Source organism: Tabrizicola soli (genome assembly GCF_015999335.1).
Taxonomy (GTDB): Bacteria; Pseudomonadota; Alphaproteobacteria; order Rhodobacterales; family Rhodobacteraceae; genus Tabrizicola; species Tabrizicola soli.
In genome coordinates, this window is the sequence record NZ_JAEACP010000007.1 from 1 (window position 1) to 112096 (window position 112096).

General features: G+C 68.8%; 104 protein-coding genes and 1 tRNA gene (1 of these 105 cut by a window edge). 47 read left to right on the forward strand and 58 right to left on the reverse strand.

Features of this window, described 5'->3' with window-relative positions:
* Nucleotides 1-166 precede the first annotated feature (166 nt).
* From I7S92_RS07445 to I7S92_RS07485, 9 genes are all read right to left on the reverse strand, one after another.
* Nucleotides 167-868, reverse strand: coding sequence for a GntR family transcriptional regulator (locus I7S92_RS07445; RefSeq protein WP_197642869.1), 702 nt, complete (start codon nucleotides 866-868; stop codon nucleotides 167-169).
* A 207-nt stretch (nucleotides 869-1075) separates the two neighbouring features.
* Entirely contained in the window at nucleotides 1076-2566 is a 1491-nt protein-coding gene (locus I7S92_RS07450) for a chlorohydrolase family protein (protein WP_197642870.1), read from the reverse strand.
* Nucleotides 2563-3756 (reverse strand): amidohydrolase family protein, encoded by a 1194-nt coding sequence (locus tag I7S92_RS07455; RefSeq protein WP_197642871.1) that lies wholly within the window; start codon nucleotides 3754-3756, stop codon nucleotides 2563-2565. Before I7S92_RS07455 ends, I7S92_RS07450 begins: the two co-directional genes overlap by 4 nt.
* A complete protein-coding gene (locus I7S92_RS07460) occupies nucleotides 3753-4436 on the reverse strand; it encodes a flavin reductase family protein (RefSeq protein ID WP_242070120.1) in 684 nt (227 codons plus the stop codon). Before I7S92_RS07460 ends, I7S92_RS07455 begins: the two co-directional genes overlap by 4 nt.
* A complete protein-coding gene (locus I7S92_RS07465; RefSeq protein WP_197642872.1) occupies nucleotides 4433-5458 on the reverse strand; it encodes an ABC transporter ATP-binding protein in 1026 nt (341 codons plus the stop codon). The genes I7S92_RS07460 and I7S92_RS07465 overlap by 4 nt, the downstream gene beginning before the upstream one ends.
* Entirely contained in the window at nucleotides 5455-6423 is a 969-nt protein-coding gene (locus I7S92_RS07470; RefSeq protein WP_197642873.1) for an ABC transporter ATP-binding protein, read from the reverse strand. Before I7S92_RS07470 ends, I7S92_RS07465 begins: the two co-directional genes overlap by 4 nt.
* A gap of 5 nt (nucleotides 6424-6428) precedes the next feature.
* A complete protein-coding gene (locus tag I7S92_RS07475; RefSeq protein WP_197642874.1) occupies nucleotides 6429-7346 on the reverse strand; it encodes an ABC transporter permease in 918 nt (305 codons plus the stop codon).
* A 14-nt stretch (nucleotides 7347-7360) separates the two neighbouring features.
* Nucleotides 7361-8344, reverse strand: coding sequence for an ABC transporter permease (locus I7S92_RS07480; protein WP_197642875.1), 984 nt, complete (start codon nucleotides 8342-8344; stop codon nucleotides 7361-7363).
* A gap of 65 nt (nucleotides 8345-8409) precedes the next feature.
* Nucleotides 8410-9975, reverse strand: coding sequence for an ABC transporter substrate-binding protein (locus I7S92_RS07485; RefSeq protein WP_197642876.1), 1566 nt, complete (start codon nucleotides 9973-9975; stop codon nucleotides 8410-8412).
* Between the two features lie 176 nt (nucleotides 9976-10151).
* On the opposite strand from I7S92_RS07485, the gene I7S92_RS07490 reads away from it, so the two are divergent.
* Both I7S92_RS07490 and I7S92_RS07495 read left to right on the forward strand, forming a co-directional pair.
* Complete coding sequence (locus I7S92_RS07490; RefSeq protein ID WP_197642877.1) at nucleotides 10152-10838, forward strand: GntR family transcriptional regulator; 687 nt, start codon at nucleotides 10152-10154, stop codon at nucleotides 10836-10838.
* Nucleotides 10835-12280 (forward strand): amidohydrolase family protein, encoded by a 1446-nt coding sequence (locus I7S92_RS07495; RefSeq protein ID WP_197642878.1) that lies wholly within the window; start codon nucleotides 10835-10837, stop codon nucleotides 12278-12280. The genes I7S92_RS07490 and I7S92_RS07495 overlap by 4 nt, the downstream gene beginning before the upstream one ends.
* 2 nt (nucleotides 12281-12282) lie before the next feature.
* Here I7S92_RS07495 and I7S92_RS07500 read toward each other — a convergent pair whose 3' ends face one another.
* A complete protein-coding gene (locus tag I7S92_RS07500) occupies nucleotides 12283-12480 on the reverse strand; it encodes a hypothetical protein (protein WP_197642879.1) in 198 nt (65 codons plus the stop codon).
* Between the two features lies 1 nt (nucleotide 12481).
* Entirely contained in the window at nucleotides 12482-13843 is a 1362-nt protein-coding gene (locus I7S92_RS07505) for a formimidoylglutamate deiminase (RefSeq protein WP_197642880.1), read from the reverse strand.
* A 101-nt stretch (nucleotides 13844-13944) separates the two neighbouring features.
* On the opposite strand from I7S92_RS07505, the gene hutI reads away from it, so the two are divergent.
* The 3 genes from hutI to hutU are packed head-to-tail and all read left to right on the forward strand — an operon-like array spanning nucleotide 13945 to nucleotide 18397.
* Nucleotides 13945-15144: an imidazolonepropionase gene (gene hutI / locus I7S92_RS07510; RefSeq protein WP_197642881.1), complete on the forward strand. Its 1200-nt coding sequence runs from the start codon at nucleotides 13945-13947 to the stop codon at nucleotides 15142-15144.
* The gene (hutH, locus tag I7S92_RS07515) at nucleotides 15141-16667 is read left to right on the forward strand and encodes a histidine ammonia-lyase (RefSeq protein WP_197642882.1); all 1527 of its coding nucleotides are present in this window, start codon (nucleotides 15141-15143) and stop codon (nucleotides 16665-16667) included. Before hutI ends, hutH begins: the two co-directional genes overlap by 4 nt.
* Nucleotides 16668-16717: 50 nt before the next feature.
* Nucleotides 16718-18397 carry a urocanate hydratase gene (hutU, locus tag I7S92_RS07520; protein WP_197642883.1) on the forward strand — a complete coding sequence of 560 codons (1680 nt, stop codon included), beginning with the start codon at nucleotides 16718-16720 and terminating at the stop codon, nucleotides 18395-18397.
* A gap of 21 nt (nucleotides 18398-18418) precedes the next feature.
* Here hutU and I7S92_RS07525 read toward each other — a convergent pair whose 3' ends face one another.
* Nucleotides 18419-19138, reverse strand: coding sequence for a GntR family transcriptional regulator (locus I7S92_RS07525; protein ID WP_197642884.1), 720 nt, complete (start codon nucleotides 19136-19138; stop codon nucleotides 18419-18421).
* 205 nt (nucleotides 19139-19343) lie between these two features.
* Between I7S92_RS07525 and I7S92_RS07530 the strand changes: the two genes are divergently transcribed.
* From I7S92_RS07530 to I7S92_RS07540, 3 genes are read left to right on the forward strand one after another with little or no spacing between them, the layout of a single operon-like run.
* Nucleotides 19344-19811 carry a (2Fe-2S)-binding protein gene (locus tag I7S92_RS07530; RefSeq protein ID WP_354001312.1) on the forward strand — a complete coding sequence of 156 codons (468 nt, stop codon included), beginning with the start codon at nucleotides 19344-19346 and terminating at the stop codon, nucleotides 19809-19811.
* Nucleotides 19805-20599, forward strand: coding sequence for an FAD binding domain-containing protein (locus I7S92_RS07535; RefSeq protein ID WP_197642885.1), 795 nt, complete (start codon nucleotides 19805-19807; stop codon nucleotides 20597-20599). The genes I7S92_RS07530 and I7S92_RS07535 overlap by 7 nt, the downstream gene beginning before the upstream one ends.
* Nucleotides 20596-22851: a xanthine dehydrogenase family protein molybdopterin-binding subunit gene (locus I7S92_RS07540; protein ID WP_197642886.1), complete on the forward strand. Its 2256-nt coding sequence runs from the start codon at nucleotides 20596-20598 to the stop codon at nucleotides 22849-22851. The genes I7S92_RS07535 and I7S92_RS07540 overlap by 4 nt, the downstream gene beginning before the upstream one ends.
* A 48-nt stretch (nucleotides 22852-22899) precedes the next feature.
* On the opposite strand, the gene iolG is transcribed toward I7S92_RS07540, so the two are convergent.
* The 7 genes from iolG to I7S92_RS07575 all read right to left on the reverse strand — a co-directional run bounded on the left by iolG (nucleotide 22900) and on the right by I7S92_RS07575 (nucleotide 30387).
* Nucleotides 22900-23904: an inositol 2-dehydrogenase gene (iolG, locus tag I7S92_RS07545; RefSeq protein WP_386259674.1), complete on the reverse strand. Its 1005-nt coding sequence runs from the start codon at nucleotides 23902-23904 to the stop codon at nucleotides 22900-22902.
* 271 nt (nucleotides 23905-24175) lie between these two features.
* Nucleotides 24176-24928: a DUF4167 domain-containing protein gene (locus tag I7S92_RS07550; RefSeq protein WP_197642887.1), complete on the reverse strand. Its 753-nt coding sequence runs from the start codon at nucleotides 24926-24928 to the stop codon at nucleotides 24176-24178.
* A 180-nt stretch (nucleotides 24929-25108) separates the two neighbouring features.
* Complete coding sequence (prmC, locus tag I7S92_RS07555; protein ID WP_197642888.1) at nucleotides 25109-25966, reverse strand: peptide chain release factor N(5)-glutamine methyltransferase; 858 nt, start codon at nucleotides 25964-25966, stop codon at nucleotides 25109-25111.
* Nucleotides 25963-27018: a peptide chain release factor 1 gene (gene prfA / locus I7S92_RS07560; RefSeq protein ID WP_197642889.1), complete on the reverse strand. Its 1056-nt coding sequence runs from the start codon at nucleotides 27016-27018 to the stop codon at nucleotides 25963-25965. The genes prmC and prfA overlap by 4 nt, the downstream gene beginning before the upstream one ends.
* 182 nt (nucleotides 27019-27200) lie before the next feature.
* A complete protein-coding gene (gene speB / locus I7S92_RS07565) occupies nucleotides 27201-28166 on the reverse strand; it encodes an agmatinase (protein WP_197642890.1) in 966 nt (321 codons plus the stop codon).
* Nucleotides 28167-28309: 143 nt separating this feature from the next.
* The gene (locus I7S92_RS07570) at nucleotides 28310-29716 is read right to left on the reverse strand and encodes an aminotransferase (protein ID WP_242070121.1); all 1407 of its coding nucleotides are present in this window, start codon (nucleotides 29714-29716) and stop codon (nucleotides 28310-28312) included.
* A 257-nt stretch (nucleotides 29717-29973) separates the two neighbouring features.
* Complete coding sequence (locus I7S92_RS07575; protein WP_197642891.1) at nucleotides 29974-30387, reverse strand: DUF6636 domain-containing protein; 414 nt, start codon at nucleotides 30385-30387, stop codon at nucleotides 29974-29976.
* Nucleotides 30388-30433: 46 nt separating this feature from the next.
* On the opposite strand from I7S92_RS07575, the gene I7S92_RS07580 reads away from it, so the two are divergent.
* A complete protein-coding gene (locus I7S92_RS07580) occupies nucleotides 30434-30817 on the forward strand; it encodes a hypothetical protein (RefSeq protein ID WP_197642892.1) in 384 nt (127 codons plus the stop codon).
* Here the strand turns inward: I7S92_RS07580 and I7S92_RS07585 are convergent.
* Nucleotides 30802-31965 (reverse strand): M20 aminoacylase family protein, encoded by a 1164-nt coding sequence (locus I7S92_RS07585; RefSeq protein ID WP_197642893.1) that lies wholly within the window; start codon nucleotides 31963-31965, stop codon nucleotides 30802-30804. The genes I7S92_RS07580 and I7S92_RS07585 overlap by 16 nt on opposite strands.
* Nucleotides 31966-32210: 245 nt before the next feature.
* Here I7S92_RS07585 and mazG point away from each other — a divergent pair, with 245 nt between their 5' ends.
* On the forward strand, nucleotides 32211-33014 hold the full coding sequence (mazG, locus tag I7S92_RS07590; RefSeq protein WP_197642894.1) for a nucleoside triphosphate pyrophosphohydrolase: 804 nt from the start codon (nucleotides 32211-32213) through the stop codon (nucleotides 33012-33014).
* A gap of 29 nt (nucleotides 33015-33043) precedes the next feature.
* Here mazG and I7S92_RS07595 read toward each other — a convergent pair whose 3' ends face one another.
* Nucleotides 33044-33358: a DMT family transporter gene (locus I7S92_RS07595; protein ID WP_197642895.1), complete on the reverse strand. Its 315-nt coding sequence runs from the start codon at nucleotides 33356-33358 to the stop codon at nucleotides 33044-33046.
* 239 nt (nucleotides 33359-33597) lie between these two features.
* On the opposite strand from I7S92_RS07595, the gene I7S92_RS07600 reads away from it, so the two are divergent.
* Entirely contained in the window at nucleotides 33598-34596 is a 999-nt protein-coding gene (locus I7S92_RS07600; RefSeq protein WP_197642896.1) for a Fe(3+) ABC transporter substrate-binding protein, read from the forward strand.
* A gap of 87 nt (nucleotides 34597-34683) precedes the next feature.
* Nucleotides 34684-35616, forward strand: coding sequence for a nucleoside hydrolase (locus I7S92_RS07605; protein ID WP_197642897.1), 933 nt, complete (start codon nucleotides 34684-34686; stop codon nucleotides 35614-35616).
* Nucleotides 35617-36278: 662 nt separating this feature from the next.
* Here the strand turns inward: I7S92_RS07605 and I7S92_RS07610 are convergent.
* Nucleotides 36279-37355: a DUF262 domain-containing protein gene (locus tag I7S92_RS07610; RefSeq protein WP_197642898.1), complete on the reverse strand. Its 1077-nt coding sequence runs from the start codon at nucleotides 37353-37355 to the stop codon at nucleotides 36279-36281.
* A 283-nt stretch (nucleotides 37356-37638) separates the two neighbouring features.
* Nucleotides 37639-38643, reverse strand: coding sequence for a sensor histidine kinase (locus I7S92_RS07615; protein WP_197642899.1), 1005 nt, complete (start codon nucleotides 38641-38643; stop codon nucleotides 37639-37641).
* A gap of 188 nt (nucleotides 38644-38831) precedes the next feature.
* Between I7S92_RS07615 and I7S92_RS07620 the strand changes: the two genes are divergently transcribed.
* Entirely contained in the window at nucleotides 38832-39161 is a 330-nt protein-coding gene (locus tag I7S92_RS07620; protein ID WP_197642900.1) for a hypothetical protein, read from the forward strand.
* Here the strand turns inward: I7S92_RS07620 and I7S92_RS07625 are convergent.
* The 3 genes from I7S92_RS07625 to I7S92_RS07635 are packed head-to-tail and all read right to left on the reverse strand — an operon-like array spanning nucleotide 39158 to nucleotide 41202.
* On the reverse strand, nucleotides 39158-39676 hold the full coding sequence (locus I7S92_RS07625) for a gamma carbonic anhydrase family protein (protein ID WP_197642901.1): 519 nt from the start codon (nucleotides 39674-39676) through the stop codon (nucleotides 39158-39160). The two genes, I7S92_RS07620 and I7S92_RS07625, sit on opposite strands and share 4 nt — an antisense overlap.
* A complete protein-coding gene (gene gmk / locus I7S92_RS07630) occupies nucleotides 39673-40305 on the reverse strand; it encodes a guanylate kinase (RefSeq protein WP_197642902.1) in 633 nt (210 codons plus the stop codon). Before gmk ends, I7S92_RS07625 begins: the two co-directional genes overlap by 4 nt.
* Before the next feature lie 3 nt (nucleotides 40306-40308).
* Nucleotides 40309-41202 carry a YicC/YloC family endoribonuclease gene (locus tag I7S92_RS07635; RefSeq protein WP_197642903.1) on the reverse strand — a complete coding sequence of 298 codons (894 nt, stop codon included), beginning with the start codon at nucleotides 41200-41202 and terminating at the stop codon, nucleotides 40309-40311.
* A 140-nt stretch (nucleotides 41203-41342) separates the two neighbouring features.
* Between I7S92_RS07635 and I7S92_RS07640 the strand changes: the two genes are divergently transcribed.
* Nucleotides 41343-41960 carry a PAS domain-containing protein gene (locus tag I7S92_RS07640; protein ID WP_197642904.1) on the forward strand — a complete coding sequence of 206 codons (618 nt, stop codon included), beginning with the start codon at nucleotides 41343-41345 and terminating at the stop codon, nucleotides 41958-41960.
* A gap of 42 nt (nucleotides 41961-42002) precedes the next feature.
* On the opposite strand, the gene I7S92_RS07645 is transcribed toward I7S92_RS07640, so the two are convergent.
* On the reverse strand, nucleotides 42003-43373 hold the full coding sequence (locus I7S92_RS07645; RefSeq protein WP_197642905.1) for a class II 3-deoxy-7-phosphoheptulonate synthase: 1371 nt from the start codon (nucleotides 43371-43373) through the stop codon (nucleotides 42003-42005).
* A gap of 155 nt (nucleotides 43374-43528) precedes the next feature.
* Here I7S92_RS07645 and I7S92_RS07650 point away from each other — a divergent pair, with 155 nt between their 5' ends.
* Nucleotides 43529-44548 carry a GlxA family transcriptional regulator gene (locus I7S92_RS07650; protein WP_197642906.1) on the forward strand — a complete coding sequence of 340 codons (1020 nt, stop codon included), beginning with the start codon at nucleotides 43529-43531 and terminating at the stop codon, nucleotides 44546-44548.
* A 103-nt stretch (nucleotides 44549-44651) separates the two neighbouring features.
* Here I7S92_RS07650 and I7S92_RS07655 read toward each other — a convergent pair whose 3' ends face one another.
* Nucleotides 44652-45764 (reverse strand): PQQ-dependent sugar dehydrogenase, encoded by a 1113-nt coding sequence (locus I7S92_RS07655; protein WP_197642907.1) that lies wholly within the window; start codon nucleotides 45762-45764, stop codon nucleotides 44652-44654.
* Nucleotides 45765-45945: 181 nt separating this feature from the next.
* Here I7S92_RS07655 and I7S92_RS07660 point away from each other — a divergent pair, with 181 nt between their 5' ends.
* The 8 genes from I7S92_RS07660 (at nucleotide 45946) to I7S92_RS07695 (ending at nucleotide 54951) form a co-directional block, all read left to right on the forward strand.
* The gene (locus I7S92_RS07660) at nucleotides 45946-47142 is read left to right on the forward strand and encodes an ABC transporter substrate-binding protein (RefSeq protein ID WP_197642908.1); all 1197 of its coding nucleotides are present in this window, start codon (nucleotides 45946-45948) and stop codon (nucleotides 47140-47142) included.
* A gap of 96 nt (nucleotides 47143-47238) precedes the next feature.
* Entirely contained in the window at nucleotides 47239-48030 is a 792-nt protein-coding gene (locus tag I7S92_RS07665) for an ABC transporter ATP-binding protein (RefSeq protein WP_197642909.1), read from the forward strand.
* Nucleotides 48023-48733, forward strand: coding sequence for an ABC transporter ATP-binding protein (locus I7S92_RS07670; protein WP_197642910.1), 711 nt, complete (start codon nucleotides 48023-48025; stop codon nucleotides 48731-48733). The genes I7S92_RS07665 and I7S92_RS07670 overlap by 8 nt, the downstream gene beginning before the upstream one ends.
* A gap of 1 nt (nucleotide 48734) precedes the next feature.
* Entirely contained in the window at nucleotides 48735-49094 is a 360-nt protein-coding gene (locus tag I7S92_RS07675) for a hypothetical protein (protein WP_197642911.1), read from the forward strand.
* 24 nt (nucleotides 49095-49118) lie between these two features.
* Entirely contained in the window at nucleotides 49119-50129 is a 1011-nt protein-coding gene (locus I7S92_RS07680; RefSeq protein WP_197642912.1) for a branched-chain amino acid ABC transporter permease, read from the forward strand.
* The gene (locus I7S92_RS07685; RefSeq protein WP_197643045.1) at nucleotides 50129-51427 is read left to right on the forward strand and encodes a branched-chain amino acid ABC transporter permease; all 1299 of its coding nucleotides are present in this window, start codon (nucleotides 50129-50131) and stop codon (nucleotides 51425-51427) included. Before I7S92_RS07680 ends, I7S92_RS07685 begins: the two co-directional genes overlap by 1 nt.
* 453 nt (nucleotides 51428-51880) lie before the next feature.
* Nucleotides 51881-54304 carry a GcvT family protein gene (locus tag I7S92_RS07690; protein ID WP_197642913.1) on the forward strand — a complete coding sequence of 808 codons (2424 nt, stop codon included), beginning with the start codon at nucleotides 51881-51883 and terminating at the stop codon, nucleotides 54302-54304.
* A 41-nt stretch (nucleotides 54305-54345) separates the two neighbouring features.
* Nucleotides 54346-54951, forward strand: coding sequence for a nucleotidyltransferase family protein (locus I7S92_RS07695; protein ID WP_197642914.1), 606 nt, complete (start codon nucleotides 54346-54348; stop codon nucleotides 54949-54951).
* On the opposite strand, the gene I7S92_RS07700 is transcribed toward I7S92_RS07695, so the two are convergent.
* The 4 genes from I7S92_RS07700 to ypfJ form a co-directional block, all read right to left on the reverse strand.
* A complete protein-coding gene (locus I7S92_RS07700; protein WP_197642915.1) occupies nucleotides 54948-58256 on the reverse strand; it encodes a Hint domain-containing protein in 3309 nt (1102 codons plus the stop codon). The genes I7S92_RS07695 and I7S92_RS07700 overlap by 4 nt on opposite strands.
* A 177-nt stretch (nucleotides 58257-58433) precedes the next feature.
* A complete protein-coding gene (locus tag I7S92_RS07705) occupies nucleotides 58434-59093 on the reverse strand; it encodes a Hint domain-containing protein (protein ID WP_197642916.1) in 660 nt (219 codons plus the stop codon).
* A 405-nt stretch (nucleotides 59094-59498) separates the two neighbouring features.
* Nucleotides 59499-59582 (reverse strand) — tRNA-Leu (locus I7S92_RS07710).
* 43 nt (nucleotides 59583-59625) lie between these two features.
* Complete coding sequence (gene ypfJ / locus I7S92_RS07715) at nucleotides 59626-60513, reverse strand: KPN_02809 family neutral zinc metallopeptidase (RefSeq protein ID WP_197642917.1); 888 nt, start codon at nucleotides 60511-60513, stop codon at nucleotides 59626-59628.
* 257 nt (nucleotides 60514-60770) lie between these two features.
* On the opposite strand from ypfJ, the gene I7S92_RS07720 reads away from it, so the two are divergent.
* Nucleotides 60771-61238 (forward strand): disulfide bond formation protein B, encoded by a 468-nt coding sequence (locus I7S92_RS07720; protein ID WP_197642918.1) that lies wholly within the window; start codon nucleotides 60771-60773, stop codon nucleotides 61236-61238.
* Between the two features lie 167 nt (nucleotides 61239-61405).
* Here I7S92_RS07720 and I7S92_RS07725 read toward each other — a convergent pair whose 3' ends face one another.
* The gene (locus I7S92_RS07725) at nucleotides 61406-62590 is read right to left on the reverse strand and encodes a deoxyguanosinetriphosphate triphosphohydrolase (protein WP_197643046.1); all 1185 of its coding nucleotides are present in this window, start codon (nucleotides 62588-62590) and stop codon (nucleotides 61406-61408) included.
* Nucleotides 62591-62666: 76 nt separating this feature from the next.
* Here I7S92_RS07725 and I7S92_RS07730 point away from each other — a divergent pair, with 76 nt between their 5' ends.
* Both I7S92_RS07730 and xth read left to right on the forward strand, forming a co-directional pair.
* Nucleotides 62667-62993: a HesB/IscA family protein gene (locus I7S92_RS07730; RefSeq protein WP_197643047.1), complete on the forward strand. Its 327-nt coding sequence runs from the start codon at nucleotides 62667-62669 to the stop codon at nucleotides 62991-62993.
* A gap of 84 nt (nucleotides 62994-63077) precedes the next feature.
* A complete protein-coding gene (gene xth / locus I7S92_RS07735) occupies nucleotides 63078-63857 on the forward strand; it encodes an exodeoxyribonuclease III (RefSeq protein WP_197642919.1) in 780 nt (259 codons plus the stop codon).
* On the opposite strand, the gene I7S92_RS07740 is transcribed toward xth, so the two are convergent.
* The 5 genes from I7S92_RS07740 to I7S92_RS07760 form a co-directional block, all read right to left on the reverse strand.
* Nucleotides 63854-64540, reverse strand: coding sequence for a M48 family metallopeptidase (locus tag I7S92_RS07740; protein ID WP_197642920.1), 687 nt, complete (start codon nucleotides 64538-64540; stop codon nucleotides 63854-63856). The two genes, xth and I7S92_RS07740, sit on opposite strands and share 4 nt — an antisense overlap.
* Before the next feature lie 43 nt (nucleotides 64541-64583).
* Nucleotides 64584-65765, reverse strand: coding sequence for a vWA domain-containing protein (locus I7S92_RS07745; RefSeq protein WP_197642921.1), 1182 nt, complete (start codon nucleotides 65763-65765; stop codon nucleotides 64584-64586).
* An 89-nt stretch (nucleotides 65766-65854) separates the two neighbouring features.
* Nucleotides 65855-66025: a hypothetical protein gene (locus I7S92_RS07750; RefSeq protein WP_197642922.1), complete on the reverse strand. Its 171-nt coding sequence runs from the start codon at nucleotides 66023-66025 to the stop codon at nucleotides 65855-65857.
* Nucleotides 66026-66055: 30 nt separating this feature from the next.
* Nucleotides 66056-67369, reverse strand: coding sequence for a DUF2927 domain-containing protein (locus I7S92_RS07755; protein ID WP_197642923.1), 1314 nt, complete (start codon nucleotides 67367-67369; stop codon nucleotides 66056-66058).
* 320 nt (nucleotides 67370-67689) lie between these two features.
* On the reverse strand, nucleotides 67690-68529 hold the full coding sequence (locus tag I7S92_RS07760; protein ID WP_197642924.1) for an AAA family ATPase: 840 nt from the start codon (nucleotides 68527-68529) through the stop codon (nucleotides 67690-67692).
* 172 nt (nucleotides 68530-68701) lie between these two features.
* Here I7S92_RS07760 and dksA point away from each other — a divergent pair, with 172 nt between their 5' ends.
* Both dksA and I7S92_RS07770 read left to right on the forward strand, forming a co-directional pair.
* The gene (gene dksA, locus I7S92_RS07765) at nucleotides 68702-69124 is read left to right on the forward strand and encodes an RNA polymerase-binding protein DksA (protein WP_197643048.1); all 423 of its coding nucleotides are present in this window, start codon (nucleotides 68702-68704) and stop codon (nucleotides 69122-69124) included.
* A 73-nt stretch (nucleotides 69125-69197) separates the two neighbouring features.
* Entirely contained in the window at nucleotides 69198-70370 is a 1173-nt protein-coding gene (locus tag I7S92_RS07770) for an FAD-dependent monooxygenase (RefSeq protein WP_197642925.1), read from the forward strand.
* Between the two features lie 60 nt (nucleotides 70371-70430).
* Here the strand turns inward: I7S92_RS07770 and I7S92_RS07775 are convergent, their stop codons facing one another.
* A complete protein-coding gene (locus I7S92_RS07775) occupies nucleotides 70431-70982 on the reverse strand; it encodes an RSP_2648 family PIN domain-containing protein (protein ID WP_354001313.1) in 552 nt (183 codons plus the stop codon).
* Between the two features lie 49 nt (nucleotides 70983-71031).
* Nucleotides 71032-72246: an RSP_2647 family RNA methyltransferase gene (locus tag I7S92_RS07780; protein ID WP_197642926.1), complete on the reverse strand. Its 1215-nt coding sequence runs from the start codon at nucleotides 72244-72246 to the stop codon at nucleotides 71032-71034.
* Between the two features lie 148 nt (nucleotides 72247-72394).
* Here I7S92_RS07780 and edd point away from each other — a divergent pair, with 148 nt between their 5' ends.
* On the forward strand, nucleotides 72395-74200 hold the full coding sequence (edd, locus tag I7S92_RS07785) for a phosphogluconate dehydratase (protein ID WP_197642927.1): 1806 nt from the start codon (nucleotides 72395-72397) through the stop codon (nucleotides 74198-74200).
* Nucleotides 74201-74460: 260 nt separating this feature from the next.
* Nucleotides 74461-75108, forward strand: coding sequence for a bifunctional 4-hydroxy-2-oxoglutarate aldolase/2-dehydro-3-deoxy-phosphogluconate aldolase (gene eda / locus I7S92_RS07790; RefSeq protein ID WP_197642928.1), 648 nt, complete (start codon nucleotides 74461-74463; stop codon nucleotides 75106-75108).
* A 45-nt stretch (nucleotides 75109-75153) separates the two neighbouring features.
* Here the strand turns inward: eda and I7S92_RS07795 are convergent, their stop codons facing one another.
* Complete coding sequence (locus tag I7S92_RS07795) at nucleotides 75154-75429, reverse strand: hypothetical protein (RefSeq protein WP_197642929.1); 276 nt, start codon at nucleotides 75427-75429, stop codon at nucleotides 75154-75156.
* Nucleotides 75416-78205: a [protein-PII] uridylyltransferase family protein gene (locus tag I7S92_RS07800; protein ID WP_197642930.1), complete on the reverse strand. Its 2790-nt coding sequence runs from the start codon at nucleotides 78203-78205 to the stop codon at nucleotides 75416-75418. The genes I7S92_RS07795 and I7S92_RS07800 overlap by 14 nt, the downstream gene beginning before the upstream one ends.
* A 270-nt stretch (nucleotides 78206-78475) precedes the next feature.
* On the opposite strand from I7S92_RS07800, the gene I7S92_RS07805 reads away from it, so the two are divergent.
* The 5 genes from I7S92_RS07805 to I7S92_RS07825 all read left to right on the forward strand — a co-directional run bounded on the left by I7S92_RS07805 (nucleotide 78476) and on the right by I7S92_RS07825 (nucleotide 82846).
* Nucleotides 78476-78934: a DUF2852 domain-containing protein gene (locus tag I7S92_RS07805; protein ID WP_197642931.1), complete on the forward strand. Its 459-nt coding sequence runs from the start codon at nucleotides 78476-78478 to the stop codon at nucleotides 78932-78934.
* A gap of 128 nt (nucleotides 78935-79062) precedes the next feature.
* A complete protein-coding gene (locus tag I7S92_RS07810; RefSeq protein WP_197642932.1) occupies nucleotides 79063-79890 on the forward strand; it encodes an arginyltransferase in 828 nt (275 codons plus the stop codon).
* Between the two features lie 67 nt (nucleotides 79891-79957).
* Nucleotides 79958-80299: a winged helix-turn-helix transcriptional regulator gene (locus I7S92_RS07815; RefSeq protein WP_197642933.1), complete on the forward strand. Its 342-nt coding sequence runs from the start codon at nucleotides 79958-79960 to the stop codon at nucleotides 80297-80299.
* Nucleotides 80300-80399: 100 nt separating this feature from the next.
* Nucleotides 80400-80999, forward strand: coding sequence for a TRAP transporter small permease subunit (locus I7S92_RS07820; RefSeq protein ID WP_197642934.1), 600 nt, complete (start codon nucleotides 80400-80402; stop codon nucleotides 80997-80999).
* Nucleotides 80999-82846, forward strand: a complete 1848-nt coding sequence (locus I7S92_RS07825; RefSeq protein ID WP_197642935.1) for a TRAP transporter large permease — start codon at nucleotides 80999-81001, stop codon at nucleotides 82844-82846. Before I7S92_RS07820 ends, I7S92_RS07825 begins: the two co-directional genes overlap by 1 nt.
* Before the next feature lie 53 nt (nucleotides 82847-82899).
* On the opposite strand, the gene I7S92_RS07830 is transcribed toward I7S92_RS07825, so the two are convergent.
* Both I7S92_RS07830 and gstA read right to left on the reverse strand, forming a co-directional pair.
* The gene (locus I7S92_RS07830) at nucleotides 82900-84006 is read right to left on the reverse strand and encodes a TRAP transporter substrate-binding protein (RefSeq protein ID WP_197642936.1); all 1107 of its coding nucleotides are present in this window, start codon (nucleotides 84004-84006) and stop codon (nucleotides 82900-82902) included.
* Nucleotides 84007-84179: 173 nt separating this feature from the next.
* Nucleotides 84180-84818: a glutathione transferase GstA gene (gene gstA, locus I7S92_RS07835; protein ID WP_197642937.1), complete on the reverse strand. Its 639-nt coding sequence runs from the start codon at nucleotides 84816-84818 to the stop codon at nucleotides 84180-84182.
* A 347-nt stretch (nucleotides 84819-85165) separates the two neighbouring features.
* Here gstA and I7S92_RS07840 point away from each other — a divergent pair, with 347 nt between their 5' ends.
* The 3 genes from I7S92_RS07840 to ilvN are packed head-to-tail and all read left to right on the forward strand — an operon-like array spanning nucleotide 85166 to nucleotide 88726.
* Entirely contained in the window at nucleotides 85166-86911 is a 1746-nt protein-coding gene (locus I7S92_RS07840; RefSeq protein ID WP_197642938.1) for an acetolactate synthase 3 large subunit, read from the forward strand.
* Nucleotides 86911-88152 (forward strand): glycosyltransferase family 87 protein, encoded by a 1242-nt coding sequence (locus tag I7S92_RS07845; protein WP_197642939.1) that lies wholly within the window; start codon nucleotides 86911-86913, stop codon nucleotides 88150-88152. Before I7S92_RS07840 ends, I7S92_RS07845 begins: the two co-directional genes overlap by 1 nt.
* 13 nt (nucleotides 88153-88165) lie before the next feature.
* Nucleotides 88166-88726, forward strand: a complete 561-nt coding sequence (ilvN, locus tag I7S92_RS07850) for an acetolactate synthase small subunit (protein ID WP_197642940.1) — start codon at nucleotides 88166-88168, stop codon at nucleotides 88724-88726.
* Between the two features lie 215 nt (nucleotides 88727-88941).
* Here ilvN and I7S92_RS07855 read toward each other — a convergent pair whose 3' ends face one another.
* The 4 genes from I7S92_RS07855 to I7S92_RS07870 all read right to left on the reverse strand — a co-directional run bounded on the left by I7S92_RS07855 (nucleotide 88942) and on the right by I7S92_RS07870 (nucleotide 93483).
* Nucleotides 88942-90150, reverse strand: coding sequence for an SAM-dependent methyltransferase (locus I7S92_RS07855; protein ID WP_197642941.1), 1209 nt, complete (start codon nucleotides 90148-90150; stop codon nucleotides 88942-88944).
* Between the two features lie 56 nt (nucleotides 90151-90206).
* On the reverse strand, nucleotides 90207-90977 hold the full coding sequence (locus I7S92_RS07860; RefSeq protein ID WP_197642942.1) for an enoyl-CoA hydratase-related protein: 771 nt from the start codon (nucleotides 90975-90977) through the stop codon (nucleotides 90207-90209).
* A gap of 65 nt (nucleotides 90978-91042) precedes the next feature.
* Complete coding sequence (locus I7S92_RS07865) at nucleotides 91043-91516, reverse strand: cytochrome c-type biogenesis protein (RefSeq protein WP_197642943.1); 474 nt, start codon at nucleotides 91514-91516, stop codon at nucleotides 91043-91045.
* On the reverse strand, nucleotides 91513-93483 hold the full coding sequence (locus tag I7S92_RS07870) for a heme lyase CcmF/NrfE family subunit (protein WP_197642944.1): 1971 nt from the start codon (nucleotides 93481-93483) through the stop codon (nucleotides 91513-91515). Before I7S92_RS07870 ends, I7S92_RS07865 begins: the two co-directional genes overlap by 4 nt.
* Before the next feature lie 181 nt (nucleotides 93484-93664).
* On the opposite strand from I7S92_RS07870, the gene rocF reads away from it, so the two are divergent.
* Complete coding sequence (rocF, locus tag I7S92_RS07875) at nucleotides 93665-94588, forward strand: arginase (protein WP_197642945.1); 924 nt, start codon at nucleotides 93665-93667, stop codon at nucleotides 94586-94588.
* 67 nt (nucleotides 94589-94655) lie between these two features.
* Here the strand turns inward: rocF and I7S92_RS07880 are convergent, their stop codons facing one another.
* Nucleotides 94656-95690, reverse strand: a complete 1035-nt coding sequence (locus tag I7S92_RS07880) for a lysine-2,3-aminomutase-like protein (protein WP_197642946.1) — start codon at nucleotides 95688-95690, stop codon at nucleotides 94656-94658.
* A 149-nt stretch (nucleotides 95691-95839) separates the two neighbouring features.
* On the reverse strand, nucleotides 95840-96109 hold the full coding sequence (locus tag I7S92_RS07885) for an usg protein (RefSeq protein WP_197642947.1): 270 nt from the start codon (nucleotides 96107-96109) through the stop codon (nucleotides 95840-95842).
* A gap of 191 nt (nucleotides 96110-96300) precedes the next feature.
* On the opposite strand from I7S92_RS07885, the gene gyrA reads away from it, so the two are divergent.
* From gyrA to gluQRS, 5 genes are all read left to right on the forward strand, one after another.
* The gene (gyrA, locus tag I7S92_RS07890; RefSeq protein WP_197642948.1) at nucleotides 96301-99021 is read left to right on the forward strand and encodes a DNA gyrase subunit A; all 2721 of its coding nucleotides are present in this window, start codon (nucleotides 96301-96303) and stop codon (nucleotides 99019-99021) included.
* A complete protein-coding gene (locus I7S92_RS07895) occupies nucleotides 99018-99314 on the forward strand; it encodes a hypothetical protein (protein ID WP_197642949.1) in 297 nt (98 codons plus the stop codon). Before gyrA ends, I7S92_RS07895 begins: the two co-directional genes overlap by 4 nt.
* Before the next feature lie 114 nt (nucleotides 99315-99428).
* The gene (locus tag I7S92_RS07900) at nucleotides 99429-99806 is read left to right on the forward strand and encodes a DoxX family protein (protein ID WP_197642950.1); all 378 of its coding nucleotides are present in this window, start codon (nucleotides 99429-99431) and stop codon (nucleotides 99804-99806) included.
* A 67-nt stretch (nucleotides 99807-99873) separates the two neighbouring features.
* Complete coding sequence (trmFO, locus tag I7S92_RS07905) at nucleotides 99874-101205, forward strand: methylenetetrahydrofolate--tRNA-(uracil(54)-C(5))-methyltransferase (FADH(2)-oxidizing) TrmFO (protein WP_197642951.1); 1332 nt, start codon at nucleotides 99874-99876, stop codon at nucleotides 101203-101205.
* On the forward strand, nucleotides 101193-102116 hold the full coding sequence (gene gluQRS, locus I7S92_RS07910) for a tRNA glutamyl-Q(34) synthetase GluQRS (protein WP_197642952.1): 924 nt from the start codon (nucleotides 101193-101195) through the stop codon (nucleotides 102114-102116). Before trmFO ends, gluQRS begins: the two co-directional genes overlap by 13 nt.
* A gap of 41 nt (nucleotides 102117-102157) precedes the next feature.
* Here gluQRS and hisI read toward each other — a convergent pair whose 3' ends face one another.
* The gene (gene hisI / locus I7S92_RS07915) at nucleotides 102158-102520 is read right to left on the reverse strand and encodes a phosphoribosyl-AMP cyclohydrolase (RefSeq protein WP_197642953.1); all 363 of its coding nucleotides are present in this window, start codon (nucleotides 102518-102520) and stop codon (nucleotides 102158-102160) included.
* A gap of 61 nt (nucleotides 102521-102581) precedes the next feature.
* On the opposite strand from hisI, the gene I7S92_RS07920 reads away from it, so the two are divergent.
* A complete protein-coding gene (locus I7S92_RS07920) occupies nucleotides 102582-103019 on the forward strand; it encodes an iron-sulfur cluster assembly scaffold protein (RefSeq protein WP_197642954.1) in 438 nt (145 codons plus the stop codon).
* A 103-nt stretch (nucleotides 103020-103122) separates the two neighbouring features.
* On the opposite strand, the gene I7S92_RS23340 is transcribed toward I7S92_RS07920, so the two are convergent.
* The 5 genes from I7S92_RS23340 to sciP all read right to left on the reverse strand — a co-directional run bounded on the left by I7S92_RS23340 (nucleotide 103123) and on the right by sciP (nucleotide 108720).
* A complete protein-coding gene (locus I7S92_RS23340; RefSeq protein ID WP_277922956.1) occupies nucleotides 103123-103245 on the reverse strand; it encodes a hypothetical protein in 123 nt (40 codons plus the stop codon).
* A gap of 144 nt (nucleotides 103246-103389) precedes the next feature.
* Entirely contained in the window at nucleotides 103390-105474 is a 2085-nt protein-coding gene (recG, locus tag I7S92_RS07925; protein ID WP_197642955.1) for an ATP-dependent DNA helicase RecG, read from the reverse strand.
* The gene (ligA, locus tag I7S92_RS07930; RefSeq protein WP_197642956.1) at nucleotides 105471-107582 is read right to left on the reverse strand and encodes an NAD-dependent DNA ligase LigA; all 2112 of its coding nucleotides are present in this window, start codon (nucleotides 107580-107582) and stop codon (nucleotides 105471-105473) included. The genes recG and ligA overlap by 4 nt, the downstream gene beginning before the upstream one ends.
* A 55-nt stretch (nucleotides 107583-107637) precedes the next feature.
* Entirely contained in the window at nucleotides 107638-108348 is a 711-nt protein-coding gene (ctrA, locus tag I7S92_RS07935) for a response regulator transcription factor CtrA (RefSeq protein WP_197642957.1), read from the reverse strand.
* 93 nt (nucleotides 108349-108441) lie between these two features.
* Nucleotides 108442-108720, reverse strand: a complete 279-nt coding sequence (sciP, locus tag I7S92_RS07940) for a CtrA inhibitor SciP (protein WP_197642958.1) — start codon at nucleotides 108718-108720, stop codon at nucleotides 108442-108444.
* Between the two features lie 126 nt (nucleotides 108721-108846).
* On the opposite strand from sciP, the gene mnmA reads away from it, so the two are divergent.
* A complete protein-coding gene (mnmA, locus tag I7S92_RS07945) occupies nucleotides 108847-109983 on the forward strand; it encodes a tRNA 2-thiouridine(34) synthase MnmA (RefSeq protein WP_197642959.1) in 1137 nt (378 codons plus the stop codon).
* A gap of 4 nt (nucleotides 109984-109987) precedes the next feature.
* Complete coding sequence (locus I7S92_RS07950; RefSeq protein WP_197642960.1) at nucleotides 109988-110482, forward strand: DUF2059 domain-containing protein; 495 nt, start codon at nucleotides 109988-109990, stop codon at nucleotides 110480-110482.
* Here the strand turns inward: I7S92_RS07950 and lpxB are convergent.
* Nucleotides 110439-111560, reverse strand: a complete 1122-nt coding sequence (gene lpxB, locus I7S92_RS07955) for a lipid-A-disaccharide synthase (RefSeq protein ID WP_197643050.1) — start codon at nucleotides 111558-111560, stop codon at nucleotides 110439-110441. The two genes, I7S92_RS07950 and lpxB, sit on opposite strands and share 44 nt — an antisense overlap.
* A gap of 100 nt (nucleotides 111561-111660) precedes the next feature.
* Nucleotides 111661-112096: the 3' portion of an LpxI family protein gene (locus I7S92_RS07960; RefSeq protein WP_197642961.1), read on the reverse strand. Its footprint extends 368 nt past the window's final position; only the last 436 of its 804 coding nucleotides appear in the window; its start codon lies beyond the right edge, outside the window; its stop codon occupies nucleotides 111661-111663.

Consider the following 112096-nt stretch of genomic DNA (forward strand, 5'->3'; position numbering starts at 1 on the left):
TCGACTGTAGACGGTAAGGCGGGCACCTTGGTGCGGGTTGTTCATCCTGCGGGGTCCTCGGCTGGAGTTTGGCGATTGCAGCCTAACCCCGCCTCGGGTGAACAACCTCCTGAGAATTCACAGCTAGCGCCGGATCGCGGGCGCACTCCCGCCTCGACCGCGGCCGTCACTGGCGCGTGAAGTTGAACGAGATCAGCGACCCGCGGTGATAGTCGCGGGCGTAAAGCACCGGGATGCCGTTGTCGGACAGGCAGGTTTCCGACACCAGAAGCCAGGGCTCGTCATTCGCGGGGCCCTGCAGCACGCCCGCCGGCAGGAAGGCCGCCGCGACATTGGCGCTGGACATCACCGGCTTGTGGCCGGCGCGCGCCAGAAGCTCGTTGACCGATCCCGTCAGGTCCGCCCCGACCGGCCTGCCTGCCAGAAGCGCCATCGGGATCACGTCCTGGGTATAGACCAGAACCTCCTCCCCCGCCTCGCGCAGCCGTTCCAGCACGAAGACCTCGGCCCCCGGCGCCAGACCCAGCGCCAGCGCCGCCTGCGGATCCGAGGCCGCAAGCGCGATACGCGACGAAAGCACCCGGGTCTTCGGATCATGGCCCAGCGACACGAGCATCCGGGTGATGCTTTCATAGGCGGTGATCGGCCGGGCGACATGCAACGCCGCCGCCGCGGTCACGAAGCGGCCCCGGCCATGTTCGGTCACGATCAGCCTTTCCTGCTCCAGCAGGCGCAAGGCCTCGCGCACCGTCGGGCGCGAGACGCCGAAGGCCGCGCAAAGCTCCGCTTCGGTGGGGATCCGGTCTCCCGCCTTCAGGCCCCGCGCGCGGATATCGTTGCTGACCGCATCGCGGATCTGCTCGGCCATCTTCCTGTGCGGCTGGAATGGTCTGGTGGTGAGCATCCTGTCCTGGCCCGCCCGCGCCCCCCTTGTCAGTCATCAGACAATAACCGGGAGCCGTCGGCCAAGTAAAGCAGGCATGCAAGCCGGCTACCGAAGCCGGATCCTTCATAAGCCTCTGGAATCACCGCCCTTCCCCATCTCGCCCGGGCCGGGCTCGCCTGCCGCCGCGCGTCAGCCATCGCCTTCCCGGGTCCAGGCCGGATAGGCCGGGGGGAAGATCGCAGCCACCGGCGGGTGGCCCCAGGTCCGGTCGGGATAACGCGACACCAGCCCGTCGAACTGCGCCTGCGCCCTGCGGCGGGCCTCGGCCATGTCGATCCCGGCAACCTGTCCGTCCCGCATCGACAGGCGGCCGTCCACGAACACGGCCCGCGTGACGCGGCCCGTCGCCCCCAGGATCAGCGTGCGGATCGGATCGACCCGGGGGGCCATCAGCGCATCCGCCATGTCGAAGACCGCGATGTCGGCCTTGGCCCCGGGCCGCAGCCGGCCGAGGTCGGGACGATGCAGCGCCTCCGCCCCGCCGATGGTGGCCGCGTCGAAGACGTGCTCCGGTGCGGTCTCGGTCAGCCCGTCGCCCGCCGCCCGCGCCATCATCACCGCCACCGCCATGTTCAGGACCATATCGGGCGGGGCCGTATCCGTGCCCATGCCGATGCGGATTCCCCGCCGACGCAACCCCGCGAAGGACCGCAGCATGTCGCCCGTCCGCGCAAAGACCAGCGGGCAATGTGCGACCGTGACGCCATGGTCGGCGTAAAGCGCCAGGTCGGCCTCGGTGGTATGGACGGCATGCGGCGCGATCAGCCGGTCGTTCAGCGCCCCGAACCCGGCCAGCCATTGCGGCGCGGTGGTGCCGTGCAGGGCCTGGACGGTGTCGCGCTCCATGCGGCCCTGCGCCATGTGCAGCCGCACCGGCACGCCCAGGTCGCGCGCGGCATCCATCGTGCGCCGCACCAGCGCCTCGGTGCAGGTCTCCACCCGGTCGGGGGCCAGCATCCCCTGGACCAGCCCGCCGAACCGCCCGGCCTGCGCCTCGACGAAGGCGATGGCATCGGCAAGACCGGAGAGGCCCCTGCCCTCGTCGAAACGCGGCTCGAGCACGCCGGGCGCGGTGCAGACCATCCCGCCCGCACGATAGGCCGTTCCCACCCAGACCCGCAGCCCAAGCGCCCCGGCCGCCTCGGCCGCAGCCTCGAACTCGGCCACCGTCTCGCCCCATTCGCGGTAGAACAGCGAGGCGATCGGCAGCGCCGAGGTGATGCCGTTGCACAGAAGCTGCGCAAAGCTGAACTGCTTCTGGAAGGCGAGCTCCTCGGGCGTGTACATCTCGTAGGGCCCGCGCGCGACATAGCTTTCCGGCCAGACCCGTCCCTTGGCCCAGGCCGGGCCGCAGTCCACGCCCAGCGTCGTCGTGTCGAGATCCGACAACGCATCGAGGTCGATCAATCCGGGCGAGATCAGAACCTCACCCAGATCGATCCGGCGCGCGACCTCGCCTTCGAAGCGCGGGCCGACATGGACGATGCGATCGGCCTCGATCACCACCTCGCCATTCTCGAGCAGCCGGTGCCCGGCCGCCTGATGCGCCACGATCCAGCGCGCGGACAGGGCGGTCCGGCCGGAGGGCCGCTTCCCAAGGGTCAAAGCCGAAAGGGTCATGGGGCCTCCATCAATGCCTTGCCGTGACGCGCGGTAACCGCGCCGCGCTTCAGCGTCATGAGGACCGGCCCGCCCCGGGCCACGGCGGCGGCCAGCGTCTCTCCGGGCAACAGCGCAAGGTCGGCGGGCGCGCCAAGGGCCAGGCCATGGCCCCCGACCCCGATGGCCAGCGCCCCGCCCGAGGAACACAGATCCAGCACCGCCGCCAGATCCGCATCCGAGCGCATGTTGTTCTTCTGGGCGACGATGCGGGCGCGGTCCAGCATGTCGGGCCGGTTCCACGGGTTCCAGGTGTCCAGGACGCCATCACATCCCGCCCCCATCCTGATCCCGCGCGCCCGCAATCGCGGCACCGACGGCACCTCGCGCGAAGGCGCCCCCGTCGTCATCACCGCGATGGCCAGCTCGGCCAGCCCGTCGATCAGCGCCCCGGTCCGGCGCGCATCCGGCATCCCGAGGCAGAAGCCATGGCTGACCGTGACCTTCCCCGCCATCCCGAGCGCGCGCGTCCGCTCGCAGATCAGCTCCAGCGAGAAGGCGCCCATCTCGCCGGGTTCGTGCAGGTGGATGTCGACCCCCGCGCCATGGCGGTCGGCAAGCGCGAAGACCGTGTCGAGGTGTCCCTTCGGATCCCGGTCCACGGCGCAGGGATCAAGGCCCCCGACCAGATCGGCCCCCATTGCCATCGCCTGGTCCAAAAGCTCGGCCGTGCCGGGCCGGATCATCAGCCCGGACTGCGGAAAGGCGACGACCTGGATGTCGAGCACCCCGCGCAGCGCGTCCCGCAGCGACAGGACGTCCCGCAGCCCATCCAGCCCGTTCTCGGTATCGACATCGACATGGGTCCGGACATGGGTCGTGCCATTGCCGACCAGCGCCAGCGCATGGCGCATCGCCTGACGGGAGACGTCGAGCCCAAGGCGGCGCCGTTCCGCGCGCTCGTTGTCGATCATTGCGCGCAGATCGGTGCCGACGGCATTGGCATACCAGCCCATGCCCATGACCGTCTTGTCCAGATGGGTATGCGCCTCGACCAGCCCCGGCACGCAGATGGCGCCGTCCCCCTCCTCGACCGTCAGACCGTCGGCCGAAAGCCCTTCCCCCATGGCCCCGATGCGCCCGTCCCGGATCGCCAGATCCACCGGCGGGCCGCCCAGCGGACGGATGTTGCGCAAAAGGATCCCGGTCATGCGCCCTCCGGCGGCTGGAGTTCCATCACTCCCCGTCCCGCAACCGGCAGATCGAGCCCGGCCTCCCAGGCCTTGGCCTGCGGCGGGGGGCGCAGCACAAACTGGCGGTCGGCCACGATGTAGTTGTCGGCATGCAGCCGCGCGATCGGCTGGTAGACGGAGGGATCGACATAGCGGCCCTGCGCGTCCAGGCAGTCGTCGCGCACCGTCATCTCGACCACTTCGCCCAGGATGATCGCGCGGCGGGGAAAGTCGATGATCCGGTCGACCCGGCATTCCATCGCGCAGGGCGAGCGGCGGACGAAACGGGCGTCGATCCGGCGGCAGTCCCGCATCTCCAGCCCCGCCAGCGCCGGCTCGTCGATGTCGCGGGCAAAGTTGATGCCGCACAGGATCATCGCCTCGGCAAGTTCCATGTCGACCATGTTGACGCAGAACTGCCCGGTGCGGCGGATGTTCACGGCCGTATCCTTCTCGGCCCCGTCAGCGCGCGTCTGGACCCCCAGGATCACGATCGGCGGCTCTTGCGAGAAGACGTTGAAGAAGCTCATCGGCGCGGCATTGTCATGCCCCGCCTCGGAGCGGGTCGTGACCAGCGCGATCGGGCGCGGGCCGACGAAATTGGTCAGCAGGCGATAGCGGTCGGGGGCCGGTAGCCGGGTGAAATCGAACTCCATCATCCGGCCTTTCGCATCGGGAAGGAAGCGATGCGGCCTTCCTCGACCGCATGGCAGCGCACCCGGGCACCGTCGCGGGCAAGGAACTCCGGCACCTCGCTGCGGCAGCGGTCATTGGCCAGGGGGCAGCGCGGATGGAAATGGCAGCCGCGCGGCGGGGTGATCGGGTTCGGCACCTCGCCTGCCGGTCGCTCCTGATCCCGATGCGCCATCGAGATGTCGGGCACCGTCTCCAGCAGAAGCCGCGTATAGGGGTGCTGCGGTTCGGCGAAGATCCGGTCGGCGGGCGCAAGCTCGACCAGCCGTCCCAGATACATCACCCCGATCCAGTCCGAGATGTAGTTCACCACCGCAAGGTCGTGGCTGATGAACAGGTAGGTCAGTCCCAGCTCGCGCTGCAGCGACCGCATCAGGTTCAGGATCTGCGCCTGCACCGAGACATCCAGCGCCGAGGTCGGCTCGTCGCAGACCAGGAACTCCGGCTTGGTCGAGATCGCCCGCGCAATCGAGATCCGCTGCCGCTGCCCGCCCGAGAATTCATGCGGGAACTTCTCGCCATCCGCCGCCGAAAGCCCGACGAACTCCAGCAGGCGGTCCACCTCCCTGCGGCGCGCGGCGGGATCGGGATGGGTGCCGAAGCTCTTCATCGGCTCGGCGATGATGCGCGCCACGCGCCAGCGCGGATTGAGGCTGGCGTAGGGGTCCTGGAAGATCATCTGCATCTGGCGCCGCACGGCGGGCGGCTCGCCCGCGACGGTTCCGGCAAGCTCGTGCCCGTCGAAACGGATGCTGCCGGCGGTGGGTCGGCTCAGCCCCATGAGGAGCTTGGCCACCGTCGACTTGCCGCAGCCGGATTCGCCGACCAGCGACAGCGTCGTGCCGCGCGGAATGGTGAAATCCACGCCGTCCACGGCATGGACAAAACGCCTGCCGCCCCCCGAAAGCAGGCGGTTCAGGAAGGGCTGCGACAGATCGAAGGTCTTCTTCAGACCGGAGACGGTCAGCAGGGGCTCGGGCGCGGTCATGCGGGCACCTCCGTGGTCAGGTGGCAGGCGACGGACCGGACCGGGGTTCCGGTCAGCTCCGGCCGCTCGTCGGTGCAGGGCACGAACCTGTGCGGGCAGCGGGGCGCGAAGGCGCAACCCGGCGGGCGGGCATGGGGGCGCGGCATCGCCCCCTCGATCTGCGGCAGGACCTCCGGGCGCGGTCCGATCCGCGGGATCGAGGCCATCAGCCCCGAGGTATAGGGATGGCGCGGCGCGCGCAGCACCTCGGCCACCGGCCCGACCTCGACGATCCGCCCGGCATACATGACGGCCACCCGGTCCGCCGTCTCGGCGATCACGCCCATGTCGTGGGTGACCAGGATCACGGCCACCCCGGTTTCCCGCGCAAGCTGGCGCAGAAGCGCGATGACCTGGGCCTGCACGCTGACGTCGAGCGCCGTCGTCGGCTCGTCCGCGATGACCAGCCTTGGCTCGGCGCACAGGGCCAGCGCGATCACGACGCGCTGCCGCATGCCGCCGGAATACTGGTGCGGATAGGTGTCGATCCGCGCCTCGGGGGCCGGGATGCCGACCCGGCGCAGCCAGTCGATCGCACGGGCGCGCGCGGCCTCGCGCGGCAGCTTCAGGTGGGTCCGGATCGTCTCGATCAGCTGCTCGCCCACGGTCAGCACCGGGTTGAGACTGGTCAGCGGGTCCTGGAAGATCGCCCCGATCCGGCGGCCCCGGATGCGGCGGATCGCTTCGGGCGGCAGGTTGTCGATCCGCTCGCCCTCCAGCCGGATCTCGCCGGCACTGATCCGGCCGGGGGGCTCGATCAGCCCGATGATCGCGGCGCCGGTCATCGATTTCCCGGCCCCGCTTTCGCCGACCATCCCCAGGATCTCGCCCGGCTCAAGCTCCAGGCTTACATCCTCGATGGCGTTGACGGTGCCCGAGCGCCCGAAAAAGGCGACGGTCAGGTTCTTGACGGACAGAAGGGTCATCGCGCTTACCTCAGTCTGGGGTTCAGGGCGTCGCGCAGCCAGTCGCCCAGCAGGTTCACCGCCAGGACGAGCACGACAAGAACGATCGACGGGAAGATCACCACCCACCAGATGCCGGAGAACAGGTATTCGTTGCCGATCCGGATCAGCGTCCCCAGCGAGGGCTGGGTCGTCGGCATCCCCACGCCAAGGAAGGAGAGCGTCGCCTCGGTCAGCACCGCCATGCCAAGGTTGATCGTCGCGATCACCAGCACCGGGCCAAGGACGTTCGGCAGGATGTGCTGCACCATGATGCCCATCCCCGACACCCCGTTGATCCGCGCGGCCTGGACATATTCCTTCTGCCGCTCGACCATGGTGGACCCGCGGACGGTGCGGGCATATTGCACCCAGTTCGTCAGCCCGATGGCCAGGATCAGCACCCAGATCGCCGCATCGGCGTGACGGTCGGGCGGCAGGATCCCCCGGGCGATCCCGTTGACCAGCAGCGCCACCAGGATCGCCGGGAAGCTGAGGAGGATATCGGCGACGCGCATGATCGCGCCATCGACCATCCCGCCCATGAACCCGCCCAGAAGCCCCAGCGAGATCCCGATGGCCCCCGCCAGCGCCACGCTGGCAAAGCCCACGATCAGCGACAGCCGCAACCCGTAGAGGATCGAGGAATAGACGTCGCGCGCCTGTTCGTCGGTGCCCAGGAAGTAGCGCGGATCGCCCCCCTCGGCCCAGGCCGGCGGCAGTTCGCTGTCCAGCAGGAACAGCTGCGAGATGTCATAGGGGTTCTGCGTCGCCAGAAGCGGCGCCAGCAGGGCGGCAAGGAACAGGACCGCCAGCAGAAGGGTCGAGATACGCGCCGTCCAGGAGTGCCGGAAGCTCCAGGCAAGGTCGCTGGAATAGGCGCGGGAAAGGGCTTGCATGGCCATGGTATCCCCCGGTCTCAATGCGCGCCGCGCGCGCCATCGACGCGCAGGCGGGGGTCGAGCACCGCATAGAGCAGGTCGACCGTGGTGTTGATGATGACGAAGATCAGGCTGACCAGCACCAGATAGGCCGCCATCACCGGAACGTCGCCGAAGCTGACCGCCTGGATGAAGAGCGCCCCCATGCCGGGCCACTGGAACACCGTCTCGGTGACGATGGCAAAGGCGATCAGCCCGCCCAGTTGCAGCCCGAAGATGGTGATCACCGGGATCAGCGTGTTCTTCAGCGCATGGCGGAAGTGGATCGAGCGGTTGGAGAGGCCGCGCGCACGGGCGAACTTGATATAGTCGGTCCGCAAGACCTCCAGCATCTCGGCCCGCACCAGGCGCATGATCAGCGTCAGCTGGAACAGGCAAAGCATGATCGACGGCAGGATCAGCGCCTTCAGGCCGGCCAGGGTGAAAAAGCCCGTCGACCACCAGCCGATATCCACGACATCACCCCTGCCGAACGAGGGCAGCCAGCCCAGCCAGACCGAGAAGACCAGGATCAGCAGGATGCCGGTCACGAAGGTCGGCAACGAGATCCCGATCAGCGAGATCAGCTGCAGCGACTGCGCCGGGAAGCTGCGCGGCCGCAGCGCGGTCAGGATGCCCAGCGGGATCCCCAGCACCAGCGACAGGACCGCCGCCACCAGGACAAGCTCGGCCGTGGCGGGGAAGCGTTCCGCAAGCAGGGTCGAAACCGGCCGGGCATTGCGCCACGAAAGGCCGAAATCGCCCTGCGCCGCGCGGGCCACGAAGCGGCCGTATTGCAGCCACAGCGGCTGGTCGAGGCCGAGGCGCTCGCGCACGGCCGCGCGCTCTTCGGTGCTGGCATTCTCGGCGACCATCGAGTTCACCGGGTCGCCCATGAAACGGAACATCAGGAAGGCGATCAGCGCAACCGCGAGCATCACGAAGACCGACTGGATGACGCGGCGAACAAGAAATCCGAGCATGGCGAAATCTCCCCTGCCTCAGGACCGAAGGATGGGGCGGGCATTCCGCTGCCCGCCCCGGCGGATCACTTCGCCACCCTGGCGTACCACAGGCGCACAAGGTCATCGGCCGCCTGCGGGATCTCGACCGTATCGCGCGCCGCCCAGGACATCGGCTGCTGGTGCAGCGGGATCCAGACGTAATCCTCCTTGGCCAGCCCCAGCGCCTCGACCATCATCGCGCTGCGCTTGTCGCCGTCCATCTCGGTCGCGATGGCTTTGGTCAGCTCGTCCACCTTCGGGTTGGAATATCCGGCCGGGGTGAAGGTGCCGTATTCGCCTTCCGTCGTCGCCAGCATGGCCGACAGGACCGAGAACCCGTCCAGCATCGGCAGCGTCGCCCAGCCCAGCATGAAGACGTCGACGGCGTGGTTGTCGACCTTCTGGAAGTGCATCTGGCGCGGTTCCGTCACCAGGCGCGGCTCCAGCCCGGCCTGGGCCCACATCGCCGCGATGGCCTGGCAGATCGCCTCGTCGTTGACGTAGCGGTCGTTCGGGCAGTTGAAGTTGAAGGCGAAGCCCTCGGGATAGCCCGCCTCGGCCAGAAGCGCCTTGGCCGCCTCGACGTCATAGGGCGCACGCGCGTCCAGCGCGTCGGTATGGCCGCGGACCTGCGGCGCGATCGTCGATCCGGTGTTGCGCGACTTGCCGCGCATGATCTTGTCGCGGATCAGGTCCATGTTGATCGCCAGCGTCAGCGCCTTGCGGACGCGGACATCCTTCAGCGGATTGCCCTCGACATTGCCGTCGACCAGCGTGTCGCCATGGTTGATCCCCAGAAGGATGGTGCGCAGCCCGGCGTTCTCCAGCATGTGCACGCCGTCCGCCTCTTCGATCCGGGCGGCGTCCTGCAGCGGCGCGGGCTCGATCAGGTCGATCTCGCCCGACAGGAGCGCCGCCACCCGCGTCGCGTCCGAGGCGATGGGCGTATGCTCGATCCGGGTCAGGTTGTGCACCGGCGTGTCCCACCAGCCCTCGTTGGCGACCAGCACGTTCATCGCATCCGGGCGGCGGCTTTCCAGCTTGAACGGGCCGGTGCCGTTCGCGTTGTTGGTGGTATAGCCTTCCTCGCCCTGGCTGGCGTCGATGGGGGCGACGGCGTCGTGTTCCTCGAGCCAGCCCTTGTCCATGATGAAGGCATTGGTCAGGTAGTTGTTCAGGATCGGCGAGGGGCCATCCAGGATCAGGTCCACGGTCAAGGGATCGACCACCTCCACCGCCTTCAGGCCGGGAAGGTTGCCCTTCATCGGCGATTTCTCGTTCACCATCCGCATCAGCGAGACCGCCACGTCCTCGGCGTCCAGATCCTGCCCCTCGTGGAACTTCACGCCCTCGCGCAGGAAGAAGCGCACGCGCGTCGGCTCGATCACCTCCCAGCGGGTCGCAAGCGCCGGCTCGATGTTCAGCTCCGCGTCATAGCGCACCAGCGGCTCATAGATGTGATGCGTGAAGATGTTGGTGAAGCTGTCGGTGACGCCATGCGGATCCAGCCCGTAGACATCGCGGGCCGTGGCATAGCGCAGCGTCTCGGCACTGGCGCCGGCGGCCAGAACCGCCGATGCGGCGGCGGACATCATCAGAAGACGAAGCATGTGGAAACCTCCCTGTGGTGCGCTGGCCGGTTTTTCCTGCATGCATGCCAGCAATGCTCATATTGCATACATACACTTCAATTATTGTCTACGATTTTTTTACCTTGTGCATGCAATGCTGTTGGCATAGCCTTCGACAATCGGGAAAATCGCGAAGGGACAGGAGGATATCGAAGATGTACGATGTCGGACCAGCCGCCGAATCCCCGCAGACCGAGATCTACAACCGGCTCTGGATATCGATTGCCGAGCGCAAGCTGCGCCCCGGCACCCGCCTCAAGGAGGAGCAGCTGGCCGAGATCTTCTCGGCGAGTCGCGCCCGCGTCCGGCATGCGCTGACCGCCCTCGAACGCGACGGCCTCGTCACGCTGGTCCCGCATCGCGGGGCCTTCGTCGCGCAGCCCTCGATCGACGAGGCGCGCGACATCTTCTTCGCCCGGCGCATCATCGAAGCCCCCCTCGCCGCCCGGCTGTGCGAGATCGCGACCCCGGCCGTCCTCGACCGGCTTCAGGCGCATGTGGATCAGGAACGCCAGGCTCGCCAGCAGGGCGACACAAGAGCCGCGATCCGCCTTTCGGGCGGCTTCCACCTCTTGATCGGCGAGGTCGCGGGCTCGTCCTACCTCGGCGAGGTGCTGCGCGATCTGGTGTCGCGCACTTCGCTGATCGTGGCGATGTACCAAAGCCGCAGCCAGGCCGACTGCGGGCCGGACGAACATGCCGAGATCGTGGCCGCGATCCGCACCCGCGACGCCGCGCGCGCCCGTCATCTGATGGACGACCACATCGACCACCTCGAACGCAAGCTCGACCTCGACAATGGCGAAGAGCCGACCCTGGACCTGAAGGAGCTTCTCGCATGACCACCCCCGCAAGCCACGATCTCCTCTTGCGTTGCGCCAGCATCGTCACCCTCGACCCGGACCGCCAAGTGATCGAGGGCGGCTGGATCGCCATCGACGGCGACCGGATCGGCGCCGTCGGCACCGGAGAGCCTCCCGCCGCGCGGCAGGTCATCGACCGGCCCGGCCTGATCGCCCTGCCCGGTCTGATCGACGCCCATTCGCACGCGGGTCACGGCCTCGTCCGCGCCGCCGGGGATGGCGACGGAGAACTCTGGTTCCGCATCTGCCAGGACATCTACGCCTTTGCCGCAACCCCCGCCTTCTGGCGGGCCGAGGCGCGGCTGGCCCAGGCAGAACGCCTGCGCGCGGGCGTGACCACGGCCGTCTCGCTCCTCGGCGGGGGTGGCGACGTGATGCGCACCGACACGACCGAGGCCGGGGATGCCCATGCCGCCGCAACCGTCGAATCCGGCCTGCGCACCATCATGGCGGTCGGCCCCGGCCGCCTGCCCTTCCCGCGCCACTTCGGACCCGAGCGCCGGCCGGTTTCCTTTGCCGAGCAGATGGCGGTCTGCGACGAACTCATCACCCGCCACGACGCGGTCCTGTCGCGGCGCACCGGCGTCGCCCTGATCCTGCCGGTCTATTCGGCCGAGCACATGGAAAGCGACGGGCCCGAGATCCGGCGCATGTCGGCCGCGATCCGCGCGCTGCAGGATCGGCGCGGGACGCTTTTCACCCAGGACGGCCATCGCGGCGGGACCATCGCCCTGGCCCATGACCTCGGCCTTCTGTCCCCCCGCGCCGCGCTCAGCCATTCGGTCGATCTGACCGGGGCCGATTTCACCGCGCTTCAGGCCAGCGGTGCCGCCATCATCCACAATCCCAGCGCCATCATGTCGATCCTCGGCCGCTGCCCGGTGCCCGAACTGATCGAGGCGGGCATCACCGTCTGCCTCGGCTCGGACGCCGGTGCGCCCGACCGGGGCTTCGACATGTTCCGCCATATGGCCCAGGCGCTGCACTACCACCGGCGCCATTTCCGCGATCCCAACGTCCTGCCGGACGGCAAGGCGCTGGAGATGTGCACCATCGACGCGGCCCGTACCCTCGGCCTCGGCGACGAGATCGGCTCGATCGAGGCCGGCAAGAAGGCGGACATCATCCTGGTCGACGGACGGCAGCCGCATCTCTGGCCGCCGGTCATGGCGGTGAACCGGCTGACGCATTTCGCGGCGGCCGGGGATGTGGACACGGTCGTCGTCGACGGCCAGGTGCTGATGGACCAGCGCCGCATCCCCCATCTCGACCTGGAGGCGATCCTCGATGAGGCCGAAGCCCGGGCCGAAAGCGTGTTCCGGTGCTCGGGCCATGCCGGCGCGCGCCGGGAATCGCCGCAGATCTGGGGCCGGGCGCGGCGAGAGGCGGCGGCATTCCGGCCCTCCGGCACCCGGCGCTGAGGTCAGATCCCGGTCGTCAGCCGGTGGCCCGGCGCATGGAACTGGCGCAGCCAGGTGATCGGCACCTCATGCATCCAGGTCGTGCGTTCGGCCAGATCCGCCTCGTTCTGGATCAACCCGCCCGGCGGCCATTCCCGGCTGCGGATGCGATGCAGCACCTCGGCCTGGATGGCCTGCCACGAGGCGGGGCTAGCCGGCATCTCACAAGGCGTCCTTCAACCGGCTCAGGGTCCCGACATAGCGGGCGCGGATCGCCTCGCGCGCGATGTGGCGGCCGCCCTGCACCAGATGGCGGCCCGCCGACCAGACATCCAGCACCATCCGGTCGTCGCCCGCGAAGATCCAGGCGTCCAGGATCGTGTCGCCGGTCTTGCCGATCAGGTCGACCGCCGCCCCGTCCAGCGCCAGAAGATCGGCCCAGAGCCCCGGCGCGATCGCGCCCGAGGCCCGCCCGGCCGCCTGCGCCCCGCCGCGCGCCGCGCCCTCGAACAGCACCCGCCCGGTCGAGGCATCGGGCCGCGCCAGCGCCGCCCGCGACCGATCCCGCAGCCGCTGCGAATAGTCCAGCGTCCGCAACTCCTCGGACAGCGCGATGCGGATGTTGCTGTCCGAGCCGATGCCGAACCGCCCCCCGGCCCCCAGCCAGCGCACCCCGTCGAAGATACCGTCGCCCAGCGAGGATTCGGTGATCGGGCACAGCCCCGCCACCGCCCCGGTCGCCGCCAGCGCCAGGGTCTCGTCCGGTTCCATCTGCGTGCTGTGGATCAGGCACCAGCGCGGATCCACCGCCGCATTGTCCAGAAGCCAGCGCACCGGCCGCGCCCCCCACGCGGCGCTCACCTCCTCGACCTCGGCCAGCTGTTCGGCCAGGTGCATGTGGATCGGCCCGTCGCCCAGGCCGACCACCTCGCGCAGCGCCTCGGGGGAGACCGCACGCAGGCTGTGCGGGGCGACGCCAAGCAACGTGTCCGACGGCAGCGGCGCCAGCGCGGCCCGCGCGCCGTCCATCAGCCGGGCGAAACGCTCCGGATCGTTGCCAAAGCGGATCTGGCCCGGCCCCAGCGCGCGGCCATCGCAGCCGCCATGCTGATACAGCACCGGCAGCAGCGTCAGTCCGATGCCCGTGGTCTGCGCCGCCGCCGCGATCCGGGCCGACATCTCGGCCAGGTCGTCATAGGGCACCCCGCCGGGGCGGTGGTGCAGGTAATGGAACTCGACATTGCAGGCATAGCCCGCCTCCAGCATCTCCATCTGCACGAAGGCGGCAATCGCCTCCACATCCTCCGGGTCCAGGCGGTCGAGAAAGCGGTACATCAGCTGCCGCCAGGTCCAGAACGAGTCGCGCGGATCCGGCCCGCGCCGCTCGGTCAGCCCGGCCATGGCGCGCTGGAAAGCATGGCTGTGCAGGTTCGCGGGCGACGGCAGCAGGATCGCATGGCGCTCGCCCTCCGGCTCCACCCCGGCCGCGACCTCGGCGATTCGACCGCCGCCGTCGATCCGAAGTCGCACGCCTTGCGCCCAGCCATCCGCCAGAAGTGCCTGTTCCGCCCAGAGAACCTTCATGTCGCGCCCCGTTTCATTCGCATATTGACAGGAAATATATGTGCAGACATATTACAATTAACAGCGCATAAAACAAGCGTCTCGATACGACAGAGGACCAGATGACACCCGAAATCCTCACCAACGCCCGGATCGCCACGCTGGAGGGGCCCGGCTACGGCATGATCGACAGCGGCGCGGTGGTTCTGGGTCAGGGCCGCATCCTCTGGACCGGGGCGGCATCCGACCTGCCCGCCGCCCACGCGACGGCCCCGCGCCGCGATCTTGGCGGCCGTCTGGTCACGCCCGCGCTGATCGACTGCCACAGCCACATCGTCTTTGGCGGCGACCGCGCCCGCGAATTCGAGATGCGCCTGCAGGGCGCCAGCTATGAGGAGATCGCACGCGCCGGGGGCGGCATCCTTTCCACCGTCCGCGCCACCCGCGCGGCAGATGAGGAGGAGCTGGTCGCGCAGGCCCTGCCCCGCCTCGACGCGCTGATCGCCGAGGGGCTGACGACCATCGAGGTGAAATCCGGCTACGGGCTGGAGCGGGAGACCGAGCTGCGGATGCTGCGCGCCGCGCGGCAACTGGCCCGGCTGCGCCCGGTCCGGGTCCGCACCACCTATCTTGGCGCCCATGCCTGCCCACCCGAATACAAAAGCCGGCCCGACGACTATCTGGCCGAGGTCTGCCTGCCCACGCTCCGCGCCGCCCATGCCGAGGGGCTGGTCGATGCCGTCGACGGCTTCTGCGAGGGCATCGCCTTCGACACTGCCCAGATCGCGCGGGTGTTCGACCTCGCCCGCGAACTGGGCCTGCCGGTCAAGCTCCATGCCGAACAGCTGTCGCACCAGGGCGGCACCGCGCTGGCCGCCCGGTATGGCGCGCTTTCGGCGGATCATGTGGAATATGCAACGGCCGAGGATGCTGCGCTGATGGCCAAGGCCGGGACGGTCGCGGTCCTGCTGCCGGGGGCCTTCTACACGCTGCATGAAAAACAGATGCCCCCGGTCGCCGCCTTCCGCGCCCATGGCGTGCCGATGGCGCTCTCCACCGACTGCAACCCCGGCACCTCGCCGGTGACCTCGCTTCTCCTCACCATGAACATGGGCTGCACCCTGTTCCGCCTGACCCCGGAAGAGGCCTTGCGCGGCGTCACGGTCGAGGCCGCCCGCGCCCTCGGCCAGACGGACTGCGGCCGCATCGCGCCCGGCCTGCGCGCCGATCTGGCGATCTGGAACGTGACGAACCCGGCCGAGCTTGCCTGGCGCATCGGGTTCAACCCCCTACATTCCCGCATTTTCGGAGGCTCCGAATGACCGTCACCCTCACCCCCGGCGCCGCGACCCTGGCCCAGCTTGAAACCCTCTGGCGCGAAGGCCATGCGGCGCGGCTGGACCCGGCCGCCCGTGGCCCGGTCGAGGCGGCGGCGGCCCGGATCGAGGCGGCGGCGCAGGGTGGCGCGGCCGTCTACGGGGTGAACACGGGCTTCGGCAAGCTTGCCTCGGTCAAGATCGCCCCGCAGGACACCGCCACGCTGCAGCGCAACCTGATCCTGTCGCATTGCTGCGGCGTGGGCGAGCCGCTGGATGCCGCGACGACCCGGCTGATGATGGCGCTGAAGCTCCTCAGCCTCGGGCGCGGCGCCTCCGGCGTCCGCTGGGAGATCGTCGCCCTGATCGAGGCGATGCTGGACCGTGGCGTGGTCCCGGTGATCCCGTCGCAAGGCTCGGTCGGGGCCTCGGGCGACCTGGCGCCGCTGGCCCACATGACCGCCGTGATGATCGGCGCGGGCGAGGCCGTGGTCGAAGGCCGGCGCATGGCCGGCGACAAGGCCCTCGCGCGCGCAGGCCTCGCGCCGGTGGTGCTGGGCCCGAAAGAGGGGCTCGCGCTGATCAACGGCACCCAGTTCTCCACCGCGCTTGCGCTGGTGGGTCTGTTCAACGGCTGGCGCAATGCCGTGGCCTCGATGGTCACCGCCGCGCTGTCCACCGATGCGATCATGGGCTCGACCGCGCCGCTGCAGCCGGAAATCCACGACCTGCGCGGCCATCCCGGCCAGATCGAGGTGGCCCGCCAGATGCGCGCGCTGATGGAGGGCTCCGAGATCCGCGAAAGCCACCGCGAGGGCGACAGCCGGGTGCAGGACCCCTATTGCATCCGCTGCCAGCCGCAGGTCGCCGGGGCGGCGCTGGATATCCTGCGCTATGCCTCGCGCACGCTCCAGATCGAGGCGAACGCCGTCACCGACAACCCGCTCGTGCTGTCCAACGGCCGCATCGTCTCGGGCGGCAATTTCCACGCCGAGCCCGTCGCCTTCGCCGCCGACCAGATCGCGCTCGCCGTGGCCGAGATCGGCGCGATCGCCCAGCGGCGCGTGGCGCTGATGGTGGATCCCACCCTCAGCCACGACCTGCCGCCCTTCCTGACCCCCGATCCCGGCCTGAACTCCGGCCTGATGATCGCCGAGGTCACGACCGCCGCCCTGATGAGCGAGAACAAGCATCTCGCCAACCCCTGCTCCACCGACTCGACCCCGACCTCCGCCAACCAGGAGGACCATGTCTCGATGGCCGCCCATGGCGCCCGGCGGCTGGGGCGGATGAACGACAACCTTGCCGTGATCCTCGGCGTCGAGGCGATCTGCGCCGCCCAGGGGATCGAGTTCCGCGCGCCCCTCAAGACCTCCGCCCGGCTCCAGACCGTGCTGACCGCCCTGCGCGCCGAGGTTCCGCCGGTGCAACAGGACCGTTTCCTCGCCCCCGACCTGGAAAGGGCCGCCGAACTGGTCCGCAACGGCGCCCTGATCCGCGCCGCCGGCATCGACGGCGTGGCCCCCTGATCCCCCTTCAAACCCCGGCCGATCCGGCCCCCCGAGACAAGAGACCGACCATGACCGATCCCCGCCACAACATCCGCGACGTCTTTCCCCCGACCGGCACCGAGATCAGCGCGAAAAGCTGGCTGACCGAGGCACCCCTGCGGATGCTGATGAACAACCTGCACCCCGACGTCGCCGAAAACCCGCATGAGCTGGTGGTCTACGGCGGCATCGGCCGCGCCGCCCGCACCTGGAAGGACTTCGACCAGATCGTCGCCAGCCTGCGCGCGCTGGAGGAGGACCAGACCCTGCTGGTGCAATCGGGCAAGCCGGTCGGCGTGTTCCGCACCCACAAGGACGCGCCGCGCGTGCTGATCGCCAACTCGAACCTGGTGCCGCACTGGGCGACCTGGGACCATTTCAACGAATTGGACCGCAAGGGCCTGGCGATGTACGGCCAGATGACCGCCGGCTCCTGGATCTACATCGGCACGCAAGGCATCGTGCAGGGCACCTACGAGACCTTCGCCGAGGCGGGCCGCCAGCATTATGGCGGCGACCTCAAGGGCAAGTGGATCCTGACCGCCGGTCTGGGCGGCATGGGCGGCGCGCAGCCCCTGGCCGCGGTGATGGCCGGGGCCTGCTGCCTTGCCGTGGAATGCGACGAGACCCGCGCCGATTTCCGCATCCGCACCCGCTATTGCGACGCCAAGACCCACAGCCTTGACGAGGCGCTGGCGATGATCGACCGCTGGACCAGCACCGGCGAGGCGAAGTCGGTGGCGCTGATCGGCAACGCGGCCGATGTCTTCCCCGAACTCCTGCGCCGGATGCGGGCCGGCGGTCCGCGCCCCGGCATCGTCACCGACCAGACCTCGGCCCACGACCCCGTCCACGGCTATCTGCCGCAGGGCTGGACCGTCGCCGAATGGCGCGTGCGGCAGGAAAGCGATCCCAAGGCCGTCGAAAAGGCCGCCCGGGCCTCGATGCGCGTGCAGGTCGCGGCGATGGTGGCCTTCCACGAGGCGGGCGTGCCCACCGTCGACTACGGCAACAACATCCGCCAGATGGCCAGGGAGGAGGGGCTGGAGAACGCCTTCGCCTTCCCCGGCTTCGTCCCCGCCTATATCCGCCCGCTCTTCTGCCGCGGCATCGGCCCCTTCCGCTGGGCCGCCCTGTCCGGCGACCCCGAGGATATCTACAGGACCGACCAGCGGATGAAGGAGCTGTTCCCCGACAACGCCCATCTGCACAACTGGCTGGACATGGCGCGCGAGCGCATCGCCTTCCAGGGCCTGCCCGCCCGCATCATGTGGATCGGCCTCGGCGACCGGCACCGCGCCGGCCTCGCGATCAACGAGATGGTGCGCAACGGCGAGCTGAAGGCCCCGGTGGTGATCGGCCGCGACCATCTGGACAGCGGCTCCGTCGCCAGCCCCAACCGCGAGACCGAGACGATGCGCGACGGCTCGGATGCGGTCAGCGACTGGCCGCTCCTGAACGCGCTTCTCAACACCGCCTCGGGGGCGACCTGGGTCAGCCTGCACCACGGCGGCGGCGTGGGCATGGGGTTCAGCCAGCACTCCGGCATGGTGATCTGCTGCGACGGGACCGAGGACGCCGACCGCCGGATCGGGCGCGTGCTCTGGAACGACCCAGCCACCGGCGTGATGCGCCATGCCGATGCCGGCTACGACATCGCGCTGGACTGTGCCCGCGAACATGGGCTGAACCTGCCGGGAATCCTGTAGACCCGGCCCGCGGCGTGCCCGTCACGGCACGCCGCCCGCTTGCCCCCCGGTCATGCGCGCCAGATCGGACAGCACCTCGCGGACATCGTTCTGCGGCCGCACCGACAGCTGCCCGCGCGCGGCGACATCCTCGACATGGCGCTCCATCAGATCCCCCGCCCGCTCGAACTCGCCCGCGACCAGCGCCTCGACGATCTCGCGATGCTCGCGCGCGCCGCAATCGGCCGAATGTTGCCGCCCGTACATCGCCAGCACCAGCGAACAGCGCGAGACGATCTCGGTCAGATAGCGTTCCAGCACGGCATTGCCGGTCAGGCTGGCCAGATAGAAATGGAACTCGGCCGCCAGCCGGATCGCCTCCACCTCGCTTTCCTGCGCCAGGCGCGACTCCTCCTCGACCATCTGCCGCAGCCGCTCGACCACCGCGTCGTCGATCCGGCCCGCAAGCTGGCGCACCATCGCCCGCTCCAGCGCGGCGCGGATCACGAAGATCCCCCGCCCCTCCTCCAGCGACGGGTTCGCCACGAAGGCCCCGCGGTTCGGGATCAGCTCGACCAGCCCCTCGGTCGCCAGACGGCCAAGCGCCTCGCGCGCGATGGTGCGCGAGGCGCCGAAAGCCTCGCCGATCGCATCCTCGGGCAAGCGGGTGCCGGGGGTCAGGCGCTGCTGCAGGATGGCCTGCCGCAAGGCGATCTGCACCCGTTCCGTCCGTGTCGGCGTTCGATCCCTGGTCGTCGTCATCGCGTAAGGCATCCCCTCGGCGTTTCCCCTACGGTTTGACCCAAGGCGCGCGGCGACGCAATCCATCCTTTCCCGCCCCGGCCACCCGGCCGCTCCTGCGGCCCAAGGTCGCAGGTCGGGCAGAGGACAGCCCGGTCGAATTCCGCCAAAGCGCCAACGCCGGGAAGACGCTAGCCTCGGCCCTGATCACAAGCGGAGCCTCTGCGTGCCCATCCCCCTCATCCTGAACGGCCGGACGACCGCGCTTCCGGCCGGACCCGGCGACCGGCTCTCCACCGCGCTGCGCGCCGCCGGGTTGACCGGGGTCAAGGAAGGCTGCCTCGAGGGCGAATGCGGGGCCTGCACGGTGCTGCTCGACGGCGCGCCGGTCTGCTCCTGCCTGATGCTCGCCGCGCAGGCCGAGGGCCGCGGTGTGGAGACCGCCGAAGGCCTGGCAGGGGACGGGGCCTCCGACCTGCAGGCCGCCTTCGTGCACGAGGGCGCGGTGCAATGCGGCTATTGCACGCCCGGCATGGTCATGGCCGCCGAGGGGCTTCTGCGCCGCAATCCCGATCCTTCCGAGGCCGAGATCCGCCAGGCGATCGCCGGGAACATCTGCCGCTGCACCGGATATGTCGCCATCATCCGCGCCATCGCCGCGACCGCAGCCAGCCGGCGTGCCGCGCCATGCTGAGCTTCCTCGCCCCGCGCTCCCTCACCGAACTCGCCGCCATGCTGACACCGGACCGCCCCTCCTGGCTGATCGCGGGCGGCACCGACCGGCTGATCGCCCCCGCCAGCCTTCCGGCCGAGGGCGTGATCCTCGACCTCTCGCGCCTCGCGGGGCTGGACCGGATCGAGACGGCAGGGGATCGGCTCATCCTCGGCGCGGGCGTCACTGTCGCGCGCCTTGCCTCGGACGACCGTGTTGCCCGGCTTGCCCCGGTCCTGACCCGGGCGGCGCGGGTCTTCGGCTCGCCCCAGATCCGCAACCGCGCCACCGTCGGCGGCAATGTCGCCAACAACTCGCCCGCCGCCGACCTGACGCCCGCGCTTCTGGCCGCCGATGCCATGGTCCGGCTCTGGCGGGGCGGCGAGGAACGCGCGCTGCCGCTGGAAAGCCTCCTCTCCCGGACGCTGGACCCCGGCGAGATCATCCTGGGCTTCGATCTGCCGGCCGCACCGCTCGGCGGTTTCGTGAAGCTCGGCCAGCGCCAGGAACCCGCGATCTCGCGGCTGACGCTGGCGGCGGCGGGACCCAAGGGCGCGCTGCGGCTCTATGCCGGGGCCGTGGGCCCGGTGCCGCGCCGTCTGACCGGGGCCGAGGCCCTGCTGAACGCGGGCGATCCCGGCTTTGCCGATTCCCTCTCCCGAGAACTCGCCGCCGCCAATCCCGGCCGCGCCTCGACGCGCTACAAGGCGCTTGCCGCACGGGGCCTGGCCGAGGACCTCCTCTCCCAGCTTTCCGGGGCCGGCGCATGACCCTGATCGGAACCCGCGAGCCGATGCTGGACGGCCTCGCCAAGGCCACCGGCCGGCTGCGCTATGCCGCCGACCTGCGGATCGAGGGGCTGGCCCATGCCCTCCTCCTGACCAGCCCGCATCCCCACGCCCGCATCCTGTCGCTGGACGCCACGGCGGCGCTGACCGCGCCCGGGGTGCTGGGCGTCTTCTGGCACGGCAACATGCCCGCCCACCGCTACAACAGCTCGATCTGGTTCGAGGGGCAGGAGGCGGACGCCGACGAGCAGATGTTCCCCGCCACCGTCCGCCACATCGGCGACCGGGTGGCCGTGGTGGTGGCCGAGAGCCTGCCCCAGGCCGAGGCGGCGCGGGATCTGGTGCAGGTATCCTACGACCCGCTGGAGCCCTGCCTGACCCCCGAGGCCGCCGACCGCATGCGCGGCCCGCTGTTCGACGCCGCAGGAGCGCCCACCTTCCTGAACCCGGTGGCCGAGCGCGACTTCGCCCTTGGCGATGTCGCCGCCGGGTTCGCCGCCGCCGCCCATGTCACGGAAACCACGGTCCGCACCCCCAAGACCCATCATTCAGCCATCGAGACCCATGTCGCCATCGCCCTGCCCGAACCCGGCGGCCGCGTCTGCGTCATGGCCCCGTGCCAGAGCGTCCATGCCGTACAGGTGGTCGTCGCCCGCGCGCTCGGGCTGGCGGCGGCGGAGGTGCATGTGATCAAGACGCCGATCGGCGGCTCCTTCGGCGGCAAGGCCGAGCCGGTGCTGGAACCGATCGCGGCCGAGCTGGCGCGGCGGCTGGACCGCCCGGTCCGGCTGGCCTGCGACCGGCAGCAGACCTTCACCAGCACGCGGATGCGCAGTGCCACCACCACCCGCATCCGCAGCGCGCTGTCGGCCGAGGGCCGTATCCTTGCCCGCGAGACCGAGACCCTGATCGACGTCGGCGCCTATGTCACCGGCGGCAACTACCTGCCCGGCTCGATGCTGCAACGCCATGTCCGGCTCTATGCGATCCCGGCCGAGACCTACTCGGGCCGCGCGGTCTATACCAACACCCCGCCCACCGGGGCCTTCCGCGGCTATGGCTCGCCGCAGATCAATGCGGCCGGCGAGATCCACCTCGACATCGCCGCCCGCCGCGCGGGCCTCGATCCGGTGGCGCTGCGGCTCCTGAACGCCGTGACGCCCAACGCGACCGAGCCCTATACCGGGCTCTGCGTCGGCAATGCCCGGCTGGCCGACTGCCTGCGGGAAGGCGCGGCCGCCTTCCGCTGGGCCGGGCGCAGCGCCCGCCCGCGCGACACCGGACGCCTGCGCCGGGGGGTCGGCATGGCGGCGGCGGCGCATGTCAACGGCTGCTTCCCCGGCTCGGACGAGCAGACGACCATGACCATGGCGCTTGGCCCCGACGGCCGGATCACCATGGTCTCGGCGCTGCACGACCTCGGCTGCGGCTCGAACACCACGCTGGCGCAGATCGCGGCCGAGGTGCTGGGCCTTGCCCCCGCCGCGCTCTGCATCACCGAGGCGGATACCGACCTCTGCGGCTACGACCTCGGCACCCGCGCCAGCCGGATGACCTATGTCCAGGGCGAGGCGACGCGGCTCACCGCGCTGGCGCTCGCCGACCGGATCCGCGGTGCCGCCGGGCGGCTGGCCAATGTCGCGCCCGAGGACCTGATGCTGGCCGGGGGCGGGATCAGGAACCGCGAGACGGGCCGGTTCACCAGCCTTGCCGCCCTCGCCGCCGATCTGGCCCATGCCGGGCTGGACCTGCCCACCGCCACGGTGACCCATGCGGCCACCGCCAACCCCAGCTCGCATGCCGCGCATTTCGCCGAGGTCGAGGTGGACAGCCTGACCGGCCTCGTCCGCGTCACCGACTATCTGGCCGCGCATGACATCGGCCGCGCCATCAACCCGATGCTGGTCGAGGGCCAGATCCACGGCGGGGTCCAGATCGGCATCGGCTATGCCCTGTTCGAGGACGTGGCGAACGATCGCCTGACCGGCCGCATGGGCGGGCACAGTTTCGCGCGCTACATCATGGCCAACAGCCTGGAGATGCCGCCGATCACCGTCCGGCTGGTCGAGGCGGGCGAGCCGAGCGGCCCGTTCGGGGCCAAGGCGGTGGGCGAGATCGCGACCATCCCGGTCGCCGCCGCCGTGGTCAACGCCGTGAACGCCGCCCTCGGGACCGAGTTGACCGACCTGCCCCTCCTCCCTGCCCGCATCCTGGACGCCCTGCACCCCGCCTGACCCTACCGCGCGGGGCGTAGGGTGGGTGATACACCCACCCTGCCGGCGTCAGAGGATCTCGCTCATCCGCACCACCCGGCCCTCGGCGACCGATTTCAGCGCCGCCTCCGCCAGCGCCAGCGCCAGCAGCCCGTCCTCGCCCGAGGGGCTGGCCTCGGCCTTGCCCGCCATCGCCTCGATGAAGGCGGCGATCTCGGCGGCATAGGCCTCGGTATAGCGCGTCATGAAGAAGTCATGCAGCGGCGGCCTGGTATAGCCCGCGCCCGTCGCGACCTCGATGCTGACCGGGCGCTGGTTCTCGGCCGAAACCGCGCCCTGCGCGCCATGCACCTCGATCCTCTGGTCATAGCCATAGCTCGCCCGGCGCGAGTTCGAGATCACCGCCAGCTTGCCCGACCCCGTCCGCAGCATCACCTGCACCGAGTCGCTGTCCCCCGCCTTGCCGATCTCCGGATCGACCAGCACCGAGGCCATGGCCGAGACCTCGGCGATCTCCTCGCCCAGGAGGAACCGCGCCATGTCGAGGTCATGGATCGTCATGTCGCGGAAGATCCCGCCCGAGCGCGCAATGTAGTCCACCGGCGGCGCGCCGGGGTCGCGGCTGGTGATCGTCACCATCTCGACCGGGCCGATGGTGCCCTTGTCGATCTCGGCCCGCACCGCGCGGAAATGCGGGTCGAACCGGCGGTTGAAGCCGACCATCAGCCTGCCCTTGCGCGCCCGCACCACCTCCAGGCACTGTTTCACCCGGGCGAGCGACAGGTCGATGGGCTTTTCGCAGAACACCGCCTTGCCCGCCTCCACGAACTGCTCGATCAGGTCGGCATGGGTGTCGGTCGGGGTGCAGATCACCACCGCGTCGATATCCCCCGAAGCCGCGATCGCGTCGATGCTGCGCAGCTCGCAGCCATACTGGTCGGCAATCGCCTGCGCCGCCGCGGGCACCGCATCCGAAACCGCCACCAGCCTGGTGGCCGGGTTGCCCGTCACCGCCTTCGCGTGAACCTTCCCGATGCGCCCCGCACCCAGAAGCCCGAACCTGATCGTCATCATTCTCCTTACTCCGGGCAGGCCCCGGCGACATCTTGATCGAAAATCCACCAGCACCCCGGTCATCACGCCGGATGCGTCGGGCAAATGTAACTCGCCAGCCCCGCAACATGCGAGGGCCATGCGACTGGCTGGAGGCGGCGGCATGAGCATCGGCGCCGGCCTGATGGGCCTCGGCTCCATCCCCTGGCGCAACGAGCGGGCGGTGATGGGAGGCGGGGCCGGCTTTCCAGCCTCTGACGCAAAAGGCCGCCCCGGGAGGCGGCCTTTCCGTTTACTCCGCCGCTTCCTTGGGCGGCGTCCCGTCGTCGGGCTTCGCCTCGCCCTTCGGCTTGCGCGGCCCGCGGGGGCGGCGCGCCGGGCGCTCTTCCTTCCCGGCCTCGGGCACTTCGGCAGCAGGCGCCTCGGCCGCAGCCGGTTCCGCCGCCTCGACCGGCGCCGCCGGCGCCGCGGGTCGGGGCCGGGGCGAGGATTCCGGCGTCTCGACCAGGCCGCTCTCCTCGGCCGAGTCGACCTCGATCACATCCACCGCGGTCGGCGGCTCGGCCTCGCGCTCCTCGCGGAAATCGCGCTGGTAGTCGCGCCGCTCGCCACGATCCTGCCGCCGCTCGCCACGGTCCTGCCGGTCATGCCGCTCGCCGCGCTCCTGCCGTTCGGGCCGGTCGCCGCGCTCGGGCCGGTCCTGGCGCTCCGGCCGGTCCTGGCCATCGCCGCGCGGCTGGCCGTTCTGCCCGCCGTTCTGCTGGTACTGCTGCTGGCGCGCCTCCTGCTCGGCCGCCATCTCCTTCATCGCCTCGGCCAGCATCCGCGTGTAATGCTCGGCGTGCTGCAGGAAGTTCTCGGCCGCCACGCGGTCGTTCGACAGCTGCGCATCGCGCGCAAGCATCTGGTACTTCTCGATGATCTGCTGCGGCGTGCCGCGCACCTTGCCCTCGGGACCCGAGGAATCGAAGACACGGTTGACGATATTGCCGAGGGTGCGCGGGCGGTTCTGGTTGGAACGCGAGCGTTTCTTGGAAGAGCGCATCTTGTCCTTATGATGGCTTTGGCCTGCGACCGCCGCCCCTCATGGGCAGCAAATCCGGGTCAGCAGGGTTTGGGCAGTGCGCCGGGGCAGGTGAAAACCCGCATCCGACAGGGGTCACTAATCACAGGCTTTCGGATGTGACAAGAAATTTCTGCGGCTTTCCGCGTGAATCAGCGGCAATCAGGCACAGCCGCAACGATCGGCCGCACCCGGTTTCACCGCCGCCACCACCCGGTCGCGCCCATCCATGTCGGGCAGGATGCGCACCTCGCCAAGCCCCGCCTGCCGGAACAACCCGGCCACCGCCGGCCCCTGCGTCGGCCCGGTCTCGACCAGAAGCCGCCCCCCCGGCATCAGCCGCGCCCCCGCCCCCCGCGCGATGGCGCGATAGGCGTCCAGCCCGTCGCCGCCGGGCGTCAGCGCCAGATGCGGCTCCCAGTCGCGGACCTCGGGCGCAAGGCCGGGCATCTCCTCCGCCGCGATATAGGGCGGGTTCGAGACGATCAGGTCGAAGGCCCCCCCGACCTTCGCGAACCAGTCCGACTCCAGGAACTTCGCCCGGTCCTCCAGCCCCAGGTCGCGCGCATTGCCCGCCGCCACCGTCAGCGCGGCCGGCGAGAGATCCACCCCGACCCCGCGCGCCATCGGCATGCCCTTGAGGCAGGACAGAAGGATGCAGCCGGTCCCCGTCCCCAGGTCCAGCAGCTTCAGGAACGGCCGCGCCAGGGCCTCGGCGACCAGCGCCTCGGTCTCGGGACGCGGGTCGAGCGTGTCGCGGGTGACGCGGAACGGCAGGCCCCAGAACAGCCGCCTGCCGGTGATCTGGGCCACCGGCCGGCGCGCCTCCCGCGCGGCCAGCGCCGCCTCGTAGCCCGATGCCTGCGGCTCCGTCATCTCGTCGGGAAGGTGCAGGGTCAGCCGGTCCGGCGCAATCCCCAGCGCATGGGCCAGAAGCACCCGCGCATCCCGCGCCGCGCCCTCGATCCCGGCGGAGTGCAGGCGGGGAATGGCCAGACGCAGCGCCTCGGCGGCGGTCACCCCTCCATCTCCGCCAGCCGCTCGGCCTGGTCATGCGCGACCAGCGCGTCGATCACCTCGGTCAGGTCGCCCGCCATGATCTGCGGCAGGGCGTAGAGCGTGAGGTTGATCCGGTGGTCGGTCATCCTTCCTTGCGGGAAGTTGTAGGTGCGGATCCGCTCGCTGCGGTCGCCCGAGCCCACCTGCGACTTCCGGTCCGCCGCGCGTTCGGAATGCAGCCGTTCCCGCTCCGCCTCGTAAAGCCGCGAGCGCAGCACCTGCATCGCGATCTCGCGGTTGCGGTGCTGCGATTTCTCGGAGCTGGTCACCACGATCCCCGAGGGCAGGTGCGTGATCCGCACCGCCGAGTCGGTGGTGTTCACATGCTGCCCGCCCGCGCCCGAGGAGCGCATCGTGTCGATCCTTATGTCGCTGGCGGGGATGTCGATATCCACCTCCTCCGCCTCCGGCAGCACCGCCACCGTGGCGGCCGAGGTATGGATCCGCCCCTGCGCCTCGGTCTCGGGCACCCGCTGCACCCGGTGGACGCCGCTTTCATATTTCAGCCGGGCAAAGACCCCCTCGCCCGAGACCAGCGCCACCAGTTCCTTCAGCCCGCCAAGGTCCGAGGCCTGCTCCTCCAGCACCTCCCAGCGCCAGCCCATCTTTTCCGCATGCCGCTGGTACATCCGCGCGAGATCGCCCGCGAACAGCGCCGCCTCGTCGCCCCCCGTCCCCGGCCTGATCTCGATGATCGCCGGCCGCGCATCCGCCGCGTCCTTGGGCAGCAGCGCCAGCCGCAGCGCCTGCTCCATCTCCGGGATCCGCGCCTTCAGCCGCGGCAGTTCCTCTTCCGCCAGCGCCTTCATCTCGGGATCGGAGAGCATCGCCTCGGCCTCGGCCAGATCGTCCAGCGACTGCCGATAGGCACGGATCTCCTCCACCACCGGCTTGAGGTCGGTGTATTCGCGGCTGATCCGCGCGATCTCCCCGGGCGCGGCGCCTGCGTTCAGCTGCGCCTCGAGGAACTCGAAGCGTTCGGCGATCTGGGCGAGTTTGTCCAAGGGAACCATGCGCGGGGTTTCGCAGGCAGGCCCGCACCCGTCAAGGGCCGCACTTATGAAGAACTGGCCCAAGCCCTTTCATCTTTGCCCGAATATCCCCGCCAGAGGCATGGCCCGAACGGCTTTGCGCACCTACGCAAAGCCGCGAGACAAAGGGCTTGCGCCGCAGGCGCTCGATTTCATGATCGCCCTCACCGCTGGGTCCGCGCCCAGTGGTAGAGGCAGATCAGCTCATAGGCGACATGCGCCCCGGCGATCGCCGTCGCCCCGGTGCTGTCATAGGGCGGCGAGACCTCCACGATATCCCCGCCGACCATGTTGATCCCGGCGAGATCGCGCAGGCAGGCCGCCGCCTGCCAGGAGTGCAACCCGCCCCAGACCGGCGTCCCCGTCCCCGGCGCGGCAGAGGGATCGAGGCAGTCGATGTCGAAGGTCACATAGGTCGCCCCGTCGCCGACGATATCCTTCGCCTTCGCCACCGCCGCCGCCACGCCCTTCTCATGCACCTCGCGCGCGTCGATGACATGGACGCCCAGGTAATCCTCGGTCGTGGTGCGGATGCCGATCTGGACCGACCGCTTCGGATCGACGAGTCCCGTCTTCACCGCCTTGTAAAGCATGGTGCCATGGTCGATCCGGCTCAGGTCGTCGTCGGGCCAGAGGTCGGAATGGGCGTCGAAATGGATCACGCCCAGCGGCCCGGACGTCTCGGCATAGGCCTTCAGGATCGGGAAGGTGATGTAATGGTCGCCGCCCAAAGTCACCGTCCCCGCGCCCGCTTTCAGGATGGTGCGGATATGCGCCGTCAGAGTCTCGGGGAAATCCGAGACCTTCGCATAGTCGAAGGCCAGGTCGCCGTAGTCGATGATCGACATCTCCTCCAGCGGGTTCGTCGGCCAGCCATAGGGCGGATCATAGGGTTGCAGGGTCGACGCCTCGCGGATCGCGCGGGGGCCAAAGCGGGCGCCGGCGCGATGAGTCACCGCCTGGTCGAAGGGCACGCCGGTGATCGCCAGATCGACCCCGGTCAGGTCCTTGGTATAGGTCCGGCGCAGAAAGCTCGTCGCGCCGCCGAAGGCGTTCTCGAAGGAAAGGCCCCGGCGGTCGGTCCGGGTGAACGCAGTATCGACCTGCGTCTTCGCGTCTTCTAGTGCCATGGAAATCTCGGCTCTGTCGGCGCAGTCGTTCATCGGAGACGCGCGGATCCGGGCGGGCAGGAAACCCCTGCCCCGCCCGCTTGTCAAGCCACAGGCGATTTCTTCGAAGAAATCGCGCCGGAGCCTTCAAAGGCTCCGGCAGCTCACCCGATCCGGTGCCCCTCGCGCACCAACTCGTCCGTCACCTGCCGGATGGCGCGCTCCAGCGTCTCGGCGACGAAATCCACATCGGCCTCGGTGATGGTCAGCGCCGGGGACATCACGTTCAGATGGCCCAGCGGCCGCACCATCATCCCCATCGCCTCGGCCGCATCCGAGATGCGCTTGGATTCGTTCACCCCGTCCGGCAAGGGCGCCTTGGTCGCCTTGTCGGCCACGTTCTCGACGCAGACCATCAGCCGCCGCCCGCGCACCTGCCCGACCAGCGGCAGCGCCTCCAGCGCCTGCAGCCGCTCCAGGAAATAGTCTCCGACCCGCGCCGCGTTCTCCAGCAAGCCCTCGCGCTCGATGATCTCCAGGTTCTTCAGCCCCACCGCACATGAGACCGGATGCCCCGAATAGGTGAAGCCGCTGGTGAACCACCGCTCGCCATTCGCCGCCATCGCCTGCCAGATGCGGTCGCTGAAGATCACCGCCCCCAGCGGCACATAGCCCGAGGTCAGCCCCTTGGCGCAGGTGATCATGTCCGGCACCACGCCGAACTCCGCCTCGCTGGCGAACCAGTGGCCCAAGCGGCCGAAGGCCGTCACCACCTCGTCGGCGATGAACAGGATGTCGTGGCGCTGGCAGATCTCCCACATCCGGCGCAGGTAGCCCTGGGGCGGCACGATCACCCCGCCCGAGGCCTGGATCGGCTCCGCGATGAACCCGCCGATCCGGTCGGCCCCGACCTGCACGATCAGCGCCTCGAACTCGGCCACCAGCGCGTCGCAGAACTGCGCCTCGCTCATCCCCTCGGGCCGGCGGTAGGGGTTCGGCGCGCTCAGGTGGTGGATGCCGGTCTCCTTGTAGCGGAACTCGGCCACACGGTCGCCCGGCCGCTTGCCCACCGACTGCGAGAGGTAGGTCGCGCCGTGATAGCTGTGGTCCCGCGCCACGATATCGGTCTTCTCCGGCCGGCCCATGCAGCTTTGCCAGTACCAGACCATCCTGACCGCCGTATCCACCGCCGTGGAGCCTCCGGTCGTGAAATGCACCCGGTTCAGATCCCCCGGCGCCAGATCCGCCAGCCGGGCCGCCAGCCGGGCCGAGGGGTCGTTCGTCACGTCGACGAAGGTGTTCGAGAACGCCAGCCGCTCGGCCTGCTCGGCCATGGCCGCCGCCATCTCGCGCCGACCAAGGCCCACGTTCGTGCACCACATGCCCCCCACGGCATCGAAATAGCGCCGCCCCTCGGCATCCCAGAGGTGACAGCCCTCTCCCCGCGTGATCACCAGCGCCCCCTCGCGCTCGAAGGGGCCGAAATTCGTCCAGGGGTGCAGAAGATGCTGCCGGTCCATTTCCCACAACTCCTGCGGGCTGGGCCGTGCCAGGGCCATCGGGGCGATCATGTCGGGTCTCCTTTGCGGGCAATGATGCAGTTGGACAACAACGCCAGCCTAGCAGTTTGATCAAAACCCGGCCAGCGCCGCTTTGCGCCAAAGGTTGGGGTCGGACCCGACCGGGCGTCCAAAGGTTGAGCCGCCCCATTCGGCGGCGCGAATCGCCTCTTTCATGCGGGTGCAGGTATCCTCGCCGGCTATGCCGTCGGTTTCGCCATCGGTTCGAGAGCCGACGGCATGGGGGCCGAAGCGCCCGCGCGGCCGGTCTAGAAGATCCGCTGCTTCGCCTTCGCCACGCTGAACCCGTGCCCCTCGCGGTTGGTGCAGGTCATCCCCGTCTGCGCCGAGACGCAGGAGATCCCGCCCAGGCTCACCGCCTCGCCATAGGGCAGCACCGGATTGCCGGGGTCCTGCACCGTGTCGCCGACGCAGGCCAGCGCCCCTTTGCCCGAGGCCCCGACCGCAAAGGCCATGCCCCAGTCCAGATCGCAATCCGGCGGGCGCCTGCTATAGCTCGGCGTATAGGACCGCAGGTCGCACCGCGCCTCGGTCCGGCCGTCGAAACGGTAGATCGCGCAATGGATGTTGCCGGTGGGCGACTGGAAGCCGATGTAGTCGTCGGCCAGCGCCGGGCCGGCCAGAAGCAGGGGAAGCAGGGCAAGGACTTTCACGAGCGGCACCTTTCATGGCAAGGACGGAACCCAAGCCACTCCAGAGAGGCGCAAGATGCCCCCGACCGTCAAGGCCGCCCTTGCCTACGTCCTGCCGGTCTTCGCGCTGGCCTTCGCCTTCGGCGTGCTGCGGGTCACGCTGATCGCCCCGCGGACCGGCCCGCTTCCGGCCGTCGCGCTCGAGCTGCCGCTGGTCCTCGCCCTCTCCTGGACCGTCGCGGGCCGCGTCCTGGCCCGCTGGCCCGACAGCCGCCGCGCGGACCTCGGCCTCATCGCCTTCGCGCTCCTGATGCTCCTGGAACTCGCCACCGCGCTGGCGCTGGGCCAGACGCCGGGACAGTTCCTCTCCGCCATGGCCACCCCGCCCGGCGCGCTCGGGCTTGCCGGGCAGGTCGGCTTCGGCCTGGTCCCGCTGCTGCGGCCTCAGCCCAGGGGCTGAGCCTTCTCGACCAGCCGCGCAAAGAAGCTTGCCCCGACCGGGGAGACCTCGTCGTTGAAGTCATAGGCCGCGTGGTGCAGCCCCGCCCCCGGCCCGGTCCCGAGGAACAGGTACGCCCCCGGCCGCGCCTCCAGCATATAGGAGAAATCCTCCGACCCCATCTCGCGGTTGGCCCGGGCGTCCACCGCCTCCGGCCCCACCACCTCGCGCGCGACCCCGGCGGCGAAGTCGGTCTCGTCCTCGTGGTTGATCGTCGCCGGATAGCCCCAGTCATAGTCGATCCGTGCGCTGACCCCATAGGCCGCCGCATGACCCTCGACGATCTCGTGGAACCGCTTCTTCAACAGCGCCCGCACGTCCGGCTTGAAGCAGCGGATCGTGGCGCAGAACATCGCCTCCTCGGGAATGATGTTGCTGGCGGTCCCGGTATGGATCTGCGTGACCGAGATCACCGCCTCGTCCAGCGCGTAGACGTTCCTCGGGATGATGGTCTGGATCGCCTGCACCATGCCCACCACCGCGACCACCGGGTCCACCGTCTCATGCGGCGTGGCGCCATGCCCGCCCCGGCCGGTGATGTAGACGAAGGCCGTGTCCACGCTGGCCATCAGCGGGCCGGGCGTGGTGGTGAAATGCCCGAAGGGCACGTTCGGCGCATTGTGGATGCCATAGACCTGGCCGATGCCGAAACGGTCCATCACGCCTTCCTGCACCATGACCTGCCCGCCGCCGCCATCCTCCTCGGCCGGCTGGAACAGCAGCGCCACCGTGCCTGCGAAATTCCGCGTCTCGGCCAGATACTTCGCCGCTCCCAGCAGCATCGTCACATGCCCGTCATGGCCGCAGGCATGCATCCGGCCCTTCACCGTGCTGGCATGGGGCGCCCCCGTCAGCTCCTCGATCGGCAGCGCGTCCATGTCGGCGCGCAGCCCGATCACCGGCCCCTCCGCGCGCCCCCGGATCAAGGCCACGATCCCCGTCTTCGCGATCCCCTCGTGGATCTCGTCCACTCCGATCTCGCGCAGCCGCTCGACGATGAAGGCCGCGGTTTCCCGGCAGTCGAAGGCCAGTTCGGGATGCATGTGCAGATGCCGCCGCCAGCCCTTCATGTCCTCGGCGTAAGAGGCGATACGGTTCAGAACGGGCATGGTCGGGTCCTTGAGGCAGTGTGGGTCAGCCTTTGATCAAATCGCAAAACAGGGCCGACCGCAATCTCTCCCGGAAAAATCCGCCGCCGCACGACCGACGGCGATGTACCCGGTGGATCGACGGCCGACATCGACTTGAATTCACGGTCGCTCCGCATCGGCTGCTCCTTCTGACCTCTCTGGCGCGGGGGCTACCATTGCCCCCGCGCCCATCCTAGGGTGCCCCCGCAACCACGCGAGGCCCCATGCCCCTTCCCTCCGACCTTCCCCCTACCGGCATCGACCGCCTGCTCTCCATCATGGCTGCCCTGCGCGACCCGCGGACCGGCTGCCCCTGGGACATCGAGCAGGACTTCGCCTCCATCGCCCCCTATACGCTGGAAGAAGCGCATGAGGTCGCCGACGCGATCGAGCGGCAAGCCTGGCACGAGTTGAAGGGCGAGCTTGGCGATCTCCTCTTCCAGGCGGTCTACCATTCCCAGATGGCCGCCGAGGCCGGGCATTTCACCTTCCCCGATGTCGTCACCGCGATCTGCGACAAGATGATCGCCCGCCACCCGCATGTCTTCGGCACCGACTCGCGCGACAAGACCGCCGAGCAGCAGACGAAGGACTGGGAGACGCAGAAGGCCCGCGAGCGTGGCTCCCTGCGCACCCTCGACGGCATCGCGGCCTCGCTTCCCGCCCTGACCCGTGCGCTCAAGCTCCAGAACCGCGCCGCCCGCGTCGGTTTCGACTGGCCCTCCACCGATCAGGTGCTGGACAAGCTGGTCGAGGAGGCGCGCGAGGTCACCGAGGCCCGCGACACCCTCTCCCAGGCCGAACTGACCGAGGAGATCGGCGATCTCCTCTTCGTCATGGCCAACCTCGCCCGCCACCTGAAGGTCGACCCCGAGGCCGCCCTGCGCGCCGCCAACGCGAAATTCACCCGCCGTTTCGCCCGGATCGAGGACTGGCTGGCCGAAGCCGGCAAGGCCCCGGCCGACAGCGACCTGGCCGAGATGGACGCGCTCTGGAACCGCGCCAAGGCCGAGGAAAAAGCCCGGTAGGTCGGGCTTCAGCCCGACTCCCCCTGTCTTCAGCTCGCCACTTTCAACAGCACGATCCCCGACAGGATCAGCCCCGCCGCCAGCATCCGCAACGCCGTCGCGGGCTCTCCCAGCACCAGAAGCCCGACCATGAACGACCCCAGCGCCCCGATCCCGGTCCAGACCGCATAGGCCGTTCCCAGCGGCAGCACCCGCATCGCATGGGCCAGAAGCGCAAAGCTCAACAGCATCGTGACCGCCATGACCGCCGTCGGCCAGGGCCGCGTGAACCCCTCCGAGACCTTCATCGCATAGGCCCAGACGATCTCGAAAATTCCGGCAAGCAGCAGCGTGATCCACGCCATCCCGGCACCCCTTTCGGTCCAAAGGCGCCGGGCCGTCCCGGTCTTCTGCCCTTCGACAAGGGGGAGGACGTTGCCTCGCGCGGTCCATATGTCCGCTCCTGCGGCCGCGATCAAGCCGCATCAGGCGATTTCCGGCAGGGGTTGCCCATCGGCAACCCGCTTCCATCAGTCTCCCCCTTGACCAGAGTAAAAGAGTCGGATTTAACCGCCGGCGGAAACCCGACAAAAGGAGTCAGCCAATGCTGCGCCTCTCGACCCTCGCCCTTCTCGCCTGCTCCGTCCCGGCCCTGGCGCAGGAGATCAACGTCTACTCCCACCGCCAGCCCGAGCTGATCCAGCCCCTCGTCGACGCCTTCACCGCCGAGACCGGGATCGCCGTCAACGTGGCCTTCGTGGACAAGGGCATGGCCGAGCGTCTGGTGGCCGAGGGCGACCGCTCCCCCGCCGATCTGGTGCTGACCGTGGACATCGCCCGCCTCCTGCAGATCGCCGAGGCCGACGTGCTGCAACCCGTCCAGTCCGACGTGCTCGAGGCCAACATCCCCGAGACCCTGCGCGATCCGAACGACCTGTGGTTCGGCCTCACCTCCCGCGCCCGCATCGTCTATGCCGCCAAAGACCGCGTGCAGCCCGGCGAAGTCACCACTTACGAGGACCTTGCCTCGGACAAGTGGAAGGGCCGGATCTGCTCGCGCTCGGGCCTGTCGGACTACAACATCGCCCTGCTTGGCGCCGTGATCGTCCATCATGGCGAGGAGGAAGCGACGAAATGGGCCGAAGGCCTCAAGGCCAACCTCGCCCGCAAGCCCGAGGGCGGCGACCGCGACCAGGTCAAGGCCATCGCGGCCGGCGAATGCGACATCGCCATCGGCAACACCTACTACATCGGCCAGATGCTCGCCGACCCCGAACAGGCCCCCGCGGCCGAGACCGTCACCATCGTCTTCCCGACCTTCGAGAACGGCGGCACGCACCTGAACATCTCGGGCGTCGCGATGACCAAATCCGCGCCGAACAAGGAAAACGCGCTGAAGTTCATGGAATGGCTCACCTCGGACGAGGCGCAGAAGATCTACGCCGAGACGAACTACGAATTCCCGGTCAAGCCCGGCGTCGAGCGTTCCGAGCTCGTGAAAGGCTGGGGCGAGTTCACCCCCGACACCACGCCCCTCTCCGACATCGCCGCCGCCCGCGCCGCAGCCCTCAAGATCATGGAAACCGTGAACTTCGACGGCTGATCCCGGCCCCGGGGTGCGCGTTCCCTCGCGCACCCCTCTGGACAAACCGCCCCGGCCCGCGTCACCTTCCGCCCGAAGGAGACGCCCATGCCCCGCAAGATCATCATCGACACCGACCCCGGCCAGGACGATGCCGTCGCCATCCTCCTCGCGCTGGCCTCGCCCGAGCTCGAGGTCCTGGCGCTGACCGCCGTCGCCGGCAACGTCCCCCTCGCCCTCACCCAGCGCAACGCCTGCCAGATCGTCGAGCTTGCCGGGAAACACATCCCCGTCCACGCCGGCTGCGACGCCCCCCTGGCCCGCAAGCTCGTCACCGCCGAGCATGTCCATGGCAAGACCGGCCTCGACGGCATCCCGCTTCCCGACCCCGCGCATCCCCTGCACGGCCAGCACGCCGTCGACTTCATCATTCAGGCCCTGCGCGAGCATCCCACCGGCAGCATCACCCTCTGCCCCCTCGGGCCGCTCACCAACATCGCCACCGCCTTCCAGCGCGCCCCCGACATCATCCCGAAGGTGGCCGAGATCGTCCTGATGGGCGGCGCCTATTTCGAGGTCGGCAACATCACCCCCGCGGCCGAGTTCAACATCTACGTCGACCCGGAAGCCGCTGAAATCGTGTTCAGATCCGGCGTGCCCCTCGTCGTCATGCCGCTCGACGTCACCCACAAGGCACTGACCAGCCGCGAGTGGGTGGAGGAGATGCGGTCCTTGGGCACCCCCGTCGGTCAGGCCGTCGCCTCCTGGACCGATTTCTTCGAACGCTTCGACACCGCGAAATACGGCTCCGCCGGCGCCCCCCTGCACGACCCCTGCGTGATCGCCTACCTCATCGAGCCCGCCCTCTTCACCGGCCGCCACATCAACGTCGAGATCGAGACCGGGAGCGAACTCACCCTCGGCATGACCGTCGCCGACTGGTGGCGGGTCACCAAGAGGGAGCCCAACGCGATGTTCATGGGCGGCGTGGACCGGGACGGGTTCTACCGGCTGTTGACGGAGCGGTTGGGGAGGTTGTGAGGTTTGTACAATTTAGTCGCTTAGCCACAGAACCCGATCACTTACTTAGCTCAATTAACTCAGTGATTGTGAGCATTTCTCCTATCCAGCTATGCCAAACAGGCTGTAGAGTATGAGGATCGATCCAGCCCATCATATCTGATGGATGCAAATAGCTGTTTGAACTATATCTAACCCGAGAGCTGTTGAAGTCCTTGAGTTGCCCGCGCGATAGATGAGCGCAAGTGTTCCTGCACAACTGTAGGTCCCTGAGGCGCACACCTAATGCATAGCAACTGGCGACATATGCTGAACACTCGAAACTGTTTCCAGCACAGATGTTAACCGCTTTGGAGATATCGCCCCAATTTGGTTCACTGAGATGGCTCTTTATTCTTCCACCCACCTTTGGAACATTGCCCTCTGCATACTGTTGAGCACAGTAAAGCAGTTCGTCTTCGGAAAGGCCTACAATAGGACTGCTTAAAGACCCACCAGCAACAACCAATTTTCCTGAAATATAAGATGTTAGAAGCGCCCTGCAGTGAAGGACCCACGACTGCCAAAGGTGAGAAATTGCAGCAGATCTATGCAACGCCAAGTCAAACTTGCTCTTCGATTTGTCGTCGGCCAAATATCGCTCTACCCTCGCAATTCTGCGAGTGAGAGTATGGTAAAGAAAATCAATCGAGACCATCATCCATCTCAGCAGGGACCGTCACACCGAGAGCACGAAAGATGCTTGCCATGCGAGCAGTTCGTCTCGCCTTTCGGTCTGTGGTGCTACTCGCACCCCAAACGTATTTTGGCCAGTTCCCATCGAGAATCTTTGCCTCCTGCTCTCCCGCCATCTCCACGAGAGCCTCAGCAGTTGCCTTTTTGTCGTGAGCGAACTCTTGGTTGCCCACTACGCCAAATTGATCTTCAATAGCCTTGATTCCGTATCTGTTATGAATAAGTGCTAGCACCAAGGAGTGCATTGCATATTGCTTAGTTATAAATGTGTTCCGTATCGAATCCAGATTCTCTTGTATGTAAGTGAAGGTTGATAGAATCTGGTCTCGATAAAGCTCTTGGTTAGGAAAGTTCTTGTCGTATTTGCTATACAGAGATTTCAGATTGGGCGGGCTTGTGCTAACAATACCCTCCTCCATTCCAAGAACTATATCGGTAATAAGCGCTCCATCCGCCATCCTGACAATCTGCTTGTTAGTAAAGACATCATACTCGGTGAAGAACTCGTTCAGCTCTTCCGCCAACTCATACACGAACCACTTGAATCTTCCTTGAAACTCCGAGTGACGCTTCTCTGCATCATTGAGAGGGAGAGTATAGGCGTTCATTCTACGAAACATCTGAAGTATTTCAGAACGGGTCGCATTACGTATGACGTCCACACTGACTGTGTAAGTCAGAAATGAATCTTGAACGTCTTCAGGCAACTCACTGAAGCTCAAACCTTTGTAGTGCACTTCACCAGAGAGGCGAAACTCATTGTTCCGAAATCGAGTAATGGAGTCTATCCTTTGCTGACCATCGACGATCTCGCGTTTGATGCGCTTAGTCTTTGGATCAAGAAACTCATAGATGTATATCTTTGGGAACGGGTAGTTTTCGAGTATCGTATCAATGAAGTAACTGCTGGGGCCGGGAGGCCAAATGCCAGTGCCTCTTTGGTAGTCATGGTTTGCGACTAGTTCCTTGGTCTCAAGCATCTCTAGAATTTTCGCGATGCTTTCGCTGCTATTATCAATCTTCATTCAGTTCTCGTCCGCGAAAGGGCACCAAGCTTCCTATGGTTCGCCTACAGCGCGCTCCACTTCAAGCATTTAAGTCCTATCACATGACGCGGCGAACCTGCTACGTGAAATTGTGAATACCCATGGCGGCTCGCACCAGAGGAGTTCTCCAAAAGTTTCAGAACGTGTTGGTTCTGTAGCACCCAAAACCCCTAGCAAACCCCTAACGCCCACAGCCAACCCCTTGAAATCCCTACCCTCCAAACCAGCGCCGCGCGCGGCGCGGAGTCCCTTGCGGCCCCCGTCACCCCAGCAGCAGCACCACCTGGAACCGGCTCCCCCGCCCCTTCTCGCTCTCGATCCGCAGCCACCCCCGATGCCGGCTCACGATGTGCTTCACGATGGCCAGCCCCAGCCCCGTCCCCCCCATCTCCCGCGACCGGTGGGAATCGACCCGGTAGAACCGCTCCGTCAGCCGGGGGATGTGGACCGGGTCGATCCCTTCCCCCTGGTCCGCGACCTCGACCCGCACCCCTGGTCCCCGCACCGTCTCCTCCGCCGAGAGCGTGACCCGCACCACCTGCCCCTTCGCCCCGTATTTCAGCGCGTTCTCGATCAGGTTCGTGAAGACCTGGGTCAACTGGTCCGCATCCCCCGGCAGCACCGCCCCCTCGCCGACCAGCGCGACGGTCGAGCCCGTCTTCTCCGCCACCCCTTTCAGCGCGCCGATCACCGCCTCCAGCAGCCCGCGCAGTTCGACCGGCTCGCGCGGACGCACCCGTTCCTCCGCCTCGACCCGAGAGAGCTGCAAGAGGTCGCCGACCAGCCGGTTCATCCGCCCCGCCTCGGCCTCCATGATCGAAAGGAACATCTCCCGCGCCTTCGGGTCGTCCTTCGCGGCGTTCTTCAGCGTCTCGATGAACCCCATCAGCGCGGTCAGCGGCGTCCGCAGCTCGTGCGAGACGTTGGCGACGAAGTCCCGCCGCATCACGCCCGCCAGTTCCTCCTCGCTCACGTCGCGGAAGACGCAGAGCACGAGCCCCGCCCCCTGGTCGGAGACCGAGGCGAGGTAGACCGCCTCCTGCCCCTCGTGCCGCAGCATGACGCGCGCCTCCTGCGCGCCGCCGCCTCCGGCCACGACGGCCAGCGCCTCGAGCAGCGCCGGGGCGCGGACGGCGATGGCGGGGTGGCGGCCCCGGATGCCGGACCCGAACAGTCCCAGCGCCTGCGCGTTGCAGGCCGCGATCCGGTCGCGCCCGACCAGCATGGCCGGCAGGGGTATCCCGGCCAGGAGTCTGTCCCACTCCATACCTTCCTCCGGGCCGGTCATATTTTCGTCACCGGCCATCTTGCCTTGCGGCGAAATAACGATAACGTGCGGATCGTGTAAGTAAATGTTGCTGCCGGATTTTCCCCGGACAAAGCCCGGCACTGACGGAAGTCTCTTCGAGCGACGGTAACCGCGGCGCCTCCTCAGGATGCAGGCGGAGTCTTGCCATGTTACCCAAGCTGAGATGCCTGGTCGTCGGCATTCCCGATGCGGTCTTTCCCGAAGGCAGCATCCGGCCGGATGAGGCCGAACTGATCCCGTTCGACCAGTTGCGGAACCGCCTCGCGCTGGCCTTGACGCTGGAGCTGGTGGTCGCCCCGCTGTTCTGCGAGGATTTCGACGCGCTCGAGATCATCGAGGTCCTGGGCGGCGCCAGTTTCCGCGGCGTGCTCCGGATCGCGGCCCCGAAGCTGCCGAACCGGCAGATCGTCCTGCGCGAGCTGCGCAGCCATGCCGTCCGCCAGGGCATCACCCTGGAGCTGGTCGAGCAGGCCTAGACCGCGACCAGCCCGGCCCGGAAGCGGCGGGCATTGGCGCGGTAGCCGGAGGCGGAGAGCAGGAGCCGCCCCCGCGCGGCCTCGTCCAGCACCCGCACGACCTTGCCGGGAGCCCCCATCACCAGGCTGCCGTCCGGGATCTCCTTGCCCTCGGTCACCAGCGCGCCGGCGCCGATCAGGCAGCCCTTGCCGATCCTGGCCCCGTTCAGCACCGTCGCCCCCATGCCGATCAGGCTGCCCTCGCCGATGGTGCAGCCGTGCAGCATCGCCTTGTGGCCGATGGTGCAGTCCGGTCCGATCACCAGCGGATAGCCCATGTCGGTGTGCAGCACGCAGTTCTCCTGCACGTTCGAGCCGCGCCCGACCCGGATCTCCTCGTTGTCGCTGCGGATCGTCACGCCGAACCAGACCGAGGCCTCGGCCTCGAGCACGACCTTGCCGATCAGGTTGGCATCGGCGGCGACCCAGGCGGAGGGGTCGATCTCGGGGGCAATGCCGTCAAGCGCATAGATCATCGGGCTTCGAACTCCTCGTTCAGGGCGCGGACAAAGGCGGAAAGCTGTGGCTGGCGCTCGCGCTTCAGCCGCTCGGCGGTAAGAATGGTCTTGAGGTTGTCGAAGCTGCGCTCGACATCGTCGTTCACCAGCACATAGTCGTATTCCGCCCAATGGCTGATCTCATCGCGGCTTTTCGCCATCCGGCCGGCGATCACCTCGTCGCTGTCCTGCCCGCGCGTGCGCAAGCGGCGGTCGAGCTCGGCGATCGAGGGCGGCAGGATGAAGATCGAGACCACATCACCGCGCATCGCCTGCTTGACCTGCTGGCCGCCCTGCCAGTCGATGTCGAAGACCGTATCGGTCCCGGCCTGCATCGCCGCCTCGACGGGTGCGCGGGGGGAGCCGTAGAAGTTGCCGAAGACCTCGGCATGTTCCAGCATCTGGCCCTGATCGACCATCGCCTGGAACGCCTCGCGCGAGCGGAACCAGTATTCCCGGCCGTCCACCTCGCCCGGCCGGGGTTTGCGCGTGGTGGCCGAGACCGAGAAGCGCATCGTCGGGTCCCAGGCCATCAGCATCCGGGAGAGCGTCGATTTGCCCGCGCCCGAGGGCGAGGAAAGGATGAGGAGAAGTCCGCGCCGGGTCATGATCTATTCCACATTCTGGACCTGCTCGCGCATCTGATCGATCACGGTTTTGAGGTCAAGGCCGATGCGGGTCAGCGCCAGCGACTGCGCCTTCGAGCAAAGCGTGTTCGCTTCGCGCATGAATTCCTGCATCAGGAAATCCAGCTTGCGGCCGACCGGCGCGCTGTCGGCCAGATGGGCGCGGGCGGCGGCGACATGGGCGGCCAGGCGGTCCAACTCCTCGGTCACGTCGGTCTTGACCGCCAGAAGCGCCAGTTCCTGCGCCAGCCGCGTTGCGTCCACCGCATCTGTGGCGGCAAGGATCCGCGCCAGACCCTCGCGCAAGGAATCGGCCTGGGCCGCGGCGCGGGCCGCGGCCTCGCGCTGCGCCTCGGCCGTCAGCGCGGCGATCTGGTCGAGCTGCGCCCGCAGCACCCCGGCCAGCGCCGCGCCTTCGGAGGCGCGCATCGCGGCGAAATCGGCCAGGAGGCCCGGCAGGTCGGCCAGGATCGCCTGGCGCAGGGGCGTCATGTCCTGGTCCTGCTGGCCTTGGTCCAGCACCCCGCGCAGGGTCAGCACATCGGCCGCCGTCGGCTGGCGCAGCGTCAGGCCGGCGGCCATCCCGGCCTCCTCGACCCGGGCGAGCGCGGCCAGCGCGGCGGCAAGCTGCACCGGGTGCAGCCGGAAGCCCGCCTCCTCGCCGCCGCCGTCCTGCGTGACGCGCAGCGACAGGCTGACATTGCCGCGCGTGACCGCCTTCTGCAGCTCGGCCCGGATCGCAAGCTCGAGCCCGTCGATCCAGTCCGGCAGGCGCAACCGCAGATCCAGCCCCTTGCCGTTGACCGCGCGCAGGTCCCAGACCCAGGCATGGCCTGCCCCCGCCCCGCGCCTTGCGGCGAAACCCGTCATCGAGATCATGTGCTTTCCTTCCGCGCCGGGCGCGGTGTTTACCATTTGAATAGATTTTCAGCCGAATCTTCGCGGTCCGGCCTATTCTGGCTACATGGCGCGATGGTCCGCCGGGCTGCAAGCGCGAAGCGGGTGGAGGCGAGGCTGCGATGGATCTGAAATTCCTGGAACTGGTCCGGTTTCGCGCCTCGCCCGCGCCGGCGCCGGTGGCGTTCGACGGGCCGCCGCAGGTCCGCGCCTATTGGGAGGGGTTGCGCCGCGCGGGCGCGATCCCGATGCGGGCGGCGCTTGATCCAAGGGGGATGAGCGGGGCGCTGGACCGGGTCTTCCTGGCCGAGCGGATCGGGCGCGGGGTGGCGCAGGTGCGGATCGCCGGCTCTGCCCTGGGCGAGATCGGCGGCATGGACCTGCGCGGCCTGCCGCTGACGGTGCTGTTCTGCGCCGAGGCGCGCGACCTGGTGGGCCAGGTGATCGAGCAGGTGCTGCACGCGCCCGCCGTGGCCGAGCTGGACCTCGTTTCGGATCGCGGCAACAGTCGGGTGATCGCGCAGCTCCTGCTGATGCCGCTGGCCGACGAGCAGGACCGCCAGCTGCTGCTGGGCGCCTTCGGCTTCGCCCCCGACGCGCTGCGGCGCTGCAGGTTCAGGGTGGCCCGGCGGCGCGAGGAGCGGCTGTTCGGCAGGCCCGAGGCGATGGAACCCGCGCCCGCCCCGGTCGCCTCTGCGCGGCGTGCCGGGCATCTGACGCTGGTCCAGGCAAAAGACTAGGGCGGCAGGTCGCCCCCCCGCCCCGGTCCGACTCTCCGGCCCTTACAGCGCGACGCGCCGCGCCGCCTCGCGCTGCGAGGACAGCTCCTCGGCCACCAGGAAGGCCAGTTCCAGCGACTGCGAGGCGTTGAGCCGCGGATCGCAGGCGGTGTGGTAGCGGTCGGCGAGGTTCTCGTCCGACACGGCGCGCAGGCCGCCGGTGCATTCGGTCACGTCCTGGCCGGTCATCTCGAAATGCACGCCGCCGGGAACGGTGCCCTCGGCCTTGTGGATCGCGAAGAATTCCCGCACCTCGCGCAGCACGGAATCGAACGGCCGGGTCTTGTAGCCCGAGGCCGCCTTGATCGTGTTGCCGTGCATCGGGTCGCAGGACCAGACGACATTGGCGCCCTCGGCCTGCACCGTCTTGATCAGGCGCGGCAGATGCTCGCCGACCTTGCCCGCGCCGAAACGGGCGATCAGGGTCAGGCGGCCCGGCTCGTTCTCCGGGTTCAGCTTGGCCATCAGCACCTTCAGGTCCTCGGCCGTGGTCGAGGGCCCGCATTTAAGCCCGATCGGGTTCAGCACGCCGCGGCAGAATTCCACATGCGCGCCGTCCGGCTGCCGGGTGCGGTCGCCGATCCAGATCATGTGGCCCGAGCCCGCGACGTTCTGGCCGGTGATCGAATCCACCCGCGCCAGCGCCTCTTCGTATTCCAGCAGCAGCGCCTCGTGGCTGGTGTAGAACTCGACGCTCGCCAGTTCGGGCGCGGTGAGGCTGGTCACCCCGGCCGCGTTCATGAAGTCGAGCGCGTCGGAGATCCGGTTCGCCATCTCGCGGTAGCGTTCGGCCTTGTCATGCTCGGCGAAGCCCAGGGTCCAGCTGTGCACCCGGTGGATGTCGGCGAAGCCGCCGGTGGAGAAGGCGCGCAGGAGGTTCAGGCTGGCCGCCGCCTGGGTATAGGCCTGCAGCATGCGGTTCGGATCGGGGATGCGGGCCTCGGGCGTGGGGTCGAAGCCGTTGATGATGTCGCCCTTGTAGCTGGGCAGCTCCAGCCCGTCGATCACCTCGGTCGGCGCGGAACGCGGCTTGGCGAACTGGCCGGCCATGCGGCCCACCTTGATCACCGGCACCTTGGCGGCATAGGTCAGCACCACCGCCATCTGCAGCATCACCCGGAAGGTGTCGCGGATGTTGTCGGCCGAGAACTCGGCGAAGCTTTCGGCGCAGTCGCCGCCCTGCAGCAGGAAGGCCTTGCCCTCGGCCGCGAGTGCCAGCTGCTTCTTCAGCCGCCGCGCCTCGCCGGCGAAGACCAGGGGGGGGAATTTGGCCAGCTGCGCCTCGACCGCGTTCAGCGCGCCCTGGTCGGGATAATCCGGCATCTGGACCCGCGGTTTCGCGCGCCATGCCGATTTCGTCCATCCCTTGGTCATTGTACCACTCCGGTCCCGTGCAATCGGCCTGCGGTATACGCCCCCGTTTCCGCCTTGGCAAATCGAGTTTGGGCGCAAACATGCCGTTTCGGCCCTTGCGGCGCGGCGCAAATTGGGGTTCGGTAGCCCGCAAACGACACGATCAGGTCGCGGACATGACGCTCACCCCCCGCAAAGCCACCCAGACCGCCAAGGCCCAGGGCCCGCGGCGCTTTGTGTTCCTGCTTCTGGACAAGTTCACCATGATCAACTTCGCCGGCGCGATCGAGCCCTTGCGCCTGGCGAACCATGTCGCGGGCGAGACGATCTATACCTGGGTCCTGGCCGGCGAGGGCAGCGAGAAGACCTGTTCCAACGGCGCGACCTTCCGGCTCGACCTCGGGCTCGAGGAGATGGAGCGCGAGGATACCGTGCTTGTCTGCGGCGGCATCGACATCCAGCGCACCACCAGCAAGGCCGTGGTCGGCTGGCTGCGGCGCGAGGCGCGGCGCGGCATCACCATCGGCGGCCTCTGCACCGGGGCGCATGCCCTGGCCAAGGCGGGGCTGCTGGACGGCAAGCGGGCCACGATCCACTGGGAGAACCAGGACGGTTTCGCCGAGGAATTCGAGGATGTGCGGCTGACCAAGTCGGTCTTCGTCATGGACGGCAACCGCTGGACCACGGCGGGCGGCATCTCCTCGATCGACCTGATGCTGAAGATCATCGCCGCCGACCATGGCGAGGACCTGGCCAATACCGTCGCCGACCAGCTGATCTATTCCACGATCCGCACCGACCAGGACACGCAGCGCCTGTCGATCCCGACGCGGATCGGCGTGCGGCACCCGAAGCTGTCCCAGGTCATCCAGATGATGGAGGGCAACATCGAGGACCCGATGTCCCCCGCCGACCTGGCCGAGGAAGTGGGCATGTCCACCCGCCAGCTGGAGCGCCTGTTCCGCCGCTACCTCAACCGTTCGCCCAAGCGCTATTACATGGAGCTGCGGTTGCAGAAGGCGCGCAACCTCTTGATGCAGACCGACATGAGCGTGATCAACGTGGCCCTGGCCTGCGGCTTCGCCAGCCCGTCGCATTTCTCGAAATGCTACCGCAGCCACTACAACACCACGCCCTACCGCGAGCGCGGCACGCAAGGCATGCCGGGGGCGATGCCGGTGCGGCTGTCGATCTGACCGCCGGATCGCCGGGCGGAACGCTCAGTCCGGGCCAAAATTCTTCGAAGAATTTTGCAATTTTCTTCGAAGAAAATTGGCCCCCGAACCCCCGTCTGCACCCCTATTCGGCCGGGGCCATGCGATAGGCCGCGCCGTTGTGGACCGACAGGAACCAGATCGCGCCGTCCGGGGCCTCGACCACGTCGCGCACCCGTCCCGTTTCCGGCGCCGCGATGCGTTCCTCGGCATAGCCGGTTTCCGCGGGCGTATCCGGATCCAGCCGGCCGAGGAAATCGCTGTTCAGCGAGCCGAAGAAGATGTCCCCCCGCCATTCCGGCACCAGCGCGCCGGAATAGACCATCAGACCCGAGGGCGCGATGGAGGGATCCCAGTAGTGCAGCGGCTGCTCGGTGCCGGGCAGGCTGGTGCCGAGACCGATCTTGTTGCCGTTGTAGTTGCGGCCATAGGTCACCACGGGCCAGCCGTAGTTCCCGCCCTGCTCGGGGGCGTTCAGCTCGTCGCCGCCCTGCGCGCCGTGCTCGACGGTCAGGAGCCGCCCGGAGAGGTCGAGCGCCGCGCCCTGCGGGTTGCGGTGGCCCATGGAATAAAGACCGGGCAGCGCATTGTCCCAGCTTGTCGCCGGGCTGCCGTCGCGGTTCAGGTGGATGACCTTGCCCTCGCCCCGCATCGGGTCCTGCGCCTGCATCCCCAGGGGTCCGGTGCCCCGGTCGCCCACGGTCAGGAACACGGTCCCGTCCGCCGCCTCGACGATGCGCGAGCCGAAATGGCGGCCGCCGGAGGAGCCCTCGGGAATCGCGAACAGCCGGGCGAACCCTTCCAGCCGGCTGCCGTCCCCGGACAGGCGGCCCTTGCCGACCGCCGTGCCCGCGCCGCCGCCCTGCGCCGCCGCATAACTGAGCCAGACCTCGCGCGTTTCGGCGAAGTCGCGCGGGATCATCACGTCCAGAAGCCCGCCCTGCCCCTCGGCCGCCACCTCGGGCAGGCCCTCGACCAGGCGGGGCGCCTCCCCGGCGGCGGGGAAGAGCTTCAGCCGGCCCTCGCGCTCGGTCACGAGGAAAGCGCCGCCGGGCAGGAAACCGATGGCCCAGGGTTCCTCCAGCCCCTCGGCGACGGGGGTGATGGCCATGGTCCCGACGCTGGTCTCGACCTGCGGCGCGGCCCAGGCGGGAGCCGCGCCGGCAAGGGCCAGGAGGATGGCAAGTGTCTTCGGCATGGGACCTCCAATCGCAGGTTGTGGGACAATGATAGCGCCGGGCCGGGCAGAGGCCAGATCCCGCAAAATCGTCGCGTCGCCGGCCCATTGCACGGGAAAACCATCCGTCAAACTGCTTTTCTTTTGGATTTCCCCCCTCTAGGGTCATGCGCAGGATTGCGATCCAATTAGGGAGACAAGAATGAAGAAACTGCTTCTGGCGACGGTTGCGACCGCCGCCCTTACGGGTGCGGGCCTTGCCGAGGAGGTCAAGATCGGCGTCCTGACCGGCTTCACCGGCGGCATCGAATCGCTGGCTCCGACCATCGCCGCCGGGTCGGAGCTGGCGCTGAAGGAGCTTTCGGATTCGGGCAAGTTCATGGGCGGCTCGACGCTGGTTCCCGTGCGCGGCGACGACACCTGCGGCGACTCGGCCGCCGGGACCGCGGCCGCGGAGCGCCTGGTGACCTCGGATCAGGTCAAGGGCATCGTCGGCGGCAGCTGCTCGGGCGTGACCGGGGCCGTGCTGCAGAACGTCGCGCGTCCGAACGGCGTCGTGATGATCTCGCCCTCGGCGACCTCGCCCGCGCTGACCACGGCCGAGGATGACGGCCTGTTCTTCCGCACCGCGCCCTCGGACGCGCGGGAAGGCGAAGTCATGGCCGAGCTCCTGCTGGAGAAGGGCATGAAGTCGATCGCCCTGACCTATACCAACAACGACTACGGCAAGGGCCTGGCCGAATCCATCGCCAACGCCTTCACCGCCAAGGGCGGCACCGTCACGATCAACGCGGCGCACGAGGACGGCAAGGCCGACTATTCGGCCGAAGTCGCGGCGCTGGCCTCGGCCGGGGGCGACATGCTGGTCGTCGCGGGCTATCTGGACCAGGGCGGCAAGGGCATCATCCAGGCCGCGCTCGACACCGGCGCCTTCTCGACCTTCGGCCTGCCCGGCGGCATGATCGGCGACAGCCTGCCGCAGGCGATCGGCGCCGGCCTCGACGGCTCGTGGGGGCAGATCGCGGGTTCGGATTCGCAGGGCGCCGCGATGTTCGAGGAACAGATGAAGGCCAATGGCTTCGACGGCACCTCGGCCTATTCGCCGGAAGCCTATGACGCGGCGGCGCTGATCGGGCTGGCGATGGCGGCGGCGAACTCGACCGATCCGAAGGTCTACAAGGACAAGGTGATGGAGATCGCCAACGGTCCGGCCGACGGCTCGGGCGAGAAGATTTATCCCGGCGAGCTTGGCAAGGCGCTGGACCTGATAGCTGCCGGCACGCCGATCGACTTCGAGGGCGCGACCGCCGTCACCCTGATCGGACCGGGCGAGAGCGCGGGCCGCTACCGCGTGATCGAGGTCAAGGGCGGCAAGAACGAGACCGTGGGCTTCCGTTGATCCGGAATCCCGGTTGACAGACTTGCGCGGCCCGGGCATTTCCCCGGGCCGCTGCACATGAACCCGTCCACGAGAGGCGGGGCTTGGGGGAAATGGATGATCGTTGTCGAAGACCTTCACCGGCACTTCGGTGGATTTCGGGCTGTTGACGGCGCGTCGCTGACGATCCGCACCGGCACGATCACCGGGCTGATCGGTCCGAACGGCGCGGGCAAGAGCACGCTTTTCAACGTGATCGCGGGCCGCCTGCCGCCGACCTCGGGCCGGGTGCTGATGGATGGCGAGGACATCAGCGGCCTTGCGCCGCATGTGCTGTTCCACAAGGGCCTCTTGCGCACCTTCCAGATCGCGCATGAATTCGGCAGCATGACCGTGCGCGAGAACCTGATGATGGTTCCCGCCGACCAGGCGGGCGAGACGATCTGGAACAGCTGGTTCGCCCGCGGCCGCGTCGCCGCCGAGGAACGCCGCATCCGCGACAAGGCCGACGAGGTGCTGGACTTCCTGACGATCAGCCACCTGGCCGACCAGAAGGCGGCGAACATCTCGGGCGGGCAGAAGAAGCTCCTGGAACTCGGCCGGACGATGATGGTCGACGCCAAGATCGTCTTTCTGGACGAGGTCGGCGCGGGCGTGAACCGCACGCTGCTGAACACGATCGGCGACGCCATTGTCCGCCTGAACAAGGAGCGCGGCTATACCTTCTGCGTGATCGAGCACGACATGGACTTCATCGCCCGCCTCTGCGACCCGGTGATCTGCATGGCCGAGGGCAAGGTCCTGGCCGAGGGCACGGTGGACGAGGTCAAGAACGACGAGCGGGTGATCGAGGCCTATCTCGGCACCGGGCTGAAGAACAAGGTGAAGGAGGAGGCGTCCCATGGCTGAGCCCTTCCTGATCGGCGAGGCGATGACCGGCGGCTATGGCGCGGTCGACATCCTGCACGGCTGCACCATCGCCGTGGAAAGGGGCGAGATCGCGGTGATCGTCGGCCCGAACGGCGCGGGCAAGTCCACCGCGATGAAGGCCGTCTTCGGCATGCTGACCCTGCGCGGCGGCCAGGTCCGGCTGGACGGCGAGGAGATCACCTCGCTTACCCCGCAGGCCAGGGTGGCCAGGGGCATGGCCTTCGTGCCGCAGACCCACAACATCTTCACCTCGATGACGGTGGAGGAGAACCTGGAGATGGGCGCCTTCCTGCGCCGCGACGACATCGGGGGCACGCTGGAGCAGGTCTACCACCTGTTCCCGATCCTGAAGACCAAGCGGTACCAGCCGGCCGGAGAGCTTTCGGGCGGCCAGCGCCAGCAGGTCGCCGTGGGCCGGGCGCTGATGACCCAGCCCAGGGTCCTCATGCTGGACGAACCCACCGCCGGCGTCTCGCCCATCGTGATGGACGAGCTTTTCGACCGCATCATCGAGATCGCCCGCACCGGAATCTCGATCCTGATGGTGGAACAGAACGCCCGCCAGGCGCTGGAGATCGCCGACAAGGGCTATGTCCTGGTGCAGGGCCGCAACCGTTTCACCGATACCGGCAAGGCGCTGATGGCCGACCCGGATGTGCGCCGTTCCTTCCTTGGAGGTTGAGTTGAAACATCTGATCCTCGCCCTTGCCGTCCTGGCCCCGTTTCCCGCCCTGGCCGATTACCAATGCACCGCCGAACGCCAGTGCGGCGGCGGCGCCTGCGAGCCCTATACCGGCGGCCCCTTCCTGATCGCGCAGAGCGGTGACAGCTTCCGCGTCACCGCCGACGATCTGGTCATGGACGGCCATTTCTCGAACGCCGGCGACAGCGAGGAGATCTCGATCGTCCTGCCGCCGCAGAACGGCATGTCGGGCCTGATCAGCATCTTCCCCGACGGCGGCTTCCTGTTCACCGTCCATGCCAGGGGCGACATGCTGGTGGCGATCTCCGGCGAGGGCAGCTGCACCACGACCGGCGGCTGATCCGCCCTTTAGCGAAGTGATCCGATGGATATCCTGAACGCCCTCGTCGCCTTCCTGAACTTCGTCTTCATCCCGGGGCTTGCCTACGGGGCGCAACTGGCGCTGGGGGCGCTGGGGGTGACGCTGATCTACGGGATCCTGCGCTTTTCCAACTTCGCGCATGGCGACACCATGGCCTTCGGGACCATGGTGACGATCCTGCTGACCTGGGCCTTCCAGTCGGCCGGCATCGGGCTCGGCCCCTTGCCGACCGCGCTCCTCGCCCTGCCCTTCGGCATCGCCGCCACCGCGGCCTTCGTGCTGGCGACCGACCGCATGGTCTATCGCTTCTACCGGCGGCAGAAGGCCACGCCGACCCTGGTCGTCATCGTCTCGCTGGGGGTGATGTTCGTGATGAACGGCATCGTCCGCCTGATCATCGGGGTCGAGGACCAGAATTTCGCCGACGGCGCGCGCTTCCTGATCAATCCGCAGGAGTTCAAGGCCGCCACCGGCCTGGCCGAGCCCCTGGCGATCAAGACCACGCAGGCGGTCACCGTGGTCGCGGCGGTGGTGGTGGTGGCGCTCCTGTTCTGGTTCCTGCAGAAGACCCGCACCGGCAAGTCGATGCGCGCCTTCTCGGACAACGAGGATCTGGCGCTTCTGTCGGGGATCAACCCCGACCGGGTGGTCGCCGTGACCTGGATCATCGCCGCCGGCATCGCCACCATCGCCGGCGTGCTCTACGGCCTGGACAAGACCTTCAAGCCCTTCACCTATTTCCAGCTTCTGCTGCCGATCTTCGCCGCGGCCATCGTCGGCGGCCTCGGCAGCCCGCTGGGCGCGATCGCCGGCGGCTTTGTCATCGCCTTCTCCGAGGTGATGCTGACCAATGCCTGGAAGAAGATCGTCACCTATCTCGTTCCCGAAAGCATGGCGCCGGACGGGCTCGTGCAGCTGCTCTCGACCGATTACAAGTTCGCGGTCAGCTTCACGATCCTGATCATCGTGCTCCTGTTCATGCCGACCGGGCTTTTCAAGGGCAAATCGCTATGATCACGCGCAACCTGATGCTCTTCGGCGCGGTCGCGGCGCTCTATCTGCTGACCGGCCTTGGCGAGAGCTGGAACCTGTCGCTGTCGATCCTGAACTCGGCCCTGCTGGCCACGATCGCGGCGCTTGGCGTGAACATGCAATGGGGCTATGCGGGCCTGTTCTCGACCGGCGTCATGGGCTTCACCGCGCTTGGCGGGCTGGCGGTGGTGCTGGTCTCGGCCCGGCCGAACGTCGAGAACTGGCAGGCCGGGGGCGCGGGCATCCTTTTGGCGCTGATCCTGGGCGCGGTCTCGGTCGCGGCCGCGGTCCTGGCCTGGCAGGGCCTGCCCAAGGGGCGGCTGCGCGCGCTGGTGGTGGCGGCGATCCTGATCGGCGGCTTCTTCCTGTTCCGCGCCGTCTTCGACCCCGCGGTGACGGCGACCGAGGCGGTGAACCCGCAATATGCCGGCAACCTCGGCGGTCTCGGCCTGCCCTCGCTGGTGGCCTGGCCGGTGGGCGGCCTTCTCGCCGCCGCCGCGGCCTGGGCGATCGGCAAGACCGCGCTCGGCCTGCGCTCGGACTACCTGGCCATCGCCACGCTGGGCATCGCCGAGATCATCGTCGCCTTCCTCAAGAACGAGGACTGGCTGGCCCGCGGCGTCAAGAACGTGACGCAACTGCCGCGCCCCTGGCCGGTGCCGCTGGAGGTGGACCTGCAGAAGGATCCGGGCTTCCTCGACTTCGTCGCCAGCTGGGGCTGGAACCCGGTCGCGACCTCGACCATCCTGATCAAGCTGCTTTACGCCGGGCTCTTCGTCGTGGTGCTGGCGGCGATCATCTGGGCCTTCGAGCGCGCGTTGAACAGCCCCTGGGGCCGGATGATGCGGGCGATCCGCGACAACGAGGTCGCCGCCGCCGCGATGGGCAAGGACGTGACCCGCCGCCACCTGCAGGTCTTCATCCTGGGCTCGGCCGTGATCGGCTTTGCCGGGGCGATGGCCACCTCGATGGACAGCCAGCTGACGCCGGGCAGCTTCCAGCCGCTGCGCTTCACCTTCCTGATCTGGGTCATGGTGATCATCGGCGGCTCGGGCAACAACTGGGGCACGGTGCTGGGCGGCCTCCTGATCGGCTGGCTCTACTTCGCGGTGGAATTCCTCGGCCCCGGCATGATGGCCGCGATCACCTCGGCCCTGCCCGACGGCTGGCTCAAGGCGCATCTCGTCGGCAGCGCCGAGCATATGCGGCTTCTTACCCTGGGGGTGATCCTGCTTCTGGTCCTGCGCTTCAGCCCGCGCGGGCTGATCCCCGAGAAGTAACTATCCGTCGCAAGCACAGCCGGCACCCTTTCTGCATCGCTTGTCCCGGGCGATGCAGCTATTCCCGCACGCCTTGCCCTGCGAGCAGACCTTGCAGCAGGCCGCCAGCGTCAATCCATCCGGCGCACCCTGCATAAGCATCAGCACTTGCTCTGACGTCATGGGTAACGAAGCAACCGGGCCTACGCCGCCAGATGCCGCAGGAAAAGCAAGCGAGCAAGCCAGAACAAGGCCCCAACCCAAACGGGGAAATGGGCAACCCAAGACCATGCGCATATCGAATCCCCATTCACAATCAAACTTCAGAATAGGTTAATGCCGCTTGTCGGAAAAATCGACCATAGCGTGATGTGCGATCTACGACATTCCCTGTCGCAAACCCGCATGACCCCTGCCCCGCTCCCCGCCAGATTGGCGCCAACCCGGAACGCCGGGACAATCAGGGAGACACCCATGAAAACCCATTCCCGCGTCGTCGTGATCGGCGGAGGCGTCGTCGGCTGTTCCGTCCTCTATCACCTGACCAAGCTGGGCTGGTCCGACGTGATGCTGATCGAACGCTCCGAGCTGACCTCGGGTTCGACCTGGCACGCGGCGGGGGGCTTCCATACCCTGAACGGCGACACCAACATGGCCGCGCTGCAGGGCTATACGATCCGGCTCTACAAGGAGCTGGAGGCGATTACCGGCATGTCCTGCGGGCTGCACCATGTCGGCGGCATCACCCTGGCCGACAACCAGGCCCGGTTCGAGATGCTGAAGGCCGAGCGTGCCAAACACCGCTACATGGGCCTCGATACCGAGATCCTGGGGCCGGAGGAAATCCACAAGCTCACCGACGGGATGGTCAATCTCGACGGCATCATCGGCGCGCTTTACGATCCGCTGGACGGCCACCTCGACCCGTCGGGAACGACCCACGCCTATGCCAAGGCCGCGCGGATGGGCGGGGCCGAGATCGTGCTGCACAACCGGGTGCTGGAAACCCGGCCGACGAAGGACGGCTGGGAAGTCGTCACCGAACAGGGCACCGTCACCTGCGAGCATCTGGTGAACGCCGGCGGCCTCTGGGCGCGGGAGATCGGGGCGATGGCGGGGGTCTACCTGCCCTTGCTGCCGATGGCGCACCAGTATCTGGTGACCGACGACATCCCCGAGATCATGGACATCCTGAAAGCCGGCCGCGAGTTCCCGCATGTGATGGACCCCGGCGGCGAGTCCTACCTGCGTCAGGAGGGGCGCGGCCTCTGCATCGGCTTTTACGAGAAACCCTGCGAGCCCTGGGCGGTGGACGGCACGCCCTGGACCTTCGGGCACGAGCTGCTGAACGAACAGTTCGACAAGATCGAGGATTCGGTCGCCTTCGCCTACCGCCGCTTCCCGGTGCTGGAACGCTCGGGCGTCAAGCGGGTGATCCACGGCCCCTTCACCTTCGCCCCCGACGGCAACCCGCTGATCGGCCCGGTCCCCGGATTGCGCAACTATTGGTCGGCCTGCGCGGTGATGGCGGGCTTCTCCCAGGGCGGCGGCATGGGCCTGGCGCTGGCGCAATGGATGATCGAGGGCGAAGTCGAGCGCGACCCGCGCGGCTTCGATGTGGCCCGCTTCGGCAACTGGACCAGCCCCGGCTACACCGTGCCGAAGGTGATCGAGAACTACCAGATGCGGTTCAGCGTCTCCTACCCGAACGAGGAACGCCCCGCCGCCCGCCCGTTCCGCACCACGCCGATGTATGAGGTCTTCGACGGCATGAACGCGGTCTGGGGCCAGCAATACGGGCTGGAGGTGGTGAACTACCACGCGCTTCCCGGCGAGCCGCGCTATGAGGAGCCCAGCTTCAAACGCTCGAACGCCTGGGAGGCGACGCGCCAGGAAGTCATGGCGGTGCGCGAGGGCGTCGGCATCAACGAAGTGCAGAACTTCGGCAAGTATCGCGTCACCGGCCGCAATGCCCGCGCCTGGCTGGACCGGATCATGGCCGGGACGATCCCGCAGCCCGGCCGGTTGTCGCTGACCCCGATGCTGGCGCATTCGGGCAAGATCATCGGCGATTTCACCGTCTCCTGCCTGTCCGAGACCGAATTCCAGCTGACCGCCAGCTATGGCGCCCAGGGCTGGCACAGCCGCTGGTTCGAGCAGAACATGAGCGAGGGCGTGCAGGTCGAGAACATCTCCGACGCACGCTCCGGTTTCCAGATCGCCGGGCCGAAGGCGCGGGAACTGCTGTCCCGCGTCACCCGCAGCGACGTGGGGCCCGAGGCGTTCCGTTTCATGGACGTCCGCCGGATGACCGTCGGCATGGCCAACTGCATCGTCCAGCGCGTGAGCTACACCGCCGATCTGGGCTATGAGATCTACACCGACCACATGTCGGTCCGGCACCTCTGGGACGTGCTGGCGGCGGCCGGCCAGGACCTGGGCCTGCGCCCCTTCGGGATGCGGGCGATGATGTCCTTGCGGCTGGACAAGTGGTTCGGGAGCTGGGGCCGGGAATTCTCGCCCGACTACACCCCGGCCGAGACCGGCCTCGACCGCTTCATCCGCTGGAACAAGGCGGCCGACTGGATCGGCAAGGCCCCTGCCCTGGCCGAGAAGGCCGCAGGTCCCAGGCGCCGCCTGGTGAGCTTCATCGTCGAGGCGGCCGATGCCGATGTGGTGGCCTGGGAGCCGATCTGGCTGGACGGCGCCGTGGTCGGCTTCTGCACCTCGGGCGGCTTCAGCCACTGGACCGGCACCTCGGTCGCCATGGGCTTCCTGCCCGCCGACCGGGTGCAGGACGGCCTGGCCTGCGAGATCGAGATCCTGGGCGAACGCCGCCCGGCCCGCGTCCATCTCGCGCCGCTCTGGGATGCGGATGGCGCACGGATGCGGGGCTGAGGCTTGACAGGATCCGGCTGGCCGAACCAGGCTTGCAGGCCATGGTGACGGTCCACATCCTGATCCCGGCGGCCGGGTCCTCCTCGCGGATGCGGGGGGCGGACAAGCTGCTGCAGAAGGTCGGGCGCAGGCCGCTGCTGCGCCGGATCGCCGAGACGGCGCTGGCCACCGGCGCGCCGGTCACCGTCACCCTGCCGCCCGAGGCCGACGCGCGCCGGGCGGCGCTGGCGGGCCTGCCGCTGCGGCTGCTGGAAGTGCCGGATGCCGCGCTGGGGATGTCGCGCTCGCTGGTGCGCGGGATCGCGGCGCTGGACCCATGGGCCGGGCCGGAGGACGGGGTGATGATCCTGCCCGCCGACATGCCGGGCTTCACCCCCGCGGCGCTTTCCGATCTCATCGCCCGCTTCCGCGTCGAGCCCGGCCTGATCCTGCGTGGCGGCGGCGAAGACGGCGAGCCCGGCCACCCGGCAATCTTCCCGCGCGCCTTCTGGCCCGCGCTTATGCAGGTCAGCGGCGACGAGGGCGGCCGCTCGGTCCTGCGCGCGCAGCCGGGCCGGGTCAGGGTGATCCCCCTGCCCGGCCGGATGGCGCTTCTCGATCTCGACACGCCCGAGCACTGGGCCGACTTCCGTCGGGCGCGAAGCTAGCCGGCCAGCAGCACCCGCGCCTCATGCGCCTTCAGCGACAGCCGCGCGCCCGCGAAACCGTCACCGTTCGCCGCCAGCTCCGGGAACAGCGCCAGAATCTCGTCCCGCACCGCCGCGTCCAGCGCCGACAGGCTGCGTTCCGCGGGCTGGAAGCTCTCGCTCCAGATCCCGTCCGACTGCACGATCTCGTGCCGGTCGAACAGGAGGTGGATATAGCTTATCCCCTCGGCCGGAAGGGCGCGGTCGGCCCCGGCGAGATGCAGGGCGGGCACCAGGACCTCGGCCTCGCCGAACAGCATTTCGGCCCTCGCCCCCTCGATCAGCACACGGTGCTGCGGCGAGACCAGCATCGCCCGCTCCGGCCCCTGACCCAGCGCGCCGGCCCCGATCCGCACCGGGCGCAGGGCAGGATTGGCCAGCATCTCGACCAGCGAGACCTCACGCCGGCCGATCCAGCGCAGCTCCTGCAACCCGTGGTCCCGCGTCAGCACCAGATCGCCCGGCCGCAGCGCCTCGACCGGCACCTCGCCCCCGCCGGTCAGGATCATCGTGCCCGGCGTGAAACAGGTGACGATGCTCTCGATCTCGGAAAAGTCGATGGTGCCGATCACGGTCTCGCCATCGGGCGCGAAGAAGGTGATCGTGCCCGCTTCCGGATTGCCGTCGGCATAGGAGATCTGGACGCTTTTCCAGCCGTTGGCCGCGACGAAGGCCTGCAGGTCGATCCGGTCGAACTCGGTCCCGACCGGGGTCTCGCCGCCCTGGATCACCTCGCCCAGGCCGGTATCGCCATCGCGGATGACGAAGATGTCGTTGCCCTCGCCGCCATAAAGCGAGTCCGCCCCCGCGCCGCCCTCGATCAGGTCGTTGCCGGAGCCGCCGTCCACCCGGTCGCGGCCCGCGTCGCCGTAAAGGACGTCATCCTCGCCGCCACCGGAAATCGTGTCGTCGTCGTCGCCGCCCCGGATCGTGTCGGCCCCGGCATCGCCCGACAGAAGGTCCGCCCCGGCATCGCCATGGATCGAATCCGCATCCGCGCCGCCTTCGATGGAATCCGCGCCGTCGCCGCCAAGGATCGTGTCCCGGCCGGTGCCGCCGAACAGGCTGTCACCGCCGCCCCTGCCCTCCAGCCGGTCGTTGCCGCCGTTGCCGTGGAAGACGTTGGTATAGGCATCGCCCGGCACGGTCGATGTGCCATCGAAGCCCAGCAGGACGTCGTCCTGCTCCGAGCCGAAGATCCCGTCCACCCCGGAGAGCGAATCGCCCTCCGCGTCGCCGCCCAGGCCGGTGCCGGCCTGCAGGTCGACGGTAACCCCTTGGGCCGAGCCGGAATAATCGGCATAATCCATGCCGCTGCCGCCCGCGAGCAGATCGTTGCCGGCCCCGCCGGCCAGCGTGTCGTCGCCCGTGCCGCCCACCAGGGAATCGCTGCCCGCCCCGCCGGACAGCAGGTCGTTCCCGCTGCCGCCGTCCAGCGTGTCGTTGCCGATGCCCCCGGCCAGGCTGTCGTCGCCCGCATCGCCCAGCAGCCGGTCGTCATCGGCCCCGCCGTCCAGGCTGTCGTTGCCGCCCCCACCCTCCAGCGAGTCGTTCCCGGCCCCGCCCAGCAACAGGTCGTCGCCATCGTTGCCCAGGATCGAATCCGCCCCGGCACCGCCGTCGACGAGGTCGTTCTCCGCACCGGCGTCGATGCGGTCGTTGCCATCGCCGCCGTCGATCGTATCGGTTCCGGCACCGCCCTGGATCAGGTCATGGCCCGAGCCGCCGGAGATCGAATCCGCCCCGGTCCCGCCGTCGATCGTGTCGTTGCCGCCTCCGCCCAGGATCGTATCGTCGCCCGCGCCGCCAACGATCGAATCGTTGTCGATGTTGGGCATGGCCTGGAACTGCACGTCCGAGACATAGATCGTCTGCAACGCGGTCTCGAGGTTGCCGTATTCGACAACGACGCGCGCGACCGGGCCCGCGATGTTGATCAGGACCGAACCGCCCGCCTCGTCCGGGTCCCGAAGGGAACTGCCGGTGGTTACGGAAACGACATTGCCGTTGACGGTCAGCGTGTTCGAGTTCTCGGTGAAGGTGACCGGAACCTCGTTGCCGTCGGCGTCATAGGCGCGCACGGTCACGATGTCGCGGAAACTGTCCTGGTCGAGGTCCGAAATGCGGAAGGCGACGTTGCGCACCTCGCCGAGGTAACCCGAGCCCGGGACCGCGGCGAAGTCCAGTTGCAACCCGGTGGTGGGCGAGGCGGAAGTCTGGCCGCCCGGACGGAACAGCTCGGCCGCGGAATTGGGGTTGAAGGTCTCGCCCGCGCCGGTGTTCACATAGATCGGGCCGTCGTAGGCATCGCTGAACGTGACCGCGGATTCGACCGTCACGGCCGCGCCCGGGATTCCCGCCGTATGGCTCACCGTGACCTGGATGCCGCCGGTATCCTGGGCATAGCCCTGCGCAACGGGCTGGTTGTCGCCGCCGGCCAGGTTCCAGTTGAAGTCAAGATTGACCGGCGCCGAACCGGAGGACTGGCCGCTGTCGCCGCCGCCCACCAGAAGGTCATTGCCGCCGCCGCCGTCGATCGTGTCGTTGCCGACCCCGCCCTCGATCGTGTTGGCATTGCCGTCGCCGGTAAGGTTGTCGGCATGATCCGAGCCGCGGATGCCTTCGAACCCGCTCAGCGTGTCGGTGCCGGTCTGGCTGCCGCTGGCCAGGTTGGTGCCCAGGTTCACCGTGACGCCCGCAGCCGCATTGTCGTAGGAGACGGTATCGTTGCCCGCGTCGCCGAACAGGCTGTCGTTGCCCTGGCCGCCCTCGATCGTGTCGTGGCCGCCGCCGCCGCGGATCGTGTCGTTCCCGCCCATGCCGCGCAGGTCGTTGTCGCCGCCGTCGCCGGTGATGGAATCGCTGGAGTTGCTGCCAATCACCCCCTCGACCTGCGAGATCTGGTCGGTGCCCTCGCCACCGGACGCCGCTCCGGTGGAAAGGTTGACCGTCACTCCCGACCCGGCGCCGACATAGCTGACGAAATCGAAATCGCCGCCGCCGACCAGCGTGTCATTGCCAACGCCGCCGTAAAGCGTGTCGTTGCCCGCGCCCCCGACGACGCTGTCGGCCCCGTCGTCGCCGTAAAGCGCGTCCTGCCCGTCGCCGCCGTCGATCCGGTCGTTTCCGGCACCGCCAAAGACCGTGTCGTCGCCCCCGCCCGCGAGGACGGTGTCGTGGCCGCCAAGCATGTCATACTTGTCGCCCGCCGCGACCAGCGAGTCGTTGCGGGTGTCGTTGCCGCCGGTTCCGGTGATCGTTGCCATTCGTTGTCTTCCCCCTGCCTCAGTCCCGACCACCCGTCAGCAGCCCTGCTGACGCGCCCATGCGACAGCGCAAGCGCATCCGTGGCAGCGGCCTTGCGCCACCTGCCCCGAATGCAAGCCCTGTTCCGGTTAATTTTTCGTTAAGATCGCCCGCACACACAACTCGATACCCAGACGTCACACACTGATGCTGCGGGCCTCCTGCGGGGTGGCCAGATGGCGTGCGGGCCCGAAGGCCGCGCGTCCCGCCTCGGTCTTGAGGTCGGGAAAGATCTCGTAAAGCTCGAGCCGCTGGGCATTGCCGATGCTCTTCAGCGACTGGTCGTCGGGATGGAAGCTCTCGGTCCAGATCCCGTCCGCCAGGACGACCTCGTGCCGGTCGCACATGAAATGGATGTAGGTCGTGCCGCTGGACTGGACCGTATGCACTCCGGTCGCGGTCAGGTGCTTTGCCGCCACCAGCACCTCGCGCTCGGCGAAGTGGAGCGGGGTGCGGGCATTGGTGACCAGGATCCGGTGGTTCGGCGACACCATCATGTCCCGTTCCGGCAGGCCCCGGCCGAGCGACCCCTGCCGCAGGAAGACCGGCAGGAGATGCGGCGCGGCCTGGAAATCCTGGATCTGCATCTGCGTCTTGCCCACCCAGCGCACCACCTGCACGCCGTTGTCGCGGGTAATCACGCGGTCCCCCACCGCCAGATGCTGGACCGGGACTTCCCCGCGATGGGTGGCGATCAGCGATCCGGGCGTGAAACAGGGCGAAACACGAAGCGCGCCGGCTTGGGGCGCGACGGGGGCCGGAACGGCGCTGGAATGCGAAGGGATACCCAGGGTCATGAACGTCTTCCGGACTGGTCAAAGGAGCAGCACATCGTCTCTTTCAGCATTTACCCCGCTTTCCAGAGCCTTGGAAAGCGGTTTGTCCCCGGCCTCGGCGAACCTCTGCCCGAGGTTTTCCCGCGCAGATTGAACCCGGCGCAGCCGGACGTCCGCGCGGTTTCGGACCTTGCGCGGCACGACAGGGCGCGGTCGATGCAAATTGCCTCAAATCATTGAAAAAAGATGGTTTTCCTGGATAATCCATTCCTCCCCGACCGTTGATCCCGTGGAAACGGTCGGCAGAAATCGTCGCCGGACTACGGTTGACCTTCCCTGCCGCAATGTTTCCGGCCTGGCGATGGAGCCGTGGAGGCGTGGTGATTGGGCCCGGAACGGGAAAGACCGGAAGGACTGCTGGATGGCTGGTGCCCGAGGCGAGACTCGAACTCGCATGCCTTGCGGCGACGGATTTTGAATCCGCTGCGTCTACCATTCCGCCACTCGGGCCACCGGCGACCCGTGTAAGGCCTGCCGCCGATGCCGTCAATCGTCAGAGATCGTCGGTCTGGAAGGTGTCGCAATCGGCCAGCTGGCCCGATTGCATCCCGGTCATGAACCAGCGCGAGCGTTGTTCCGAGGTGCCGTGGGTGAAGGTATGCGGCATCGGGCGGCGGCCGGCGTTGCGTTGCAGCGTGTCGTCGCCGATCTGGCGGGCGGCATTGACCGCCTCTTCCATGTCGCCGCGCTCGACCACGCCCAGCATCTCCTGCGCGCCGCGCGCCCAGATGCCGGACAGGCAGTCGGCCTGCAGCTCGATCCGGACCGAGATCGCGTTCGATTCCGCCTCGCCGACCTGCTGGCGGATCTCGTTCGCCTGGCCGAGGATGCCAAGCTCGTTCTGGACGTGGTGGCCGATCTCGTGGGCGACCACATAGGCGGCCGCGAAGTCACCGCCGGCGCCGAGCTGGCGGTGCATGGTGGTGAAGAAGGCGGTGTCGAGATAGACCTTGCGGTCGGCCGGGCAGTAGAAGGGACCCGTCGCCTCCGAGGCGCCGCCGCAGGCCGAGCGGGTGGCCTCCTTGAACAGGACCAGCGTGGCGGGCCGGTAGCTCTTGCCAAGCTGCTCCTGGAAGACCCTGGCCCAGATCTCCTCGGTATCGGCCAGGACGACCGAGACGAACTCGCCCTCGGCGCGATCCGCCTCGGTCAGCTCGACCGGGGTGCCGGGAGCGGTGCCGGTGCCGCCGTCGGGACCGAGGAGCTGGCTGGGATCCACCCCGAGGAACAGGGCGAGGAGGACGACAACGATCACCCCGGCCCCGCCGATCCCGCCGGCGCGCACGGTCCGGCCCCCGCCGCCGAGGCCGATGCCGCGCCCCCCGCCCATGCGGCGGCGGTCCTCGATGTTGCTGCTGCCCCTGCGACCGCGCCATTCCATCCCGTCACCCCTTCTTTCCCGGACCGGCCGCCCACCGTGGACAGCTGGCCGTCCACCATGGAAAGCAAAGACCTGGCCGTGGCCATTCACACATGACCCACGGCCCACCTCACAGGGCCCTGCAATACAATGCTACCCGCGACCGGGCCGCGGCGGAAGCGGAATGAAAACCACGCGGCTGTGATTTCGGTTCCCCTTTCCCTTGCCCGCCCCCCCGCCTATGGTCGCGACCGAACAGCCCCGACCGAGACCGAGCCATGACCCTTTCCCCGCGCCTTCCGATCCTTCTGGCCACGCTGGGTTCGGCGGGCCTTCTGGGCGGCGCCTTCGCCTTCCAGCATATCGGCGGGCTCACCCCGTGCCAGCTGTGCCTGTGGCAACGCTGGCCGCATGCGGCGGCGATCCTGATCGGCATCGTCGCGCTGGCGACGGGGTGGCGCGGGCTGGCCTGGGCGGGGGCGCTGGCGGCGCTGGCGACGGCGGGGATCGGGGTCTTCCACGTCGGGGTCGAGCAGCTGTGGTGGGAAGGACTGGCCACCTGCACAGCAGGCTCGATCAGCGGCATCTCGGCGGCCGACCTTCTGGACCCGACCAAGGATGTGGCGCAGGTGGTGCGCTGCGACGACATCGCCTGGTCGATGCTGGGAATTTCCATGGCCGGATGGAACGCGATCCTGTCGCTGGTGCTGGCGGGAATCTGGGTGAAGGCGGCGCGGACGGCCTGAGCCCGGGTCCCCGCGGCGGCCCCCCACCCCCGGCCCCTCCCCACCAGGGGGAGGGGAGCCGCGGTTGGACATGTCGCGCGCCAGGACCGTCGCTGCGCCAGCGGCGGGGGCGGAGCCGGGGGTTTTCCACCCCCGGACCCCCGGAGAGTATTTTCGCCAAGAGCAAGTCAGGACGCGGGGTTCGCCTCGCCGCCGCACAGGCGCGCGTGTTCCTGGATCGCGAAGCGGTCCGTCATCCCGGCCACATAGTCGGCCACCGTGCGGGCAAGCCGCGTCTCGTCCTGCGCGGCGGCCACGTCGGCCTGCCATTCGGGCGGCAGGAGATCGGGCCGGCGCAGGAAAAGCGGGAAGAGGTCGTCGACCATCCGCGTCACCTCGGCCCGCACTTCCATCACGCTCGGCGCGCGGTACATGCGGTGGAAGAGGAAGCTGCGCACCGCCTTCAGGTCCTGGTAGAGCGGTTTCGAGAAGCGGATGATCGTGGTGCCCATGTGGCGGATGTCGTCCACCGATTTCGGCTGCGCGGCGGCAAGGCGGTTCTGGGCGACGGCGATCACATCCTCGACCATGCGGCCGAAGACGCGGCGCAGCGCCTCGTGGCGGCGGCGCATCCTTTCCAGGCCGGGATAGAGGCGGTCCACCTCGTCGAAGGCGGGGCCGGTGACGGGAAGCTCCATCAGATCGTCTTCGGTGAAGAGGCCGGAGCGGAGCCCGTCGTGCAGGTCGTGGTGGGAATAGGCCACGTCGTCGGCGATGGCGGCGACCTGCGCCTCGGCCGAGGCATGGGTGTCGAGTTCGAGGTCCCATTGGGCGTTGACCTCGGCGAGGGCGTAAGGAAGCGGTCCGTCATGCTTGGCGTCGGCGTTCGGGCCGGTGACCGGGCCGTTGTGTTTCGCAATGCCTTCAAGGGTTTCCCAGGACAAGTTCAACCCGTCGAAATCCGCGTAATGGCGTTCCAGCCGGGTGACGATCCGCAGCGCCTGGGCGTTGTGGTCGAAGCCGCCATAGGGGGCCATCAGCCGCTCCATCGCGTCCTCGCCGGTATGGCCGAAGGGGGTGTGGCCCAGGTCATGCGCCAGCGCCACCGCCTCGGCCAGGTCGGTGTTGAGGCCAAGGACCCCGGCAATGGTGCGGGCGACCTGCGCCACCTCGATCGTATGGGTCAGCCGGGTGCGGTAATAGTCGCCCTCGTGTTCGACGAAGACCTGGGTCTTGTGCTTCAGCCGGCGGAAGGCGCTGGAATGGATGATCCGGTCGCGGTCGCGCTGGTAGGGCGAGCGGAAGGAGGAGAGGCCCTCGGGCCAGAGCCTGCCGCGGCTGGCGTCGGGTTGGCAGGCATAGGGGGCAAGCATGGCAAAACCTTGTTCGGGCCGGTCGCGTCCCATATATTCGCGGCAGGGCGAGAAGGATACGGGAACAGCCATGGAACTGACGCTGCCGCCAAGGGTCACCGATCGGGCCTTCGCCCGGCTGGCCGAGATCGCCGAGGCCACGGGCGAGGCCAGGCCCCTGCGCGTCGCGGTGGATGGCGGCGGCTGTTCGGGCTTCCAGTATTCGATCACGCTGGACGATCCGGCGGCCAATGACCTGGTGCTGGAGAAGGACGGCCAGCGCGTGCTGGTGGATCAGGTCAGCCTGCCCTTCCTGGCCAATGCGGTGATCGACTTCACCGACGAGCTGATCGGCGCGCGCTTCGTGGTCGAGAACCCGAACGCGAAATCCGGCTGCGGCTGCGGCACCAGCTTCTCGCTGTGACCGGCCGGGAACCGAAGCTTCGATCCGTGACTTGAACCGGCGGGTCCGGCGGGCCTAGAAGGAACGGGCGGAGGGCCCCAGCCGATGAAACTTGCGACCTTCAACATCAACGGGATCAAGGCGCGGGGCGAGGCCCTGGCCGCCTGGCTGGCCGAGGCCGCGCCGGATGTGGTCTGCCTGCAGGAGATCAAGTCGGTGGACGAGGCCTTTCCCCGCGAGGGGTTGGAGGCGATCGGCTACCGGGTCGAGACGCATGGCCAGAAAGGTTTCAACGGGGTGGCGATCCTGTCGAAGCTGCCCCTGCGGGATCTGCGCCGCGGCCTGCCGGGCGATGACGGCGACGAACAGGCGCGCTGGATCGAGGCGGTGGTCGAGGGGCCGCGGCCCTTGCGGATCTGCGGGCTCTACCTGCCGAACGGCAATCCGGCGCCGGGGCCGAAGTTCGACTACAAGCTCGCATGGATGGCACGGATGGAGGCGCGGGTGCGCGAGCTTCTGGCCAGCGAGGAGCCCTTCGTCTGCCTTGGCGACTACAACGTGATCCCGCAGGCCGAGGATGCGAAGAAGCCCGAGGCCTGGGTGACGGATGCGCTTTTCCTGCCGGAAAGCCGGGCAGCCTTTCACCGGCTGGTGAACCTCGGCCTGACCGACGCGGTCCGGGCACGGATGCCGGGGCCGGGGGTCTATACCTTCTGGGACTATCAGGCCGTCGCCTGGGAGCGGAACAACGGCATCCGCATCGACCATGTGCTGCTGTCGCCGCAGGCGGCCGACCGGCTGCAGGAGGTGGGGATCGACAAGGCGGTGCGGGGCAAGGAGAAACCCTCGGACCATGTGCCGGTCTGGGTGCGGCTGGCGGACTAGCCCAGCCAGCGCGCCTCGTTCGCCTCGATGGCGCGGATGCGTTCTTCGACCTGCGGATGGCTGAGGAGCCAGGCCGGGACGCCCTCGGCCCGGCTGCGGGTCAGGGCGTCGAGCTTGCGGAACAGCGATTTCTGCGGGCCGGTGCCGATCCCGGCCTTGATCAGCAGGGCCGAGGCATAGGCGTCGGCCTCGAACTCGTCCCGGCGCGAGAGGCGGGCCATCAGCGCGGTCGAGATCAGGTTGGCCAGCCAGATGCCGATCACCGGCAGCACGCGGTTCAGAAGCGCCGAGAGCATGACGAAGACGGCGTTCTGGCCGGTGAAGTCGATCATCCGGCGGCGCATGTGGCCCTGGGCGACATGGCCCAGTTCATGCGCGATCACGCTGGCCAGCTCCTCGGCCGTCACCTCGCCCCGCGCCTTGCGGTTCAGGAAGCCGCGGGTCAGGAAGATGCGGCCGTCGGGGGCGGCCAGGCCGTTGATCGGCTCGACCTCGAAGACATGGACGCGGATCTCGGGCAGTTCCATCGCCGCGGCCATCCGGTCGGCAAGGCGGGTGATCGCGGGATCGGTCAGCGGCCGCGAGTTCTCGTCCAGCATCCGGCGGGTGCGCCAGACCGAGAAGCGCAGCATCGCCCAGGCGTAAAGCACAGCCAGCAGGAGGGGGAGGAGAAGCTTCGACATGTCCCGGATATATGGGGTGCGGCGGGGCCGGGCAATCCGCGGATCAGCGCAACCCGCGGATCCCCCGCGCGAGGCCGTCCAGCGTCATCGGCACCATGCGGTCCTCGAAGATCCCACTGATCAGCGCGGTGGACTGGCTGCGGCGCCAGTCGCCCTCGGCCACCGGGTTGATCCAGAGGTGATGCGGCCATTGCGCCCGCAGCCTTTGCAGCCAGACCTCGCCCGACTCGCGGTTCCAGTGCTCGTTCGCGCCGCCGGGATGGGTGACCTCGTAAGGGCTCATCGCCGCGTCGCCGACGAGGATCAGCCGCCAGTCGGGGCCATAGGTGCGGATCACGTCCCAGGTCGGCGTCTGCTGGTCCCAGCGCCGGCGGTTGTCGCGCCAGAGCCCCTCGTAGACGCAGTTGTGGAAATAGAAGACCTCGAGATGGCGGAACTCGGCCTTGGCGGCGGTGAAAAGCTCCTCCATCACCCGGACATGCGGATCCATCGAGCCGCCGATGTCCAGAAGCAGCAGCACCTTCACCGCATTGCGCCGCTCGGGCCGGGTCTGCACGTCCAGCCAGCCCTGCGCGGCGGTGGCGCGGATCGTGCCGTCCAGGTCCAGCTCCTCGGCCGCGCCCTCGCGGGCCCAGCGGCGCAACCGGCGCAGCGCAAGCTTCATCGTCCGGGTGCCGATCTCGGCCTCGCCGTCCAGGTTGCGGAACTCGCGCCGGTCCCAGACCTTGACCGCGCGGCGGTGACGGCTTTCCTCCTGCCCGATGCGGATGCCTTCCGGGTTGTAGCCATAGGCGCCGAAAGGCGAGGTGCCCGCCGTGCCGATCCATTTCGACCCGCCCTGATGCCGGCCCTTCTGTTCCTCCAGCCGTTCGCGCAGCGTCTGCATCAGCTTGTCGAAGCCGCCAAGCGCCCGGATCGCCGCGCGCTCCTCGGCCGAGAGGTGGCGTTCGGCCAGCTTCTCCAGCCAGTCCCCCGGCAGGTCCAGCGCGTCCAGCACCCGGTCCGCAGTGATCGCCTCCAGCCCCCGGAAGGCGCGGGCGAAGGCGCGGTCGAAACGGTCGATATGGCGTTCGTCCTTGACCAGCGTCAGGCGGGCGAGGTGGTAGAAGCCCTCGGCGTCGTAGATCACCAGCCCCGAGGCCATGGCTTCCAGAAAGGCCAGGAATTCGCGCAGCGAGACCGGCACCCCCTCCTCGCGCAGGGTCTGGAAGAAGGGCAGGAACATGCGCTAACCCCCGGTTTCTTCGAAGAAACCGGACCGGAACCTGTGCAGGGTCCGCTGCGGAATTCTGGAAAATTCCGCCCGCGCCATGGTCAGTTCAGGAGCATGCGGTCGAGGATCAGCGTCAGGAACAGGCCGAGCACCCCGAAGAGCATGGCATGGACGGCGGCCCATTGCGCCATGTCGGCGCCCTTGCCGCCCCGGCGACGCGCGGTCCAGCCGCCATAGACGATCCCCAGAAGCACCCCAGCGATGACGATCATTCTGCCCCTTTCACGGGGCCGCCTGCCCCTTCAGCCGCCCGAAGCGCGCCCGGCCACGGCGGCGATGTCGCGCATCCGGGCCTTGACCACGCTGTCAGGGCCGAAGCCATACCGCGCCCATGGCTGACTGTCGAGCCGCAGCGCCGCCGCCGCAGCGGGGTTGCCCAGAGCCTCCAGCGCCTCGGCCTTCACCAGCATCAGCGTCGCCAGCAGCGCCGCATTGCCGCTTTGGCGGACCACGGGCATCGCGCGGTCGGTCAGGCGGACGGCATCCTCGGGCAGGCCGCCGGCCAGCGCCATCGCGGCAAGCTGCATGTCGACATGTGCGAGTTGCACCTCGCCGCCCGGCAGGCGCGACCAGATCGCCCCGGCGCGGTCGAAGGCCTGCAGCGCGCGGACCGGATCGCTGCCCGCGGTCAGGCGGCCCACCGCGAAATGGCTGAAGGCGGCGCGGCTGTCCCGCCAGCCGGCGGCAGTCGCGATGGCAAGCGCCCGCTCGGCCGCGCCCTGGCGCGCGCCGGCCGGGCCGTCGCGCCCCAGCGCCGCCTCGATCGCCCGGACCCATTCCAGCGGGGTGTCGCTTCCGGTCCGGCCCGGCGCGACGCCCAGCCGCGCCGCGACCTCCTGCCGGGTCATGCCGGTGGCAAGCGCGGGGGAATAGGTCAGGCGCAGGATTTCCATGTCGAAATCGGTCAGGGTCGAGTGGAAATTGTCGTCGTTGAAGACGCTGTCCGACAGCCGATAGAGGTCGTTCAGCGGCCCCAGCGCCTGGGCCAGTTCCTCATGCAGGCAGTCGCGCATCTCCTGCGGGCTGGTGTCCGAGGGGATGAAGACCGCCGCCCGCTCGCGCCGGGTGATCCGGGCCCAGTCCACCGCCGCCGTTCCCCGCGCGCGGCGGTATTCGGCCAGCGAGCCCACGTTCGGCACCACGAAACAGGCCGCCCGCGGCGCCAGCGGGCGCAGGGCCGCGCGCCGGGCGAATTCCACGGTGATCCGGGCCGGGCCCTCGGTGAGGGCGATGTCGATCCCCGCCTCGCTCCGCAGGCGCGCGACGAGTTGCTCAAGGTCGCGGCGGGCCGTGGGCGGGACCTCTCCGGCGGTGGCCAGGGTGATCGGCCCCTCGAAGCGGGTGAAGCGGGCCAGCTCCTGCCCGCTTTCCAGCGCGAAGCTGAGGTCGATGAAATCCCGGTCGGGCGAGGGGCCGCCTTGCGCCCCGGTCCAGCCCGCGCGCGGCGACAGCGCGCCGAAGCCGACGCCGGTCAGCGGCACGTCCTTCGACACCTGCGCCGGCGGCGTGCAGCCGGCCAGCGCGGCGAGGGCGAGGGCAGCAAGGGCAAGGCGCATCGGCAGGACCCGGAACAGTACCCCGGCAGCCGGGGCGCAAGGCCCAGTGTCGGGGTCAGCCGCCCTGCGAGTCAATTCCGGAAAAACCGCGCATTTTCCAAGCACTATCCCTCGCGGCTGAAGTGGGTTTTCCCGCCAGATGTATTGGGTGCCCTCACGGTACCGTTGCCGTCACGCTCCCGTCGCGCGCTGCCGGGGAGGTCCAGGACGATTCGCGCGCCTGAAATCGCTCCGAAGCGCACCCCTCCTCGAGCACTTCGTGCACTCGTCGGCACCGCCCGCGAGGAGTGCACGAAGTGCTCGACGAGCCGTCCGGCGCGCTATCGTTGTCCCCGGGCGATGAAGGCCAGCCGCTCGAACAGCTGGACGTCCTGTTCGTTCTTCAGAAGCGCGCCATGCAGCCGCGGCAGCGCGCCATGCGGAGCGCGGCGCAGCTCCTCGGGTCCGAGATCCTCGGCCAGCAGAAGCCGCAGCCAGTCCAGCACCTCGGAGGTCGAGGGCTTCTTCTTCAGACCCGGCACCTCGCGGATCTCGAAGAACCGGGTCAGCGCGGCGGTCAGGAGCTGGTCCTTGATGCCGGGGAAATGCACCCGGACGATGGCGGCCAGCGTCTCGGCATCGGGGAAGCGGATGTAGTGGAAGAAGCAGCGGCGCAGGAAGGCGTCGGGCAGTTCCTTCTCGTTGTTGGAGGTGATGATCACCACCGGCCGGTGCCGGGCGCGGATGGTCTCGCCGGTCTCGTAGACATGGAACTCCATCCGGTCGAGTTCCTGCAGGAGGTCGTTCGGGAACTCGATGTCCGCCTTGTCGATCTCGTCGATCAGGAGGACGACGCGGGCCTCGGCCTCGAAGGCCTGCCAGAGCTTGCCCCTGCGGATGTAGTTCGCGACCTCGTGGACGCGCCCGTCGCCCAGCTGGCTGTCGCGCAACCGGCTGACGGCATCGTATTCGTAAAGCCCCTGCTGCGCCTTGGTGGTCGATTTCACATGCCATTCGATCAGCGGCAGGCCAAGGCTCGCGGCCACCTGGCGGGCCAGCTCGGTCTTGCCGGTCCCCGGCTCTCCCTTGACCAGAAGCGGACGCTGCAAGGTCACGGCCGCATTGACCGCCAGCGCCAGATCCTCGGACGCGACGTAACTTTCGGTCGTGGAGAATTTCATGGCGATTACAACGTCCTGATCACGGAAATTTCACAAACCCTACCTTTGGGCACAAAAACTCGCAACCGCTAGTGACAATCGGATGGGCTTGGGATAGAGCCGCGCCAACAGGAGCGCGTCGATGACAGAAGCCCACCTGTCGGAGCGATCCGGCGCCAAGGAGACAGTTTCGATGAAGGCCGAGGTTTTCCTGCCCGACGATTATCGTCCCGCCGAGGACGAGCCCTTCATGAACGACCGCCAGCTGGAATACTTCCGCCGCAAGCTTCTGACCTGGAAGCAGGAGTTGCTGGACCAGTCGGCCGAGACCATCGACAGCCTGCAGGACAGCGCCCGCAACGTCCCCGACATCGCCGACCGCGCCTCCGAGGAGACCGACCGCGCGCTGGAGCTGCGCACCCGCGACCGCCAGCGCAAGCTGGTGGCCAAGATCGACGCCGCGCTGCGCCGGATCGAGAACGGCGAATTCGGCTATTGCGAGGTCTCGGGCGAGCCGATCAGCCTGAAGCGACTGGACGCGCGCCCCATCGCCACGATGACGCTGGAAGCCCAGGAAAAGCACGAGCGGCGCGAGAAGGTGCACCGCGACGACTGACGCCTGCCCGGCGCTTGCATTTGCGTTTGACGCCGGGCCGATGGTCCGGCGTTTTCACTTCTCGGGGGTCCGAATGAGCCTGATCGGTCAAACCGTCATCATCGCCGGCGCGGGCATCGCCGGTCTTGCCGCGGCGCTGGCGCTGGCGCTGCGCGGAGCCTCGGTCACCGTGCTGGAACAGGCGGATGCGGTCCGCGAGGTGGGGGCGGGGCTGCAGGTCTCGCCGAACGGGGCGGCGGTGCTGCGGGCGCTGGACCTGCAGGCCGGGCTCGATGCCGCCTCGATGCGGGCCGAGGCGGTGCAGCTGGTCGACGGCCCCACCGGCGATCCGGTGGCGCGGCTGGACCTTGGCCGCTTGCGCCCCGACCAGGGCTATCATTTCCTGCACCGGGCCGATCTGATCGACCTGCTGCTGAAGGCCGCCACCGGGGCCGGGGTGACGCTGCGGCTTCTGGCGCGCGTGGCCTCGGTCGATCTGTCCGGCCCCCGCCCCGCGGTGCTGCTCGAGTCCGGCGAGCGGCTGGACTGCGGGCTTCTGGTCGGCGCGGATGGCCTGCATTCGCGGGTCCGCCTGGCCCTGAACGGGCCCGAGGAGCCGTTCTTCACCCGCCAGGTCGCCTGGCGCGCGGTGATCCCGGCCGAAGCCGGCGCCGCCCCGGTGGCCGAGGTCCACATGGGCCCCGGCCGGCACCTGGTCAGCTATCCCCTGCGCGGCGGCACCCTGCGCAACCTCGTCGCGGTCGAGGAGCGCGACCGCTGGGCCGAGGAAAGCTGGACGCTGCGCGACGATCCGATCGACCTGCGGCTGGCCTTCCAGGGCTTCTCGCCCCGGGTGCGCGGCTGGCTGGACCGGGTGGAAGACCCCTGGCTCTGGGGTCTGTTCCGGCATGAGGTGGCGGAAACCTGGGTCAGCCCGAAAGGGGTGGCGATCCTGGGCGACGCGGCGCATCCGACGCTGCCCTTCCTTGCGCAGGGGGCGAGCATGGGGCTGGAGGACGCCTGGGTTCTGGCGGATTGCCTCGGCCGCGCGGCGGCGATCCCCTCGGGACTGGCGGCCTATCAGGCCCGGCGCAAGCCGCGCGCGACCCGGATCGTCGCCGCCGCCAATGCCAATGCCCGCGCCTACCACCTTGCGGGCCTGCCCCGGCTGATCGGCCACAGCGGCCTGCGCCTGCTCTCCCGCCTGTCCCCCGGCACGATGATCAGCCGCTTCGACTGGCTTTACGGCCACGACGTGACCCGCTGACCGCAGCGTAGGGTGCGCTACAGCGCACCTTCCAGCGCCATGCTCACCGTGCAGGCTGCGCTACGGCGCACCGGCCCGATGCGCCTCCAGCGCCTTCGCCAGCCGATACAGCCGCGCCCGCTTCAACAGCGCCTTCAGCGCCACCGGCTGGCCCGAGATCGCCTCGGCCCTGGCCCGCACCGCCTCGACCACCCGCGCCATCGCCTCGGGATGGCGCGACTGCAACTCCCAGAGGAACCCGTCCGGATCGCGGCGCTTGAGGCCCTCGGCCGCCAGGACATGACCGGGGAAATCCTGCGCGTTGAAGGTGACGATGGCATCCGCGCCGCTGGCGATGGCGGTGGCAAGGACATGGCGGTCGTTCGGGTCTGGCAGCACCAGCCGGGCCTCGATGTCCTGGCGTTCCGCCACCAGCCCGCGCGGAAAGGCGGCGCGCAGGCCCGCCGCCTCGGCCGCCGCGATGGCCGGGGCCTCGGCGCCGAGCTTGGCGGTGGCCAGCACCCATTCCCGCAGGATGCGGTCCGAGAAGACCGGCCGGTAAAGCCCCGCCGCGCCCGCGCCCTGCAGGATCTCGCGCAACACGGTGGGATACAGGACGCAGGCATCCAGCACCGCCCGCTGCGGGTCAGGCGCAAGCGTAGGGTGGGCAATATTGCCCACCCTACCCGTCCAGCCGGAAGGCCAGGGCCTTGAGATAGGAGGATTCCGCCAGCTGCGGCAGCACCGGATGGTCCGGCCCGGCAAAGCCGGTATGGATGATCTGCCCCCGCCGCCCGCCGCGCCCGATCCCGCGTGCGCTGGCATTGCGGAAGGCCTGCAGGTCGGCCGCATGGCTGCACGAGCACAGCACCAGATAGCCCCCCGGCGCGACCAGCGGTGCCGCCAGCCGGGCGATCCGCTCATAGGCGCGCAGTCCCGCCTCCAGCGCCGGCTTCGCGGGCGCAAAGGCCGGCGGGTCGCAGATCACCAGATCGAAGCGCGCGCCTTCGGCCCCAAGGGCCTCCAGCACCTCGAAGGCATCGCCCTGCCTTGTGGAGAACCGCTCGCCCATGCCCGAGGCCCCTGCCCCGGCCTTCGCCAGTTCCAGCGCGGCGGCCGAGGCATCGACGGCCAGCGCGCGCTCCGCGCCCCCGGCCAGCGCCGCCAGCGCAAAGCCCCCGACATGGGAGAACACGTCCAGCACCCGCCCGCCCCGCGCCAGACGGGCCGCGAAGGCATGGTTCGGCCGCTGGTCGAAGAAGAGCCCGGTCTTCTGCCCGCCCATCACATCGGCCATGTAGGTGGCGCCGTTCATCGCCACGGCGACCGGCCCCTCGGGCGCGGGCCCATGTACCACCGCCATCTCCTCGGCCAGGCCTTCCAGCCCCCGCGCCCGGCCCTGGCCGTTCTTGACCACGGTCGCGACGCCCGTCACCGCCACCAGCGCCGCCACCAGCGCGGGCAGATGCGCCTCGGCCCAGGCGGCGTTGGGCTGCACCACGGCGACCGCGCCGAAACGGTCGATCACCACGCCCGGCAGCCCGTCGGCCTCGGCATGGACCAGCCGGTAGAAGGGCGCGTCGAACAGCCGCTCGCGCAGCGCCAGCGCCCGGGACAGCCGCGCGGCGAACCAGTCCTCGTCCACCACCGCCTCGGGGTCGCGGTCCAGCATCCGGGCGATGATCTTCGACTTCGGGTTGACCGTCACCAGCCCCAGGGGCCGGCGCTCGCCATCCTCCAGCACCGCCAGCGTGCCGGGCGCCAGCCCCTGCGTGCGCCGGTCGGTCACCAGTTCGTCGGCATAGACCCAGGGGAAACCATGGCGGATCGCCCGCGCCTCGGCCCTGGGCTTGAGGCGGACGGTCGGAATGCGGCGGGGCTCGGTGATGTCATCCATGCCCCGCCATAGCCGATCCGCCCCGGATGCGGAAGCCATGCCGCTGGCAAAGCCGGCCGCGCGCGCTATCCTTTGCCCGGCCCCTGCCGCCCATCTTGTTAGCGCTAACAAATGATGCTACAGGAGCGCCAGCCGCCCGGAGGACCAAATGACCCTGCATCCCGTGATCGCCCGCGTCACCGACCGCATCCGTGCCCGCTCGGAGGCGACCCGGGGGCTTTATCTGGAGCGCATGGCAAAGGCCGTGTCAGATGGACCCGTCCGCGCGCATCTGAGCTGCGGCAACCAGGCCCATGCCTATGCGGCGATGGGCGCGGCCAAACCGGCGCTGGCGGCGGCCAAGGCGCCGAACCTCGGCATCGTCACCGCCTACAACGACATGCTCTCGGCGCACCAGCCCTATGAGGCCTACCCCGCCCTGATCCGCGGAGCGGCGGCGAAGGCCGGGGCGACGGTGCAGGTCGCGGGCGGGGTGCCCGCGATGTGCGACGGGGTCACGCAAGGCCAGGCGGGGATGGAACTGTCGCTCTTCTCCCGCGATGTGATCGCGCTGGCGGCGGGGGTGGCGCTCAGCCACAACTGCTTCGACGCGGCGCTCTATCTGGGGGTCTGCGACAAGATCGTGCCCGGCCTGATCATGGCGGCGGCGAGTTTCGGCCATGTCCCGGCAGTCTTCGTCCCGGCCGGCCCGATGACCAGCGGCATCCCGAACGACGAGAAGTCGAAGGTCCGCAACGCCTTTGCCGAAGGCCGCGCCAGCCGCGAGGAGCTGATGGCGGCCGAGATGGCCAGCTACCACGGCCCCGGCACCTGCACCTTCTACGGCACCGCCAACACCAACCAGATGCTGATGGAATTCATGGGCCTGCACCTGCCCGGCGCCAGCTTCGTGAACCCCGGCACCCCCCTGCGCGCGGCGCTGACCTCCGCCGCCGTCGAGCGCGCGGCGGCGATCACCGCCCTCGGCAACGACTTCCGCCCCGCGGGCGAGATCCTGGACGAACGCGCCTATGTGAACGGCATCGTCGGGCTGATGGCGACGGGGGGCTCGACCAACCTGGTGCTGCACCTGCCCGCCATGGCGCGGGCCTCGGGCGTGATCCTAGACCTGCAGGATTTCGCCGACCTTTCCGAAGCGGTGCCGCTGATGGCCAAGGTCTACCCCAACGGCCTTGCCGACGTGAACCACTTCCACGCCGCCGGGGGCCTGCAATTCCTGATCGGCCAGCTTCTCGACGCCGGCCTCCTGCATCCGGATGCAAGGACCGTGGCCGGCGAAGGGCTTGCCGCCTACCGCCGGGAACCCGTCCTGACCGGGGGCCGCCTGGCCTGGCGCGACGGCCCCGGCGCCAGCCTGAACGACCGGATCCTGCGCCCCGCCGCCGATCCCTTCGCCGCCTCGGGCGGGCTGAAGCTCCTGACTGGCAACCTCGGGCGCGGGGTGATCAAGGTCTCGGCCGTCGCCCCCGAGCGCCATGTCGTCGAGGCCCCGGCCCGCATCTTCCACAGCCAGGAGGCGGTGAAGGCGGCGTTCAGGGCGGGCGAGTTCACGGCGGATACCGTGGTCGTCCTCCGTTTCCAGGGCCCGCAAGCCAACGGGATGCCCGAGCTTCACTCGCTGACGCCGACCCTCTCGGTCCTGCAGGACCGCGGGCTGAAGGTGGCGCTGGTGACCGATGGCCGGATGTCCGGCGCCTCGGGCAAGGTCCCGGCCGCGATCCATGTCTCGCCCGAGGCCGCCGCCGGCGGCCCCCTCGCCCGCCTGCGCGACGGCGACCTGATCCGCCTCGACGCCGCGGCGGGCACGCTTTCCGTGCTGGCCGAAGGCTTCGACAGCCGCGCGCCCGCCACCGCCGACCTTTCCGCCAACGAACACGGCATCGGCCGCGAGCTCTTCGCCGCCTTCCGCCGGGGCGTTGGCAGCGCCGACACCGGGGCCGCGCTGGTCCTGTGACCCGCGCGCCCCTGACAAGCCTTCGCCTCCGGCGGGGATATTTTAGCAAAGATGAAAGGAATCGCAGGGCAGGATGGCGGCGCGGTACAGGCGGGGACGCCGATGACCGTCAAAGGTGAAAGGCCCCCCGTCTCCCCCGGTTCTCCGGCCCGAGACGGGGGTGTCCGCCTTCCCAGCCCTTTCATCTTTGCTAAAATATCCCCGCCGGAGGCTTCCGCAACCTCCGCATCCCCGAAGCCGGGAAAGACAGGAACCAGACCATGACCCCCGAAGCGCAATCCCTGAAGGCCGCCGAAATCTGCCGCCTGGCCCCGGTCATCCCCGTGCTGGTCATCGACGACCTCGCCCATGCAAGGCCCCTCGCCGAGGCGCTGGTCGCGGGCGGGCTGCCGGCGCTGGAGGTGACGCTGCGGACGCCGCAGGCGCTCGCCGCGATCCGGGCGATGGCCGAGGTGCCGGGGGGCGTCGTCGGGGCGGGCACGCTCCTGACCCCGGCCGACGTGAAGGCGGCCAAAGCGGCGGGCGCAACCTTCGGCGTCTCGCCCGGCGCGACCGAAAGGCTGATCGCGGCTTGCGAGGACGAGGGCCTGCCGCTCCTCCCCGGTGCGGCGACCGCCTCCGAGATCATGGCGCTTCTGGAACGGGGCTATACGGTGCAGAAGTTTTTCCCGGCCGAACAGGCGGGCGGCGCGGCCTACCTCAGGTCGATCGGCTCGCCCCTGCCGCAGGTCGGCTTCTGCCCGACCGGCGGGATCAGCCTGAAGATCGCGCCCGACTACCTGGCGCTGAAGAACATCCTCTGCGTCGGCGGCAGCTGGGTCGCGCCGAAAGAGGCGATGGCCAGGGGCGAGTGGGAGACGGTCACCCGGCTGGCCCGCGAGGCCGCAACGCTCGCCCGCGGCGCGTAAGCGATTTCCGAACGGAAATCGGCCCGGAATTCGTTCGAATTCCGGTTACGCCCCGGCTGCCTGCCGCCCGATCCGTCCCCCCCGCCGCCGCGCGGGCCCCGGCGCCGCGAGGGCCTGCTGCAGCACCGCCGACATCGGATGGTCGGGCGCCGCCAGCGCATAGGTCGCGATCAGGACGCGCACCGCATCGGCCTCGGCGCGGCCGATCGGGATCGACAGCGCCCAGTCCATGAAGATCGACCGGCATTCGCCGGGGGTGATCCCCTCGATCCGGTAGCTTTCCCGCACCAGCCCCTTCGGATCCGCCTCAGCCAGGTCCATCGCCCGTCTCCCCATTCCCTGCCCCCACCAGCCGCGTCACCGCCGCTTCCGCCTCTGCCGTCGCCCGCGCCAGATCCAAGGCCAGCGCCCCGGCATCCGCCGCCCCGGTCTCGCGCAGGACGAAGGCGCGGCCGCCCTCGCCCAGCCGGTCCCAGTCCAGCGCACCCTCGCTCAGCAGGCGCGCCGCCGCATGCAGCCGCCACAGGAGCCTGTAGGCCGAAGCCAGCGCCTGCGCGTCCGAATCCGGCACAATCCGGCCCGCTCCCGCCGCGATCTGCCGTTCCACCCCGCGCGCCGGGCTGCCCGCGATCAGCGCAAGCGTCTCGGCGGCCAGTTCGATGTCCATGATCCGCCCCGGCCCGTTCTTCGCATCCCACGCGCCCTGCGCCGGTTTCGCGGCCTGCAGTCGCGCGCGCATCCCGGCCACATCCGCCCGCACCCCCGCCCCCCGCCCCTTGGCGGCCAGCAGCGCCCGGCGGAAGGCCTCGACCTCGCCGGCGAGCGAGGGGTCCCCAGCCAGCACCCGCGCCCGGGTCAGCGCCAGATGCTCCCAGGTCCAGGCCTCGGTCTCCTGATAGGTGCTGAAGCTGGCCAGCGAGGTCGCCACCGGCCCCGCCCGGCCCGAGGGGCGCAGCCGCATGTCGACCTCGTAGAGCCGCCCCTCCGGCATCTGCGCGGTCAGCGCCGTGACCAGCGCCTGCGTCAGCCGCGCGTAATAGGGCCGCGTCGCAAGCGGGCGCGGCCCGTCCGAGCCCTCCACCCCCTCGGCGTCGTAGATCACGATCAGATCGAGGTCCGAGCCCGCGTTCAGCCGCCCCGCCCCCATCGAGCCCATGCCGATCACCACCGCGCCGCGCCCCGGCATCGCCCCGTGCTTGCGGGCGAAATCCGCCGTCACCTCGGCCCAGATCACCGCAACCACGGCCTCGGCCAGGTCGGCGTATTGCTTGCCGGCCTCGAAGCCGTCGATCAACCCGCGCAGATGGTGCACGCCGACCCGGAAATGCCATTCCTTCATCCAGCGCCGCGCCATCGACAGCCGCGCCTCGTAATCGGTGGCCCCAGCCAGCTTGCCCGCCAGTTCCGCCCGCAACCCCGCCATCCCCGGCCAGTCGCCCCAGAAACTGCCGCCGATCACCCCGTCCAGCACGGCGGCGTTGCGCGACAGATACAGCGCCAGCGCCGGGGCCGAACCGGCGATGTCCACGATCAGCTCGATCAGCGTCGGGTTCGCCTCGAAAAGCGAGAATATCTGCACCCCCGCCGGCAGGCCCGAGAGGAACCCGTCCAGCGCCACCAGCGCCTCGTCCGGGTTGGCGGCGCGGGCCAGTTCCTTCAGGAGGCGCGGCCGCAGCCGGCGGAAGATCGCCTGCGCCCGGTCCGAGCGCAGCGCCGGATAGCTTTCCCAGCGCCGCGTGATCTCGCGCGCGGTGTCGGACAGTTCCGGTCCCTCCTCGGCCGCGCCGGGGGCGAAGAAACCCTCGGTAAGCCGGTCGGTGCGGGTCAGCCGGTCCAGCAGGTCGCGGCGGAACCCGGCCTCGTCCTGGCCGCAGAAGGCGGCGATGCGGGCGACGCCTTCCGCCGTAGCCGGCAGGGAATGGGTCTGGGCGTCGTTCACCATCTGCAGCCGGTGCTCGACCTCGCGGTGCGCGCGGTAGAGCGCGGTCAGTTCCGTGGCGGTATCGGGCGGGACCCAGCCCTTCTCGGCCAGCGCCGCCAGCCCCCCCACCGTGGTCCGGTCGCGCAAGCCGGGGTCGCGGCCCCCGGCGATCAGTTGGCGGGTCTGGGTGAAGAACTCGATCTCGCGGATGCCCCCGGCGCCCAGCTTCATGTTGTGGCCCTCGACCGTGATCGGCCCGTGCAGACCCCGGTGGTCGCGGATGCGCAGGCGCATGTCATGCGCATCCTGGATCGCCACGAAATCCAGGTGCTTGCGCCAGACGAAGGGGGTGAGCGCCTTCAGGAACCGCTCGCCCGCCGCGATGTCGCCGCCGCAGGGCCGGGCCTTGATATAGGCGGCGCGCTCCCAGGTGCGGCCCTCGGCCTCGTAATAGGCCTCGGCCGCCGCCATCGACAGGCAGACCGGCGTCACGCTGGCGTCGGGACGCAGCCGCAGGTCGCTGCGGAAGACATAGCCGTCGGTCGCATCCGACAGGATCGCCGTCATCCGCCGGGTGATCTTGATGAACGACGCCCGCGCCTCCTGCTCCTCGCCGGGATAGCGGGTCTCGTCGAAGAGGCAGATCAGGTCGATGTCCGAGGAATAGTTGAGCTCTCCCGCCCCCATCTTCCCCATCGCGAGCGCCACCATCCCCCCCGCCGTCGCCGCGTCGTCGGCGGTAGCGCCGGGCAGCTTGCCGCGGCGGATCTCCTCGGCCGCCTGCGTGACCAGCGCCAGATGCACCGCCCGGTCGGCCAGCCGCGTCAGCGCCCCCGTCACCGCCTCCAGCGGCCAGACCCCGCCCAGGTCGCACAGCGCCGCCAGAAGCGCCACCCGCCGCTTGGCCTGCCGCAGGGCCAGCGCCAGCGCATCCGGCGCCACCGAGCCGGGCGCTTCAAGCGCCGCCTCCAGCGCCGCCTCGGGCGCCTCGACCGCCGCGCGCAGCCAGTCGGCCTCGCGCAGCATCAGGCCGCGCAGATAGGGGCTGCACCCGGCCGTCCCGGCCATCAGCGCCATCACCTCGGGCGCAAAGCCCGGAAGCTCCAGGCGCAGGTCCGCCGCGGCGGCGGGGTCGAAGGCGATGGGCTGGCGGGTGATGCGGGCGGCAAGGCTCATGCGCGGACCTTGCGGCGCGGCCGGGGAAGGGTCAACCACCGACCCGCGCAGGCTCGCTCTTTTTCCAAAGAGTCTTGGGGGTTTGGGGGTGAAACCCCCATCACCCGGGGGAAAGGAAGGGTCTTCACGCGAACGCGCTCGATTCACCAGCCGTCCGAAGCCGCCCGGAAACGTGATGTAAAATATCTTCACATACCCCTTGATCGCAGGCCGGGGCGCGCGCATCTTCCATCATGTGAAACAGCTTCACATCAACCTGGAGACCCGCCGATGTACACCACCACCGACACCGCCCGGCCTGGCGGGATCCGCAACGCCTTCCGCCGCGGCGAGGCCTGGCTTGACCAGCGCGGCAAATGGGCCTGGATCGCCCTGATGATCCTCGGCTTCATCGTGAACCCGCTTCTCGGCCTTGCCGTCCTCGCCTACATGATCTGGGGAAAACAGATGTTCGCTCGCACCTGCGGCCAGCGCCGCCAGCATGACCAGTCCTGGGGCCGCCGGTCCGCGCAATCGACCGGCAACAGCGCCTTCGACAGCTACAAGGCCGACGCCCTGCGCCGGCTGGAAGAGGAGCAGGCGGCTTTCGAGTCCTTCCTGCAGCGCCTGCGCAACTCCAAGGACAAGACCGAGTTCGACGCCTTCATGGACGAACGCGCCCGCGCCAATGCGCCCGGGTCCGGGGCCGAACCCAAGGCCGAAGCCGACAACCGCCCCGGCGAATACTGACACGACCGCCCCGCCCGGAGCCGCTCCGGGCGGGGTCGTTCCCCTTCCCGCCGCCGGCGTTTTCGCCGCTTGGCGGATGGCCGCACTCTTGCTAGGCTGGCGCGGTTTCCATCCCCCCCGGACCCCCGATGCGCCACACGCTTCCCCTTGCGCCCCAGTTCTATGTGACGGCGCCCCAGCCCTGCCCCTATCTTCCGGGCCGGATGGAGCGGAAGCTCTTTACCGCGCTGCAGGGCGAACATGCGCAGAAGCTGAACGACACCCTGTCGAAACAGGGCTTCCGCCGCAGCCAGAACGTGCTCTACCGCCCCTCCTGCGCCGAATGTTCCGCCTGCCTCTCGGCCCGGATCCGGGTGGCCGACTTCCAGCCCTCGCGCACGCAGAAGCGAATCCTCAAACGCGCCGCCGCGCTGCGCCGCAACGCGACCAGCCCTTGGGCGACCGAGGACCAGTTCGCCCTCTTCCGCCGCTATCTCGACCAGCGCCATGCCGACGGCGGCATGGCCGACATGGACATCTTCGAATTCGCCGCGATGATCGAGGAGACGCCGATCAAGAGCCGCGTCATCGAATACACCCGCCCGCCCGGAGAGGGCGAGCGTGGCCGCCCCCTCGCCGCCGTCTGCCTGACCGATGTCTTCGACGACGGGCTGAGCATGGTCTACAGCTTCTACGACCCCGACCTGACCGCGCTCAGCCTCGGCACCTACGTGATCCTCGACCATGTCGCCATCGCGCGCGAGGCCGGGTTGCCCTTCGTCTATCTCGGCTACTGGGTGCCCGGCAGCCGCAAGATGGGCTACAAGGCCGGCTTCTCGGGGCTCGAGATCTACAAGGGCGGCGAATGGGGGCCGATCGGCAAGCCGGCGGACCATGACGCCGACCTGCATCCGCTCTCCGTCGATCCGATCGCCGAGCAGGTCGCCCGGCTCAGCCTGCCCGACACCCGGTTCTGAGGGGCCACCGCTTGCCCCGTCGCCCCGCGCCCCCTATCTTCAGCCGAAGCACAGCACGGCGCGCGCCATGACCCACAAGAACCGCACCCCGCATCCGATGTGTCCGCTTTCGGACTGCATGGCCTTCATCGGCGGGGCCTGGACCCCGAACATCCTGTGGCATCTCGCGACCGGCCCGCGCCGCTTTTCCGAACTGCGCGCCGACATCCCGCTCGTCTCGGCCAAGGTCCTGACCCAGCGCCTGCGCGAGCTCGAGGAGCGCGGCATCCTGGTCCGCGCCATGTCGCAGGCCAGCGCCCTGACCGTGGAATACCGCCTGACCGAGCTTGGCCATGAATTCATGCCGGTGGTCCAGGCCATCGCCGAGGTCGGCCAGCGCCTGAAACGACGTAACGTCGCGGCAGCCTGACCCTTGGGCGGTTGACCATGGGGTTTTCGCCACGCTAACCGGCTGATGACGTGATCGCAGGCCCGCAGCAGACGGGCGACAACAGGGGAGGAACCAGCCAATGCAGGCTTTGCTTGGCCTCGCGCGCGGCATCGACCGCGTGAGCGGATTCGTCGGCAGATTCGTGATGTGGCTCATCTTCATCGCGGTGATCGTCAGCGCGGGCAACGCGATCGTGCGCAAGGCGGTGAACTGGTCGTCGAACTCGCTGCTGGAGCTGCAATGGTATCTCTTCGGCGCCGCCTTCATGGGGGCCGCCGCCTATACGCTGCAGCAGAACGAGCATATCCGCATCGACATCTTCTACGGCAGCCGCTCGCGCCGCACCCAGCACTGGATCGACCTCTTCGGCCATGTGCTCTTCACCCTGCCCTTCGTCGCCCTCATGGCCTGGATGCTGGTCCCCTATGCCTGGCAGGCCTTCCGCATCGGCCAGATCTCGAACAATGCCGGGGGTCTCTTGATCTGGCCGGCGCGAGCGATGCTGGCGGCGGGGTTCATCCTGCTGATCGCGCAGGTCCTGTCCGAGATCGTCAAGAAGATCGCCGTGATGCGGGGCCTGATCGAGGACCCCCACCCCTTCGTCTCGGCGCATGAGGCGGCCGAGCTGGAGGGCGAGCAACTGGCCCGCAGCGTGGCCGAAGCGGGAGACGGACGCTGATGCTGGAATTCATCGCCATCAACATGGCGCCGATCATGTTCGGCAGCCTGATCGTCTTCCTGCTGCTGGGCTATCCGGTCGCCTTCTCGCTGGCGGCGAACGGGCTTTTGTTCTTCGCCATCGGCGTCTGGCTGGCGCCCTGGTCCGAAGGCACGATCACGCTGGACTGGCCGCTGCTCTTCACCATGCCGGCCCGGCTCTGGGGCATCATGTCGAACGAGACATTGCTCGCCATCCCCTTCTTCACCTTCATGGGCATCATCCTGGAACGATCCGGCATGGCCGAGGACCTGCTGGACACGGTGGGCCAGCTTTTCGGCCCGGTCCGGGGCGGCCTCGCCTATGCGGTGGTGATCGTCGGCGCGCTGCTGGCGGCCACGACCGGCGTCGTCGCGGCCAGCGTGATCGCGATGGGGCTGATCTCGCTGCCGATCATGCTGCGCTACGGCTATGACCGGCGCGTCGCCAGCGGAGTCATCGCGGCCTCGGGCACGCTGGCGCAGATCATCCCGCCCAGCCTGGTGCTGATCGTGCTGGCCGACCAGCTGGGCCGGTCGGTCGGCGACATGTATGCCGGCGCGCTGATCCCCGGGCTGGTGCTGACCGGGCTCTACATGCTCTACATCTTCGCGATCTCGCTCTGGCGGCCGCACTGGGTGCCCGCGCTCCCGGCCGAGGCGCGGACCCTGGGCCACGGCGTCGTCTCGCTTTTCGTGGCGCTCGCGCTCTGCATGGCGATCGGTTACGGCGCCCATGTCGCGCTCTACCCCTCGCAGGGGCCGAATGCCGACATCCTGGGGGCCTCGGTCGGGGTGATCGTCATCTATCTCTGGGCGATCCTGGACAAGGCCACGGGGATGAACCTCTTGTCCAACCTCGCCCGGCAGGTGATCATCGTGCTGATCCCGCCGCTGGCGCTGATCTTCCTCGTCCTCGGCACCATCTTCCTCGGCATCGCCACCCCCACCGAGGGCGGGGCCATGGGCGCGCTCGGCGCCATGGTGCTGGCGGCGATGAAGAACCGCCTCAGCCTCACCGTCATCCGCTCGGCGCTGGAATCGACCACGCGGCTTTCCGCCTTCGTCATCTTCATCCTGATCGGCGCGCGGATGTTCAGCCTGGCCTTCTACGGGGTGAACGGCCAGATCTGGGTCGAACACCTGCTGGTCGGCCTGCCGGGGGGGCAGACGGGCTTCCTGATCATCGTCTCGGTGCTGGTGTTCCTCCTGGCCTTCTTCCTCGACTTCTTCGAGCTCGCCTTCATCATCGTGCCGCTTCTGGTCGCGCCCGCCGTGGCGCTGGACATCGACCTGATCTGGTTCGGGGTGATCCTGGCGGTCAACATGCAGACCTCGTTCATGCACCCGCCCTTCGGCTTCGCGCTGTTCTTCCTGCGCTCGGTCGCGCCGCGCGGGCCCTATACCGACAAGCTCACCGGCGCGCGGCTGGCGGGGGTGACGACCGGGCAGATCTACTGGGGGGCCACGCCCTTCGTGGTGATCCAGGTGGTGATGATCGGCATCACCATCACCTTCCCCGGAATGGTCATGCATTACAAGGGCGAGGTGGTGGACCCCGCCACGATCGAGATCAAGCTCCCCGGCATCGCCCCCCTCGCCCCTGCCGGAGCACCCTCGCCGGGCGGCCCGGCGCTCGGCACCCCGAACTTCGGCGCACCGGCCGCTGGAGAGGGCACACCCCCCGCCCTGCCGCAGCCGAATCTCGGCGGCCCGACTCTTGGCACCCCCGACTTCGGCGCCCCCGCGACCGGCGATGGCGCAACCCCCGCCCTGCCGCAGCCGAACCTCGGGGCACCGAAACTCGGCGCTCCGGTCATCAACCCCTGAACGCAAAACGGCCCCGGATCGCTCCGGGGCCGTTCCCGATCCCGCAAGCGGGATTAAAGCTTGCCGGCCTGCTGCTGCGCCATCATGAACACGTCATAGTTGTATTCGGCGATCTGCGCGTTCAGATAGGCGTCCTTGCGGAAGGCCACCTGGCTGTCCCAGATCTTCTTGAACGCGGGATTGCTGGCGCTGACCTCGGCATAGGTCGCCGCCGCCGCGTCGAAGGCCGCCGAGAGCACGTCCTGCGGCAGGGGCCGCAGCTGCGCGCCATTGGCGACCAGGTTCTTCAGCGCGGTCGGGTTCTTCCAGTCATAGCTGGCCAGCATGTCGGTATTGGCCACCACGCAACCCGCCTTCAGCACCGCCTGATAGGACTTCGGCAGTTCGTTCCACTTGTCCAGGTTGACCATGGTGGCGATGGCCGGACCGCCCTCCCACCAGCCGGGGTAGTAGTAATAGGGCGCGACCTTCTGGAAGCCGAGCTTCTCGTCGTCATAGGGGCCGACCCATTCGGCGGCGTCGATCGTGCCCTTTTCCAGCGACGGATAGATGTCGCCGCCGGCGATCTGCTGCGGCACGACGCCCAGCTTCTCGATCACCTTGCCGGCGAAACCGCCGATCCGCATCTTCAGCCCCTGCATGTCGGCAAGCGAGTTGATCTCCTTGCGGTACCAGCCCGCCATCTGCACCCCGGTATTGCCGGCCGGGAAGGCGATCAGGTTCTGGGTGGCGTAGAACTCGTTCATCATGTCCACGCCGCCGCCATAGTAGAACCAGGCGTTCATCATCCGCGCGTTCAGCCCGAAGGGCACCGCCGCGCCAAGCGCATAGGCCGGGTCCTTGCCCCAGTAGTAGTACGGGACGGTATGGCAGGCCTCGACCGTGCCGCTGGCGACGGCATCCGCCGCCTCCAGCCCCGGCACCAGTTCGCCCGCCGGGAAGATCTGCAGCGTGAAGCGGCCGTCCGTCATCTCCGAGACATAGCGCGCCATGGTGTCCGCCGCGCCGAAGATCGTGTCCAGCGACTTGGGGAAGGACGAGGTGACCCGCCAGGTCACCGTGGGGGCCTCCTGCGCGATGGCGGGCGCGGCCAGTCCGGCGGCCGCCGTCGCGGCCACGCCGCCGACAGTCGCCCTGGTCAGAAATGAGCGTCGATCCATTCAGGTCTCCTCCATGTGATGCGCGATGCGCCGTCCCGGCCGGTAGGTCCCGGCGGCGCCCCGGACGAAAGCCTAGACAAGCTTTCCACGGATGAGAACCCGAAACTGCCATGTGACGCAGGGTCACCCAAAGGGAAGCCGGGGCCCGGCACGCGGGCCCCGCGCCGGCAGGATCAGGCCAGGCCCTCGGCCTTCAGCGCCTTCTGCACCGCCGGGCGCGCCGCGACCTTCTCGCGCAGGGCGACGACATGCGGGAATTTCGACAGGTCATGGCCCACGATCTGCGACCAGTTGGTCACGGTGAAGAGATAGGCGTCGGCCGGGGTATAGTCCTTGCCGGCGATCCATGGGCCGCGCCGGGCAAGCCGGTCCTCGACCACCTTCAGCCGCGCATCGACCAGCGCATACTGCCTTTCCTTCGCCTCGCCCTCGATCCCGCCGAAGAAGGGGGAATAGCTCTTGTGCACCTCGGCCGAGACATAGTTCAGCGCCTCGGCCATCCGGGCGCGCTCCAGCGTGCCGGGGGCGGGCAGCGTGCCGGGGGCGGCGCTGTCCATGACATGCTGCATGATCGCCACGCCCTCGGTCAGCACCTCGCCATCGCCGAGGTCCAGCGCCGGCACCGCGCCGCGCGGGTTGATCGCGGCGAAATCCGCCCCGGTCTCGGTGCGCTTGGCGCGGATGTCCACCTTCTCGGCGGTGAAGGGCACACCGGCCTCGTTCAGGGTGATATGCGAGGCCAGCGAACAGGCGCCCGGCGAATAGTACAGCTTCATCCAGTCCTCCATGCCGCCCGGCAAGCTCCGGGCCATGGCAGCCAGATAGACCGCCCGCGCGCGTGTTTCACTTGCCGATCCGCGCGCAGGACCCGTGCCTTTTTGCCGCAAGTTCGGAAAGTTGCGCCGCGCGGCGATGCACCGCAACAAAAGTTCAAAATCCGGGGCCGCAAGCGACATTTTCGCATTGCAAATCCGGTTGACGCCCGGCATATCCGCACCTAGTGTTCCGTCCGAACATGAAGGGATGGGCCAATGGCCGGGATTCTTCTCATCGTAGGAAGGAAGCGCATGGGCCGGTGACGGTTGACCATAGTGGTTCCCATGCGCCCCCGAAGGTAACTTCCGGGGGCTTTTTGTTGCGCTAAAGCGGAGAGACGGAAATGTCGAAGCAGATGACCGGAGCGAGGATGGTGATCCAGGCCCTGAAGGACCAGGGCGTCGAGGTCGTCTTCGGCTATCCCGGCGGCGCGGTGCTTCCGATCTATGACGAGATCTTCCAGCAGAACGACATCCGCCATGTCCTCGTGCGCCACGAACAGGGCGCGGTGCACATGGCGGAAGGCTATGCCCGCTCGACCGGCAAGCCCGGCGTGGCGCTGGTGACCTCCGGCCCCGGCGCGACCAATGCGGTCACCGGCCTGACCGATGCGCTGATGGATTCGATCCCGATCGTGGTGCTGACCGGCCAGGTCCCGACCTTCATGATCGGCACCGACGGCTTCCAGGAGGCCGACACGGTGGGGATCACCCGGCCCTGCACCAAGATGAACTGGCTGGTGAAGGACACCGCGAAACTGGCCGAGACCATCCACCAGGCCTTCCATGTCGCGACCCACGGCCGCCCCGGCCCGGTGCTGATCGACATCCCCAAGGACGTGCAATTCGCCACCGCCGATTATGTCCCGGCGGAAAAGGCGAAGATCGGCCATTACCAGCCCCGCACCGAGGGCGACCCCGACCAGATTGCCCGCCTGGTCGAGATGATGGAAAATGCCGAGCGTCCGATCCTCTATACCGGCGGCGGCGTGATCAACTCCGGCCCCCGCGCCAGCGCGCTGCTGCGGGAACTCGCGGCCGAGACCGGCTTTCCGGTGACCTCCACCCTGATGGGCCTCGGCTCCTACCCGGCCTCGGGCAAGAACTGGCTGGGGATGCTGGGGATGCATGGCCTCTACGAGGCCAACCTCGCGATGCACGGCTGCGACCTGATGATCAACATCGGCGCGCGGTTCGACGACCGGATCACCGGCCGGGTCAAGGACTTCTCGCCCCGCTCCAAGAAGGCGCATATCGACATCGACCCCTCCTCGATCAACAAGGTGATCCATGTCGACGTGCCGATCGTCGGCGACGTGACCAGGGTGCTCGAGGAACTCCTGCGCCAGTGGCGCGCGCGGGGGTCCCGGACCGAGAAGGCGGGCCTCGCGAAATGGTGGAAGCAGATCGACGAATGGCGCGCGGTCAGGTGCCTGAACTACAAGCCCTCGGCCAGCACGATCAAGCCGCAATACGCGCTGGAGCGGCTGGAGGCCCTGACCAAGGGCATGGACCGCTACATCACCACGGAAGTCGGCCAGCACCAGATGTGGGCCGCGCAGTTCCTGGGCTTCGAGGACCCGAACCGCTGGATGACCTCCGGGGGCCTCGGGACGATGGGCTACGGCCTGCCCGCGTCGATCGGCGTGCAGATCGCCCACCCCGAGGCGCTGGTGATCAACGTCGCGGGCGAGGCGTCCTGGCTGATGAACATGCAGGAAATGGGCACCGCGATGCAGTTCCGCGCCCCGGTCAAGCAGTTCATCCTGAACAACGAACGCCTCGGCATGGTCCGCCAGTGGCAGGAACTGCTGCATGGCGAGCGCTACTCCTCCTCCTGGTCGGAATCGCTCCCTGATTTCGTCAAGCTGGCCGAGGCCTTCGGCTGCAAGGGCATCAAGGTGGATCACCCGAAGGACCTCGACGACGCGATCCTGGAGATGATCCGCTACGACGGCCCGGTGATCTTCGATTGCCTGGTGGAGAAGCACGAGAACTGCTTCCCGATGATCCCGTCGGGCAAGCCGCACAACGAGATGCTGCTCTCCGCCGATGCCGAGGCCTTCCGCTCGGGTGCGGTCCTCGTCTGATGCAGGAGGCCAGCGCACGGCGTGCCGCCGATGCCCGGGTCGCGGCCCTGTCGGGCAGCCGGGTCTGGCAGGTCGTGTTCCTCGGGACAAGCCTGACGCTGATCTGCGCCGGGCTGATCCACATGACGGCTTTCGTGCTGACCTCCGAGACCGGGACCCGCGCCTTGAGCATGGATTTCCGCGTCTTCTGGTCGGCCGCCCGGCTGGCCCTCGCGGGAGAGCCGCTGGCGGTCTTCGACAACGCGCGCCTTGCGGCCGAGCATGGGGTCGATACCAGGGACTGGATGCCCTGGACCTATCCCCCGGGCTATCTCCTTCTGATCCTGCCCTTCGGGGCGATGCCCTTCGCCTGGGCCTTCCTGCTGTCGACCCTGGTCTCGCTCCTGCTGATCGCCTGGGCCCTGCGCAGCTTCACCCCCGGCGCGCCGGCGGTCTGGCTGGCGCTTTGCCTGGCGCCGGCCTACATCCCCGCGATCCTGATCGGCCAGAACAGCATCCTCTGGCTGGCCGGGCTCGTCGCCGCCCTCGCCGCCCTGCGCGACGGGCGCTGGCTGCTTGCCGGCGTCTTCATCGGCTGCCTTACGCTCAAGCCGCAACTCGGGGTGATGGTCGCCGTCGCCCTGGTCGGCGCCGGGCTCTGGCGCAGCATCCTCGCGGCCTCCTTGACGGCGCTTGTCCTTGCCGCCCTGCCGACGCTCGCGCTCGGGCCGGAATACTGGCCGCTGCTGCTGGAACGGCTGGGCGAGCAGTCGGAGCGCCTGGTCCGTTCGATCGAGACCCTGACCCTGATGGTCGGGCCCTACTATCTCCTCACCCTGCTGGGCCTGGCCTCGCAGACCGCGCTCTGGGTCCAGTTCGGACTGTCCGCGCTCTGCGCGGTCTTCGTCTTCCTGCTCTGGCGCAGCCGGGCGGCCGGCTTCGATGCCAAGGCGGCGGGCCTGCTGCTGGCGATCCTGCTCTCCGCGCCCTACCTCTGGTATTACGAGGCGGCGCTCATGGCGGTCGCCGGCCTCTTCCTCCTGCGGGCCGGAGTTCTCGGGGCCAGCCTGCCGCATCTCGGCCTCCTGCTGCTGCTCTGGCTCGGCGCCGCGCCGCAGGCGGTCAACGTCTTCCTGAAGTTCGGCGACGGCCGCTATCTCGGCGCGATGATCATCACGCCGGTCCTCCTCGCCAGCCTCGCCCTTCTCCTCTCCCACCTCCTTGCCGCGGGACGCGGCGCGTCGCAGACTGCGGCCTCATGAACGGAAACGAACCATGTCAGCACTGAACATCAAGAAGGGCTCGACCAGCCATTCCGCCTACGACCTCCGCTCCGCCCTGTCGGAGGTCGAGGAATCCCACACCCTGGCCGTGATCGTCGAGAACGAACCCGGCGTCCTCGCCCGGGTGATCGGCCTCTTCTCGGGCCGGGGCTACAACATCGACAGCCTCACCGTGGCCGAGGTCGACCACACCGGCCACCGCAGCCGCATCACCGTCGTGACCCGCGGCACCCCGGCCGTGATCGACCAGATCGAGGCGCAGCTCAGCCGCATGGTCCCGGTCTATGCCGTCCACGACCTCACCGCCGAAGGCCCCTCGGTGCAGCGCGAACTGGCGCTGGTCAAGGTCCAGGGCCGGGGCGAGCACCGGATCGAGGCCCTGCGCCTGGCCGAGATCTTCCGCGCCAACGTGGTGGATTCGACGCTGGAGAGCTTCGTCTTCGAGATGACCGGCACGCCGGACAAGATCGACGCCTTCGCCGAGCTGATGCGCCCGCTCGGCCTGGCGGAAATCGCCCGCACCGGCGTCGCGGCCCTGTCGCGCGGGATCTGACGCGCAAGGTGGGTGAATCACCCACCCTACTCGGGGATGCCAGGGGACACCGTATCCCGGGTGGAGGTGTCGGGACGCCTCCGGCGGGAGTATCTGGAAAAAGAGCAAGTCTCCGGGCGCAGGTGTAGGGTGGGCAATCTGCCCACCTTCGCCAACGCCGAGCAAGCCCTGGGACGGATGTGTAGGGTGGGCGATCCGCCCACCTTCGCCACCGCCTAGCTGTTGCGTGCCGCATATAGGTAGTCCCGCGTCCCCGGCACGGTCAGGCGGCCCTTGGCCAGCTGCAGCTGGTGGATCACCAGATGCGCCTCGGAAAAGGCCAGTTCCGCCGATTGCAGGTAATAGCGCCACATGCGGATGAAGCGTTCGTCATGCAGCTGGCGCACCCGGTCGATGTTGCGGTCGAAGCGGTCCAGCCAGCCCTGCAGCGTCCGCTCGTAATGCCCGCGCCAGACCTCCAGGTCGGACAGGATCATCCCCGACCGCTCCACCGCCCGCATCGCCTCGGATATCGCCGGGCAATAGGCGCCGGGGAAGATGTATTTGTTGAACCAGGGCGAGATCGTGTCGGGCGGCGACCAGCGCCCGATGTAATGGATCAGCGCCACGCCCTCGGGGGTCAGGATATCCGCGACCTTGCGGAAATAGGTGCCGAGATGCGGCAGCCCCACATGCTCCATCATGCCCACCGAGACCACGCGGTCGAAGCTCTCCGTCACCGCCCGGTAGTCCTGCAGCCGGAACTCGACCTGCCCCGCCAGCCCCGCCTCGCGCGCACGGCGCTGCGCCTCGGCCAGCTGCACCTCGGAGAGCGTGATCCCCACCACCTCGGCCCCGGTGTCCCGCGCCAGCGCCAGCGCCAGCGTGCCGAAGCCGCAGCCGATGTCCAGGACCCGCATCCCCGGCCGCAGCATCAGCTTGCCCGCGATATGCTCGATCTTCGCCGCCTGCGCCTCGTCGAGGCTCATCTCGGGCCGGCGGAAATAGGCGCAGGTGTATTGCCGCGTCGGGCCGAGGAAGAGGCCGTAGAGCTCGTCCGAGATGTCGTAGTGATGCGCCACATTGCGCCGCGCGACGCCCATGTGGTTCCACAGCGTCCAGGACCGCACCCGCCCGGCCAGCCGCGCCATGGCCGCGACGGGCCATGGCAGCTGCCGCCCCCGCGCATTGCGCAGCGCGAAGGTGATGAAGCTGCGGATATCGTTCCCGGCGATCGTCAGGCGGCCGTCCATATAGGCCTCGCCCATGGCAAGGTCCGGGTTGCGGAAGAAGCGGCGCGGCAGGGCCGGGTCGTGCAGCGTCACCTCCACTTCTGGCGGGCCGCCGGGGCCGATCGCATGCGTCGTGCCATCCGCCAGCGTCAGACGCAACCGCCCGGTCCGAACCCCCGCACGCAAGAACGCAACCAGCAGCCGGTCCCACATCGCCGCCCCCCCGGATGACCCGAAGCCATCAACGCGCCAGGGACCGCGCCGGTTCCCTACCGCCCGCAAAAATCCGGCACGCGCTTTTCCAGGAAGGCCGCGACCCCCTCGCGGAAATCCGCGCTCGCGCCGCAGAGGCCCTGCAACCGCGCCTCCAGCGCCAGCTGCGCCTCCAGCGGCTGGTCGAAGGCCCCGCGCAGCGCCTCTTTCAGCGCGGCATAGGCGCCCGTCGGCCCCTGGGCCAGCTTTGCCGCCCGCGCCGCCACCACCTGCTGCAACTGCGCGTCCGGCACCGCCTCCCAGATCATCCCCCAGGCCTCGGCCTGCCGCGCGCCGACGGGCTCGGCCAGAAGCGCCGCCCCCATCGCGCGCTGGAACCCGACCCGGCGCGGCAGGAACGAGGTGCCGCCCGCATCCGGGATCAGCCCGATCCGGGCGAAAGCCTGGATGAAGACCGCGCTTTCCGCCGCGATCACCAGGTCGCAGGCCAGCGCCAGGTTGGCCCCCGCCCCGGCCGCCGCCCCGTTCACCGCCGCGATCACCGGGACCGGAGCCTCGGTGATCGCGCGGATCATCGGCACATATTCCCCGTTCAGCGTGGCCTCGAACCCCGCCTCGTCCAGCCCCTCTGCATCCGTCAGATCCTGGCCCGAGCAGAAGGCCCGCCCCGCCCCGGTCAGCACGATCACCCGCGCCGCATGGCCCGCGCGCAGGGCCGCCGTCAGCTCGGCCCGCAGCGGCCGGTTCAGCGCGTTCATCACCCCGGGCCGGTTCAGCGTGATGCGGCAGATGCCGCCCTCCGTTTCCACCCTGACCAGATCGCCCATGCCGTCCTCCCCGCTGCCCTGCCACTCTAGCCGGGCGCGGGGTCGAGCCAAGCCGGAACGCCGCGTCACTTCTTCAGGATTTCCTCCAGCCGCGCCTCCTCCGCCTCCGAAAGCGCCGCCTCGGGCACCATGCCCCGCCGCCGCCCCGAGGCGACCGCGACGCCCACGCCCACCAGCAGAAGCGCCGGCCCCGCCAGCCAGAGGATCAGGTTCGACCCCGTCGCGCGCGGCTTAAACAGCACCCCCTCGCCATAACGGGCGACGATGTAGTCCACCGCCTCCTCGTCCGTGTCCCCGGCCACCAGCCGCTCGCGGATGATGATCCGCAGGTCGCGGCTGATCGGGGCATTGCTGTCGTCGATCGTCTCGCCCTGGCAGACCGGGCAGCGGATGTCGCGGCTGATCTCGCGGGCGCGGGCCTCCAGCACCGGATCGGCCAGCATCTCGTCAGGCTGCACGGCCGCCACCGGCGTCGCGAGCAGCAGGAAGGCGAGGATGTAGGGTGGGCAATCTGCCCACCATCGCTGCAAGCGTTTCATTCCGCCGGCACCCCCACCGCCCCGCGCCGCGCGCCGGCCGCGACGCGGTAGCGCCGGTCGGTCAGGCTCAGCACGCCCCCCAGCGCCATGATGATCGCCCCGCCCCACAGCCAGTTGGCGAAGGGCTCGATATAGCTCCGCACCGCCCAGCCGCCCGAGGCCTGGCGGTCCCCCAGCACCAGATAGATGTCGCGCAGGAAGCCGTAGTCGATCGCCGCCTCGGTCGTCGGCATGGCCGCCACCGGATAGACCCGCTTTTCGGGCGACAGCACCGCCACCACGGCGCCGTTCCGCATGACCGTCATCCGCCCCATGGTCGAGACATAGTTCGGCCCCTCGACCTCGTGCACCTCGTCCAGCCGCACCTCGTAGCGGCCCAGCGGATAGGTCTCGCCCAGCTGGACCACGCGGATGTCCTCGACCTTCCAGGACAGCATCGCCGCCACCGCGAAGATGGTGATGCCCAGCCCGCCATGCGCCAGGACCCGGCCCCAGTCCGCACGCGGCAGCCGCGAAAGCCGCGCCAGCCGCGCGCCGATCCCCTCGCGCCCGGTCCGCGCCCAGAGGTCGGTCAGCGCGCCAAGGACCACCCAGGCCCCCAGCATCAGCCCCACCGGCCCCAGCGCCGAGCGCCCGGTCTGCATGGCAAAGGCCAGCGCCCCCAGCGCCAGGGCCAGCGCCAGGGCCGGGAGCAGGCCGCGCAGGGTCCGCCCCAGCGCGCCGCGCTTCCAGGCCAGCATCGCGCCGACCGGCAGGATCGTCGCAAGGCCGACCATGAAGGGGGTGAAGGCCGCGTTGAAGAAGGGCTCGCCGACGCTGACCGCCCGGCCAAGCGCCAGCTCGGCGACCAGGGGCCAGATCGTGCCGACGAAGACCACGAAGGCCGCGACCGTCAAGAGGATGTTGTTCGCGACCAGCGCGGTCTCGCGGCTGACCATGGCGAAGACCCCCTTCGCCTCCATCACCCCGGCGCGGGCCGCGAACAGGACCAGCGCGCCGCCGGTGAAGAAGCCCAGGATCATCAGGATGAACACCCCGCGCTCGGGGTCGTTGGCGAAGGCATGGACCGAGGTGATCACGCCCGAGCGCACGATGAAGGTGCCGATCAGGGAAAAGCCGAAGGCCAGGATCGCCAGAAGGATCGTCCAGGCCTTCAGGCTCTCGCGCTTTTCCACCACGATGGAACTGTGCAGGAGCGCGGCGGCCAGAAGCCAGGGCATGAAGCTCGCGTTCTCGACCGGGTCCCAGAACCAGAACCCGCCCCAGCCCAGCTCGTAATAGGCCCACCAGGAGCCGAGCGCGATGCCGATGGTCAGGAAGATCCAGGCCGCCAGCGTCCAGGGCCGCACCCAGCGCCCCCAGGCGGCATCGACCCGCCCCTCGATCAGCGCGGCCACGGCAAAGCTGAAGGCCATGCTCAGCCCGACATAGCCGAGGTAGAGGAACGGCGGATGGAAGGCGAGACCGGGGTCCTGCAGAAGCGGGTTCAGGTCCTGCCCGTTCATCGGCGGCACGTCCACGCGCCAGAAGGGATTCGAGGTCCAGAGCAGGAAGGCCAGGAAAGCCACCCCGATCAGCCCCTGCACCGCCAGCACCCGCGCCTTCAGCCGCGTCGGCAGCCCCTGCCCGAACAGCGCCACCGCCGCGCCATAGACCGCCAGGATCAGCACCCAGAGGAGAAGCGACCCCTCATGGTTCCCCCAGACCCCGGCCACCTTGTAGAGCATCGGCTTCAGCGTGTGCGAGTTGTTCACCACCACGATCAGCGAGAAATCCGAGACCACGAAGGCCCAGGTCAGCGCCCCGAAGGAGGCCGCGACCAGCACCGCCTGCATCAGCGCCGCGGGTTCCGCCAGCGCCATCAGCCGCGCATCGCCGCGCTGCGCGCCCCATAGCGGCAGCGTGGCCTGCACCAGCGCCACCATCAGCGCCAGGATCAGCGCAAAATGCCCAAGCTCGACGATCATCGCGCCCCCTTTGTTGCCGCCATGATAGGGCTTTGCCCCGCCGGGGGAAATCCCCTGCGCCCTTCCGCCGCGCAGAAGCGGCGATCTGCCGGAACCTGGCCCGCCGCGCCGCCGGATTGCCGGTTGCCACGCGCGCGCCCCTCCCCTTACATCTGAAGGAACCAGGCGAGCGGAGACCCCCATGCCCAAGACCATCCTCATCGGCGCCCCGATCGACAGCGGCCAGCAGCGCCCCGGCTGCCTGATGGGCCCCGCCGCCTACCGCGTCGCCGGCCTTGCCCGCGAGATCGCGGCCGAGGGCCACGGGGTCGAGGACTGGGGCGACCTGACGCTCCCCCCGCTGCGCGAGGTCGCCTGCCCCAACCCGGCCGTCCATTCCCTGGCCGAAACCGTCGCCTGGACCGAGATCCTGATGGACCGGGTCGACGACGCGCTCTCCGGGGGCGGCTTTCCCATCGTCATGGGCGGCGACCATTCCCTTGCCCTCGGCTCCGCCGCCGGCGCCGCCGCCTTCGCCCACCGCCAGGACCGGCCGCTGTTCCTGCTGTGGCTCGACGCCCATTCCGACTTCCACACGCCCTTGACCACGACCTCCGGCAACCTGCACGGCACGCCCTTGGCCTATATCAACGGTCGCGACGGCTTCGACGCGCTGCCGCCCTTCCCCACCCCGGTGCCCGCGCACCGGATCTGCATGTTCGGCATCCGCTCGGTCGACCCGGCCGAGCAGGCCGCGATGCAGGAGCGCGACATCCAGGTCAACGACATGCGGGTGATCGACGAACGCGGCCTCGTCGCGCCCTTGCGCGAATTCCTCGACGCGGTCCGGCGCGAGGGCGGGATGCTGCACGTCTCGCTCGACGTCGATTTCCTCGACCCGTCGATCGCCCCCGCCGTCGGCACCACCGTCCCCGGCGGCGCCACCTTCCGCGAGGCGCATCTGGTGATGGAGCTTCTGCACGAATCCGGCCTCGTGACCTCGCTCGACCTGGTGGAGCTGAACCCCTTCCTCGACGACCGCGGCATGACGGCAAGGCTGATGGTCGATCTGGTGGGCAGCCTCATGGGCAAGAAGGTCTTCGACCGCCCGACCCGCGCGAAGTGAACGGAATTCGAACGAATTCCGTCACGATTTCCGTTCGGAAATCGCCGTCGCGCCGGTTGTCGCCGGCTTACAGGTCCCGGTAACGGTGCTCGGCGCCCTGCGGGTCCGTCACCACCCAGCCCTCGCCCTCGCGCCGCAGGTAGCCCGGCCCCACCGGCACCTTGCCATGCCCGCCGGGAATATCCAGCACATAGAGGGGCTGCGCGATCCCGGTCAGCCGTCCGCGCAAGCTGGCCATGATCGCCTGCCCTTCCGCCAGGGTCAGGCGAAAATGCCCGGTCCCCTTCGCCAGGTCCGGGTGATGCAGGTAATAGGGCTTCACCCGGTTGCGGATCAGCTTGCGGAACAGCGCCTCCAGCGTATCGGGATCGGCATTCACGCCCTTCAGCAGCACCGTCTGCGACAGAAGCGGCACCCCCGCCCGGTTGAGCCGCCGGAGCGCCGCCGCGGCCGCTTCGGTGATCTCGTCGGCATGGTTCGCATGGACCACGACCCAGACCGGCAGCGCCCGGTCCAGCGCCGCGGCCAGGGCGCCGGTCACCTTCTCCGGCGCCACCACCGGCACCCTGGTATGGAAGCGCACGGATTCCAGGCTCTCCACCGCCTCCAGCCGGTCCAGCATGGCGCCGAGCCGCCGCGCCGACAGGACCAGCGGATCGCCCCCGGTGAAGATCACCTCGCGCACCGCCGGATGGCTGCGCAGATAGTCCACCACCCGGTCGAACTCGGCCTCGGCCAGGGTTCCCGTCTCGCCCACCGTCTCGCGGCGGAAGCAGAAGCGGCAATAGACCTCGCAGGTCTGGGTCGCATGCAGGATCGCCCGGTCGGGATAGCGATGCGTCAACCCCGGCACCGGCCGGTGCGCATCGTCGCCGATCGGGTCGGCCAGCTCCTCGGGCCGCACCGCCAGCTCGCGCGCATCCGGCACGAACTGCGCCCTGACGCCCGCCGAGGCGAGCCCGGCCATCACCGGCGTGATCCGCACCCGGAACTCCGCCGCCACCGCCTCCAGCGCGTCGCGGTCGCCCGGCGCGACCAGACCGAGGTCTTCCAGCGCATCGACGCCGGTCAGGGCCGCGGGTATCGGAAGGGGGCTTTTCATGCGCCACGCCCCTACCCAAAGCCGCCGCCCCGCGCAAGGCACAGGCGCAGGCGTAGGGTGGGCAATATTGCCCACCTTACCGCGACGCCAGACGCACAACCGACCCACCGAGGACGCGTAGGGTGGGGTTCCACCCCACCACCACCCGGTCAGTGAATCCGGAACTCGCCCACCACGTTCCGCCACTCGCCCGGAGCGATCAGCTTGCGATGGGTGAAGCGCACCGAATGCAGCGGCCCCTCGATCCTTTCCTGCCAGAACTCGATGAAGCGGAAAAGCTCCGGGTAGTCCGGCGCCAGATCATACTCCTGCCAGATGAAGCTGTTGAGAACATTGCGATAATCCGGCATCCGATAGTAAAGCTCGGCCGTGGTCAGCCCGTATCCCTTCAGCATCAGCTCCGTCTCGCGCCCCGCCATGCCTGCCCCCTTTCTGGTTGCGCATGGGGGAATCATGCCAGCTATGGCTTAAAAATCAATGAAAACCGATATTTGACACTCTGCCCTCATGGCTGCCGACCCAGGGTGCCCCCGCCATTGCACCCAACAGCTTGGATGGTGTATCTTCCCGCCTGCTACATCTTGTTCCTGCACGGAAGGCGCGCGCCCTCATGGCCGATATCCCGGAAGATACTGACAAAAAAGAAGAAAACCCGGAGCGCCCCGTCCACCACGGCCCCCAGGTCGACATCGCGGCCGAGATGAGGACCGCCTATCTCGACTACGCGATGAGCGTGATCGTCTCCCGCGCCATTCCCGACCTGCGCGACGGGCTGAAACCCGTCCACCGCCGCATCCTTTTCGCGATGCACGAATCCGGCAACACGCATGACAAGCCCTACCGCAAATCGGCGCGGCCCGTCGGCGACACGATGGGGAAATACCACCCGCACGGCGACTCGGCGATCTACGACGCGCTGGTCCGCATGGCGCAGCCCTTCTCCATGTCGCTGCCGCTCCTCGACGGCCAGGGCAACTTCGGCAGCATGGATGGCGACAGCGCGGCCGCCATGCGCTACACCGAGGTGCGGATGGACAAGCCCGCCGCCTTCCTTTTGTCGGACATCGACAAGGAGACGGTGGACTTCCAGGACAACTACGACGGCAAGGACCAGGAGCCGACCGTCCTGCCCGCCCGCTTTCCCAACATGCTGGTCAACGGCGCCGGCGGCATCGCGGTCGGCATGGCCACCAACATCCCGCCGCACAACCTGGGCGAGGTGATCGACGGCACCCTCGCGCTGATCGAGAACCCCGACATCTCCATGGAACAGCTGATGGAGATCATCCCCGCCCCCGACTTCCCGACCGGCGGCGTGATCCTCGGCCGCTCCGGCGCGCGCAAGGCCTATCTGGAGGGCCGGGGTTCCGTCATCATCCGCTCGAAGACCCATATCGAGGAACTGCGCAAGGACCGCTGGGGGATCGTCATCGACGAGGTGCCCTATCAGGTCAACAAGGCCACGATGATCGAGAAGATCGCCGAACTGGTCCGCGACAAGCGCATCGAAGGCATCGCCGGGATCGCCGATGAGTCCGACCGGATCGGCGTCCGGGTGGTGATCGAACTCAAGCGCGACGCCACGCCCGACGTGGTGCTGAACCAGCTCTTCCGCTTCTCGACCATGCAGGTCAGCTTCGGCTGCAACATGCTGGCCCTGAACGGCGGCCGTCCCGAACAGCTCACGCTCCGCGATTTCCTCAGCTATTTCATCACCTTCCGCGAGGAAGTCGTCGCCCGCCGCACCGCCTATGAACTCCGCAAGGCACGCGAGCGCAGCCATATCCTCTGCGGCCTCGCCGTAGCGGTCTCGAATGTCGACGAGGTCGTCGCCACCATCCGCGCCTCCGCCGACCCGGCCGAGGCGCGCGACAAGCTGATGACCCGGCGCTGGCCCGCCCATGACATCGCCGCCTATATCCGGCTGATCGACGACCCCTCGCACAAGATCAACGAGGACGGCACCTACAACCTCTCCGAGGCCCAGGCTCGTGCGATCCTCGACCTGCGCCTGCAGCGTCTGACCGCGATGGGGGTCAAGGAGGTCACCGACGAGCTGGAGGAATTGGCGCGGAAGATCAAGGACTTCCTCGACATTCTTTCCTCGCGCGACCGGATCATGGCGATCATCTCCGACGAACTCCGCGAGGTGAAGGCCCTCTTCGCCGTCCCCCGCCGCACCGAGATCGCCGACTGGTCCGGCGACATGGAGGACGAGGATCTGATCGAGCGCGAGGACATGGTCGTGACCATCACCTCGGGCGGCTACATCAAGCGCACCCCGCTGGCCGAATTCCGCAGCCAGAACCGGGGCGGCAAGGGGCTGGCCTCGATGCAGACCAAGGACGACGACGTGGTCACCACGCTTTTCGTCGCGAATACGCATACTTGGCTGTTGTTCTTCACAACCGACGGCATGGTCTACAAGCTCAAGACCTGGCGCCTCCCCCTCGCGGGCCGCACCGCCAAGGGCAAGGCGCTGGTCAACATCCTGCCCATTCAAAGTGGCATCTCCATCGCCGCCCTGATGCCCGTCGACGTGCCCGAGGAAGACTGGGGCAGCCTCCAGATCGTCTTCGCGACCTCCGACGGCGACGTCCGGCAGAACGACCTCTCCGACTTCACCAACGTCAAGCGCAACGGCAAGATCGCGATGAACCTGCCCGAGGGCATCACGCTCGTGAACGCCGCCATCGCCGACGACCAGGACGACATCATGCTCGTCACCGAGGCCGGCCGCGCCATCCGCTTCTCCACCACCGAGATCCGCGTCTTCAAGTCGCGCGGCTCCACCGGCGTGCGCGGCATCCGCCTGGCCGAGGGCGACCATGTCGTCTCCATGTCGATCATCCGCCATTTCGAGGCCACACCCGAGGAACGCGAGGCCTACCTGAAACAGCGCCGCCTGATGGCCGGGATCACCGAGGACGAGGCCGACGACGAGGAGGAAGCCGCCCCCCCGGCAGGCCAGCTTTCCCCCGACCGCTACGCCGAGATGTCGGCGGCCGAGGACCTGATCCTCACCGTCACCAAGGGCGGCTCGGGCAAGCTCTCCTCCAGCCACGACTATCCGGTCCGGGGCCGTGGCGGCATGGGCGTCAAGGCGATCTCCCCCGGACCACGCGGCGGCCGGATCATCGCCTCCTTCCCGGTCGACCTCGCCGACCAGATCATGCTCGCCACCTCCACCGGCCAGTCGATCCGCACCCCGGTCGACCAGGTCAGCTTCCGCTCGCGCTCGGCCGGCGGGGTCAAGGTCTTCGCCGTCGCCGCCGATGAGGAGGTCGTCTCCGTCGCCCGCGTCGCCGACCAGGCCCCGGACGCCGAGTGACCGCGCTTGAAACCCGTCTCGCGGCCCTCGCGGCCGCGGGCGAGACCATCCCCTACGGCGCCCTCGCGCGCGAGCTCGGCCTCAGGATGGCCGAACTCACCGCCCAACTCGAAACCCTGATGGAGGAGGACGCCGCCGGGGGCAGACCCTTCCGCGCCGCGCTCCTCCGCCAGCGCCTCTCGCCCGAAGGCCTCCCCGCCCCCGGCTTCTTCCTCAAGGCCGCCGCGCTCGGCCATCCGGCCGACGATCCCGCCGCCTTCACCCGCGACCAGCGCCGCCGCCTCTTCGGCTGACCTGTGCAGCAGCGCAGATCGGCCCTGCCCCGGCACGGAATTTGCGCAAATCGGCCCCCATGCGACAAGCCCGCATCCGGCACAAGACCGGCCCAACGCGTTCAAGGGATCCTCATGGAACAGTTCAAGACCTACGCGCCGCTTCTCGCGCGCCTCTTCCTCGCCATCATGTTCATCCCCGCCGGCTTCGCCAAGACGGGCGACGTGGCCGGGTTCGCCGGCTACCTGGCCTCGGGCGGCCTGCCCGCCTTCCTCGCCTGGCCCGCGATCCTGTTCGAGATCCTGCTCGGCCTCTCGATGCTGCTCGGCTTCCAGGCCCGGATCATGGGCCTTCTCGGCGCCGGCTTCTGCGTTCTGGCCGCGCTCCTCTATCACTTCGTCCCGGCCGACCAGATGCAGATGGTCATGTTCTACAAGAACCTCGGCGTCGCCGCGGCCTTCCTGATGATCTTCGCCCATGGCGCGGGCAGGCTGGCCATCGACAAGGCCTGATCCTGCCGCCGGGGGCGCCCGCAGCCCCCGGCTTTCCTTTTCCGCCGATCCGGCCTAAATCCGGGCCATGAGCGAACCCCTTCACATCATCGGCGGCGGCATGGCTGGCTCCGAGGCCGCCTGGGCCGCCGCGAACCTGGGCGTCCCCGTCGTCCTGCACGAGATGCGGCCGCAGGTCGCCACCTTCGCGCACCGCACCGGCGACTTCGCCGAGATGGTCTGCTCCAACTCCTTCCGCTCCGACGACCACGAGCGCAACGCCGTGGGCCTGATCCATTGGGAGATGCGGCAGGCGGGCAGCCTGGTCATGGAAATGGCCCAAAGGCACCGCCTCCCGGCCGGAGGCGCCCTTGCCGTCGACCGCGACCCCTTTGCCCGCTCCGTCACCGAACGCCTGAAGTCGCATCCGCTGATTTCCACGTCCTATGAAGAGATTACCGACCTTCCCTCATCCGGTCACTGGATCATCGCCACCGGCCCGCTGACCAGCCCGGCGCTGGCGGAAGCGATCCGCGCCGCCACCGGGGCCGAGGCGCTCGCCTTCTTCGACGCCATCGCCCCCATCGTCTATACCGAGAGCATCGACATGTCGGTCGCCTGGCTGCAAAGCCGCTACGACAAGGGCGAGACCGAGGACGAGCAGAAAGCCTATATCAACTGCCCGATGACCCGCGAGCAGTACGAGGCCTTCATCGACGCCCTTCTCGCGGCCGAGAAGACCGAGTTCCACGAGGGCGAAACCGCCGCCTATTTCGACGGCTGCCTCCCCATCGAGGTCATGGCCGAGCGCGGCCGCGAGACGCTGCGCCACGGCCCGATGAAGCCCGTGGGCCTCACCAACGCCCACCAGCCCGACCGCAAGTCCTATGCCGTGGTCCAGCTGCGCCGCGACAACAAGCTCGGCACGCTGCACAACATCGTCGGCTTCCAGACCAAGATGAAATACGGCGCGCAAACCTCTGTTTTCAAGCTGATTCCAGGGCTGGAGAACGCGAGCTTCGCCCGCCTCGGCGGCATCCACCGCAACACCTTCATCAACTCGCCCACGCTTCTGGACGACCGGATGCGGCTGAAATCCCGCCCGCATCTCCGCTTCGCCGGCCAGATCACCGGGGTCGAGGGCTATGTCGAATCCGCCGCCATGGGCCTCCTCGCCGGGCGCATGGCCGCGCACCAGCTTCTCGGCCGCGACCTGCCCCCGCCGCCCCCGCAAACCGCGATGGGCGCGCTGGTGACCCACATCACCGGCGGGGCCGAGGCAAAGAGCTTCCAGCCGATGAACGTCAACTTCGGCCTCTTCCCCCCGATCGACGCCAAGGGCGGGCGAAAGGGCCGCAAGGACCGCTACAAGGCCTATACCGACCGGGCGAAGGAAGCCTTCACCGAATGGCTTTCGTAACCCGCTTCGCGCCCAGCCCGACCGGCCCGCTGCACCTCGGCCACGCCTATTCCGCGATCCTCGCCCACGACATGGCCCGCGCCGCCGGCGGCCGGTTCCTGCTGCGGATGGAGGATACCGACCTCGACCGCTGCCGCGCGGAATACGACGCGCTGATCCAGGAGGACCTGGCCTGGCTCGGCCTGACCTGGGACGGCGCGATCCATCGCCAATCCGAACATATCCCGCAGTATAATATCCGCCTCGAAACCCTTGAAGAAAAAGGGCTTCTCTATCCCTGCTCCTGCACCCGCGCCGACATCCGCGCGGCCCTCTCCGCCCCGCAGGAGGGCGTCGCCTTCGCCGTCTACCCCGGCACCTGCCGCGGGCGCGGCATGGCCAGCCGCCTGCCCGGCGACGCGCTCCGCCTGAACCTCGCCGCCGCCCTCGCGTTCCTTGCGGCGGAACCTCCCCCAGCCGGGCGCCTCCCTCCCCCCGCGTGGCGGAGGGCTGGGGAGGGGGGGCCGCCGCCGGACATCCCGCGCCTCGCCTTCGTCGAAACCGGCCCGGCCCATGCCGGCCGCCACATCGTGGATTCCGCGCGCGCGCTGCGGCAGATCGGCGACGTGGTCCTTTCCCGCAAGGGCGAGGATATCGTCGCCTATTTCCTGGCCTCCGCCTTCGACGATGCCGACCAGGGAATCACCCATGTGGTCCGGGGCGAGGACCTCTTCGACTTCACCCCGGTCCAGGTGATCCTCCAGCACCTCTTCGGGCTGCCGACGCCCCTCTACCACCACCACCGCCTGATCCGCGACGATCGGGGCAAGCGGCTGGCCAAACGCGACGACGCCCGCGCCATCGCGAAATACCGCGCCGAGGGCGCGACCCCCGCCGACATCCGCCGGATGGTCGGGCTGCCAGCCCCATGACGCCCCAGCCAAGCCATTGAATTAAAAAGCGGCCTCGCCGTTCAGGCGTGGACAGGCGCCATGATCTCGACCTCCTCGCCCTCCCGGACCGCCGTATAGAAGCAGGACCTCCGGTTGGTATGACAGGCCGGCCCCTCCTGGCGGACCAGGGCCAGCAGGCAGTCCCGGTCGCAGTCCAGCCGCAGTTCGACCAGCCGCTGGTGGTGCCCCGAACTCTCCCCCTTCACCCAGAACGCCCCGCGCGAGCGCGACCAATAGGTGACCTTCCCGGTCTCCAGCGTCCGCCGGACCGCGCCTTCGTTCATCCAGGCCAGCATCAGCACCTCGCCCGAGACCGCATCCTGCGCCACGCAGGGGATCAGCCCGGCGGCGTCATACTTCAGTGAACCGGGATCGAAAGGCATGGCACTCTCCTTGGCAGCCGGACGCGCCGGGTCTACATACGGGGTCAGCCAAGGGAATGCCATGAGCGACAGCGACCTCATCAAGCTCTACTCCACCCGTATCCTGGGCCTCGCCGCCGATATCCCGCATCTCGGCCGGCTGAAGGCCCCGCAGGGCAGCGCCCGCCGCCGCTCGCCGCTCTGCGGCTCGACCGTGACGGCGGATGTGGTGCTGCAGGACGGCCGCGTCGCCGAATTCGCCCAGGACGTCAAGGCCTGCGCTCTCGGCCAGGCCTCGGCGGCGGTGCTGGGCGGGGCGGTCCTCGGCCGCAGCCTGCCCGAGCTGCAAGCCGCCCGCGACGCGCTGCGCGCCATGCTCAAGGACGGCGGCCCGGTCCCCGCAGCCCCTTTCGACGGCTACGAGGTCCTCCTGCCCGCTCGCGACTACAAGAACCGCCACGCCTCGATCCTGCTCGCGCTGGAAGCCGCCTGCGAGGCGATGGAGGCCGCCGCCGCATGAAAAAACCGCCGCGCATCCGGAGGGATGGCGGCGGCAGGAGCGCCTCTGGATCGGACGGCGGGCAAAGGCCGTCACCGGGGGGACAGAGCGCGGGGCAGAAACCTCAGGCCAGGCCGGGCAGCGACAGCACGGCGAACACAAGCACGACAAGAGCGGTCAGCCCGACCAGATCCTCGGCCGCGCCGCGCGGGCTGTGGGTCAGCAGGGTCTTCATGGCGTCTTTCATCGCATCCTCCATGCTTGTTGCCGAATTGTTCTCACAAGAACCCGACCCTGTAAAGAACTTTTTAAGAACAAACGCGAACCCATGCGGAACGTCGATTTCCGAACGGAAATCGTCCCGGAAATCGTCCGATTTCCGGCGCCCGGTTCAGCCGACCGAGATCATCCGCAACGCGCGATCCTGGTCCATCAGCCACAAGAGCAGCCGCGCCGCCGCGCCCCTCGGCCCGCTCAGCCCCGGATCGTCGTGCAGGAGCTTGCGCGCATCCGACTGCGCCAGCGCCATCAGGCTCGCCTGCCGCTCCAGGTCCGCCACCCGGAAACGCGGCAGGCCCGACTGCGCGGTGCCGATCAGGTCGCCCGCGCCGCGCATCGCCAGATCCTCCTCGGCGATGCGGAAGCCGTCCTCGGTGTCGCGGATCGTGGTCAGCCGCCGCCGCCCGGTCTCGTTCAGGGGCGGCTGATACAGGAGAAGACAGGTCGAGGCCGCCTCGCCCCGCCCGACCCGGCCCCGCAGCTGGTGAAGCTGCGCCAGCCCGAAGGTCTCGGCCTGTTCGATCACCATGATCGTCGCGTTGGGCACGTTGACCCCGACCTCGATCACCGTGGTCGCCACCAGGACCAGGCTCTCGCCGGCCACGAAGCGCGCCATCGCCGCGTCCTTCTCGGCCGGCGGCATCTGGCCATGCACCAGCCCCACCCTCTCGCCCAGGGCGGCGCGCAGGGAGCGGAACCGCTCCTCGGCGCTGGCATAGTCCACGAGTTCGGATTCCTCGACCAGCGGGCAGACCCAATAGGCCTGCCGCCCCTCGGCCACCGCCTTGCGCAGATGCTCCACCACCTCGTCCAGCCGGTCCGACGAGACCATCGCGGTGCGGATCGGCTTCCGGCCCGCCGGTTTCTCGTCCAGCACCGAGACATCCATGTCGCCATGGGTCGCCAGCGCCAGGCTGCGCGGAATCGGCGTCGCGGTCATCACCAGCACGTCCACCGCCTCGCCCTTGGCGCCCAGCTCCATCCGCTGCGCCACGCCGAAACGGTGCTGCTCGTCCACCACCGCAAGACGCAGGTCCCTGAATTCCACGTCCTTCTGGAAGACCGCATGGGTGCCGACCAGGATCGGGATCCGCCCCATGGCCAGATCCTCCAGCTTCATCGCCCGCTCCGCCCCCCGGTCGCGCCCGGTGAGCAGTTCCAGCCGCACCCCCGCCGCCCGGGCCAGCGGCGCCAGCCCCTCGAAATGCTGGCGGGCGAGGATCTCGGTCGGGGCCATCATCACGCCCTGCCCCCCGGCCTCGACCGCGATCAGGAGCGCCTGGAAGGCCACCAGCGTCTTGCCCGCGCCCACGTCGCCCTGCAACAGCCGGTTCATCCGCCGGACCGAGGCCATGTCGGCCGCGATCTCGGCCACCGCCCGCATCTGCGCCCCGGTGGGCGCATAAGGCAGGCTTGCCAATACCCTGGCGCACAGGGCCCCGGTGCCTTCGGTTGCGATCCCCTTGCCGCGGCGGATCGAGGCGCGGGCGATCGACAGCATCAGCTGATGCGCGAAAAGCTCGTCATAGGCCAGGCGCTGGCGCGCGGGATGGGTGGGGGCCAAGGCCGCCGCGCCATCGGGCGCATGGGCCGCCGCCAGCGCCGCCGGCCAGTCCGGCCAGCCCTCGCGCGCCTTGAGGCCGGGGTCGATCCATTCCCCGGCCGCCGGCAGCCGGGTCAGCGCCGCCACCACCGCCTTCGACACCAGCTTCTGCGTCAGGCCGGCGGACAGCGGATAGACCGGCTCGTAGGCCGGGATCTCCTCCGCCTCCTCGACCCGCAGCACATGGTCGGGATGGACGATCTGCGCCATGCCGTCGAAGAACTCGACCTTGCCCGAGACCAGGCGGCGCTGGCCGGTAGGCAGAAGCTTCTGCAGGTAATCGGCGCGGGCGTGGAAGAAGACCAGCTGGAACTCCAGCTTGCGGTCGCGGACATGCACCCGGTAGGGCCGGCCCTTCTGGCGCGGGGGCACGTGGCTCCCGACCTCGACCTCGACCGTCAGGGTGGCGGGGGGCGTGATGTCGCGGACCGAGTCGCGCCGCGCCCGGTCCACCCCGGAATGCGGCAGGAGGTAGAGAAGGTCCTTCGGCCGCTCCACCCCCAGCGCCCTGAAGGCCTGCGCCGCCTTGGGGCCGACGCCCGGCAGCGTCTCCAGCCCGGCGAAGAGCGGGAAAAGCGCCTCGGGCCGGGTCATCCGATCAGCCGCAGCCAGGCGTCCTCGTCGATGACCTGGACCCCCAGCCGCTCGGCCTCCTTCGCCTTGGACCCCGCGCCGGGGCCGGCAACCACCAGGTCGGTCCTGGCGCTGACGCTGCCCGAGACCTTGGCCCCCAGCGCCTCGGCCCTCGCCTTGGCCTCGGCGCGGGTCATCTTCTCCAGCGTGCCGGTGAAGACCACGATCTTGCCCGCGACCGGACTGTCCACTGCCCCGCGCGCCTGGACCGGCTGGATCGCCAGTTGCGCGGCCAGCGCGTCGATGGCGGCGCGCTCGGCGGGGTTCTGGAAGGCATCCACCAGGCTTTGCGCCATAACCTCACCGACACCGTTGATCGCGGTCAGTTCCGCCCATTCCGGGGTGCCGGGGGTAGCATTCGTGACCGCGGCCTCGAACGCTTCCCAGTTGGAATAGTGCCGCGCAAGAAGGCCCGCCGCGACCTCTCCGACGTGGCGGATCCCCAGCGAGAAGATCAGCCGGTCCAAGGGGATGCTCCGCCGCGCCTCGATCGCGGCGAAAAGCTTGGTGGCGGAAACCTCGCCGAAGCCTTCGCGATTTCGCAGCTTCTGCAATGGGTTGGCGGCGTCCCTTGCGGCAAGGGTGAAGATCTCGGCCGGGGTCTTCACCGGCAGGATCGGGTCGCGGAAGAACATCTCGACCTGCTTCGCTCCCAGCCCCTCGATGTCGAAGGCCCCGCGGCTGACGAAATGCTTCAGCCGCTCCACCGCCTGCGCCGGGCAGATCAGCCCCCCGGTGCAGCGGCGGACGGAATCGCCTTCCTCGCGATGGGCGGGGCTGTGGCATTCCGGGCATTCCGTTGGAAAGACATATGGTTGCGCACCGTCCTTGCGGCGGGACAGGTCCACGTCGGCCACCTTGGGAATCACGTCCCCGGCGCGATAGACCTGCACCCAGTCGCCGATCCGGATGTCCTTGCCGCCCCGGATCTCCTGTCCGCTTCGGTCGCGCCCGGCGATGTAATCCTCGTTGTGCAGCGTCGCGTTCTGCACCACCACGCCGCCGACCGTCACCGGCTTCAGCCGCGCGACCGGCGAGAGCGCGCCGGTGCGGCCGACCTGGATGTCGATGCCCAGAAGCTCGGTCCAGGCCAGCTCGGCCGGGAACTTGTGCGCCAGCGCCCAGCGGGGGGTCGAGGAGCGGAAGCCGAGCCGCGCCTGCAAGGAAAGGTCGTTCACTTTGTAGACCACGCCGTCGATGTCATAGCCGAGCGTTGCGCGCTGCGCCTCGATCAGGCGGTATTGCGCCAGCATCTCCTGCGGTCCATCGCAGAGCGTGGTCAGGGGATTTGTCTGGAAACCCAATGCCTTGAGGCGCGAAATTGCCGCGATTTGCGTTGCGGCCAGCGGCTGCGAGACCTCGCCCCAGGAATAGGCGAAAAAGCGCAGCGGCCGGGCGGCGGTGATGCGGGCGTCCAGCTGGCGCAGCGATCCGGCCGCCGCGTTGCGCGGATTGGCGAAGGTCCTGTCGCCCGCCGCCGCCTGCCGTTCGTTCAGGCGGGCGAAATCGGCATGGGACATGTAGACCTCGCCCCGCACCTCCAGCACCTGCGGCGCTTCCGTCAGGCGCCGGGGAATGTCGGCGATGGTGCGCGCATTCTCGGTGACGTTCTCGCCCACCTCGCCGTCGCCGCGCGTCGCGGCCTGGACCAGCACCCCGCCCTCATAGCGCAGGGAGAGCGACAGCCCGTCGATCTTCGGCTCGGCGGTATAGGCCACCGGCTGCGTCAGGCCGAGGAACTTCTTCACCCGGTCGTCGAACTCGGTCACCTCCTCGGATGCGAAGGCGTTTTCCAGCGACAGCATCCGCAGCCGGTGCGTCACCTTGCCGAAGCCCTCGGCCACCGCCGCGCCCACCTGCTCGCTGGGCGAATCAGCCCGCTTCAGGCCGGGAAAGCGCGCCTCGATCGCCGCATTGCGCAGCTTCAGCGCGTCATATTCCGCATCCGAGATCTCGGGCGCGTCCAGCGTGTGATAGGCGCGGTTCGCCGCCGCGATCGCCCCGGCCAGACGCGCGAGTTCCCCGCGCGCCTCGGCCTCTGTCAGTGCCTCGACCGGCCTCTCGCCCATTCCCGCCCCCAGACTTCCGGCGCCCAAGTTAGGCAAGCCGGCGGGCGAGGTAAAGTCAGGCGCTGGCGGCAAGCCGGGGCGCCGCGGCGGCGGCCGGGTCGCGCAGCACATAGCCGCGGCCCCAGACCGTCTCGATATAATTGTCGCCCCCCGTCGCCTCGGCCAGCTTCTTGCGCAGCTTGCAGATGAAGACGTCGATGATCTTCAACTCGGGTTCGTCCATGCCGCCGTAAAGATGGTTGAGGAACATCTCCTTGGTCAGCGTCGTGCCCTTGCGCAGGCTCAGAAGCTCGAGCATCTGGTATTCCTTGCCGGTCAGATGCACCGTCTTGCCCGCCACATCCACCGTCTTGGCGTCCAGATTGACCGAAACGCTGCCGGTCTTGATCACCGACTGGCTGTGCCCTTTCGACCGGCGGATGATCGCATGGATGCGGGCGACCAGCTCCTCGCGGTGGAAGGGCTTGGTCAGGTAGTCGTCCGCGCCGAAACCGAAGCCCTTCAGCTTGTTCTCGGTATCGTCCGAGCCCGACAGGATCAGGATCGGCGTCTCGACCCTGGCCTGGCGGATCTGGCGCAGGACGTCATGCCCGCTCATGTCCGGCAGGTTCAGGTCGAGAAGGATCAGGTCGTAATCGTAAAGCTTCGCGAGATCCACGCCATCCTCGCCCATGTCGGTGCAATAGACGTTCAGGTTGGCATGGGTCAGCATCAGTTCGATGCTGCGCGAGGTGGTCGGGTCGTCTTCCACAAGCAGGATGCGCATTTACCTTTTACTCCGCTCCGTCACATCGTTAACGACATTGGGCGTCAATGGTTAACACGCGGTTACTTTGCCAGAGCGCGAGCCGTAAACAATCTAAAGTTGTCTGCATTTCTGGATCGCGGTGACCTTCAGCCCCTGGTCGCCATGCTTTTCCGCCGCCGTGCGCCAGAGCGTGAACTCCTCCTCGGACAGCGCATAGCGTTCCAGCGCCTCGGACTGGGGAATCAGCCCGTAGACCACCGCCTTGACCACCACCGCCTTGCGGCTGGCGACCCAGCGCCGGGTGTCCGCCGGCGGCAGGTCGGCGCGGGTGAGAATGCTGCCATCCGGCAGGGTGACCTGCCGGGGCCCGTCGACGCGTTTCAGAAACATGGCCAATCCCTCGTTCGTGCCGCACAAGACTGCCGGATCAGCCTTAATCATTCCTGAAACGGGGGATTGAGAGTGCAGAGCATTTTCATATATTGCCAGACAACCCCCATTCCCGGATCCTGACCCATGCCGCGCGACCTGGCCCTGAACTCCCTTGGTTTTGCCAAGCCCCCTTCCGAGACGCGGGTCGTCGTCGCCATGTCCGGCGGCGTCGATTCCAGCGTCGTGGCGGCGGTTCTGGCCGAGGAAGGCTACGATGTCGTCGGCGTCACGCTGCAGCTTTACGACCATGGCGCGGCCCTTGCCAAGAAGGGCGCCTGCTGCGCGGGCCGCGACATCCATGACGCGCGCCGGGTGGCCGAGACCATGGGCTTCCCGCATTATGTCCTTGATTACGAAAACACTTTCCGCGAGGCCGTGATCGAGGAATTCGCCGACGCCTATCTCGCCGGTGCCACACCCGTTCCCTGCATCCGCTGCAACGAGCGGGTGAAGTTCAAGGACCTGCTGGCCACCGCCAGGGACCTCGACGCCGATTGCATGGCGACCGGCCACTACATCCAGCGGAAAGTCGGCGCGCAGGGGCCGGAGCTGCACCAGGCCGCCGATCCCGCCCGCGACCAGAGCTATTTCCTGTTCTCGACCACGCCCGAGCAGCTGGATTACCTGCGATTCCCGCTCGGCCATCTCGCCTCCAAGGCGGAAACCCGCGCATTGGCGGCGAAATATGGCCTGCCGGTCGCGGACAAGCCCGACAGCCAGGACATCTGCTTCGTCCCGAACGGCAATTACGCCGCGGTGATCGAGAAGCTGCGCCCCGGCGCCGCCGACCCCGGCGAGATCGTCGACCTCGACGGCAACGTGCTGGGCGAACATCGCGGCGTGATCCACTACACCATCGGCCAGCGCAAGGGCCTCGGGATCGGGGGCCTCGGCGATCCGCTTTACGTCGTGCGGCTCGACCCGGAAAGCCGCCGGGTGATCGTCGGCCCCAAGGCCGCGCTTTCCACCCGGATCATCCCGGTGCGCGAGATCAACTGGCTGGGCGACGCGCCCTTCGACAGCCGCCCCGAATGGCACCTCAAGGTCAAGGTCCGCTCGACCCGCCCCCCGCGCGAGGCGATCCTGCGCCCGACCGGCCCGACCACCGCCGAGGTGGAGCTTCTCGCCCCCGAGGACGGGGTCAGCGCCGGGCAGGCCTGCGTCTTCTACGCCCCCGAAGGCGGCCGCATCCATGGCGGCGGCTGGATCTGGAAAGGTTAGATCCTTGAAATCACTGGTCCTTGTGGCGGCCCTCCTGCCGCTCTCCGCCCTTGCCGAAACGCGCGAGGAGCGGGTGGCGGTGGCGGCGGACTATGTCGACCTCGCCCTGGCCGAGTTCGACCTGACTGCGGTGATCGAGACGCTTTACCAGCCGATCCTGCAACAGGTCGCGGCGGGCGGCCAGACCCTGACCGAGGCGCAGGTGGCCGCGATCCGCGCGCTCTACCTCGACGCCTTCCGCCAGCCGATGACCGACCTCATGCGCGAGCAGGCCGGGCTCATGGCCGACATGATGACCCTGGCCGAGATCACCGCGCTGCGCGACTTCTACGCCACGCCCGAGGGGCGCTCGGCGATGGCGAAGCTGCCGCAGCTGACGGCGGCGCAGCAGCCGGGGCTGATGCAGCTGGTCGGCTCCACCTCGGAACGGCTGATGCCGCAGGTGCTGGCGATCATCAACGGCGACGAATCGCCCGCAGCACCGACCGCGCAGCCCTGAGGCCGGGGGCCTCGCCGCCCTTGCCCAGCCGCTCCATCGTAAGGGCCATCGCCGCCTGTTGCGCGGAAGGATCGGCCAGAAGCGCCTCCAGCGCCGGGACGATCTTCGCCGCCCGGGCCGCGGGGCCGATGAACTCGGGCACGGTGCGGGTCTCGCTGACCAGGTTGACCAGCGTCACCGTATCGATCCGCGCCGCCCGCCGCATCAGCCACAGGGTCAGGGGATGCATGTCATAGGCGATGACCATCGGGCAGCCATTCGCCGCCAGCTCCAGCGAGACCGTGCCGGAGGCCGCCAGCGCCACATGCGCCGCCGCGAAGGCGCCGCGCTTGGCCGCGGGGTCCTCGATGATCTCGGGCCGCACCGCCCAGCCCGAGGTCAGCTCGCGCACCAGCCCGGCCACGCCGCGCACCGTCGGCAGCGCCACCCGCAGCTCCGGGTGCCGCGCCTTCAGCCCGGCCACCACCTCGCCGAAGATCGGCGCCAGCCGCGTGACCTCGCCCCGACGCGACCCCGGCAGCGCCAGCAACAGCGGCCCCTCGCCCGCAAAGACCGCCTTCTCCGCCGCCGAGGCCAGGGGTTCGGCCACCACCGGATGCCCGACGAAATCGCAGCTCATCCCGGCGGCGGTCATCCAGGGCGGCTCGAACGGCAAGAGCGCCAGCACATGATCCACCACCCGCGCCATCCTCAGGGCCCGCCCCGGCCGCCAGGCCCAGACCGAGGGCGCGACGTAATGGATCACCCGCATCCCCGGCCGCGCCGCCTTGACCAGCGCCGCGACGCGCAGGCAGAAATCCGGGCTGTCGATCGTCACCAGCGCCTCGGCGCCCGAGGCCAGCGCCGCCTCGGCCGCCTCGCGGATCCGGCGCTTCAGCCGGCGATACTTCGGCAGCACCTCGGCGATGCCCATCACCGAAAGCTCTTCCATCGGAAACAGGCTCGCCATGCCTTCGGCCTGCATCAGGGGCCCGCCCACGCCCGCGAACTCCACCGGCCCCAGCGTCCTCAGCCCCGCCATCAGCGCGGCGCCCAGCCGGTCGCCCGAAGGCTCGCCCGCGATCAGGAACAGCTTCACCGCCCCGTTCACCGCCTCGCTCATCGCTTGTCTGCGACCGCTCTTCGCAACGGCCCCCCCGGCGAGGAGCGCCGCGAAGCAAGCGAGGAGCGTTCCCCGCTCATCCCCGCGCCCAGAGGAACAGGCCCAGTCCGCCCGCCAGCCGCACCATCTCGGGCAGGTCGAGGCAGATCACCGACCCCGCCTCGAAGGCCACGCCGCCCAGGCCCGCCGCCGCGACCCCGCGCAGGGTCTCGGGGCCGATGGTCGGCAGGTCGATCCGCCGGTCCTGCCCCGGCTTCGCGGCCTTGTAGAACAGGCCCCGCCCGCGCGCCGGATCGGGGCGCAGCGCGCCGATCCCCGCCACCTCGGCCAGCATCGCATCCGTCCCCGGCAGCGCCTCCACCGCCAGGCAGAGGCCCTGCGCCACGACCGCGCCCTGCCCCACATCGACTGCGCCAAGCGCCGCGACGATCGCCGCCGCCCGCGCCGCATCGGCCTCGTCGTGCGGGCTCACCGATCCCGCCAGCACCCCTGCCCCCGGCAAGAGCGCGGGC

Bases quoted from the DNA above. Each gene is read 5' to 3' on its own strand.
- I7S92_RS07625 (WP_197642901.1), bottom strand. From the start codon at position 39,676: ATGATCTATGCGCTTGACGGCATTGCCCCCGAGATCGACCCCTCCGCC.
- I7S92_RS07650 (WP_197642906.1), top strand. From the start codon at position 43,529: ATGACGCTCACCCCCCGCAAAGCCACCCAGACCGCCAAGGCCCAGGGC.
- mazG (WP_197642894.1), top strand. From the start codon at position 32,211: ATGCCCCTTCCCTCCGACCTTCCCCCTACCGGCATCGACCGCCTGCTC.
- I7S92_RS07495 (WP_197642878.1), top strand. From the start codon at position 10,835: ATGACCACCCCCGCAAGCCACGATCTCCTCTTGCGTTGCGCCAGCATC.
- I7S92_RS07740 (WP_197642920.1), bottom strand. From the start codon at position 64,540: ATGTCGAAGCTTCTCCTCCCCCTCCTGCTGGCTGTGCTTTACGCCTGG.
- I7S92_RS07450 (WP_197642870.1), bottom strand. From the start codon at position 2,566: ATGACCCTTTCGGCTTTGACCCTTGGGAAGCGGCCCTCCGGCCGGACC.
- speB (WP_197642890.1), bottom strand. From the start codon at position 28,166: ATGGCACTAGAAGACGCGAAGACGCAGGTCGATACTGCGTTCACCCGG.
- I7S92_RS07475 (WP_197642874.1), bottom strand. From the start codon at position 7,346: ATGGCCATGCAAGCCCTTTCCCGCGCCTATTCCAGCGACCTTGCCTGG.
- gluQRS (WP_197642952.1), top strand. From the start codon at position 101,193: ATGGCTTTCGTAACCCGCTTCGCGCCCAGCCCGACCGGCCCGCTGCAC.
- I7S92_RS07570 (WP_242070121.1), bottom strand. From the start codon at position 29,716: ATGATCGCCCCGATGGCCCTGGCACGGCCCAGCCCGCAGGAGTTGTGG.
- I7S92_RS07860 (WP_197642942.1), bottom strand. From the start codon at position 90,977: ATGGGCGATCTGGTCAGGGTGGAAACGGAGGGCGGCATCTGCCGCATC.
- I7S92_RS07605 (WP_197642897.1), top strand. From the start codon at position 34,684: ATGCCCCGCAAGATCATCATCGACACCGACCCCGGCCAGGACGATGCC.
- I7S92_RS07455 (WP_197642871.1), bottom strand. From the start codon at position 3,756: ATGACCGGGATCCTTTTGCGCAACATCCGTCCGCTGGGCGGCCCGCCG.
- I7S92_RS07470 (WP_197642873.1), bottom strand. From the start codon at position 6,423: ATGACCCTTCTGTCCGTCAAGAACCTGACCGTCGCCTTTTTCGGGCGC.
- prfA (WP_197642889.1), bottom strand. From the start codon at position 27,018: ATGGTTCCCTTGGACAAACTCGCCCAGATCGCCGAACGCTTCGAGTTC.
- I7S92_RS07855 (WP_197642941.1), bottom strand. From the start codon at position 90,150: ATGTGGGACCGGCTGCTGGTTGCGTTCTTGCGTGCGGGGGTTCGGACC.
- recG (WP_197642955.1), bottom strand. From the start codon at position 105,474: ATGACCCGGCCCGAGGCGCTTTTCCCGCTCTTCGCCGGGCTGGAGACG.
- I7S92_RS07900 (WP_197642950.1), top strand. From the start codon at position 99,429: ATGGAACAGTTCAAGACCTACGCGCCGCTTCTCGCGCGCCTCTTCCTC.
- I7S92_RS07845 (WP_197642939.1), top strand. From the start codon at position 86,911: ATGCAGGAGGCCAGCGCACGGCGTGCCGCCGATGCCCGGGTCGCGGCC.
- I7S92_RS07670 (WP_197642910.1), top strand. From the start codon at position 48,023: ATGGCTGAGCCCTTCCTGATCGGCGAGGCGATGACCGGCGGCTATGGC.
- I7S92_RS07745 (WP_197642921.1), bottom strand. From the start codon at position 65,765: ATGTTCCTGCCCTTCTTCCAGACCCTGCGCGAGGAGGGGGTGCCGGTC.
- I7S92_RS07760 (WP_197642924.1), bottom strand. From the start codon at position 68,529: ATGAAATTCTCCACGACCGAAAGTTACGTCGCGTCCGAGGATCTGGCG.
- I7S92_RS07800 (WP_197642930.1), bottom strand. From the start codon at position 78,205: ATGAGCCTTGCCGCCCGCATCACCCGCCAGCCCATCGCCTTCGACCCC.
- I7S92_RS07655 (WP_197642907.1), bottom strand. From the start codon at position 45,764: ATGCCGAAGACACTTGCCATCCTCCTGGCCCTTGCCGGCGCGGCTCCC.
- I7S92_RS07610 (WP_197642898.1), bottom strand. From the start codon at position 37,355: ATGAAGATTGATAATAGCAGCGAAAGCATCGCGAAAATTCTAGAGATG.
- xth (WP_197642919.1), top strand. From the start codon at position 63,078: ATGAAACTTGCGACCTTCAACATCAACGGGATCAAGGCGCGGGGCGAG.
- I7S92_RS07460 (WP_242070120.1), bottom strand. From the start codon at position 4,436: ATGATGGAGTTCGATTTCACCCGGCTACCGGCCCCCGACCGCTATCGC.
- I7S92_RS07550 (WP_197642887.1), bottom strand. From the start codon at position 24,928: ATGCGCTCTTCCAAGAAACGCTCGCGTTCCAACCAGAACCGCCCGCGC.
- I7S92_RS07885 (WP_197642947.1), bottom strand. From the start codon at position 96,109: ATGGCGGGGCGCGAGACGGAGCTGATGCTGAAGGGATACGGGCTGACC.
- gmk (WP_197642902.1), bottom strand. From the start codon at position 40,305: ATGACCCGGCGCGGACTTCTCCTCATCCTTTCCTCGCCCTCGGGCGCG.
- I7S92_RS07505 (WP_197642880.1), bottom strand. From the start codon at position 13,843: ATGAAGGTTCTCTGGGCGGAACAGGCACTTCTGGCGGATGGCTGGGCG.
- ypfJ (WP_197642917.1), bottom strand. From the start codon at position 60,513: ATGGAATGGCGCGGTCGCAGGGGCAGCAGCAACATCGAGGACCGCCGC.
- I7S92_RS07795 (WP_197642929.1), bottom strand. From the start codon at position 75,429: ATGGACCTGGCTGAGGCGGATCCGAAGGGGCTGGTGCGGGAAAGCTAC.
- I7S92_RS07870 (WP_197642944.1), bottom strand. From the start codon at position 93,483: ATGATCGTCGAGCTTGGGCATTTTGCGCTGATCCTGGCGCTGATGGTG.
- I7S92_RS07540 (WP_197642886.1), top strand. From the start codon at position 20,596: ATGACCCTGATCGGAACCCGCGAGCCGATGCTGGACGGCCTCGCCAAG.
- I7S92_RS07920 (WP_197642954.1), top strand. From the start codon at position 102,582: ATGAGCGACAGCGACCTCATCAAGCTCTACTCCACCCGTATCCTGGGC.
- eda (WP_197642928.1), top strand. From the start codon at position 74,461: ATGACCCCCGAAGCGCAATCCCTGAAGGCCGCCGAAATCTGCCGCCTG.
- ligA (WP_197642956.1), bottom strand. From the start codon at position 107,582: ATGGGCGAGAGGCCGGTCGAGGCACTGACAGAGGCCGAGGCGCGCGGG.
- I7S92_RS07700 (WP_197642915.1), bottom strand. From the start codon at position 58,256: ATGGCAACGATCACCGGAACCGGCGGCAACGACACCCGCAACGACTCG.
- I7S92_RS07755 (WP_197642923.1), bottom strand. From the start codon at position 67,369: ATGCGCCTTGCCCTTGCTGCCCTCGCCCTCGCCGCGCTGGCCGGCTGC.
- I7S92_RS07865 (WP_197642943.1), bottom strand. From the start codon at position 91,516: ATGAAACGCTTGCAGCGATGGTGGGCAGATTGCCCACCCTACATCCTC.
- hisI (WP_197642953.1), bottom strand. From the start codon at position 102,520: ATGCCTTTCGATCCCGGTTCACTGAAGTATGACGCCGCCGGGCTGATC.
- I7S92_RS07635 (WP_197642903.1), bottom strand. From the start codon at position 41,202: ATGATCTCGATGACGGGTTTCGCCGCAAGGCGCGGGGCGGGGGCAGGC.
- dksA (WP_197643048.1), top strand. From the start codon at position 68,702: ATGAAGGCCGAGGTTTTCCTGCCCGACGATTATCGTCCCGCCGAGGAC.
- I7S92_RS07770 (WP_197642925.1), top strand. From the start codon at position 69,198: ATGAGCCTGATCGGTCAAACCGTCATCATCGCCGGCGCGGGCATCGCC.
- I7S92_RS07585 (WP_197642893.1), bottom strand. From the start codon at position 31,965: ATGCCCGTTCTGAACCGTATCGCCTCTTACGCCGAGGACATGAAGGGC.
- hutU (WP_197642883.1), top strand. From the start codon at position 16,718: ATGACCGATCCCCGCCACAACATCCGCGACGTCTTTCCCCCGACCGGC.
- edd (WP_197642927.1), top strand. From the start codon at position 72,395: ATGACCCTGCATCCCGTGATCGCCCGCGTCACCGACCGCATCCGTGCC.
- I7S92_RS07825 (WP_197642935.1), top strand. From the start codon at position 80,999: ATGCTGGAATTCATCGCCATCAACATGGCGCCGATCATGTTCGGCAGC.
- I7S92_RS07640 (WP_197642904.1), top strand. From the start codon at position 41,343: ATGGATCTGAAATTCCTGGAACTGGTCCGGTTTCGCGCCTCGCCCGCG.
- I7S92_RS07595 (WP_197642895.1), bottom strand. From the start codon at position 33,358: ATGGCGTGGATCACGCTGCTGCTTGCCGGAATTTTCGAGATCGTCTGG.
- I7S92_RS07680 (WP_197642912.1), top strand. From the start codon at position 49,119: ATGGATATCCTGAACGCCCTCGTCGCCTTCCTGAACTTCGTCTTCATC.
- I7S92_RS07780 (WP_197642926.1), bottom strand. From the start codon at position 72,246: ATGGATGACATCACCGAGCCCCGCCGCATTCCGACCGTCCGCCTCAAG.
- I7S92_RS07690 (WP_197642913.1), top strand. From the start codon at position 51,881: ATGAAAACCCATTCCCGCGTCGTCGTGATCGGCGGAGGCGTCGTCGGC.
- I7S92_RS07490 (WP_197642877.1), top strand. From the start codon at position 10,152: ATGTACGATGTCGGACCAGCCGCCGAATCCCCGCAGACCGAGATCTAC.
- I7S92_RS07485 (WP_197642876.1), bottom strand. From the start codon at position 9,975: ATGCTTCGTCTTCTGATGATGTCCGCCGCCGCATCGGCGGTTCTGGCC.
- ctrA (WP_197642957.1), bottom strand. From the start codon at position 108,348: ATGCGCATCCTGCTTGTGGAAGACGACCCGACCACCTCGCGCAGCATC.
- I7S92_RS07810 (WP_197642932.1), top strand. From the start codon at position 79,063: ATGCGCCACACGCTTCCCCTTGCGCCCCAGTTCTATGTGACGGCGCCC.
- I7S92_RS07500 (WP_197642879.1), bottom strand. From the start codon at position 12,480: ATGCCGGCTAGCCCCGCCTCGTGGCAGGCCATCCAGGCCGAGGTGCTG.
- sciP (WP_197642958.1), bottom strand. From the start codon at position 108,720: ATGTTTCTGAAACGCGTCGACGGGCCCCGGCAGGTCACCCTGCCGGAT.
- I7S92_RS07705 (WP_197642916.1), bottom strand. From the start codon at position 59,093: ATGACCCTGGGTATCCCTTCGCATTCCAGCGCCGTTCCGGCCCCCGTC.
- gyrA (WP_197642948.1), top strand. From the start codon at position 96,301: ATGGCCGATATCCCGGAAGATACTGACAAAAAAGAAGAAAACCCGGAG.
- iolG (WP_386259674.1), bottom strand. From the start codon at position 23,904: ATGATGACGATCAGGTTCGGGCTTCTGGGTGCGGGGCGCATCGGGAAG.
- I7S92_RS07615 (WP_197642899.1), bottom strand. From the start codon at position 38,643: ATGGAGTGGGACAGACTCCTGGCCGGGATACCCCTGCCGGCCATGCTG.
- I7S92_RS07660 (WP_197642908.1), top strand. From the start codon at position 45,946: ATGAAGAAACTGCTTCTGGCGACGGTTGCGACCGCCGCCCTTACGGGT.
- I7S92_RS07840 (WP_197642938.1), top strand. From the start codon at position 85,166: ATGTCGAAGCAGATGACCGGAGCGAGGATGGTGATCCAGGCCCTGAAG.
- I7S92_RS07815 (WP_197642933.1), top strand. From the start codon at position 79,958: ATGACCCACAAGAACCGCACCCCGCATCCGATGTGTCCGCTTTCGGAC.
- I7S92_RS07805 (WP_197642931.1), top strand. From the start codon at position 78,476: ATGTACACCACCACCGACACCGCCCGGCCTGGCGGGATCCGCAACGCC.
- I7S92_RS07645 (WP_197642905.1), bottom strand. From the start codon at position 43,373: ATGACCAAGGGATGGACGAAATCGGCATGGCGCGCGAAACCGCGGGTC.
- I7S92_RS07445 (WP_197642869.1), bottom strand. From the start codon at position 868: ATGGCCGAGCAGATCCGCGATGCGGTCAGCAACGATATCCGCGCGCGG.
- I7S92_RS07725 (WP_197643046.1), bottom strand. From the start codon at position 62,590: ATGCTTGCCCCCTATGCCTGCCAACCCGACGCCAGCCGCGGCAGGCTC.
- I7S92_RS07695 (WP_197642914.1), top strand. From the start codon at position 54,346: ATGGTGACGGTCCACATCCTGATCCCGGCGGCCGGGTCCTCCTCGCGG.
- I7S92_RS07720 (WP_197642918.1), top strand. From the start codon at position 60,771: ATGACCCTTTCCCCGCGCCTTCCGATCCTTCTGGCCACGCTGGGTTCG.
- I7S92_RS07465 (WP_197642872.1), bottom strand. From the start codon at position 5,458: ATGACCGCGCCCGAGCCCCTGCTGACCGTCTCCGGTCTGAAGAAGACC.
- I7S92_RS07525 (WP_197642884.1), bottom strand. From the start codon at position 19,138: ATGACGACGACCAGGGATCGAACGCCGACACGGACGGAACGGGTGCAG.
- I7S92_RS23340 (WP_277922956.1), bottom strand. From the start codon at position 103,245: ATGAAAGACGCCATGAAGACCCTGCTGACCCACAGCCCGCGCGGCGCG.
- I7S92_RS07580 (WP_197642892.1), top strand. From the start codon at position 30,434: ATGCCCCCGACCGTCAAGGCCGCCCTTGCCTACGTCCTGCCGGTCTTC.
- ilvN (WP_197642940.1), top strand. From the start codon at position 88,166: ATGTCAGCACTGAACATCAAGAAGGGCTCGACCAGCCATTCCGCCTAC.
- hutI (WP_197642881.1), top strand. From the start codon at position 13,945: ATGACACCCGAAATCCTCACCAACGCCCGGATCGCCACGCTGGAGGGG.
- I7S92_RS07830 (WP_197642936.1), bottom strand. From the start codon at position 84,006: ATGGATCGACGCTCATTTCTGACCAGGGCGACTGTCGGCGGCGTGGCC.
- hutH (WP_197642882.1), top strand. From the start codon at position 15,141: ATGACCGTCACCCTCACCCCCGGCGCCGCGACCCTGGCCCAGCTTGAA.
- I7S92_RS07535 (WP_197642885.1), top strand. From the start codon at position 19,805: ATGCTGAGCTTCCTCGCCCCGCGCTCCCTCACCGAACTCGCCGCCATG.
- I7S92_RS07750 (WP_197642922.1), bottom strand. From the start codon at position 66,025: ATGATCGTCATCGCTGGGGTGCTTCTGGGGATCGTCTATGGCGGCTGG.
- trmFO (WP_197642951.1), top strand. From the start codon at position 99,874: ATGAGCGAACCCCTTCACATCATCGGCGGCGGCATGGCTGGCTCCGAG.
- mnmA (WP_197642959.1), top strand. From the start codon at position 108,847: ATGCCGCGCGACCTGGCCCTGAACTCCCTTGGTTTTGCCAAGCCCCCT.
- I7S92_RS07820 (WP_197642934.1), top strand. From the start codon at position 80,400: ATGCAGGCTTTGCTTGGCCTCGCGCGCGGCATCGACCGCGTGAGCGGA.
- I7S92_RS07665 (WP_197642909.1), top strand. From the start codon at position 47,239: ATGATCGTTGTCGAAGACCTTCACCGGCACTTCGGTGGATTTCGGGCT.
- I7S92_RS07880 (WP_197642946.1), bottom strand. From the start codon at position 95,690: ATGAAAAGCCCCCTTCCGATACCCGCGGCCCTGACCGGCGTCGATGCG.
- I7S92_RS07620 (WP_197642900.1), top strand. From the start codon at position 38,832: ATGTTACCCAAGCTGAGATGCCTGGTCGTCGGCATTCCCGATGCGGTC.
- rocF (WP_197642945.1), top strand. From the start codon at position 93,665: ATGCCCAAGACCATCCTCATCGGCGCCCCGATCGACAGCGGCCAGCAG.
- gstA (WP_197642937.1), bottom strand. From the start codon at position 84,818: ATGGCCCGGAGCTTGCCGGGCGGCATGGAGGACTGGATGAAGCTGTAC.
- I7S92_RS07600 (WP_197642896.1), top strand. From the start codon at position 33,598: ATGCTGCGCCTCTCGACCCTCGCCCTTCTCGCCTGCTCCGTCCCGGCC.
- I7S92_RS07480 (WP_197642875.1), bottom strand. From the start codon at position 8,344: ATGCTCGGATTTCTTGTTCGCCGCGTCATCCAGTCGGTCTTCGTGATG.